113 protein-coding genes, 3 tRNA genes and 5 pseudogenes (2 of these 121 only partly in view) are annotated in these 111,147 nt (G+C 67.9%); 74 read left to right on the forward strand and 47 right to left on the reverse strand.

What is annotated here, in order from left to right:
• Positions 1–297: the beginning of a heavy metal translocating P-type ATPase gene (locus HWX58_RS02270; protein WP_175985445.1), read on the reverse strand. The gene continues 1,911 nt to the left of window position 1, outside the view; the window shows 297 of its 2,208 coding nt (coding positions 1–297); it begins with the start codon at positions 295–297; the stop codon falls past the left edge of the window.
• Positions 298–368: 71 nt separating this feature from the next.
• Positions 369–623 carry a YHS domain-containing protein gene (locus HWX58_RS02275; protein ID WP_175985446.1) on the reverse strand — a complete coding sequence of 85 codons (255 nt, stop codon included), beginning with the start codon at positions 621–623 and terminating at the stop codon, positions 369–371.
• A gap of 198 nt (positions 624–821) precedes the next feature.
• Between HWX58_RS02275 and HWX58_RS02280 the strand changes: the two genes are divergently transcribed.
• From HWX58_RS02280 to HWX58_RS02295, 5 genes are all read left to right on the forward strand, one after another.
• Positions 822–1,268, forward strand: a complete 447-nt coding sequence (locus HWX58_RS02280) for a DUF6153 family protein (RefSeq protein WP_175985447.1) — start codon at positions 822–824, stop codon at positions 1,266–1,268.
• A gap of 96 nt (positions 1,269–1,364) precedes the next feature.
• Positions 1,365–1,970, forward strand: coding sequence for a DUF305 domain-containing protein (locus HWX58_RS02285; RefSeq protein WP_175985448.1), 606 nt, complete (start codon positions 1,365–1,367; stop codon positions 1,968–1,970).
• A gap of 159 nt (positions 1,971–2,129) precedes the next feature.
• On the forward strand, positions 2,130–2,951 hold the full coding sequence (locus HWX58_RS02290; protein WP_250646046.1) for a F510_1955 family glycosylhydrolase: 822 nt from the start codon (positions 2,130–2,132) through the stop codon (positions 2,949–2,951).
• Positions 2,948–3,070: a hypothetical protein gene (locus tag HWX58_RS15255; protein WP_284690594.1), complete on the forward strand. Its 123-nt coding sequence runs from the start codon at positions 2,948–2,950 to the stop codon at positions 3,068–3,070. Before HWX58_RS02290 ends, HWX58_RS15255 begins: the two co-directional genes overlap by 4 nt.
• 692 nt (positions 3,071–3,762) lie before the next feature.
• Entirely contained in the window at positions 3,763–4,893 is a 1,131-nt protein-coding gene (locus HWX58_RS02295; protein WP_175985450.1) for a tyrosine-type recombinase/integrase, read from the forward strand.
• Positions 4,894–5,112: 219 nt separating this feature from the next.
• Here HWX58_RS02295 and HWX58_RS02300 read toward each other — a convergent pair.
• Positions 5,113–5,184: transfer RNA gene (locus tag HWX58_RS02300), tRNA-Arg, on the reverse strand.
• A gap of 87 nt (positions 5,185–5,271) precedes the next feature.
• Between HWX58_RS02300 and HWX58_RS02305 the strand changes: the two genes are divergently transcribed.
• The gene (locus HWX58_RS02305; protein ID WP_175985451.1) at positions 5,272–5,652 is read left to right on the forward strand and encodes a hypothetical protein; all 381 of its coding nucleotides are present in this window, start codon (positions 5,272–5,274) and stop codon (positions 5,650–5,652) included.
• Between the two features lie 15 nt (positions 5,653–5,667).
• On the opposite strand, the gene HWX58_RS02310 is transcribed toward HWX58_RS02305, so the two are convergent.
• The 3 genes from HWX58_RS02310 to HWX58_RS02320 form a co-directional block, all read right to left on the reverse strand.
• Positions 5,668–7,842: an MMPL family transporter gene (locus HWX58_RS02310; protein WP_175985452.1), complete on the reverse strand. Its 2,175-nt coding sequence runs from the start codon at positions 7,840–7,842 to the stop codon at positions 5,668–5,670.
• A 123-nt stretch (positions 7,843–7,965) separates the two neighbouring features.
• Positions 7,966–8,307 carry a histone-like nucleoid-structuring protein Lsr2 gene (locus tag HWX58_RS02315; protein ID WP_175985453.1) on the reverse strand — a complete coding sequence of 114 codons (342 nt, stop codon included), beginning with the start codon at positions 8,305–8,307 and terminating at the stop codon, positions 7,966–7,968.
• 73 nt (positions 8,308–8,380) lie between these two features.
• On the reverse strand, positions 8,381–9,196 hold the full coding sequence (locus HWX58_RS02320) for a LuxR C-terminal-related transcriptional regulator (RefSeq protein ID WP_250646047.1): 816 nt from the start codon (positions 9,194–9,196) through the stop codon (positions 8,381–8,383).
• Positions 9,197–9,356: 160 nt separating this feature from the next.
• Between HWX58_RS02320 and HWX58_RS02325 the strand changes: the two genes are divergently transcribed.
• A complete protein-coding gene (locus HWX58_RS02325; RefSeq protein ID WP_175985454.1) occupies positions 9,357–9,704 on the forward strand; it encodes a DUF485 domain-containing protein in 348 nt (115 codons plus the stop codon).
• Entirely contained in the window at positions 9,701–11,335 is a 1,635-nt protein-coding gene (locus HWX58_RS02330; protein WP_175985455.1) for a monocarboxylic acid transporter, read from the forward strand. The genes HWX58_RS02325 and HWX58_RS02330 overlap by 4 nt, the downstream gene beginning before the upstream one ends.
• Before the next feature lie 80 nt (positions 11,336–11,415).
• Here the strand turns inward: HWX58_RS02330 and HWX58_RS02335 are convergent, their stop codons facing one another.
• Positions 11,416–11,928 carry a methylated-DNA--[protein]-cysteine S-methyltransferase gene (locus HWX58_RS02335; RefSeq protein WP_175985456.1) on the reverse strand — a complete coding sequence of 171 codons (513 nt, stop codon included), beginning with the start codon at positions 11,926–11,928 and terminating at the stop codon, positions 11,416–11,418.
• Between the two features lie 211 nt (positions 11,929–12,139).
• Here HWX58_RS02335 and HWX58_RS02340 point away from each other — a divergent pair, with 211 nt between their 5' ends.
• Both HWX58_RS02340 and HWX58_RS02345 read left to right on the forward strand, forming a co-directional pair.
• Complete coding sequence (locus HWX58_RS02340) at positions 12,140–15,802, forward strand: ATP-binding protein (RefSeq protein WP_175985637.1); 3,663 nt, start codon at positions 12,140–12,142, stop codon at positions 15,800–15,802.
• The gene (locus HWX58_RS02345; protein WP_175985457.1) at positions 15,795–16,004 is read left to right on the forward strand and encodes a hypothetical protein; all 210 of its coding nucleotides are present in this window, start codon (positions 15,795–15,797) and stop codon (positions 16,002–16,004) included. The genes HWX58_RS02340 and HWX58_RS02345 overlap by 8 nt, the downstream gene beginning before the upstream one ends.
• A 58-nt stretch (positions 16,005–16,062) precedes the next feature.
• Here HWX58_RS02345 and mscL read toward each other — a convergent pair whose 3' ends face one another.
• The 3 genes from mscL to HWX58_RS02360 are packed head-to-tail and all read right to left on the reverse strand — an operon-like array spanning position 16,063 to position 17,396.
• A complete protein-coding gene (mscL, locus tag HWX58_RS02350; RefSeq protein WP_175985458.1) occupies positions 16,063–16,485 on the reverse strand; it encodes a large conductance mechanosensitive channel protein MscL in 423 nt (140 codons plus the stop codon).
• A gap of 24 nt (positions 16,486–16,509) precedes the next feature.
• On the reverse strand, positions 16,510–16,782 hold the full coding sequence (locus HWX58_RS02355; RefSeq protein WP_175985459.1) for an FmdB family zinc ribbon protein: 273 nt from the start codon (positions 16,780–16,782) through the stop codon (positions 16,510–16,512).
• Between the two features lie 17 nt (positions 16,783–16,799).
• Complete coding sequence (locus HWX58_RS02360) at positions 16,800–17,396, reverse strand: 5-formyltetrahydrofolate cyclo-ligase (protein WP_175985460.1); 597 nt, start codon at positions 17,394–17,396, stop codon at positions 16,800–16,802.
• A gap of 51 nt (positions 17,397–17,447) precedes the next feature.
• Between HWX58_RS02360 and galU the strand changes: the two genes are divergently transcribed.
• From galU to HWX58_RS02380, 4 genes are all read left to right on the forward strand, one after another.
• Positions 17,448–18,335 (forward strand): UTP--glucose-1-phosphate uridylyltransferase GalU, encoded by an 888-nt coding sequence (galU, locus tag HWX58_RS02365; RefSeq protein WP_175985461.1) that lies wholly within the window; start codon positions 17,448–17,450, stop codon positions 18,333–18,335.
• 22 nt (positions 18,336–18,357) lie between these two features.
• Positions 18,358–18,987, forward strand: coding sequence for a GNAT family N-acetyltransferase (locus HWX58_RS02370; RefSeq protein WP_175985462.1), 630 nt, complete (start codon positions 18,358–18,360; stop codon positions 18,985–18,987).
• Positions 18,988–19,060: 73 nt separating this feature from the next.
• Positions 19,061–19,924: a hypothetical protein gene (locus HWX58_RS02375; RefSeq protein WP_175985463.1), complete on the forward strand. Its 864-nt coding sequence runs from the start codon at positions 19,061–19,063 to the stop codon at positions 19,922–19,924.
• A gap of 54 nt (positions 19,925–19,978) precedes the next feature.
• Positions 19,979–20,051 (forward strand) — tRNA-Ala (locus HWX58_RS02380).
• 60 nt (positions 20,052–20,111) lie between these two features.
• Here HWX58_RS02380 and HWX58_RS02385 read toward each other — a convergent pair.
• The 3 genes and pseudogenes from HWX58_RS02385 to HWX58_RS02395 all read right to left on the reverse strand — a co-directional run bounded on the left by HWX58_RS02385 (position 20,112) and on the right by HWX58_RS02395 (position 22,672).
• Positions 20,112–21,017, reverse strand: a complete 906-nt coding sequence (locus tag HWX58_RS02385; RefSeq protein WP_175985464.1) for a metallophosphoesterase — start codon at positions 21,015–21,017, stop codon at positions 20,112–20,114.
• A 36-nt stretch (positions 21,018–21,053) separates the two neighbouring features.
• Positions 21,054–21,864: pseudogene (locus HWX58_RS02390) on the reverse strand (AEC family transporter).
• A gap of 31 nt (positions 21,865–21,895) precedes the next feature.
• A complete protein-coding gene (locus HWX58_RS02395; protein WP_438268233.1) occupies positions 21,896–22,672 on the reverse strand; it encodes an IclR family transcriptional regulator in 777 nt (258 codons plus the stop codon).
• Between the two features lie 52 nt (positions 22,673–22,724).
• On the opposite strand from HWX58_RS02395, the gene hutH reads away from it, so the two are divergent.
• From hutH to HWX58_RS02415, 4 genes are read left to right on the forward strand one after another with little or no spacing between them, the layout of a single operon-like run.
• Positions 22,725–24,272, forward strand: a complete 1,548-nt coding sequence (gene hutH, locus HWX58_RS02400; protein WP_175985466.1) for a histidine ammonia-lyase — start codon at positions 22,725–22,727, stop codon at positions 24,270–24,272.
• Positions 24,269–25,912: a urocanate hydratase gene (gene hutU / locus HWX58_RS02405; RefSeq protein ID WP_175985467.1), complete on the forward strand. Its 1,644-nt coding sequence runs from the start codon at positions 24,269–24,271 to the stop codon at positions 25,910–25,912. The genes hutH and hutU overlap by 4 nt, the downstream gene beginning before the upstream one ends.
• Positions 25,913–25,922: 10 nt before the next feature.
• Positions 25,923–27,113, forward strand: coding sequence for an imidazolonepropionase (hutI, locus tag HWX58_RS02410; RefSeq protein WP_175985468.1), 1,191 nt, complete (start codon positions 25,923–25,925; stop codon positions 27,111–27,113).
• Positions 27,110–28,018: an arginase family protein gene (locus HWX58_RS02415; RefSeq protein WP_175985469.1), complete on the forward strand. Its 909-nt coding sequence runs from the start codon at positions 27,110–27,112 to the stop codon at positions 28,016–28,018. The genes hutI and HWX58_RS02415 overlap by 4 nt, the downstream gene beginning before the upstream one ends.
• A gap of 1 nt (position 28,019) precedes the next feature.
• Here the strand turns inward: HWX58_RS02415 and HWX58_RS02420 are convergent, their stop codons facing one another.
• Entirely contained in the window at positions 28,020–29,297 is a 1,278-nt protein-coding gene (locus tag HWX58_RS02420) for a DUF445 domain-containing protein (RefSeq protein WP_175985470.1), read from the reverse strand.
• Positions 29,298–29,456: 159 nt separating this feature from the next.
• Here HWX58_RS02420 and HWX58_RS02425 point away from each other — a divergent pair, with 159 nt between their 5' ends.
• Positions 29,457–29,729 (forward strand): metal-sensitive transcriptional regulator, encoded by a 273-nt coding sequence (locus HWX58_RS02425; RefSeq protein WP_175985471.1) that lies wholly within the window; start codon positions 29,457–29,459, stop codon positions 29,727–29,729.
• Between the two features lie 51 nt (positions 29,730–29,780).
• Here the strand turns inward: HWX58_RS02425 and HWX58_RS02430 are convergent, their stop codons facing one another.
• From HWX58_RS02430 to HWX58_RS02445, 4 genes are read right to left on the reverse strand one after another with little or no spacing between them, the layout of a single operon-like run.
• Positions 29,781–30,941 (reverse strand): acyl-CoA dehydrogenase family protein, encoded by a 1,161-nt coding sequence (locus HWX58_RS02430; protein WP_175985472.1) that lies wholly within the window; start codon positions 30,939–30,941, stop codon positions 29,781–29,783.
• Positions 30,938–31,693, reverse strand: a complete 756-nt coding sequence (locus tag HWX58_RS02435; RefSeq protein ID WP_175985473.1) for an alpha/beta fold hydrolase — start codon at positions 31,691–31,693, stop codon at positions 30,938–30,940. The genes HWX58_RS02430 and HWX58_RS02435 overlap by 4 nt, the downstream gene beginning before the upstream one ends.
• A 23-nt stretch (positions 31,694–31,716) precedes the next feature.
• A complete protein-coding gene (locus tag HWX58_RS02440; RefSeq protein WP_175985474.1) occupies positions 31,717–31,977 on the reverse strand; it encodes a hypothetical protein in 261 nt (86 codons plus the stop codon).
• On the reverse strand, positions 31,974–33,188 hold the full coding sequence (locus tag HWX58_RS02445; RefSeq protein ID WP_175985475.1) for an MFS transporter: 1,215 nt from the start codon (positions 33,186–33,188) through the stop codon (positions 31,974–31,976). Before HWX58_RS02445 ends, HWX58_RS02440 begins: the two co-directional genes overlap by 4 nt.
• Positions 33,189–33,555: 367 nt before the next feature.
• Here HWX58_RS02445 and nrdH point away from each other — a divergent pair, with 367 nt between their 5' ends.
• The 7 genes and pseudogenes from nrdH to HWX58_RS02475 all read left to right on the forward strand — a co-directional run bounded on the left by nrdH (position 33,556) and on the right by HWX58_RS02475 (position 38,928).
• On the forward strand, positions 33,556–33,789 hold the full coding sequence (gene nrdH / locus HWX58_RS02450; protein WP_120228032.1) for a glutaredoxin-like protein NrdH: 234 nt from the start codon (positions 33,556–33,558) through the stop codon (positions 33,787–33,789).
• Positions 33,790–33,800: 11 nt separating this feature from the next.
• Positions 33,801–34,250, forward strand: coding sequence for a class Ib ribonucleoside-diphosphate reductase assembly flavoprotein NrdI (gene nrdI, locus HWX58_RS02455; RefSeq protein ID WP_175985476.1), 450 nt, complete (start codon positions 33,801–33,803; stop codon positions 34,248–34,250).
• Between the two features lie 8 nt (positions 34,251–34,258).
• On the forward strand, positions 34,259–36,391 hold the full coding sequence (nrdE, locus tag HWX58_RS02460) for a class 1b ribonucleoside-diphosphate reductase subunit alpha (RefSeq protein ID WP_175985638.1): 2,133 nt from the start codon (positions 34,259–34,261) through the stop codon (positions 36,389–36,391).
• 43 nt (positions 36,392–36,434) lie between these two features.
• Positions 36,435–37,412, forward strand: a complete 978-nt coding sequence (gene nrdF / locus HWX58_RS02465; protein ID WP_175985477.1) for a class 1b ribonucleoside-diphosphate reductase subunit beta — start codon at positions 36,435–36,437, stop codon at positions 37,410–37,412.
• Between the two features lie 362 nt (positions 37,413–37,774).
• Positions 37,775–37,900, forward strand: a pseudogene (locus HWX58_RS15545) (tyrosine-type recombinase/integrase); the annotation flags it as partial.
• 298 nt (positions 37,901–38,198) lie between these two features.
• On the forward strand, positions 38,199–38,786 hold the full coding sequence (locus HWX58_RS14965; RefSeq protein WP_250646049.1) for a site-specific integrase: 588 nt from the start codon (positions 38,199–38,201) through the stop codon (positions 38,784–38,786).
• 4 nt (positions 38,787–38,790) lie between these two features.
• Positions 38,791–38,928 carry a DNA-binding protein gene (locus HWX58_RS02475; RefSeq protein WP_250646050.1) on the forward strand — a complete coding sequence of 46 codons (138 nt, stop codon included), beginning with the start codon at positions 38,791–38,793 and terminating at the stop codon, positions 38,926–38,928.
• A gap of 115 nt (positions 38,929–39,043) precedes the next feature.
• Here HWX58_RS02475 and HWX58_RS02480 read toward each other — a convergent pair whose 3' ends face one another.
• Positions 39,044–39,442, reverse strand: a complete 399-nt coding sequence (locus HWX58_RS02480) for a hypothetical protein (protein ID WP_175984915.1) — start codon at positions 39,440–39,442, stop codon at positions 39,044–39,046.
• A 215-nt stretch (positions 39,443–39,657) separates the two neighbouring features.
• On the opposite strand from HWX58_RS02480, the gene HWX58_RS02485 reads away from it, so the two are divergent.
• From HWX58_RS02485 to HWX58_RS02500, 4 genes are all read left to right on the forward strand, one after another.
• Positions 39,658–40,365 (forward strand): ATP synthase subunit B family protein, encoded by a 708-nt coding sequence (locus tag HWX58_RS02485; RefSeq protein WP_175985478.1) that lies wholly within the window; start codon positions 39,658–39,660, stop codon positions 40,363–40,365.
• Positions 40,343–40,756 (forward strand): phage holin family protein, encoded by a 414-nt coding sequence (locus tag HWX58_RS02490; RefSeq protein ID WP_061015471.1) that lies wholly within the window; start codon positions 40,343–40,345, stop codon positions 40,754–40,756. The genes HWX58_RS02485 and HWX58_RS02490 overlap by 23 nt, the downstream gene beginning before the upstream one ends.
• Positions 40,753–41,316, forward strand: coding sequence for a DUF3618 domain-containing protein (locus HWX58_RS02495; protein ID WP_175985479.1), 564 nt, complete (start codon positions 40,753–40,755; stop codon positions 41,314–41,316). Before HWX58_RS02490 ends, HWX58_RS02495 begins: the two co-directional genes overlap by 4 nt.
• A gap of 62 nt (positions 41,317–41,378) precedes the next feature.
• Complete coding sequence (locus tag HWX58_RS02500; protein ID WP_175985480.1) at positions 41,379–42,473, forward strand: YihY/virulence factor BrkB family protein; 1,095 nt, start codon at positions 41,379–41,381, stop codon at positions 42,471–42,473.
• A gap of 33 nt (positions 42,474–42,506) precedes the next feature.
• Here the strand turns inward: HWX58_RS02500 and HWX58_RS02505 are convergent, their stop codons facing one another.
• The 3 genes and pseudogenes from HWX58_RS02505 to HWX58_RS02515 form a co-directional block, all read right to left on the reverse strand.
• Positions 42,507–43,223: a TetR/AcrR family transcriptional regulator C-terminal domain-containing protein gene (locus HWX58_RS02505; protein ID WP_175985481.1), complete on the reverse strand. Its 717-nt coding sequence runs from the start codon at positions 43,221–43,223 to the stop codon at positions 42,507–42,509.
• A 213-nt stretch (positions 43,224–43,436) separates the two neighbouring features.
• Positions 43,437–43,640: a hypothetical protein gene (locus HWX58_RS02510; protein ID WP_046746435.1), complete on the reverse strand. Its 204-nt coding sequence runs from the start codon at positions 43,638–43,640 to the stop codon at positions 43,437–43,439.
• Between the two features lie 359 nt (positions 43,641–43,999).
• Positions 44,000–44,497, reverse strand: a pseudogene (locus tag HWX58_RS02515) (type IV secretory system conjugative DNA transfer family protein); the annotation flags it as partial.
• Between HWX58_RS02515 and HWX58_RS15335 the strand changes: the two are divergent.
• The 4 genes from HWX58_RS15335 (at position 44,400) to HWX58_RS02535 (ending at position 46,309) form a co-directional block, all read left to right on the forward strand.
• Positions 44,400–44,705 carry a CGNR zinc finger domain-containing protein gene (locus tag HWX58_RS15335; RefSeq protein WP_368356406.1) on the forward strand — a complete coding sequence of 102 codons (306 nt, stop codon included), beginning with the start codon at positions 44,400–44,402 and terminating at the stop codon, positions 44,703–44,705. The pseudogene HWX58_RS02515 and the gene HWX58_RS15335 overlap by 98 nt on opposite strands.
• 108 nt (positions 44,706–44,813) lie before the next feature.
• Positions 44,814–45,110: a DUF7882 family protein gene (locus HWX58_RS02525; protein WP_175985482.1), complete on the forward strand. Its 297-nt coding sequence runs from the start codon at positions 44,814–44,816 to the stop codon at positions 45,108–45,110.
• Positions 45,111–45,167: 57 nt separating this feature from the next.
• Complete coding sequence (locus HWX58_RS02530) at positions 45,168–45,380, forward strand: hypothetical protein (protein ID WP_175985483.1); 213 nt, start codon at positions 45,168–45,170, stop codon at positions 45,378–45,380.
• A complete protein-coding gene (locus tag HWX58_RS02535) occupies positions 45,380–46,309 on the forward strand; it encodes an aldo/keto reductase (protein WP_175985484.1) in 930 nt (309 codons plus the stop codon). Before HWX58_RS02530 ends, HWX58_RS02535 begins: the two co-directional genes overlap by 1 nt.
• Positions 46,310–46,333: 24 nt before the next feature.
• Here the strand turns inward: HWX58_RS02535 and HWX58_RS02540 are convergent, their stop codons facing one another.
• Positions 46,334–46,942, reverse strand: coding sequence for a GNAT family N-acetyltransferase (locus HWX58_RS02540; RefSeq protein ID WP_175985485.1), 609 nt, complete (start codon positions 46,940–46,942; stop codon positions 46,334–46,336).
• Positions 46,943–46,978: 36 nt separating this feature from the next.
• Between HWX58_RS02540 and HWX58_RS02545 the strand changes: the two genes are divergently transcribed.
• Positions 46,979–47,350 (forward strand): PLDc N-terminal domain-containing protein, encoded by a 372-nt coding sequence (locus HWX58_RS02545; protein WP_175985486.1) that lies wholly within the window; start codon positions 46,979–46,981, stop codon positions 47,348–47,350.
• Complete coding sequence (locus HWX58_RS02550; protein ID WP_175985487.1) at positions 47,293–48,342, forward strand: epimerase; 1,050 nt, start codon at positions 47,293–47,295, stop codon at positions 48,340–48,342. Before HWX58_RS02545 ends, HWX58_RS02550 begins: the two co-directional genes overlap by 58 nt.
• On the opposite strand, the gene HWX58_RS02555 is transcribed toward HWX58_RS02550, so the two are convergent.
• From HWX58_RS02555 to HWX58_RS15340, 3 genes are read right to left on the reverse strand one after another with little or no spacing between them, the layout of a single operon-like run.
• Complete coding sequence (locus HWX58_RS02555; protein WP_175985488.1) at positions 48,323–49,261, reverse strand: NYN domain-containing protein; 939 nt, start codon at positions 49,259–49,261, stop codon at positions 48,323–48,325. The two genes, HWX58_RS02550 and HWX58_RS02555, sit on opposite strands and share 20 nt — an antisense overlap.
• Complete coding sequence (locus HWX58_RS02560) at positions 49,254–50,249, reverse strand: Gfo/Idh/MocA family protein (protein ID WP_175985489.1); 996 nt, start codon at positions 50,247–50,249, stop codon at positions 49,254–49,256. Before HWX58_RS02560 ends, HWX58_RS02555 begins: the two co-directional genes overlap by 8 nt.
• Positions 50,246–50,518 (reverse strand): hypothetical protein, encoded by a 273-nt coding sequence (locus tag HWX58_RS15340; protein WP_217702930.1) that lies wholly within the window; start codon positions 50,516–50,518, stop codon positions 50,246–50,248. Before HWX58_RS15340 ends, HWX58_RS02560 begins: the two co-directional genes overlap by 4 nt.
• A gap of 17 nt (positions 50,519–50,535) precedes the next feature.
• Between HWX58_RS15340 and HWX58_RS02570 the strand changes: the two genes are divergently transcribed.
• From HWX58_RS02570 to HWX58_RS02580, 3 genes are all read left to right on the forward strand, one after another.
• Complete coding sequence (locus tag HWX58_RS02570) at positions 50,536–51,489, forward strand: LysR family transcriptional regulator (protein ID WP_175985490.1); 954 nt, start codon at positions 50,536–50,538, stop codon at positions 51,487–51,489.
• 92 nt (positions 51,490–51,581) lie between these two features.
• Positions 51,582–52,580, forward strand: a complete 999-nt coding sequence (locus HWX58_RS02575; protein ID WP_175985491.1) for a putative oxygenase MesX — start codon at positions 51,582–51,584, stop codon at positions 52,578–52,580.
• A complete protein-coding gene (locus tag HWX58_RS02580) occupies positions 52,577–53,611 on the forward strand; it encodes a methionine synthase (RefSeq protein WP_175985492.1) in 1,035 nt (344 codons plus the stop codon). Before HWX58_RS02575 ends, HWX58_RS02580 begins: the two co-directional genes overlap by 4 nt.
• On the opposite strand, the gene HWX58_RS02585 is transcribed toward HWX58_RS02580, so the two are convergent.
• The gene (locus HWX58_RS02585) at positions 53,601–54,545 is read right to left on the reverse strand and encodes a quinone oxidoreductase family protein (RefSeq protein ID WP_175985493.1); all 945 of its coding nucleotides are present in this window, start codon (positions 54,543–54,545) and stop codon (positions 53,601–53,603) included. The genes HWX58_RS02580 and HWX58_RS02585 overlap by 11 nt on opposite strands.
• 181 nt (positions 54,546–54,726) lie before the next feature.
• Positions 54,727–58,647 carry an ATP-dependent RNA helicase HrpA gene (gene hrpA / locus HWX58_RS02590; RefSeq protein ID WP_175985494.1) on the reverse strand — a complete coding sequence of 1,307 codons (3,921 nt, stop codon included), beginning with the start codon at positions 58,645–58,647 and terminating at the stop codon, positions 54,727–54,729.
• Positions 58,648–58,702: 55 nt separating this feature from the next.
• On the opposite strand from hrpA, the pseudogene HWX58_RS02595 reads away from it, so the two are divergent.
• Positions 58,703–59,538: pseudogene (locus tag HWX58_RS02595) on the forward strand (aldo/keto reductase).
• Between the two features lie 76 nt (positions 59,539–59,614).
• Positions 59,615–60,181 carry an FMN reductase gene (gene msuE, locus HWX58_RS02600; RefSeq protein ID WP_175985495.1) on the forward strand — a complete coding sequence of 189 codons (567 nt, stop codon included), beginning with the start codon at positions 59,615–59,617 and terminating at the stop codon, positions 60,179–60,181.
• Between the two features lie 47 nt (positions 60,182–60,228).
• On the opposite strand, the gene HWX58_RS02605 is transcribed toward msuE, so the two are convergent.
• Positions 60,229–60,828: an HAD family hydrolase gene (locus HWX58_RS02605; RefSeq protein WP_175985496.1), complete on the reverse strand. Its 600-nt coding sequence runs from the start codon at positions 60,826–60,828 to the stop codon at positions 60,229–60,231.
• Between the two features lie 7 nt (positions 60,829–60,835).
• Entirely contained in the window at positions 60,836–62,374 is a 1,539-nt protein-coding gene (locus HWX58_RS02610; protein WP_250646052.1) for a dolichyl-phosphate-mannose--protein mannosyltransferase, read from the reverse strand.
• 22 nt (positions 62,375–62,396) lie between these two features.
• Here HWX58_RS02610 and rsmI point away from each other — a divergent pair, with 22 nt between their 5' ends.
• Positions 62,397–63,218, forward strand: coding sequence for a 16S rRNA (cytidine(1402)-2'-O)-methyltransferase (gene rsmI, locus HWX58_RS02615; RefSeq protein ID WP_175985497.1), 822 nt, complete (start codon positions 62,397–62,399; stop codon positions 63,216–63,218).
• A complete protein-coding gene (locus tag HWX58_RS02620; RefSeq protein WP_175985498.1) occupies positions 63,215–63,826 on the forward strand; it encodes a class I SAM-dependent methyltransferase in 612 nt (203 codons plus the stop codon). The genes rsmI and HWX58_RS02620 overlap by 4 nt, the downstream gene beginning before the upstream one ends.
• Here the strand turns inward: HWX58_RS02620 and HWX58_RS02625 are convergent.
• Positions 63,820–64,389 (reverse strand): hypothetical protein, encoded by a 570-nt coding sequence (locus HWX58_RS02625; RefSeq protein ID WP_175985499.1) that lies wholly within the window; start codon positions 64,387–64,389, stop codon positions 63,820–63,822. The two genes, HWX58_RS02620 and HWX58_RS02625, sit on opposite strands and share 7 nt — an antisense overlap.
• A 107-nt stretch (positions 64,390–64,496) precedes the next feature.
• On the opposite strand from HWX58_RS02625, the gene HWX58_RS02630 reads away from it, so the two are divergent.
• The 15 genes from HWX58_RS02630 (at position 64,497) to HWX58_RS02700 (ending at position 81,693) form a co-directional block, all read left to right on the forward strand.
• On the forward strand, positions 64,497–65,705 hold the full coding sequence (locus HWX58_RS02630) for a sensor histidine kinase (protein ID WP_175985500.1): 1,209 nt from the start codon (positions 64,497–64,499) through the stop codon (positions 65,703–65,705).
• Positions 65,698–66,378 carry a response regulator gene (locus HWX58_RS02635; RefSeq protein WP_250646053.1) on the forward strand — a complete coding sequence of 227 codons (681 nt, stop codon included), beginning with the start codon at positions 65,698–65,700 and terminating at the stop codon, positions 66,376–66,378. Before HWX58_RS02630 ends, HWX58_RS02635 begins: the two co-directional genes overlap by 8 nt.
• 10 nt (positions 66,379–66,388) lie before the next feature.
• The gene (gene metG, locus HWX58_RS02640; RefSeq protein WP_175985501.1) at positions 66,389–67,966 is read left to right on the forward strand and encodes a methionine--tRNA ligase; all 1,578 of its coding nucleotides are present in this window, start codon (positions 66,389–66,391) and stop codon (positions 67,964–67,966) included.
• A complete protein-coding gene (locus tag HWX58_RS02645) occupies positions 67,963–68,850 on the forward strand; it encodes a TatD family hydrolase (protein ID WP_175985502.1) in 888 nt (295 codons plus the stop codon). Before metG ends, HWX58_RS02645 begins: the two co-directional genes overlap by 4 nt.
• 12 nt (positions 68,851–68,862) lie before the next feature.
• Positions 68,863–69,711 carry a 16S rRNA (adenine(1518)-N(6)/adenine(1519)-N(6))-dimethyltransferase RsmA gene (gene rsmA / locus HWX58_RS02650; protein ID WP_175985503.1) on the forward strand — a complete coding sequence of 283 codons (849 nt, stop codon included), beginning with the start codon at positions 68,863–68,865 and terminating at the stop codon, positions 69,709–69,711.
• Between the two features lie 23 nt (positions 69,712–69,734).
• Positions 69,735–70,802: an aldo/keto reductase gene (locus tag HWX58_RS02655; RefSeq protein ID WP_175985504.1), complete on the forward strand. Its 1,068-nt coding sequence runs from the start codon at positions 69,735–69,737 to the stop codon at positions 70,800–70,802.
• Positions 70,803–70,809: 7 nt separating this feature from the next.
• Positions 70,810–71,757 (forward strand): 4-(cytidine 5'-diphospho)-2-C-methyl-D-erythritol kinase, encoded by a 948-nt coding sequence (locus HWX58_RS02660; RefSeq protein ID WP_175985505.1) that lies wholly within the window; start codon positions 70,810–70,812, stop codon positions 71,755–71,757.
• A gap of 131 nt (positions 71,758–71,888) precedes the next feature.
• Positions 71,889–72,902: a LacI family DNA-binding transcriptional regulator gene (locus tag HWX58_RS02665; RefSeq protein WP_175985506.1), complete on the forward strand. Its 1,014-nt coding sequence runs from the start codon at positions 71,889–71,891 to the stop codon at positions 72,900–72,902.
• Between the two features lie 155 nt (positions 72,903–73,057).
• Positions 73,058–74,578, forward strand: a complete 1,521-nt coding sequence (mmsA, locus tag HWX58_RS02670; RefSeq protein WP_175985643.1) for a multiple monosaccharide ABC transporter ATP-binding protein — start codon at positions 73,058–73,060, stop codon at positions 74,576–74,578.
• A complete protein-coding gene (gene mmsB, locus HWX58_RS02675; RefSeq protein WP_175985507.1) occupies positions 74,575–75,894 on the forward strand; it encodes a multiple monosaccharide ABC transporter permease in 1,320 nt (439 codons plus the stop codon). Before mmsA ends, mmsB begins: the two co-directional genes overlap by 4 nt.
• 29 nt (positions 75,895–75,923) lie before the next feature.
• Positions 75,924–77,045, forward strand: a complete 1,122-nt coding sequence (locus HWX58_RS02680) for a substrate-binding domain-containing protein (protein ID WP_175985508.1) — start codon at positions 75,924–75,926, stop codon at positions 77,043–77,045.
• A 63-nt stretch (positions 77,046–77,108) separates the two neighbouring features.
• Positions 77,109–78,896 carry an ABC-F family ATP-binding cassette domain-containing protein gene (locus HWX58_RS02685; protein WP_175985509.1) on the forward strand — a complete coding sequence of 596 codons (1,788 nt, stop codon included), beginning with the start codon at positions 77,109–77,111 and terminating at the stop codon, positions 78,894–78,896.
• 104 nt (positions 78,897–79,000) lie between these two features.
• On the forward strand, positions 79,001–79,894 hold the full coding sequence (locus tag HWX58_RS02690; protein ID WP_175985510.1) for a MetQ/NlpA family ABC transporter substrate-binding protein: 894 nt from the start codon (positions 79,001–79,003) through the stop codon (positions 79,892–79,894).
• Between the two features lie 81 nt (positions 79,895–79,975).
• A complete protein-coding gene (locus HWX58_RS02695) occupies positions 79,976–81,034 on the forward strand; it encodes a methionine ABC transporter ATP-binding protein (protein WP_175985511.1) in 1,059 nt (352 codons plus the stop codon).
• Complete coding sequence (locus HWX58_RS02700; RefSeq protein ID WP_175985512.1) at positions 81,034–81,693, forward strand: methionine ABC transporter permease; 660 nt, start codon at positions 81,034–81,036, stop codon at positions 81,691–81,693. The genes HWX58_RS02695 and HWX58_RS02700 overlap by 1 nt, the downstream gene beginning before the upstream one ends.
• A 31-nt stretch (positions 81,694–81,724) precedes the next feature.
• Here HWX58_RS02700 and HWX58_RS02705 read toward each other — a convergent pair whose 3' ends face one another.
• From HWX58_RS02705 to HWX58_RS02720, 4 genes are all read right to left on the reverse strand, one after another.
• On the reverse strand, positions 81,725–82,636 hold the full coding sequence (locus HWX58_RS02705) for a pseudouridine synthase (protein WP_217702931.1): 912 nt from the start codon (positions 82,634–82,636) through the stop codon (positions 81,725–81,727).
• A gap of 19 nt (positions 82,637–82,655) precedes the next feature.
• Positions 82,656–83,150, reverse strand: a complete 495-nt coding sequence (locus HWX58_RS02710; protein ID WP_175985514.1) for a MarR family winged helix-turn-helix transcriptional regulator — start codon at positions 83,148–83,150, stop codon at positions 82,656–82,658.
• Positions 83,151–83,223: 73 nt separating this feature from the next.
• Positions 83,224–84,471, reverse strand: a complete 1,248-nt coding sequence (locus HWX58_RS02715) for an HNH endonuclease signature motif containing protein (protein ID WP_175985515.1) — start codon at positions 84,469–84,471, stop codon at positions 83,224–83,226.
• 76 nt (positions 84,472–84,547) lie between these two features.
• Complete coding sequence (locus HWX58_RS02720; protein WP_175985516.1) at positions 84,548–84,784, reverse strand: hypothetical protein; 237 nt, start codon at positions 84,782–84,784, stop codon at positions 84,548–84,550.
• Positions 84,785–84,937: 153 nt separating this feature from the next.
• On the opposite strand from HWX58_RS02720, the gene HWX58_RS02725 reads away from it, so the two are divergent.
• From HWX58_RS02725 to HWX58_RS02755, 7 genes are all read left to right on the forward strand, one after another.
• A tRNA-Gln gene (locus HWX58_RS02725) sits at positions 84,938–85,009 on the forward strand.
• Between the two features lies 1 nt (position 85,010).
• Positions 85,011–86,459 carry a bifunctional UDP-N-acetylglucosamine diphosphorylase/glucosamine-1-phosphate N-acetyltransferase GlmU gene (gene glmU / locus HWX58_RS02730; protein WP_175985517.1) on the forward strand — a complete coding sequence of 483 codons (1,449 nt, stop codon included), beginning with the start codon at positions 85,011–85,013 and terminating at the stop codon, positions 86,457–86,459.
• Positions 86,460–86,467: 8 nt separating this feature from the next.
• Entirely contained in the window at positions 86,468–87,502 is a 1,035-nt protein-coding gene (locus HWX58_RS02735) for a ribose-phosphate diphosphokinase (protein ID WP_175985518.1), read from the forward strand.
• A gap of 64 nt (positions 87,503–87,566) precedes the next feature.
• Complete coding sequence (locus HWX58_RS02740; RefSeq protein WP_175985519.1) at positions 87,567–88,025, forward strand: FMN-binding protein; 459 nt, start codon at positions 87,567–87,569, stop codon at positions 88,023–88,025.
• A 2-nt stretch (positions 88,026–88,027) separates the two neighbouring features.
• Positions 88,028–88,885, forward strand: a complete 858-nt coding sequence (locus HWX58_RS02745) for an FAD:protein FMN transferase (RefSeq protein ID WP_175985520.1) — start codon at positions 88,028–88,030, stop codon at positions 88,883–88,885.
• A gap of 60 nt (positions 88,886–88,945) precedes the next feature.
• Positions 88,946–90,457, forward strand: a complete 1,512-nt coding sequence (locus tag HWX58_RS02750) for a flavodoxin reductase (protein WP_175985644.1) — start codon at positions 88,946–88,948, stop codon at positions 90,455–90,457.
• Positions 90,458–90,657: 200 nt separating this feature from the next.
• Positions 90,658–91,482: a DUF559 domain-containing protein gene (locus HWX58_RS02755; RefSeq protein ID WP_175985521.1), complete on the forward strand. Its 825-nt coding sequence runs from the start codon at positions 90,658–90,660 to the stop codon at positions 91,480–91,482.
• 106 nt (positions 91,483–91,588) lie between these two features.
• Here HWX58_RS02755 and HWX58_RS02760 read toward each other — a convergent pair whose 3' ends face one another.
• Both HWX58_RS02760 and HWX58_RS02765 read right to left on the reverse strand, forming a co-directional pair.
• Positions 91,589–93,019, reverse strand: a complete 1,431-nt coding sequence (locus tag HWX58_RS02760) for a sensor histidine kinase (protein WP_175985645.1) — start codon at positions 93,017–93,019, stop codon at positions 91,589–91,591.
• Positions 93,020–93,063: 44 nt separating this feature from the next.
• Positions 93,064–93,792, reverse strand: coding sequence for a response regulator transcription factor (locus tag HWX58_RS02765; RefSeq protein ID WP_175985522.1), 729 nt, complete (start codon positions 93,790–93,792; stop codon positions 93,064–93,066).
• Positions 93,793–93,954: 162 nt separating this feature from the next.
• On the opposite strand from HWX58_RS02765, the gene HWX58_RS14975 reads away from it, so the two are divergent.
• Genes HWX58_RS14975 through HWX58_RS02775 form a run of 3 tightly spaced genes read left to right on the forward strand, consistent with a single transcriptional unit; the run spans position 93,955 to position 96,188 of the window.
• Entirely contained in the window at positions 93,955–94,503 is a 549-nt protein-coding gene (locus HWX58_RS14975; protein ID WP_250646054.1) for a hypothetical protein, read from the forward strand.
• Positions 94,481–95,422 carry an ABC transporter permease gene (locus HWX58_RS14980; RefSeq protein WP_250646055.1) on the forward strand — a complete coding sequence of 314 codons (942 nt, stop codon included), beginning with the start codon at positions 94,481–94,483 and terminating at the stop codon, positions 95,420–95,422. The genes HWX58_RS14975 and HWX58_RS14980 overlap by 23 nt, the downstream gene beginning before the upstream one ends.
• A 37-nt stretch (positions 95,423–95,459) precedes the next feature.
• Positions 95,460–96,188 (forward strand): ABC transporter ATP-binding protein, encoded by a 729-nt coding sequence (locus tag HWX58_RS02775; RefSeq protein WP_175985523.1) that lies wholly within the window; start codon positions 95,460–95,462, stop codon positions 96,186–96,188.
• A 56-nt stretch (positions 96,189–96,244) separates the two neighbouring features.
• Here the strand turns inward: HWX58_RS02775 and gnd are convergent.
• Both gnd and HWX58_RS15265 read right to left on the reverse strand, forming a co-directional pair.
• Positions 96,245–97,652, reverse strand: a pseudogene (gnd, locus tag HWX58_RS02780) (NADP-dependent phosphogluconate dehydrogenase).
• Between the two features lie 140 nt (positions 97,653–97,792).
• Positions 97,793–97,918 (reverse strand): hypothetical protein, encoded by a 126-nt coding sequence (locus tag HWX58_RS15265; protein ID WP_264675287.1) that lies wholly within the window; start codon positions 97,916–97,918, stop codon positions 97,793–97,795.
• A gap of 237 nt (positions 97,919–98,155) precedes the next feature.
• Here HWX58_RS15265 and HWX58_RS02785 point away from each other — a divergent pair, with 237 nt between their 5' ends.
• Both HWX58_RS02785 and pth read left to right on the forward strand, forming a co-directional pair.
• The gene (locus HWX58_RS02785; protein ID WP_175985524.1) at positions 98,156–98,767 is read left to right on the forward strand and encodes a 50S ribosomal protein L25/general stress protein Ctc; all 612 of its coding nucleotides are present in this window, start codon (positions 98,156–98,158) and stop codon (positions 98,765–98,767) included.
• Positions 98,768–98,854: 87 nt separating this feature from the next.
• On the forward strand, positions 98,855–99,436 hold the full coding sequence (gene pth / locus HWX58_RS02790; RefSeq protein ID WP_175985525.1) for an aminoacyl-tRNA hydrolase: 582 nt from the start codon (positions 98,855–98,857) through the stop codon (positions 99,434–99,436).
• A 19-nt stretch (positions 99,437–99,455) separates the two neighbouring features.
• Here the strand turns inward: pth and HWX58_RS02795 are convergent, their stop codons facing one another.
• The 8 genes from HWX58_RS02795 to sdhC are packed head-to-tail and all read right to left on the reverse strand — an operon-like array spanning position 99,456 to position 106,638.
• A complete protein-coding gene (locus tag HWX58_RS02795) occupies positions 99,456–100,064 on the reverse strand; it encodes a hypothetical protein (RefSeq protein WP_175985526.1) in 609 nt (202 codons plus the stop codon).
• Between the two features lie 34 nt (positions 100,065–100,098).
• Positions 100,099–101,103, reverse strand: coding sequence for a tryptophan--tRNA ligase (gene trpS, locus HWX58_RS02800; RefSeq protein ID WP_175985527.1), 1,005 nt, complete (start codon positions 101,101–101,103; stop codon positions 100,099–100,101).
• Positions 101,104–101,137: 34 nt separating this feature from the next.
• The gene (locus tag HWX58_RS02805) at positions 101,138–101,977 is read right to left on the reverse strand and encodes an exodeoxyribonuclease III (RefSeq protein WP_175985528.1); all 840 of its coding nucleotides are present in this window, start codon (positions 101,975–101,977) and stop codon (positions 101,138–101,140) included.
• A gap of 9 nt (positions 101,978–101,986) precedes the next feature.
• Positions 101,987–103,123, reverse strand: coding sequence for a YihY/virulence factor BrkB family protein (locus HWX58_RS02810; RefSeq protein WP_175985529.1), 1,137 nt, complete (start codon positions 103,121–103,123; stop codon positions 101,987–101,989).
• Positions 103,124–103,164: 41 nt separating this feature from the next.
• Positions 103,165–103,926 carry a succinate dehydrogenase iron-sulfur subunit gene (locus tag HWX58_RS02815; protein WP_175985530.1) on the reverse strand — a complete coding sequence of 254 codons (762 nt, stop codon included), beginning with the start codon at positions 103,924–103,926 and terminating at the stop codon, positions 103,165–103,167.
• Positions 103,927–103,928: 2 nt separating this feature from the next.
• Complete coding sequence (sdhA, locus tag HWX58_RS02820; protein WP_175985531.1) at positions 103,929–105,734, reverse strand: succinate dehydrogenase flavoprotein subunit; 1,806 nt, start codon at positions 105,732–105,734, stop codon at positions 103,929–103,931.
• Between the two features lie 17 nt (positions 105,735–105,751).
• Complete coding sequence (locus HWX58_RS02825) at positions 105,752–106,204, reverse strand: succinate dehydrogenase hydrophobic membrane anchor subunit (protein WP_175985532.1); 453 nt, start codon at positions 106,202–106,204, stop codon at positions 105,752–105,754.
• Complete coding sequence (gene sdhC, locus HWX58_RS02830; protein WP_175985533.1) at positions 106,204–106,638, reverse strand: succinate dehydrogenase, cytochrome b556 subunit; 435 nt, start codon at positions 106,636–106,638, stop codon at positions 106,204–106,206. Before sdhC ends, HWX58_RS02825 begins: the two co-directional genes overlap by 1 nt.
• A gap of 218 nt (positions 106,639–106,856) precedes the next feature.
• Here sdhC and HWX58_RS02835 point away from each other — a divergent pair, with 218 nt between their 5' ends.
• From HWX58_RS02835 to HWX58_RS02850, 4 genes are all read left to right on the forward strand, one after another.
• Positions 106,857–107,969 carry a mannose-1-phosphate guanylyltransferase gene (locus HWX58_RS02835; protein WP_175985534.1) on the forward strand — a complete coding sequence of 371 codons (1,113 nt, stop codon included), beginning with the start codon at positions 106,857–106,859 and terminating at the stop codon, positions 107,967–107,969.
• 129 nt (positions 107,970–108,098) lie between these two features.
• Positions 108,099–109,193 (forward strand): BMP family lipoprotein, encoded by a 1,095-nt coding sequence (locus HWX58_RS02840; protein ID WP_175985535.1) that lies wholly within the window; start codon positions 108,099–108,101, stop codon positions 109,191–109,193.
• Positions 109,194–109,289: 96 nt separating this feature from the next.
• Positions 109,290–110,816, forward strand: a complete 1,527-nt coding sequence (locus HWX58_RS02845; protein ID WP_175985536.1) for an ABC transporter ATP-binding protein — start codon at positions 109,290–109,292, stop codon at positions 110,814–110,816.
• Positions 110,813–111,147: the 5' end (the start) of an ABC transporter permease gene (locus tag HWX58_RS02850; protein ID WP_175985537.1), read on the forward strand. 940 nt of this gene lie beyond the right edge of the window; 335 of the gene's 1,275 nt are visible here — the first part of the coding sequence; its start codon is at positions 110,813–110,815; its stop codon lies beyond the right edge, outside the window. The genes HWX58_RS02845 and HWX58_RS02850 overlap by 4 nt, the downstream gene beginning before the upstream one ends.

Consider the following 111,147-nt stretch of genomic DNA (forward strand, 5'->3'; position numbering starts at 1 on the left):
TGCGACGGTGGGGACGGCCAGAACGAGCATGATCCAGAACAGCCGCCGGAACTGTCCCACGTGATCGCCGTGTCCCTCATGGCCGCCGTGTCCCGCGTGGGTGTCGTGTCCGGACGGTGAGCCATGGCCTTCGTGCGACGTCGGCTCGCGATGCTCGTGCGGTACTGCGGGATGGCCCGTCGGTGAACCGTGCGCTGCGGCGGTCACCGCGGCAGGATTCGACGGGGTGTGGCTGTGTGCCGTGTGGTCGCTCGGGGCGTGTGCGTGCTCGGTGCCCTCGTGGTGCGGGGTGCTCATGGTCCTATCCTCTCGGGGTTGACGAATCGTGCGGGCTCAGTTCATGCTGCGGATCCGCGCGAGGATGCCGTTCAGGCGGTGACGTACTTGGTGGGGTCGGCGTCGAAGGCGGGTCCGCATCCGGCGCAGCAGAAGTAGTACCGCTCGCCGTTGTAGTCGCGGAACAGGCCTGCGGCTTCCGCGTCGGCTTTGACGACGGTGCTGCCGACCATGACGGGGCATTCGGCGTACTGATCCGCCGACCGGGCGAGGAGATCCTTGCGTCCTTCGGCGGCGACGGCGCCAGGGTTGTGGCTGCAACAGGATCTCGTGGTGGAGTCGGACATGCGCGGTTCCTCTTTCTCTCGATCGGTGTGCGGATCGTGTGTCTCTGTCCGGAACACTATACCCCTGGGGGGTATTCCCGCTACGATGGACAATGCCTTGGGGGTCATTCCTGTTGTCGGTGCGCAGGCCATTCGGTCACCCCGAGGATGCGCATAGTCCGCGGTGTTAGCATCCTGAGCAGGATGGAGGGTTCCCACATGCATGTCGCGTTTCGCAGCGCACGCCCGCAGTTGTCGCTGCGCGCGCTGTTGATGCTCGGCGCGGCCACGCTCATGGTCATCGTCGGGCTGTTGGCGATGCATACCTTCACCGCGGAACCTGCCGGGCACGGTGCGTCCGGACTCTCGCATTCAGCATCCGTGGCAGGCGGCGATCACGTCACTGCGACGGGCGGCGCTGACAGCGCGGGCATCCCGTGCGATGGCCCCTGTCATGCGATGACCGGGCCCGGGCAGGGTGACCACGACATGCTGACGGCCTGTGTGCTCGCGTTGCTCGCCGGCCTTCTTCTGCTGCTTCCTCCGGTGCTGGGCCGCGGTCGCGGCGTGAACCTTCAACGGGTCATGAGCCGGGTGAGGTGGGACGCGTCCGGTGTTCTTCCGCGTGCTCCCTCGCTCACGTTCCTGTCGATAAGTCGCACCTGAGCAGTCGCCGCCCACCCTGACCGTGACCGGTCGGCTTCGTGGCGCCTCCGGGCGCCGTTACTTGCGACCTCATTACGACTTATCGAAGGAACAATCATGAACAAGAAGATCCCCCTCGTCGTCAGCACCGGCGTCCTGACCCTCGCGCTGGCGCTCACCGGGTGCGCTGACAACAGCACCGCGCCATCCGGCCAGACCACCTCTTCACCTCAGTCGTCGTCGGCTTCGACGGCGACTGACGCCGATGAGATGTTCGTGACGATGATGATCCCGCATCACCAGCAGGCCATCGACATGGCCGACATCCTGCTCGCCAAGGACGGGGCCGACTCACGCGTGATCGAACTCGCCGAGCAGATCAAGGCCGCGCAGGGGCCGGAGATCGACACGATGCTCGGATGGCTCGAAGACTTGGGTGTCGACTACGACCCGGACTCGATGGACGGCATGGACCATGGGTCGATGGGCGGTGACGGCATGATGTCCGAAGAGGACATGACCCTGCTGGAGGATGCCGACGCCGCCGAGGCCAGTCGCCTGTTCCTCGAGCAGATGATCATGCATCACGAAGGCGCTGTCGACATGGCGCGGACCGCCCTTGACGACGCGCAGAACTCGGACGTCCTCGACCTCGCGCAGCAGGTTATCGACGATCAGACTGCGGAGATCGCCACGATGCAGGAACTCCTGGCACAGCTCTAGGACGAACCCGGGCGGGCCGACGATCAATCGGCCCGCCCGTTCGCACCACCTGTCGCACCGCGACATTGATTTGCATATTGTCGCGCTCCTGCTGCGCGACGTAGAAGCCAGGCCGTCCCGCGGCCGCCACCGGAAGCCATCATGAAACGCTCGCTCCTCTTGACCACTGCCACTGCGACCGTCCTGGCGGTCATCGTCACCGGATGCACCGCCGCACCGCTCGGAGACCCCGGCGCGGCACCCCGCATCGACCACATCCACGGAATCGCCGCCGACCCGCGTGGCGATGATCTGTTCGTCGCCACACACAACGGCATCTTCACTCTCGCCCCCGACGGGACGATCTCCGGACCGATCGGCGGACACGATTTCGACGCCATGGGGTTCACCGTCTCTGACGATTCGCTGTTCGCGTCGGGACATCCCGGGGAAAACACCCCGGCTGACCTCGGAGTCCCGAACCTCGGCATCATCCGCAGCGACGACTACGGGAACTCCTGGTCCCCGATCGCCCTCAATGGGACCACCGACTTCCACGTCCTCACTGCAGGGCCGGACGACGTGCTCTACGGCATCCCCTCCAGCCAAGTGAACCTGCTCACCAGCACCGACGGGGGAAACACATGGACTGAGCGTGCACCTCTCGGCGCCGCTGACCTCGCCGCCGCCGAATCCGGCGTCTACGCCGCAGCGGAAGAGGGCCTCCTCGTCAGCACCGACGGCGGCAATACCTTCACGCCCGTCGACGCGGCACCCGTTCTCTACGCTCTGGAAGCGCGCACGGACGGCACCCTACTCGGCGCCGGCACCGACGGCGTCCTGTGGTCACAAGACGACAGCGGCGCCTGGCAGCAACTGGAATCATTGCAGGGCGCGGTCCAAGCGCTCACCGTCGTCGACGACCGCATCATCCTCGTCGACGACCGCGGCATCGTCGAAGTATCCACCGACGGCACGAACGTCCTCAGCCCCGCCCAGTGACCATGGATAAGCGCAAGAACCCGCTGCACAATCTCACGTTCTTCATCGCGGTGGCCACGATAGCCGTCGTCCTCCTCGCCGCCGCCAGTTTCCTCGCGATCGGAGCGATATTCCGATGAACCGCGCCAGCTCCCAACCGCCTACTGATCCGGCCCGAACACACCGACGTCTCGTTCGTCTCGGATACGCGCTCCTGGCCACCGGCCCGCTCCTTGCGCTCGCGCATCTGGTGACCGACACGCAATCGACCGACAGCCCCTGGTGGACCTACACGATCGCCAGCTACGACATCACAGTGATCATCGTCATCATCGCCACGGCGCTGATCCTACGAGCGCCCCCTCACCCGAGGTCGGGAACGAATCCACGAGATCGTGCGCCGTGAATGTCGAGGCATGCATGCGGCTGCGGGCTTGGGTTAGCCAGGTCGCTTCGAGTGCCTCGCGGGTGTCCGAAATCGGCTGCCACCAGAGCAACCTCATTGCGGTTCGGGGCGGACAAGGTCTATCTCACGGCTTCCCGCTCCGACAATCAGCCGCCCCAGCGATCGGGCACGGCGCAGTGCTCGTCGTCGAACGGCTGCTAAGCGGAGCGCGTCAGCGCGGCGTCTGCAAGGAGTGAGCGGCGAGAACGGAGCCGTGCCGATCGCTACACTCTCGGCGTCGGAGGGAGGTGCCCCTCGATCCCAACGCCAGTTGACGACGTCGTCCGCCATCTCTCCACATGTCTCACCGGCCGCATTGACGGGATCCGATCAGTGTCCGACACTGGCCCGATACTACCGTCAAGCGCGTCACGAGCGGAGGTCGAGATGGGCAGCATCACGCCGTACGAATCGGCGAAGGGCCGCCGCTACCGCGTGCGTTATCGCAAGCCGGATCGCACCGAGGCGGAGAAGCGTGGCTTCACGACGATGCGCGAAGCGAAGCTGTACCTCTCGATGGTCACTGTGTCGAAGTCGAAGGGCGAGTACATCGACCCGTCCTCGTCACGGGTCCCGGTGCGGATGTTCGCCGACAGCTGGCTGCGATCCAAGCAACCGCCGATGTCGAAGCCCTCGTACTACATGACGCTCGAGCGGGCGTGGAAGAACCACGTTGCGCCCGTCTGGGCCGACAGGGAGATCTCGTCGATCCGGCGCTCGGAGGTCCAGGATTGGGTGTCCGATCTTGCGACGCAGAAGTCGCGAACGGTCGTTCTTAGAGCATTGGGAGTCCTCGCCGGCATCCTCGACGTCGCCATTGACGATCGCCGCCTCGCGAGCAATCCGGCCCGGCACGTGCGCAGCCTTCCTCGTCGCGGGCCGGGCAAGCGTCGGGTCTACCTCACGCATGACCAGGTCGGGACGCTGGCGGCGTGCTCCGCGTATCCGACGCTCGTGCTGACGCTGGCGTACACCGGTCTGCGCTGGGGTGAGGCGACGGGGCTGCGGGTGCGCAGCGTGAACCGGCTGCGCCGGCGCTTCGTCATCGAGGAGAACGCGGTGATGATCGCGTACGAGATCCACGTCGGCACGCCCCAGACGCATGAGAAGCGCTCGGTGCCGTACCCCGAGCGTCTGGCCGCGATGATCGAGCAGGCGTGCGCCGGCAAGGGCCCCGAGGGGCGGCTGTTCGGCGACGGGGTCAACCACATGCGCAACTCGGGTGCGCAGGGCTGGTTCGCGAACGCGGTCCGCCGGGCGCAGGAGATCGACCCGTCGATCCCGCGGGTCACCCCGCACGACCTTCGGCACACCGCCGGCTCGCTGGCGATCAGCTCGGGCGCCAATGTGAAGGCCGTGCAGCGGATGCTCGGGCACGCGTCGGCGGCGATGACGCTGGACACGTACGCCGACCTCTTCGACGACGATCTGGATGCCGTCGCATTGCGGCTCAACGCCGCGATGCCGCTGATCGCGCTGCCGACGGGGCCGCAGAAACGCGACGCCCGACCGACGTGAGTGCCGAGAGCAGATTGCTCAGTTCTGCGACGGCCCACGCGACGGGCGTGATGCCCGTTTTCGGCGTCTGAAGACGCTCGATGAAGCCCCTTGTCGGGCCTCGTCTGAGACCCCTTTTCGGCCTCATAGGAGATTCAAATGCGGCCAAGATGCGGCCAAAATGGCATCTCTGTGGTCTGGCCTCAGAAGAAATCCCTGGTCAGAGCGAAAAAGAGGCGGTGCCCCTGGAGGGACTCGAACCCCCAACCGTTTGCTTAGGACGCAACTGCTCTTCCATTGAGCTACAGAGGCTGGCCCGACAAGTCTAGCCAGTCGTCGACAGCGCTCGACAATCCGGGTGGTGCGTCCGCGGGTGAGTCGTGGCCCTACGATGAACGAATGACCCCGATCGACGCCCTCGCCGTCGTCGGCGAGGTGCTCTCGTGGGTCGGGCTGGGGATCGGCATCCCGCTCCTGGTCATCGCGGGGATGGTCGCGCTCGCCGAGGGACGATGGGAGCGGATCGACATCGCCGTGATCGAACGCGACGGCGTTCCGATCGCGCGCTGGTTCGCCGCCGGTGACTTCCACGAGCGCCCGCTGACGTCGCGCGAGCGGATCGCGGACGACTGGCATCAGGGTTTCGTGAGCTCGAGGGATCCGCGCAATGCTCGCCTGCATCCGCCCTCGGCGCGCCGGATGCTGTTCGCGCTGGGCGCCGTGTTCACCGGAATCGGCGTCATCGGGTTCGTCGTGTCGATGATCCCCGCGTTCCTCTGACCCGAAGCGACGCGGTCAGCGTTCGCCGCGGCTGAGGCCGGACGGCCACCAGATCGCTCGGCCGATGTCGTACGTCAGCGCAGGCACGAGCAGCGAGCGCACGACGAACGTGTCCAGCAGCACGCCGAACGCGACGATGAACGCCAGCTGCACGAGGAACAGGATCGGGATCACCGAGAGCGCAGCGAACGTCGCCGCGAGCACGAGGCCGGCGGAGGTGATGACGCCACCGGTGAGCGTGAGTCCACGCAGCACGCCTTCGCGCGTGCCGTGTTTGATCGCTTCCTCACGCACGCGGGTCATGAGGAAGATGTTGTAGTCGATCCCGAGTGCCACCAGGAACACGAATCCGTACAGAGGGACGGCCGGGTCGGCGCCCGGGAAGTCGAAGATGCCGTTGAAGACCAGGGCGGACACGCCCATCGCCGTGCCGAAGGACAGCACGGTCGTCAGCACCAGCAGCACGGGCGCGAGCACGGAGCGCAGCAGCAGCATGAGGATGACGAGGATCACGCCCAGGATCAGCGGGATGATCAGGTTGCGGTCGTGGATCGACGCATCGTTCGTGTCGACCTGGGTCGCTGTGACTCCGCCGACGAGAGCGTCGGCGCCATCGAAGTCCTGACGCAGATCGCGTACCGTCTGGGCGGCAGCATCCGAGTCGGCCGCATCGGTCAGCGTGCCCTGCAGCAGCACATCCCCGTCAACGACTGTCGGCTCGGGCGCCGGCGTGCCCGGCGGACCGAAGGCCGAGATGCCCTCGGACGTCACATCCGCCGTTCCGCTGGGCGAATCCGACGACGCGACCGTCACGCCGTCGATCCCGGGGCTCGCGAGGAGCACGTCCGCAGCATCCTGCAGCGATTCCTCGGCGACCACCACGTACACGGGACTGCCCGAACCGCCGGGGAAGTGCTCCCCGAGCGCCACCTGGCCGTCTCGGGCCTGCGAAGCGCCCAGCACGAGGTCGGACTGCGGCACCCCCGACGCGTTCAACTGCGTGACCCCGGCAGCCCCGGCGAGGAGCACGAGCGACGTGACGATCCAGATCAGGCGCGGGCGGCGCCCGATCACCCGGGCGAGTCGCGCCCAGGCCCCGGTGCCCGAGGCCCCGTGCTCGGTACCGGCCCGATCAGGCTCGAATGCGGGACGCCGCGGCCAGAACGCGGCCCGACCGAACACGAACAGCAGGGCAGGGAGAAGCGTGAGCGCGGACAGCATCGCGAAGACGATCCCGATGGATGCGACAGGGCCGAGCGTGCTGTTCGATTTCAGATCGCTGAGCAGCAAGCACAGCAGCCCTGCGATGACCGTCCCGCCGGACGCCGCGATCGGTTCGAGGGAACCCCGCCACGCGGCGGCGATCGCCGCGCCCTTGTCCTCGGTGTGTCGCAGCTCTTCCCGGAACCGCGCGACGAGCAGGAGCGAATAGTCCGTGGCGGCGCCGATCACGAGGATGAAAAGGATTCCCTGCGTCTGACCGCTCAGCAGCAGGATCTCCCACTTGGCCAGCCACCACACCACCAGCAGGGCGACGCACAGGGCGAACAGGCTCGTGGACAGCACGACCACCGGCAGCAGCAGCGACCGGTAGACCAGGACGAGGATCAGGAGGACGGCGGCGAGTGCGACGCCCAGGAGCAGCCCGTCGATCCCGGCGAAGCCGGCGACGAGGTCGGCGGAGAAACCGGCGGGACCCGTGACATAGACGCTTACACCTGCTGGCGCGGCGTCCGCAAGCACCCCGGCGAGGGCTTCGACCGTGTCGCCCAGGTCGGCGTCGGCGGAGACGGGGATGAAAGCCTGCACAGCCATGCCGTCATCCGAGCGGATGCCGGGGGAGACCTCGTCGGCGATGCCCTCGAGGTCGGGCGCATCCGCGATCGCGTCGTCGATCGCGGCGAGCTGGTCGTCGTCGAGAGTATCCTCGCTGACGAACACGACCACGGCGGGCACGGCGTCGGAGTCGGTGAACTCTCCGAGGCGCTGCTGCACCTGCGTGGCGTCGGCCGAGGACGGCAGGTAGCTCGTCTGATCGTTCGATGAGACCTCGTCGACCTTGCCGAACAGCGGGCCGCCCATGCCGGCAGCGACCAACCAGCCGACGATCAGGAGGGCGGGAAGGAGCACGCGCACCCAGGAGCGTCGCCGCACACGCGTGCGGGCGGTGGATCGGGTGTCCTGTGACATGGCTCGCCCTCGTTTCGTTAGCCTGGCGAGAGATAAGCCTATCTCTGATCCGGTGGGCGTCGCGGACACGACAAGAGGTCGCCCCCTGCGGTGAGCCAGCGGCGACCTCTGAGGACGTGCCGGTCAGTGGGCGGCGCGGTACGCGTCGATGACGGCGGCCGGAATGCGTCCGCGCTCGGAGACCTTGTGGCCGTTGTCGTTCGCCCACTCGCGGATCGCCGCCGTCTCGGGCGATCCGGTCGACCGCTTCCTCGTCGACCCGGTACGAGTGGAGGATGCCGATGCGCGGCGTGCGCCGGCGATGTACGGTTCGAGCGCCTCGCGGAAAGCGTCGGCATTCTCTGTCGTCAGGTCGATCTCATAAGCGGTGCTGTTGAGCGAGAAATGCACGGTCTCGCCTTCTCCGACTCCGAGAACGGTTCCGTCGATATCGTCTACGAGCTGGTGCACAATGCGTCGGGCCATTCCGCCAGCATACGCACCGGAAATGGCGCAGACAATGTCGGTTGCGGTATTGCGGAATACGGAACGATCGGAATCAGGGGAGAATTCCGGCACGCCGCGCTCTCGCAACCGCGGCGTGGCGCGTCGAGGCATCCAACTTCGACATCGCCGTTCCCAGATACGCCTTCACCGTGCCTTCGCGAAGCCCCAACCGGGCCGCGATCTCCGCATTCGTCGACCCGAGAGCGGCGCACGCGAGCACGTCCTTCTCGCGGGGGGAGAGACGCACGGTCGGGATCGGCGCGGTGATCGGCGCCGCAGCCGTGGCGTCGTCGCTCGCGAGGGCGAGGAGACGGTTCTCCAGACGCGCCAGCCGTTCGCGAAGCTGCGCGTCGTCGACATCGGCGGAGATGCTGCGCAGCTCGGCGAAGCTCTCACGAAGCTCCTCCCGATCCGCGGGCGTGAACGTCGACGCAGCGGCAGGCAGCGCCCGCACACGTCGATCGACCTCGTCGCGGATGCGCAACTCGGCCGCCATCTGGTTCGCGACGGTCATCGCCGGTGCCGTCGTGACGCCCCCGACCAGGGTGTCCCGCCATGCACCCGCGTACAGCACTCCCCGGGCGCGGCCGTCGACCACGATCGGGATCGCCAGCAGTGTGCGCAGGCCTTCGCCGAGGATGTAGCCGTCATAGTCGTGGGTGAACTGCTGGGATGCCCCGTAGTCACTGGTCATCCGCGGGCGCAGCTCGAGCATCGCGCGCCCGCCGAGCCCGAGCTGGGGGCGCACGCGGAGTCCTTCGATGCTGTGAGTGCGAGTGCCCACGATGCTGCTCACGGTCACCCCGCCGTCTTCGAACAGCCCGCCGAAGGCTACGGGGAACCGGGTGCGCTGAGCCAGCTCGCGCACGGCCTGTGCGACGAGATCAGCGTCCGGATCAAGCGCGATCGTGGGCTCCTCGGGGTACCGACTTTCGGGGGTGACAGCCTCGTCGCCCCTGTCGTAGCGTCGACCCTACCACTCGCGGGCCCACTGCCGCGCGACGATCCGCATGAGGCAAGGAGGCCGCATGACCGACCGTATCCCGGAGGAATCGGCGGGGGGAATCGACTACATCGCCGTCGAAGAATCCCCTCGCTTCCAAACGCTGAAGAGAACGCAGCGCTCGTTCATCTTTCCGCTCGCCGCGCTGTTCCTGATCTGGTATTTCGTGTACGTCCTGCTCGGCGCTTACGCGACGGAATTCATGGGCCAGCGGGTATGGGGACATATCACCATCGGGCTGCTGCTCGGATTGGGTCAATTCGTGACGACATTCGCCATCACGATGGCCTACGTCGCCTTCGCGAATCGAAAGCTCGACCCCAAAGCGCAGGAGATCCGTGAAGAACTCGAGAATGCGCAGGCCCGAGCATGAACGTGGTCCATCTCGCAGCCGCACCCGCCGGTGAGAACAATCCTGTTCTGAACATCTCGATCTTCGCCGCGTTCGTCGCGGTGACGCTCTTCATCGTCATCCGCGCCAGCCGCAACAACAAGACCGCTGCGGATTACTACGCGGCGGGGCGGTCGTTCACCGGCCCGCAGAACGGGTTCGCGATCGCCGGCGACTATCTTTCGGCCGCATCGTTCCTCGGCATCTGCGGCGCCATCGCCGTAAACGGCTACGACGGCTTCCTGTACTCGATCGGATTCCTCGTCGCCTGGCTGGTTGCCCTGCTGCTGGTCGCCGAGCTGATGAGGAACACCGGCAAGTTCACGATGGCCGATGTGCTCTCGTTCCGCCTCAAGCAGCGTCCGGTCCGGATGGCGGCAGCCATCACCACGCTGGCCGTGTGCTTCTTCTATCTGCTCGCGCAGATGGCCGGCGCCGGTGGCCTCGTCTCGCTCCTCATGGGCATCGACGGCCGTGTCGGACAGTCCGTGGTCATCGCGGTCGTCGGCGTCCTCATGATCGTCTACGTCCTGATCGGCGGGATGAAGGGCACGACCTGGGTGCAGATCGTGAAGGCCTTCCTGCTCATCGGCGGCGCGATCGTCATGACGATCTGGGTGCTCGCGATCAACGGCTTCAACCTCAACACCCTCCTCGAATCGGCGGTCGAGGCCTCTCCGCAGGGCGACGAGATCCTCGCGCCGGGGCTGCAGTACGGCGCCAACCCGCTCGACTTCGTCTCGCTGGGCCTCGCCCTCGTGCTCGGCACCGCCGGACTCCCGCACGTGCTGATGCGCTTCTACACGGTGCCGACGGCCAAGGAGGCCCGGCGCTCGGTGGTGTGGGCGATCTGGCTCATCGGCGGGTTCTACCTGCTCACCCTGGTGCTCGGCTACGGAGCAGGCGCTCTCGTCGGGCCCGAGGTGATCCAGGCGGCCCCCGGCGGTGTGAACTCCGCGGCACCGCTGCTCGCGCAGTACCTCGGCGGTCCGCTGCTGCTCGGCTTCATCTCGGCTGTTGCGTTCGCGACGATCCTCGCGGTCGTCGCCGGTCTCACGATCACGGCTGCGGCGTCGTTCGCGCACGACATCTACGCGAACGTGATCCAGAAGGGCCGGAAGAAGGCCGACGGCACGCCCGTCGACGCCGACCCGAACGCCGAGGTGAAGGTGGCCCGGCGCACCGTGGTCGTCATTGGCATCCTCGCGATCGTCGGCGGCATCGGGGCGCAGGGGCAGAACATCGCCTTCCTCGTCGCCCTGGCCTTCGCGGTCGCGGCATCCGCCAATCTGCCGACGATCCTGTACTCGCTGTTCTGGCGCCGCTTCAACACCCGCGGAGCCGTGTGGAGCATGTACGGCGGACTCGGCTCGGCGATCATCCTCATCGTGCTCTCACCGGTGTTCTCGGGATCCGAGACCTCGATGATCCCGACGATCGACATCGCCGTCTGGCCGCTGAACAACCCGGGCATCGTCTCGATCCCGCTGGGGTTCATCCTCGGCTGGCTGGGCACGGTCACCAGCCGAGTGCCCGAATCCAGAGAGCTGGCAGCGGAGATGGAGGTGCGCTCGCTCACCGGCTTCGGCGCCGAGAAGGCGGTCGAGCACTGACCCATCGCTCGCACTGAACGTCGCTCAGCGCGACGATGGCGGGAACCCCCGGCGGCCCACACGCCGGGGGTTCCCGTCGTCTATCCGCGCTCCAGATCGATCAGGTAGCGCTTGCGCTCGGGGTGAGCGCCGTACTGACCGGCTGATCCGTCCGAACGCACCACCCGGTGCACCGGCACGATGATCGACAACGGCGTGATCCGGCATGCCGTGCCGACGGCTCGCGCGGCGCCCGGGCTGCCGGCGAGCACGGCGACCTCGCCGTAGCTCATGGTCTGCCCCCACGGGATCGTGAGGATCGTCTGCAGCGCCGTGCGATGGAAACCGTCTGCGAGGCGCCAGTCGAATCGGAGGTGCTCGTCGAAGGCGACCGGAGCGCCGGCGAAGTAGTCGTCGAGCAGATGGGCGAGTTCATCAGCGGCACCCGGGTCGGGGACGGGCACGGCGCGGAGCCTGTTGGAGATGCCCTCGAGCAGCCAGGGCACCGACGGGTCGGCGGATTCGGAGAGGTCGAAGCCGACGACGCCCTCGTCGGAGAAGACGACCAGCGCATCGCCGAACGGAGTGGGGGCGAAGTCGTAGCGGAAAGTCATGGGCCCATTCTGAAGCGTTCCCCACTCCCGCGAAGGCGCTGATCCGTGAGTGGGGGAGAAACACCGGAACACCCTCCGATGTGGAAGAAAAGTGGATCAATCCGGTGAAACCCGCTCAGGATACAGGGTGCGCAGGGCGCCGGAGCCTAGTCTGTCCTATGTGTGGCGACGTGAAGACAAGGCCGCGGATGCCGCAGCAGCGGAAGCGGCGATGACGATCGGCGACCAGCAGGGCGACCCCTCCGCCGTGGTGATCGCACACGTCGCCGACGCCGAACGCACCAGGCTCCGCGCCGAGGCCGCCGACCTCGGCGGACGCTCGCCCCTGATCACCTTCCGGGATACCCCGGAGGGTGGCATCGACATCTCGAAGGCTCACCCCGGGAGCCTGCCGCAGTTCATCACCGGCAAGTCGACGCTGCTGTCCAACCTGTTCCGCGACGAGGTCGGGCTCCGCACGGCCCGGATGGCCGCCGAGCGCATCACGGCGAAGAACACCGAGCTGCGCATGGTTCGCGGGATCGACGCCGTGCACCTCGCCGTCGGCATCGCGAGCTGGCGGATCGGTGGCGCGGACTTCGCCGCACCCGTGCTGCTGCGTCCGCTGGCGATCCGGCGACACCACACCGACTACGAGCTCAAGCTGCAGGGCGCGTTCTTCGTGAACCCCGAACTGGTGCGCGTCGCGCGCGAGCACTTCGGCATCACCATCGACGCCGAGGCCCTGGCATCCCTCGCGTACGACGGCGGCATCTTCAAGCCGCAGCCCGTGATCGATCGCCTGCGCGCGGCGACCCAGTCGATCGACACCTTCACGGTGCTGCCGCGCCTCGTCGTGTCGACCTTCGCCGACATCGGCGCATCCATGTCGCGCGACGGGAACAGCCTCGACCACAGGGTGCTCAACGCGCTCGCCGGTCACGTCGCGGACCGCGAGCAGATAACCGAGTCGCGCCCGCAGCCGCACGTCACGGGCCCGGATGAGCGCGCGCCCGCCTCGGACACCCTGCTCCTGGATGCGGACGCCGAGCAGGAATCCGTGCTCGCACGGATCGCAGCCGGCCATTCGCTGGTCGTGTCGACCCTGCCGGGCACCGGCGGCACGCAGACCGTCATCAACGCGCTGGGCGAGCTCGTCCGCGCCGGCCGGCGCGTGCTCGTCGTCTCCGCTCGGCGGTCCACACTCGAGGGTGTCCGGCACCGGCTCAGCGGGATTGGCCTCGACAGCCTGGCTGTCTCGCCCGGCAGCATCCGCCGTGACCTCGTGCGCGCCATCGGACGCAACGAGAAGGCCACGGCGCCGAAGGTCAGCGAGGTCGACGATGCGCTCGTGCGCCTGCGCTCCGTGCTGCTCGACTACCGCAAGGCGCTCGGCGCGCCGATCGAGGGCCTGGATGCGACGATTCTGGACGCCACGCGTCACCTCACCCGACTCGCGTCGCTGCCGACCCCGCCGTCGACGACCGCGCGGCTGAGCTTCGACACGCTGCGCAGGCTCGCCGGCGATCGCAGCCGCGCGGCATCCGCGCTCATCCAGGCGGCGCGCCTGGGAGAGTTCCGGTTCGGCCCGGGGGATTCGCCCTGGTACGGCGTCAACTTCCGCAGCACGCAGGACGCCCGCTCCGCGCACGAACTCGCCGGACGCCTGCACGCCACGAGCGTTCCCGATCTGCTCGAGCGCGGCTACGCGCTGATCTCGCAGACGCGCATGCGCCCCTTCTCCACGATCGACGAGCTGGGGGAGTACCTCGGTCTGCTCGAGGGCATCCGCGACTCGCTCGATCGGTTCAGCCCGACGGTGTTCGAACGGCCACTGGGCGACCTCATCCAGGCCCACGGTTCGCGCCGGGACGCCCCGGCGATGTCCGGTGCCAACCGGCGGCGTCTTCGCCGACTCGCCAAGGAGTACGTCCGCCCCGGAGTCCACATCCCCGAGATGCACGAGGCGCTGCTGAGGATCCAGCAGCAGCGGACGCAGTGGCAGCGCTTCGTCGATGCCGGCGTCGCGCCCGAGGTTCCGCTGGGCCTCGCAGAGGTCTCCGCCTCATGGCAACGTGTCACCGATGAGCTGTCCGAACTGGATGCCGCGCTCGGACGCCGCGAGCCGCTCGCGACACTGCCGGTCGAACGACTCGTCCGCACTCTCGCCGGGCTCGCAGCCACCTCGGACGTGTTCGACAACATCGTCGAGCGCGCCACGATCCGTGACGAGCTCGCAACGCTCGGCCTCGAGCCGCTGCTCGCCGACCTGTCGGTGCGCCACGTCGCCGACGACCGCGTCGCCGACGAGCTCGAGTTCGCGTGGTGGCAGTCGCTCCTCGAGCGCGCGCTGCAGGACAACAGGGCGCTGCTCGGCGCGAACACCGCCGTCGTCGATCGCCTCGAGCGCGACTTCCGGCTGGTCGACGAGGCGCATGCGGCGATGGCTGGGCCCCTGCTCGCCTGGCAGCTGGCGAACCAGTGGCGCATCGCGATCGTCGACGAGCCGGACGAATCGCAGAACCTCCGCCGGGCGCTCACCCAGGGCAGCCCGACGACGGCCGAGATCATCTCGGCGGCGCCGACGCTCATGAACGTGCTGGCGCCGGCGTGGATCTCGTCGCCCTATCTCGTTCCCGAGATCCCGGACTCGGTGGAGTTCGACACCGTACTGCTCGTGGACGCCGCGGCGATCAACCTCGCCGAGGCTGCCCCGGCGATCCGCCGCGCCCGCCAGATCGTGGCGTTCGGAGACCCCGTCACGCAGCGTCCGACCCCGTTCGAGATGGCCGTGGATGCCGGTGACGAGTGGGAGCCCGAGGTTCCCTTCGACGAGACGTCCGCGTTCGAGCGTCTGGCCGAACTGCTGCCGGTGATGACGCTGACGCGCAGCTACCGCGCCGGCGGCGAGGATCTCGCCGAGCTCATCAACGACGCCTTCTACGGAGGGGAGATCGTCTCGCTGCCGTGGGCCGGTTCCTACCTCGGTCGCGGAAGCCTCACGGTCGACTACGTCGAGGGCGGCGTCGGTGCTCCCGATCCGGTCTCAGGTGCCGTCGAGAGCCCCGATGCCGAGGTCGCGCGCGTGGTGACGCTCGTCGTCGAGCATGCCGTGCACCGCCCGAACGAATCGCTCATGGTCATCACCGCCAGCGCCCGCCATGCGGAGCGCGTGCGCGCAGCGGTCACGACCGCGTTCGCCGGCCGGTCGGACGTCGCCGACTTCGTCGGCCGCGACACCGCCGAGCCCTTCGCCGTCCTCACCCTCGAGGAGTCGGTGGCAGAGAGTCGCGACCGCGTGATCTTCTCGCTCGGCTACGGCCTCACCAAGCACGGACGTGTGCTCAGCGACTTCGGCGACCTTTCCACCGCAGACGGTGAGCGGCTGCTGACGGTGGGGATGACGCGCGCTCGCCGCTCGATGGTGATCGTATCGTCGATCCGGCCGTCCTCGTTCGACGACGGGCGGCTCGAGTACGGCGCGGCCACTCTCATGTCGATTCTCGGCGGTCTCGCCGCGCGCTCCCGCGACTCGCGACTGGAAGACCTCGCCGACCCGCTGACACTGGTGCTGGCCAGGGAGCTGCGACGCCTGGGCGCATCCGTCGACGTCGACTACCGCGGCCTGCTGCCGCTGGTGGCGCAGCACGGCGGCAAGGCCGTCGTGATCGAATCCGACCCCGAGACGCTGGGCGACTCCCTGCGCGAGAGCCTGCGCCTGCGCCCGCACGTCCTGCGACGCCTGGGATGGCACTACGTCCGGGTGCACGCCTTCGACCTCTACAGCGACCCGGTCACCGCGGCATCCCGGATCGCGGCCGTCCTCGGGATCGCTGCCGACGCGGTCAGGGCGGAAACCGACACCCAGCCGATCGACCTCCCCGGCGATGCCTGATCGGGATGCCGCGACGGACGACGCAGAACGGGAGCGTCAGCGGATCATCCGGGTCCCCGGCAGCCGCCGAGCACGGCTGACGCCGGCTCCCGGGACGGATCCGGCTCCCGACGTGCCGCGGAAGTCGGCGCGCCCAGAGCAGCGAGGGGCGAAGGGCGCGAACGACGAGCAGCTCCTGCGCGACGTTCCGCCGCACTACTGACGCGCCGAGAAGAAAGGGCCCCCGCAACGCGGGAGCCCTTTCGACGTCAGGTTCGTGGTCAGAGACGTGGTGCTGTGCCGGCGGCGCCGTTGCGCAGGGCGTCGCGGATCTCGATGAGCAGCTCCTGCTCGGTGGGCAGGGTCTCCTCTTCGACGGCCGGATTCTTGGCGGCCTGGCGCTCCTTGTACGTGTTCATCGGCAGGACGAACACGAAGTACACGACCAGCGCGACCGCGAAGAAGCTGATGATCGCGGTGATCAGGTCGCCGATGGGGAAGGTGACCTCCTGGCCGTAGAGACCGGTGATCGTCGGACCGACGACGCCGTCCTCGCTGGGAGCGTAGAACAACGCGACGAGCGGGTTGATGATGCTCCCGACGACCGCATTGACGATCGCCGTGAACGCACCGCCGATGACCACGGCGACAGCCAGGTCGATGACGTTGCCCTTGGTGATGAATTCTTTGAATCCCTGAATCATGGGAACCCCCGTGATGTTCAGACCTCAGCTCGAGGCTGGTGCCGCCGCGGGTGCCGGTTTGGCGCTCGTCGACGTTTCCGACTTCGATGATGCCGATGAGCTGGGCTTTCCGCCAGAGCCACTCCGAGAATCGGTCCGATAGAAGCCGGATCCGTTGAAGGTCACACCGATCGACCCGTACTGCTTGCGCAGTGCGCCGCCGCATTCGGGGCACACGGTCAGGGCGTCCTCGCTGAAGGACTGGACGGCGTCGAAGGCGTGGCCGCACGACGTGCAGATGTAGGCGTAGGTGGGCATGTTCTGTCTCGGGATGGTCAGGGTCGCGCAGGCGACAGATGGAGGGTGCGAGTGGGCGTCACGACGCCGGTGACCGGCTGATCGTGCAGCTCCCGGGGGAGGGAGTCGAGGATCTCGGAGTCGTAGGTCACCGCGTAGACGGGCGGGCACTTCTCCATGGATCCGATGGTCTTGTCGAAGTAGCCGCGCCCCCACCCGAGGCGGGTTCCTTCCGCGTCCACGGCGGCGGCCGGGATGATCATGATGTCGACGTCGTTGACCGCGATCGGACCGAGCACTTCACCGGTGGGCTCCGGCAGGCCGAACAGGCCTTCGGCCACCTCGTCGGAGTCGTCGGCGACCGCCCAGTCGAGCAGGCCGTCCGCACGGGTGATCGGCAGCAGGACGCGGATGCCGCGCCGCACCGCTCCGGCGATGAACGCCCGGGTGTCGGGCTCGGTCGTGGTCGAGAGGAAGCACGAGATCGACTGCGCGTCGTGTGCGGTCACGAGCGCGTCCAGCTGCTCGGTGATGCCGGATGCCGCGGCCTCGCGCTGCTGGTCGGACAGCAGCTGCCGGCGCTCGCGCAGTTCGGCGCGCAGCGCGCGCTTGGCTTGTTCGACGTCAGGCGACATGCTGCGATTCTACGTGTCGGATCTGACCTGGTCCCCCAGTAAGCTGGCCAGATGGGAAAGCATTCAATCAAGGCGGTCATTCCGGCGGCGGGTCTGGGCACTCGCTTCCTGCCCGCCACCAAGGCGATGCCGAAGGAGATGCTGCCGGTCGTCGACAAGCCGGCCATCCAGTACGTGGTCGAAGAGGCGGCATCCGCCGGGATCGACGACATCCTCGTCATCATCGGCCGCAACAAGAACGCCATCTCCAACCATTTCGACTCGGTTCCCGAGCTCGAGGTCAAGCTCACGGAGAAGGGCGACATGCAGCGCCTCGAGCGCGTCATGAAGTCCAGCGACCTCGCTGACATCCACTACCTCCGCCAGGGCGAGCCCAAGGGTCTCGGCCACGCCGTGCTCCGCGCCAAGACGCATGTGGGCGACAGCTCCTTCGTCGTGCTGCTCGGCGACGACCTCATCGACGACCGCGACCCGCTCATCACGACGATGATGGCCGAGCACGAGCGCACCGGAGCAGCCGTCGTCGCCCTCATGGAGGTCGACCCCGAGAACATCCACATGTACGGCGCCGCCGCGGTCGAGCGGACCGACGATGACGACATCGTGCGCGTCACCGGCCTCGTCGAGAAGCCGGCCAAAGAGGATGCGCCCTCGAACCTCGCCGTCATCGGACGCTACGTGCTCCCGGCTTCGGTGTTCCCCATCCTCGAGCGCACGGAGCCGGGCAAGGGCGGCGAGATCCAGCTGACCGACGCTCTGCAGGAGCTCGCGGCCGACACCGAGGGCCCCGGGGTCTTCGGCGTCGTCTTCCGCGGTCGCCGTTACGACACCGGAGACCGGGTCGATTACATCAAGGCCATCGTGCAGCTCGCCTCCGACCGTGAGGACCTCGGCCCGGACCTGCGGCCGTGGCTCAAGGAGTTCGCCGAGCGCCTCTAGGCCCGTCCGGCTGCGAGGAGCGATGGAAATCCTGCAGGGTCACCGTCACGGTCCGGTCGAGCTGAGACTCATCCGGAGTCGTGACGCGCGCGCGCTCCAGCAGGAGCTGCTGGAGAACCGCGCGTGGTTGCAGCGCTGGGAGGCGACGGTGCCGAACGGCTCCGCCTCGTTCGACATGCGCTTGAGCATCAGACGGCTCCTGCAGCAGTACCGCGACGGCGGGGGCTACCCGTTCGTGATGCTGCATGAGGGCGAGATCGCCGGGCAGTTGAACGTCTGGGGCGTCGCCCGTGGGTCGTTGAACTCGGCCACGATCGGCTACTGGGTGAGCGAGCGGTTCGCGGGGCGCGGGATCACCCCGACCGCGGTCGCGCTCGCCACCGACGCCTGCTTCACCGAGTACGGGCTGCACCGCATGGAGATCTGCATCCGTCCCGAGAACGCGGCGAGCCTGCGCGTCGTGCAGAAGCTCGGCTTCCGCTACGAGGGCTTCCGCCGCCGGTTCATCCACATCGATGGCGACTGGCGCGATCACTACGCGTTCGCGCTGACCCGCGAGGACGTGCCGGAGGGGGTTCTCGCACGCTGGCTCGACGGGCGGGCCCCGCAGGAGGCCGCGAGCATCCCGCCAGCGGACCGCCTGCCGATCTGATTCCGTCGTATCCGAGCGCGACACGCGCCGCGACACGCGGGTGAGCGGCGCGCGGTCGCATACCGTTGAGGCTATGAACGGACCGGTGCTGAGTGGGGGCGTCATCGTCCTCGTCGCCGTGCTGCTCTGGATGCTCTATCTGCTGCCGTCCTGGCGCGGAAAGTACCAGTACAACGCCGCCGAGCGCAATGCGGTCCGCCTCAACCAGGCGCTGCGGGTGCTGGCCGAGACGAGCGAGACGCCTGAAGAGGTCCGCCTCGAGCTCAACGCCCGCACCGCGCTCGCCCAGCAGAAGCTCGCCAAGCGGCTGCAGTCCGAGAAGGAGGCCGCCGAGCTCGTGAAGCTGCGTGCAGAACTGGCCGCGACGCGCGCGGATCCGGTGGTCCGCCAGGCAAGGGCTCGTCGCCGGGTGCGCGTCGTGGCGGCATCCGTCCTCGTCATCGGGTCGGCCGTCACCGGTCTAGGTGTCTGGCAGGTCGTGACCGGTGGTTCGCAGGTGCTGATCTGGGTCGGCGCAGCGGCCGCGGTCGCCGGTGCTCTGGCGCTGCAGAAGATGGCATCCGTCGCCCGCCGCGCACTCGCGCGTCCCGCAGCGGAGGTCGTCGCCGCACCCGCCTCGCGGGTCTCACCGCCGTTGCACGACCAGGGGCGCGCATCGTGGACACCTCGTCCGCTCCCGGCTCCGATGGTGCAGGTGACCGGTTCGCTGGCGCAGACGGCACGGGCCGAGATCGATGCGAAGCAAGAGCTCCTCCGCGCCGAGCGGATGGCCGAGCTCCGTCGGCGTGCGGCGCAGATGGCCCCGGCCCAGCCGGTCACCCTTCCGGCGCCGACAGCAGCCGAAGAGGCCTCGCCGTACGCCCGGATGGGTTTCGTGGACGACGCGGAGATCGAGCAGCACGTCCGCCGGATGCTGCAGCGCCGGGCAGTCGGGTGAACACGGCCTCGGCGCGTCACCCCGTTCGGGCGTGATAATCTAACTGAGGTTCATGGGCCTATGGCGCAGTTGGTAGCGCGCCTCGTTCGCATCGAGGAGGTCAGGGGTTCGAATCCCCTTAGGTCCACCGATCGACCAATGAGAAAGCCCCCGGGTCTTCCGGGGGCTTTCTCATTCTGCATACCGCTCAAGGAGCGAGAGACTGCGCAGGATCCGTCGGGCGACCAGCATCCCGGATGATGTCGGCGACGGCATCCGCATCGAAGTGGAAGACCATCTCATCGGGAGTCAGTCGCTCGACGAACGGCACCACGCGCACGCGGTCGCCGTCGACCGTGACGACCGACCCGCCGAAGCCGTTGATCGCCGCCTCCTCGGCCGGGTCTCCGAACGCGCACGAGACGTTGGTCACGCCCGGTGCCACCGTCACTGGAACACCCGAGACGACCTCGGTGACCGGGAGATGGTAGTGACCCGACAGGATCACGCGCACGTCCGTGTCGCGGACGATCTCGATGAGGTCGCGGCCGTCCGCGTCGTCGAGTGCGAGCGCCTGCAGCAGGTCGGTCTGCGCTGCGACGGGCGGGTGGTGCACGACGACGATCGTGCCGTGATGGGCGGGTTCGGCGAGCGTCTCGCGCAGGAACTGCTTCTGCTCGGGTTCGAGGTCGCCGTACCCGAAACCGGGGATCGAGCTGTCGAGCACGACCACACGCCAGCCCTCGTGCGCCGCCACCGAGGCCACGGGGCGATCAGATGCATCGCCCGAGGGCACCCGCTCATCGGCATCCGGCTGCCCGCCGCCCAGCACGGCGCGGAACCCTTCACGTCCGTCATGGTTTCCCATCGCGAACACCAGGCGGGCTCCGCGCGCCTGCGCCCACGGCTCGAGTTGCGCGCGAACGCGCCGGTACGACTCCTCCGTGCCGTCTTCGCTGACATCGCCGGAGACCACGACGAGGTCGAACAGCAGGTGGCCGACGTGGGCGAGTGCACGGCGCAGGTGCTCCGCCGTGTCGACGACGCCGTAGTGCCGGCCGCCGTCGCCCGAGAAGTGCGTGTCGCTGAGATGAAGGATTCGCAGGCCGCTCATGCCCTCACTCTGCCAGAGGCCGGCGACATGCCGGATTCAGCCGAGCAGCAGAGTCGCCGCGAGCAGTACGGGGATGCATCCGATCGTGGTGATGAAGACCGTGTCCCTCGAGATCGACTCGCCGATGTCGTAGCGCTGCGAGTAATTGAACACGTTCTGTGCGGTGGGCAGCGCCGCGAGCACGACGGCGATGAGAACCTCGTGCGCGGACAGACCGAAGACGAACTGCGCCACGACCCAGGCGAGAACGGGCATCACGAGCAGCTTCAGCCCGCTCGCCAGGAGCACATCGCGACGGTGGCCCGACGAGCCGAGCACCCGCTGGCCGAACAGCGAGATCCCGTAGCTGATCAGCAGAACCGGCACGCACGCGTTCGCGATCAGCGTCGCCGGTTCCATGACGATCGGCGGGAGTTCGATGTCGAGCACCGAGACGAGCGTGCCGAGCGCCGAGCCGACGATGATCGGGTTCGTCGCCGTGCGGACGAACGTGCGCCACACCGAGGTGCGTCCGCTGGTGACGGTGTCGAGGATCGTCAGCGAGATCGGCGTGAAAACGAGCAGCTGCATGAGGATGACCGGCGCCGGGTACGCGGCGCTGCCCAGCAGATACAGCGACAGTGGGATGCCGATGTTGTTGGAGTTCACCTGTCCGGCGGACAGCGCAGAGCACGCGTGCATCCGCCTGGGCGAGCACGGTGAACAGCAGGAACGGGGAGAGGACGAAGAACGTCAGCCGGCCGAGGACATGACGCGCGTGCGGACCGAGCAGATCGATGCGCCCGAGAAGATACCCGACGGCGATCGCGAGTCCCACGACGGCGAATCCGGTGAGAGTCTCGAGCACTTTGCGAGCCTAGTGCCGGGTGCACAGCTCCTCAGCGCAGGCGTCGCTGCAGCTCGGTCGCCGTCTCGCGGACGGCCGAGGCGGCATCCGCCTCGCTCGGGCCCGTGTCGCTCGACCAGGTCACGGCGACGGCGGCCATCGGCCACCCCGCGGTGTCGAGCACGGCGGCCCCGACGGAGCGTGTGCCGTCGGTGATCTCGCCGTCCTCTGACGCGTATCCGGCGGCGCGGATGCTGCGCAGCAGCTCGCGCAGCTCACCGACTCGACCGGGCCCGAGTCCCGTTCGCGTCGAGAACGCGGAGACGTTCGGATACAGCGCCCGCACCTGCTCGCGCGGGAGGGCTGCGAGCATCGCGCGCCCGGTCGCCGTCAGGTGCGCAGGGAGGCGCACGCCGACGTCCGTCACAAGAGCAGGGCGCCGCGGTGCGCGCTCCTCGACGATGTAGACGACGTCCGAGCCGCTCAGCACCCCGAGGTGCGTGCTCTCGCCGAGCCGGTCGGCCAGCGCCGCCACGAGCGGACGGCCCAGGCGCGCGAGCGGCTGCTGCCTGGCGAAGCCTCCGGCGAGCTCGGACGCCGCCGTTCCCAGAGCCCAGCGGCGCTCCTCGCGCAGGTGCAGCACGAATCCGTGGTCGGCGAGGGTGTTGAGCAGGTGGTGCACGGTCGAGCGCGGAAGGGCGAGCTCTCGGGCGATCGCGGATGCCGCGACCGGGGCCGGTCGCGTTGCGAGGTGTCGAAGGATCCGCAGCGTCTGGTCCGCAGCGGGGACCTGCGCCGAGCGGGACGCATTGTCTGGGATCACAGACACAGGATGCCACGACCTCCTGTTCCCCGCCAGCACACGGGTATGGAATCGACTCATGCCCAACCACATCCGCATCGGTGCCGACGTCCTCACCCCCGCACAGGTCGTCGCCGTCGCCCGAGACGGCGCCCCCGTCGAACTCGACAGCAGCGCCCTGGACCGCATCGCCGAGACCCGTGGCGTCATCGACGCGCTCGCCGCGGATCCCCACCCGCACTACGGCGTCTCGACCGGGTTCGGCGCCCTCGCGACGACGTTCATCGCTCCCGAGCGCCGTCGTCAGCTGCAGGCCAGCCTCATCCGCTCGCACGCTGCAGGGACGGGCGCCGAGGTCGAGACCGAGGTCGTCCGCGCCCTGCAGCTGCTGCGTCTGCAGACCCTCGCGTCCGGACGCACGGGTGCGCGCCCCGTTGTCGCAGAGACGTACGCGGCCATGCTCAACGCCGGCATCACGCCGATCGTCCGTGAGTACGGGTCGCTCGGATGCTCCGGCGACCTCGCACCGCTCGCTCACATCGCGCTCGCCGCCATGGGCGAGGGGGATGTCCGCGTGGGCGATGACCCTTCGACAGGCTCAGGGACCGTCCCGGCATCCGACGCGCTCGCCGCCGCCGGTATCGAGCCGCTCGTCCTCGAGGAGAAGGAGGGGCTCGCGCTCATCAACGGCACCGACGGAATGCTCGGGATGCTGCTGCTCGCGCTGCACGACCTCGAGATGCTCGTCACCACGGCCGATCTCGCCGCCGCCATGTCGGTCGAGAGTCAGCTCGGCACGGATGCGGTGTTCGCGGCCGACCTCATGGCACTGCGTCCGCAGGACGGGCAGGCGGTCTCCGCGGCAAACCTGCGGGCCTTCCTCACCGATTCCCCGATGGTCGCCAGTCACCGGGGACCCGAGGACGGCCGCGTGCAGGACGCTTACTCGCTGCGCTGCTCGCCGCAGGTGCACGGCGCTGCACGCGACACCATGTCGCATGCAGCGATGATCGCCTCGCGCGAGCTCGCCAGCGTCATCGACAACCCCGTCGTCACGGTCGACGGCCGGATCGAGTCCAACGGCAACTTCCACGGGGCGCCGGTCGCGGCCGTCCTCGACTTCCTCGCGATCTCGGTCGCCGATGTCGCCTCGGTGTCGGAGCGGCGCACCGACCGGGCACTCGACCCCGCTCGCAGCCACGGGCTGCCGCCGTTCCTCGCGCACGAGGTCGGCGTGGACTCCGGCCTCATGATCGCCCAGTACGCCGCTGCGGGCATCGTCTCCGAGCTCAAGCGGCTCGCCGTTCCGGCATCCGTCGACTCGATCCCGTCGTCCGCTATGCAGGAGGACCACGTGTCCATGGGCTGGGCCGCAGCGCGCAAGCTGCGCCGCGCGATCGACGGGCTCGCCCGGGTGCTCGCGATCGAGATCATCACCGGAGCCCGCGCGCTCGACCTGCGAGCGCCGCTCGAGGCAGGGCCCGCGACGGGCGCCGTCCGCGACCTCGTGCGCACCGTGGCCGCCGGCCCCGGTCCCGACCGGTTCCTCTCGCCCGAGATGGAAGCCGTCACCGAACTCGTCCGTTCGGGCGCCGTCGCCCGCACCGCACAGGAGGCAACCGCATGACCCGCACGATCCACGCCGCACGCGGCGCCGAGCGCACAGCGAAGAGCTGGGGCGCCGAGGCCGCCAAGCGCATGCTCATGAACAACCTCGATCCCGAGGTCGCCGAGCACCCCGAGGACCTCGTCGTCTACGGCGGCACCGGCCGCGCCGCACGCAGCTGGGAGGCCTACGACGCGATCGTCCGCACCCTCGACGAGCTCGAACCCGATGAGACGCTGCTCGTGCAGTCCGGCAAGCCGGTCGGCGTCTTCCGCACGCACAAGTGGGCGCCCCGGGTGCTCATCGCGAACTCCAACGTCGTCGGCGACTGGGCCACGTGGCCGGAGTTCCGCCGCCTCGAGTCGCTCGGCCTGACGATGTACGGGCAGATGACCGCCGGCTCGTGGATCTACATCGGCACGCAGGGCATCCTGCAGGGCACCTACGAGACCTTCGCGGCCGTCGCTCGTTCGCTCGGCCGGGACTCGCTGACCGGAACGCTCACGCTCACCGGCGGCGCCGGTGGCATGGGCGGTGCCCAGCCCCTCGCGGTGACCATGAACGGGGGAGCCGTGCTCATCGTCGACGTCGACGAGACGCGGCTCGCCCGCCGTGTCGAGCACGGCTACCTCGACGAGTACACCGCCGATCTCGATGCAGCGGTCGCCCGCGCCGTCACCGCGAAGGATGCCGGCGAGGCCCTGTCGGTGGGGGTCGTCGGCAACGCCGCCGATGTCTTCCCCGAGCTGCTGCGCCGCGGCATCCCGATCGACATCGTCACGGATCAGACCAGCGCGCACGACCCGCTGGCCTACCTGCCGCAGGGCGTCTCGGTCGCGGACTGGAAGGCGGAGGCCGAGCGCGATCCGCAGGAGTTCACGCGCCGCTCGCGCGCCTCGATGGCCGAGCACGTCGCCGCGATGGTCGGGTTCCAGGATGCCGGTGCGGCTGTCTTCGACTACGGCAACTCGATCCGCCGCGAAGCCGAGCTCGGCGGATTCGAGCAGGCGTTCGCGTTCCCCGGATTCGTGCCGGCATACATCCGTCCGCTGTTCGCCGAGGGCAAAGGCCCGTTCCGGTGGGTCGCGCTCTCAGGGGACCCCGCCGACATCGCCGCCACGGACCGCGCCGTGAAGGAGCTGTTCCCCGAGGATGCCGCCCTGCACCGCTGGCTCGACCAGGCCGGGGAGAAGGTGCACTTCGAGGGACTGCCCGCGCGCATCTGCTGGCTCGGCTACAAGGAGCGCCACCTCGCCGGGCTCAAGTTCAACGAGATGGTCGCCTCCGGAGAGCTGAAGGCGCCGGTCGTGATCGGCCGCGATCACCTGGATGCCGGATCCGTCGCGTCCCCGTACCGCGAGACCGAGGCGATGGCCGACGGCTCCGACGCGATCGCCGACTGGCCGCTGCTGAACGCGCTGCTGAACACGGCATCCGGAGCGTCGTGGGTGTCGCTGCACCACGGCGGCGGGGTCGGGATCGGGCGCAGCATCCACGCCGGCCAGGTCACGGTCGCCGACGGCACCGCGATCGCCGCCGAGAAGCTCGAGCGCGTGCTCACGAACGACCCGGGCACCGGCGTCATGCGCCACGTGGATGCCGGATACGAACGCGCCCGCGAGGTCGCGCGCGAGCGCGGCCTGAACGTGCCGATGCTGTGAAGATGAGACCATGCGCACCCTGATCACGAACATCGGCGAGCTGAGCACCTGCACGATGCAGATCGACGGCGGTGCCGGGATCATCCGTGACGCCGCTGTCCTCGTCGAGGACGAACGGATCGCATGGGTGGGCGCTGCCGCAGACGCGCCGGTTGCCGACGAGATCGTCGACGCCGCGGGACGCGCGATGATCCCGGGCTTCGTTGACAGCCACAGTCACATCGTGTTCGGCGGCGACCGTGCCGCGGAGTTCGAGGCGCGGATGGCCGGGGAGAAGTATGCCGCGGGCGGCATCCGTTCGACCGTCGCCGCCACCAGGGCCGCGTCCGACGAAGAGCTGCGCGCGCGACTGCGCGGATTCATCGCCGAGATGCATGCGCAGGGCACGACGACCGTGGAGATCAAGAGCGGGTACGGCCTGGATGTCGAGACCGAGGAGCGCCTGGTGCGCCTGGCCGCAGAGGCGACCGACGAGGTCACATTCCTCGGGGCGCATGTCGTGCCCGCCGAGTACGCCGACGACCCGGACGGCTACGTCGATCTCGTCACCGGGCCGATGCTGGATGCCTGCGCTCCGCATGCGAAATGGATCGACGTGTTCTGCGAGATGGGCGCGTTCACCGTCGAGCAGTCGCGCCGCGTGCTCGAAGCCGGCATCGCCCGTGGCCTTGCACCGCGCGTGCACGCGAGCCAGCTCGGCCCCGGCGACGGCGTGCGGATGGCGATCGAGCTCGGCGCGGCATCCGTCGATCACGGCACCTATCTCACCGATGGCGACGTGGCCGCGCTCGCGGCATCCGACACCGTGCTCACCCTGTTGCCCGGCGTCGAATTCTCCACACGACAGCCGTACCCCGACGCCCGGCGACTCATCGATGCCGGCGTGACCGTCGCGCTCGCGTGCGACACGAACCCCGGGTCGAGCTTCACCTCGTCCATGCCGTTCTGCATCGCGGTCGCCGTGCGCGACATGGGCATGACGCCCGCCGAGGCGCTGTGGGCGGCCACCGCCGGGGGAGCGGCTGCACTGCGTCGCGACGACATCGGCGTGATCGCTGCCGGCGCCCGCGCCGACCTCGTGCTGCTGGACGCGCCGAGCCACGTGCACCTGTCGTACCGGCCCGGTGTGCCGCTGGTGAGCACGGTCTGGAAGGACGGGGCGCTCGTCGCAGGCTCCGCCGAGCGCGGAGGTGCAGCATGACGCTGCCGGTCGATGACAAGTGGCCGCGGGCGGGCGGATGGCCCGCGTTCGACGCGGCGGAGCGGGCGGATGCCGTACTTCTGGGGGTTCCGACGTGGCGCACATCGCTCTCGCCGACCGGCGCGCACGCGACGCCCGCCGCGATCCGCGCGGCGCTCCCGCGGTACAGCGCCGCCCTGATGGGGCCGCCGGCGCTCGATCTGAACGACGCTCTGCGCATCGCGGATGCCGGTGACATCGCCGAGCCCGACGACGAGGACGGCATCGCCCGGGCGGTCGCGCGCGTGGCCGAGATCGCGGGTGCGAGCGACCTCGTCATCGCCCTCGGGGGCGATAACTCGCTCACCTATCCGGTGGCTCGCGGCGCGGCGGCGACCGGCCTCATCACGATCGACGCCCATTTCGATCTGCGTGATGGGGTGTCCAACGGCTCGCCGGTGCGCAGGCTCGTGGAGGACGCGCCCGCGTCGGAACGCATCGACCCGCGCCGGATCGTCCAGATCGGCATCGGCGACTTCGCGAACTCCGCGTCCTACGCGCAACGTGCCGCAGACTGGGGCATCCGGGTCATCACGATCGACGAGGTGCGTCGCCGCGGCATCCCGGACGTCTGCGCCGAGGCGCTCGAGATCGCGGGCGGCGGCGACGCACCTCGCATCCACCTCGACGTCGACGTCGACGCGGCCGACCGATCCGTGGCTCCCGGCTGCCCGGCGAGCGTGCCAGGGGGATTCGCGGCCTGGGAGATGCGGTCGCTCGTGCGCGGTCTCGTCACCGATCCGAGCATCGTGAGCGCCGATCTCGCCGAAGTGGACGCCACCGCCGACACCGACGACGCGCGCACCGTGCGACTCGCGGCGCTCTGCGTGCTCGAGATGCTGGCGGGCCTCGCCGCGCGCCGATGACTCAGACGCCGGGGATCAGCGCGTGCGCGATCGAGAAGATCGCCAGTCCCGCCAGGGCGCCGACGACGGTGCCGTTCAGTCGGATGTACTGCAGATCGCGGCCGACCATGAGCTCGATCTTCTCGGTGGTCTCGGCCGGGTCCCACCGCTCGACCGTGTCGGTGATGATCGACGCGATGTCGTGCCGGTAGCGGTCGACGAGGAAGACGGCGGCCTCGGATACCCAGGTGTCCACTCGGCGCTGCAGCGCGGCATCGGTCGCCAGCCGCTCGCCGACCTCTTCGATCGCCTGCACCGCCCGCACCCGCAGGCTGCTCTCGGGGTCGCCGAGCGATCGGATCAGTCCGTTCTTCGCGGTGTTCCAGGCCTCGGCGGCCAGGGCCCCGACGCGGGGGCTGTCGAACAGCGACGCCTTGGCGTTCTCGAGCTTGCGGCGTGTGACGGGATCGTTCTGCAGGTTGTCAGCGAGGCGGGCGAGGTAGCCGTCGATCGCGATGCGGGCCGGATGCCGCGGGTCGGCCCGAACGGCGTCGACGAACTTCACGGCCTCGTGATAGACGGTGTCGTCGACGAACCGGTGCGCGAGTTTCGGCACCCAACCCGGCAGACGTCGGGAGACGAGCCCGTGGAACGCATCCTCGTTGGCGATGAGCCACGTGCTGATGCTATCGGCGGCGAGATCGATCGCGCCGCGGTGGGCGTCGGATTCGACGATCTTCTCGAGCCAGTTGCCTGCCGGCGGCCCCCACTCCGGCTGCACGAGGTGCTCGCGAGCGAGGTCGGTGATGAGATCGCGGACGTCGTCGTCGCTCAGTGCGTTCAGAACACCCGTGGCGATCGCAGACCCCTCTGCGGCCACCCGTTCGGCGTGGGCGGGCTGCTTCAGCCACTCGCCGGCACGCAGCGCGATCGCCGTAGAAGCGAGTTTCGTGCGCACGACGTCGGCGGCCAGGAAGTTCGTCTCGACGAATTCGCCGAGCGTGCGCCCGATCTCGTCCTTGCGGTTCGGGATGATCGCGGTGTGCGGGATCGGCAGCCCGAGCGGGCGGCGGAACAGGGCTGTGACGGCGAACCAGTCCGCGAGCGCCCCGACCATGCCGCCCTCGGCCGCGGCGCGGACGTACCCCAGCCACGGATGCCGCTCCTGCAGCCAGAACGCGATGACGAAGACGATCGCCATGAAGATCAGCGCGCCCAGCGCGATGCCCTTCATCAGGCGCAGGGCGCGCAGGCGCTCCTGGTCGGCGGGGGAGAGCAGAGCCATCGGAGTGCGCGGCATGCTGTCATCCTCGCACGCGGGGTGCGCTGAGGACGTCGTCACCGCGGTACACCCGCAGGGCCGTTGAACGAATGTCGGGGCATCCGGCGGCGTGTCACCCTGCATCCGTACGGTCCCCCTGCGTGTGTTCGAGGGTTCGGTGCGGGGTAGCCTCGTCTCGTGATCGAAGACATCAAGAAGCGCGCGCTGCACCGCACCAGCATCCTGGAGGGTCAGCTGCGCGGCGTCGCCCGCATGATCGAGGGCGAGGAGTACTGCATGGACATCATCACGCAGTCCCGCGCCATCCAGAAGTCCCTGGAGTCACTGAACCGCCTGCTGCTGGAGAACCACCTGCGCACGCATGTCACGCACATGTTCGAGCAGGGCGGCCACGAGCGCGATCGGGCCGTGGACGAACTGCTGAAGGCGTTCGACTTCGACCGCAAGTAGTCACTCGACCGCTGAGCCCTTCGACAGGCTCAGGGACCACCTGTCGAAGCGTCAGGGGCCGTCGATCGGCCCGAGCAGCGCGCTCGCCGCGGTGGAGTGCGCCGACTCCGGGTCCGACGGATGGAACATGCCCGCCAGCACGTCGCGGTACAGCTGCGAGAGCTCGTTCGAGGAGAAGTACGATCCGCCGCCCGCCGTGAGGATCGCCTGATCCACGACGTGCTTGGCCATCACGACCGCGCGGTGCTTCGTCCCCGCCAGCAGCGTGAACCACCGCGCTCCGTGGTCGCCGAGTGAATCGACATCGCGTGCGAGGGCTGCGATCTGCGGCGGCAGGGCGTCGTACGCCAGGCTCATGTCGGCGATGCGCCAGCGGATGTCGGGATCCTGGCTGTACGCCAGGCCGGTCTTCTTCGATGTGCGCTTCTGCACGGTCTGAACCGCGAGGTCGATGGCGCGGCGGGCGATGCCGGTGTAGACCGAGGCGAGCAGCAGCTCGAACACGCTGAATATGCCGAAAACGATCGGGTCGGGGGAGGGGCCGGGGTCGATGCGCCGCACGACGTGCTCCGGTGCGGCGACGGCGCCCTTCAATCGGGTCGTGCGGCTCTGCGTCGCGCGCATGCCGAGGGTGTCCCAGTCGTCGCTCGTCTCGACGGCATCCGTGCGGTCGATGAACGCGAAGACGAGCTTGGGTGCGTCTGACGAGGTCGTGTCGAGCCCGTGCAGTCCGAGCATCGTCCACACCGGCGCGAGCGACGTGAAGATCGTCGTCCCCGTGAACGCGTACGAGCCGTCCTCCGCCGGCACCGCCGAGGTGTCGCTGCCGAACAGCACGAGGTCGTTGCCGCCCTCGCTGATCCCGAAGGCGAACACCTCGCCGGCGGCGGCGCCGTCCTGCACGAACTCGAGCCCCGGCACGCCCCGGTCGCTGAACACCTTCGCGACGCCGGTCCAGACGAGGTGCATGTTGATGCACAGGGCCGTGGCGGGGGATGCCGTCGCCAGCCGCTGCTGCAGGATCGCCGCCTGCTCGAGTCCGAGCCCGGCGCCGCCGCGCTCGGTCGGGACGAGGATGCTCAGGTAACCGGCATCCCGGAGCTCGTCGAGATCCTGCTGGGGGAACGTGTTCTCCCTGTCGTGGATCGGCGCGCGCTCGCGGATGCGCTCGAGCAGGTCGTCGGGAAGGTGGACGGCCGGGTCGAAACTCATGACAGTGCCTCCAGCAGGTGGCGGACGGTGTCGTCCGGCTTGTCTCGGTGCGGGGAGTGCCCGGCGCCGGACACCACAGACATCGAGATGTTCGCGTTGGCGGCGAGCACCTCGGCGGCGACCTCGCCCGTGAACAGGCTGTACACCTCGGGGTCGGCGCCGATGATGTGCGTCGGAACCGTCAGGCGGGCGGCATTCGCCCGCACATCCCACGGCTGGTTCTGCGCGCTGGTCTGCTCGACGGCCCAGCGACTGCCGCGGGCGACCGCATCGATCTTCAACTCGTGATCCTGCGGATGCCAGTGCGGATGCTCCGTCTGCACGATCTCGATGCGGTTGTCCGCGAACGCGCGCTCCTGGCTGCGGCGGACGATCGTCGCATCGCGGCCGTCGACGAGGATGGCCGGGTCGATGAGGACGAGGCGCTTCGTCCACTCCGGGTCCGATGCCGCGGCCGCTGTGCTGGATGCTCCGCCCAGGGAGTGCCCGATGACGGCATCCCATGCTCCGCCGCGGGCGGGCCGCGTGGCTGATAGATCCCGCGCGTAGGCGGCGACTGTGTAGTCCAGCGCACGCGGAGCGTCTCCGTGCCCGCGGAGGTCGACGGCGACGGCGTGCCAGCCGGCGTCCGCGAGGGCTGTTCCCAACCGCCACATCAGGGCGCCGGACGAGCCGAGCCCGTGCACGAGGAGGGCGGTCTTCGGAGATGCCGGGTCGCCCCATGACAGCCGGGGCAGGGTCACAACGCTCACAGGATCAGCCTAGGAGTACCGGATCAGTCGATGGGCAGCATGTCCGCGGCGATGCGCAGCACCCGCGCTGCGGCGTCGTGGCCGGCCTGCAGGGGCTCCGCCATGGGTCGGTCCTCGAGCGTGGCGGCGAGGAATCCTTCGGCGACGTTGGACTCGGCGCCGGCGAGGCTGATGGTCGCCTGATGCGCGTCCGCGAGCCGACCGTCCGTCGGCGTCACGAGGGCCGTCGTCTCGCCGATGCAGATGATGTCGGGGGTGGCGGAGGCGTCAGCGGATGCAGTCATGCGGGTGAGATCGTCGTCACAGGTTCGGTGTCGGGGAACGGGCTGGGATCGCGATGGCGCAGATCCGGCAGGAACCGGACGAACGCGGCGGACACGATGACACCGACGATGGCGAACAGCGCCGCGGCGAGGTAGGCGCCCTGCGCTCCGCCGGTGCCGTCGACGAGGAAGCCGGCGATCGCGGAGCCGGCCGCGGCGCCGATCAGCTGCCCGGTGCCCGCCCAGCCGAACGCCTCGGCCGTCTCGCTGAACTTCACGCTCGCCGTCGTGATGGCGAAGAGCACGGCCAGGGCCGGAGCGATGCCGAGACCGGCGATGAAGAGGGCGCCGCCGAGCCAGAAGATGTTCAGCATCACCATGGTCAGGGCGAGGCCGGCCGTCACGAGGATGAGGCGACGGGCCATCGCCCACGGGCCGATGGGGATGTGACCGAACGAGAGGCCGCCGACGAGGCTGCCCACGGAGAAGACGGCCAGCACGAGGCCGGCTTCCAGGCTGCCGTGGTCGAAGGTCGCCACGACGCCGACCTCGACGGCCGAGCATGCGCCGATGAGGAGGAAGCCGATCACGGTCGCCAGCATCACCGGCGGCTTGAGCAGCACCTTGCCGAGGCTTCGCCTGCTGCGCGGGATGCGGACCCTCCCGAGTTCGGGAGCGGCGATGAACCAGCCGCAGCCGAGCACGAGGATGATCGCGACGAGGAGGAGGCCCTCCGTGGTGCCGACCTGGGTCGAGACGAGGGTGATGACGACCGGGGCGAGGATCCAGATGATCTCCTGCAGGGAGGCATCCAGGGAGAACAGAGGGGTCAGCTGCGAGGAGTTGACGAGCTTGGGATAGATCGTGCGCACGGCGGACTGGATCGGCGGGGGGGACAGGCCCGCGAGCATGCCGAGCGCCATGTAGCCCGGCACGTTCAGGGGCAGCAGGGCGAGACCGAGGACGGCGAGGGTGCACACCACGGCCGTCAGGGAGATGACGCGTCGCATGCCCCACACGCCCATCCAGCGGCTGGTCACCGGGCCCGCGACGGCCTGACCGATCGAGGTGGCCGCGAGGACGAGTCCGGCAGCGCCGTACGACCCGGTCTGCTGCTCGACATGCAGGAGCACGGCAAGGGAGGTCATCCCGCTGGGGAAGCGCGCCGTCAGCTGAGAAGCGATCATGCGCCCGACGCCAGGGGTGCGAAGAAGGTCCCGATATCCCGCCACGGGACAACGCTACTGGGCGGTGAACGCCCCGCGCACGCACGTCGGCATCACGACACGCCGCGACACGCCGCGCGGCGCTTTCCACAGGAATTCGATTGTCCGAACCCCGGCGTAGCGTCCGGTCTGTGGATGGATTTCTGTACGGCTCCTGAGAACCGCGGGATCACGCGCTTCTCGAGGCTCGGAATCGACCTCGGGACTGTGGATGAAACGGTGGACAACCTGTGTTGTAACCAGTGGAGAACGGTGGAAAACTACACGGATGTAACTACTATCCCTTGTGGTCACTCCTAACGTCCGTCCCTATATGTAGTATTGAGATCCCGACGGGGGTCTGTCGGAAAACTTGGATCTGAGGGGAAAGAACATGTCGATCACGGTCTACACCAAGCCTTCGTGCGTGCAGTGCAATGCGACTTACCGCGCGCTCGACGCGAAGGGCATCGAGTACGAGATCCACGACCTCTCCGAGGACGCCGCAGCGCTCGAGCAGGTCAAGGCGCTCGGCTACATGCAGGCACCCGTCGTCGTCACCGACGAGGGTCACTGGTCGGGCTTCCGTCCCGACAAGATCGACGAGCTCGCAGCCCGTCTGGCGTAAGGGATCCGATCATGACTGCGGTGGCCACCCGGGCGCCGCTCCTGGTCTACTTCTCCAGCACCTCGGGCAACACCGCCAGGTTCATCGAGAAGCTCGGCCTGCCGGCTCGTCGCATCCCGCTTCATCGCGCGGATGAGCCGCTGATCATCGACGAACCCTTCGTCCTCGTCACCCCCACGTACGGCGGCGGCCAGGGCAGGGGCGAGGAGAAGGGCGCTGTGCCCAAGCAGGTGATCCGGTTCCTCAACGACGAGCACAACCGGGGACTCCTGCGCGGAGTGATCTCCGCAGGCAACACCAACTTCGGCGATGCGTTCTGCCTCGCCGGCGACATCATCAGCCGCAAGTGTCACGTGCCGCACTTGTACCGGCTCGAAGTATTCGGCACACAGGACGACGTTGATCGCGTGAGCGACGGATTGGATCGATGGTGGACATCGCAGTTGACGAGCAGGCAGTGACCGAGCAGATGGCGTTCAAGGTCAACCCCGCGTACGAGGGGCTCGACTATCACGCGCTCAACGCGATGCTCAACCTCTACGACGCGAACGGCCAGATCCAGTTCGACGCCGACAAGCGCGCGGCGCGGGAGTACTTCCTGCAGCACGTCAACCAGAACACCGTGTTCTTCCACTCCCTCAAGGAGCGCCTCGACTACCTCGTCGAGAAGGAGTACTACGAGGGCGAGCTCATCGCGAAGTACTCGCTGGAGTTCATCCAGAAGCTCAACGACCTGGCCTACTCGAAGAAGTTCCGCTTCGAGACCTTCCTCGGCGCCTTCAAGTACTACACGAGCTACACGCTGAAGACCTTCGACGGCAAGCGCTACCTCGAGCGCTTCGAGGACCGCGTCGTCATGACCGCGCTCGGCCTCGCCGACGGCGACGAGCAGATCGCCATCGACCTCGTCGAGGAGATCATCTCCGGCCGCTTCCAGCCGGCCACCCCGACCTTCCTCAACGCGGGCAAGGCGCAGCGCGGCGAGCTCGTCAGCTGCTTCCTGCTGCGCATCGAGGACAACATGGAGTCGATCTCGCGCGGCATCAACTCGTCGCTGCAGCTGAGCAAGCGCGGCGGCGGCGTGGCGCTGCTGCTGTCGAACATCCGCGAGTCCGGTGCGCCGATCAAGCAGATCGAGAACCAGTCCAGCGGCATCATCCCGGTCATGAAGCTTCTCGAAGACAGCTTCAGCTACGCCAACCAGCTCGGCGCCCGTCAGGGCGCGGGTGCGGTGTACCTCAACGCGCACCACCCCGACATCATGCGCTTCCTCGACACCAAGCGCGAGAACGCCGACGAGAAGATCCGCATCAAGACGCTGTCGCTCGGCGTCGTCGTGCCCGACATCACGTTCGAGCTCGCCAAGAACGGCGAAGACATGTACCTCTTCTCGCCGTACGACGTCGAGAAGGTCTACGGCGTGCCGTTCGGCGACATCTCGGTCACCGAGAAGTACCGCGAGATGGTCGACGACCCGCGGATCAAGAAGACCAAGATCAACGCGCGCGAGTTCTTCCAGACCATCGCCGAGATCCAGTTCGAGTCGGGCTACCCGTACATCATGTTCGAGGACACGGTGAACAAGGCCAACCCGATCAAGGGTCGGATCAACATGTCGAACCTCTGCAGCGAGATCCTGCAGGTGAACACGCCGACCACGTACAACGACGATCTGTCGTACGACCAGATCGGCAAGGACATCTCCTGCAATCTCGGCTCGATGAACATCGCGCTCGCGATGGACGGGGCAGACCTCGGCGCGACCGTCGAGACCGCGATCCGCGGCCTCACCGCGGTCAGCAACCAGAGCCACATCTCGTCGGTGCGCTCGATCGAGGACGGCAACGACCGATCGCACGCGATCGGCCTCGGGCAGATGAACCTGCACGGCTACCTCGCCCGCGAGCACGTGCACTACGGCTCCGAAGAGGGGCTCGACTTCACGAACATCTACTTCTACACGGTGCTGTACCACGCGCTGCGCGCCTCGAACAAGCTCTCGATCGAGCGCGGCGTCGCCTTCGACGGCTTCGAGGACTCGACGTACGCGTCGGGCGAGTTCTTCGACAAGTACATCGACCAGGCATGGGTTCCCACGACGGAGAAGGTCAAGGAGCTCTTCGCCGGTCACAGCATCCCCACGCAGGCCGACTGGGCCGAGCTCAAGGACAGCATCCAGAAGCACGGCATCTACAACCAGAACCTGCAGGCCGTCCCGCCGACCGGCTCGATCTCGTACATCAACAACTCGACGTCGTCGATCCACCCGATCGCGTCGAAGATCGAGATCCGCAAGGAGGGCAAGCTCGGTCGCGTCTACTACCCGGCGCCGTTCATGACGAACGAGAACCTGGAGTACTACCAGGACGCCTACGAGATCGGCTACGAGAAGGTCATCGACACGTACGCCGCGGCCACGCAGCACGTCGACCAGGGCCTGTCGCTGACGCTGTTCTTCAAGGACACCGCCACCACGCGCGACATCAACAAGGCGCAGATCTACGCATGGCGCAAGGGCATCAAGACGATCTACTACATCCGCCTGCGTCAGCTCGCCCTCGAGGGCACGGACATGAGCGAGTGCGTCAGCTGCATGCTCTGAGGCATGTGAATACAGTTCTGGTCACGGAGAGAGAAAAGAAGAGATGACCCCCGAATCGCTCAAGCTGGTCGAGCACGTGCAGGCGATCAACTGGAACCGCATCGTCGACGACAAGGACCTCGAGGTCTGGAACCGTCTGGTGAACAACTTCTGGCTGCCCGAGAAGGTGCCGCTGTCGAACGACGTCCAGTCGTGGAACACGCTCACCCCCGAGGAGCAGCTGCTCACGATGCGCGTGTTCACCGGCTTGACGCTGCTCGACACGATCCAGGGCACGGTCGGCGCCGTCTCGCTGATCCCCGACGCGATCACGCCGCATGAAGAGGCGGTGTACACGAACATCGCGTTCATGGAGTCGGTGCACGCCAAGAGCTACTCGTCGATCTTCTCGACCCTCGCGTCGACGAAGGAGATCGACGAGGCGTTCCGGTGGTCCACGGAGAATCCGAACCTTCAGAAGAAGGCGCAGATCATCATGGACTACTACCAGGGCGACGACCCGCTCAAGCGCAAGGTCGCATCCACGCTGCTCGAGTCGTTCCTCTTCTACTCGGGCTTCTACCTGCCGATCTACTGGTCGTCGAAGGCGAAGCTGACGAACACCGCCGACCTCATCCGCCTCATCATCCGCGACGAGGCCGTGCACGGCTACTACATCGGCTACAAGTTCCAGAAGGGACTCGAGAAGGAGACCCAGGAGCGCCGCGACGAGCTGAAGGACTACACCTTCAACCTGCTCTTCGAGCTCTACGAGAACGAGGTTCAGTACACGCAGGATCTCTACGACGGCGTCGGTCTCACCGAGGACGTCAAGAAGTTCCTGCACTACAACGCCAACAAGGCGCTGATGAACCTCGGATATGAGGCGATGTTCCCGTCGACCGTGACGAACGTGAACCCGGCTATCCTCTCGGCCCTGTCGCCGAACGCCGACGAGAACCACGACTTCTTCTCTGGCTCGGGCTCCTCCTACGTGATCGGCAAGGCCGAGGCCACCGAGGACGAGGACTGGGACTTCTAGGAGCTTCTCTCTGAGGTGCCAGCGAAACAGCTGGTCAGAGGCCCGGATCCGCGAAATCTCGCGGGTTCGGGCCTCTTTCGTGCCCTCTTCGAAATGACAGAGGAGGACAGACATGACCAGAAATATCCGTTCGGTGGGGCACGCCGGTGGCACGAGCACACCTCCCTCATGGAGACGAGAGAGTCCGGCACCCGAAATTTCGGGTTGGCGAGCGGCTGGGGGCGTGCCACTTCGTGCCACAGGTGACCTACGGAATTCCTCAGATCTGCGGAAATATGCGGATCCTGGGTCTCATGGGCGTCGAGTGGCACGGAGTGGCGCGACCGTCCACGCTCGTTCGTCCGAGTCCACGGGAGGGCACGATGAGTGCATCGAAGCGAGAGTCATGGGGTAGCCTGCGCAAGCTCCCCTCTGGCCGCTGGCAAGCGCGCTATCCCGGACCCGACGGAGAGACGTACACGGCTCGGACCGAGGGTGACGAAGCGCTGACGTTCCTCACCAAGACGGACGCGCGGACATGGCTTGCCGCCGTGCACGCGAAGATCTCGCTCGGCCAGTGGAACCCGCCAGCGGCCGTAGCGGCACAGAATCGCGCCGAAGCCCCTGCTCAGAAAGCGCGGTCGATGGGGTTCGAGGAGTACTCGGAGCGATGGGTGCAGATGATCAAGACAGAGCGCAATCGCAGCGGCAAGATTCGGGCAATCGCAACCGTCCGCTCGTATCAGAAGCAAGGTCAGCGGTTACCTCATTCCGGAGTTCGGCGACACTCCGGTGAGGGAGATCGACGTGAACCGCACCCGAGTGATGACGCAGCGACTCGACCGGATCCCTGCGCCATTGAATCCAAAGTCGAAATTCAACGGGATCACGCGGCCGGTGCTGATCGTGCTCATGATGATTTCGCGCCAAGCGGCCCGTGACGGGATCATCCCGGCGGCACCGAGCGTCTCCATTCCGCGTCAGGAGTCGGTGCGTCACGATTCTGACCACGACGAAGGTGAGGATGTCGTGGCGCCCAGGCAGGTCGAAGCGCTCTACAGGGCGGTTCCCGGGCAGTGGGCGATCATGGTGCCGCTTGCCGCTTGCCGCTTGCCGCTTGCCGCCTGGTGCCAGCTGCGTCGCGGGGAGTGCCTCGGACTCCAACGACGCGACATCGAGAGGCACGATGACGGCAGCGCAACCTTGCATGTGCGTCGTCAGCTGAACGCCAACACTGGTGACTACACCGACACCAGGAGCGATGCCGGCAAACGGTCGCTCACCATCCCAAAGCTCATGACCGCTCGACTCAAGCAACACCTGGCTGACAACGTCACCGCCGAAGCCAAAGCGCCGGTCGTTCCAGCGAGCGTCAGGGCTGGCGATCGCGGCTGAGAGCTTGGGTGTCTCGGTCAAGACGATCCGGCGTCGAATCTCCGACGGCACCGTCCGGGAATACCGGGTCGGACGACTCATCCGCGCCGACCCGGACGAGCTGCGGCGGAGTCTCGTCTCGAAGATCCCGACGGCGGGGTGACCGCTACAACACTCGAGTGTTCGGCGAGACAACATGATGTGCCCCGGGGCGGATCGCATTCATCCTCGCCATCATCACCACGATAGCCGGTTCCCAGTGGGACATCCTCGCCAACCTACAGAGCTTCCCGCGCATCCCCATCACCCCCGAGACAGCTACTCTCACCGGCATCCTCACCGCCCTCGGCGCGACCGTGGTCGCCCTCATTGGAGCAATCCTCGATGGTCTCCGCCGCGGCGTCGGCGGCCTCCTCCGGGGTGGTGCCGTTGCCGAGTCCGACAGCGGCACCGATCGCGGCGACCAGGGCGGTCAGGAGCACTGTGGTGCCCATCGCGGTCAGCCATCCGAAGAACGCGGATCCGAATTTGAAACCGCCGAATTCTGCCTTCTCACGCTCGTGGACATCGGTGCGGAGCGTGTGATTCGCATCGACGGGGACGGCCGCGTGAGAGGAGTCCTTGTCGTAGACGGGTGCGCCGGGTTCCCGGGGCTGTTGGGAATCGTTGCTGTTCATACGGCGAAAGTAGGCGCGCACCGAACGAGCACAGGACGTGGTTGCCTCTGGGGATCGGGGCGCGTACTGTATGCAGACTTACAAAGTAAGGCTCTTCTATGACCGACCTGAATACACCGTAAGTCTGCTGGAAACAAGGGTCCTGACGCAGTCGGGAGAGATGGTCTAGAACGGGTTCCACCGATCGGTTCGGTCGGTCCGCGAGAGGAGCACAAATGTCGGACAACTATGAGACGACCAGCCCGAGCGGCTCGGACGTCCACGCCGCCGGTTCTTCGGGCAAGGTGGATGCTGCCAAGCAGGAGGCCGCCGACCTGAAAGACACGGCGGCGACTCAGGCGAAGGACGTTCTTGGCACTGCCAAGGATGAGGCTGCGACCGTCGTGGGGGAGGCGAAGACGCAGGCGAAGGATCTGTACGCGCAGACCCAGCGGGAGCTGTCGGAGCAGGCGAGCACTCAGCAACAGCGCCTCGCCGGTGGTCTTCGCTCTGTCAGCGATGAACTCGGCTCCATGGCCACCAACTCGGAAGGTAGTGGCGTCGCGAGCGATCTAGTCCAGCAGGTCTCCGGGCGTTTGTCTGCTGCCGCAACCTGGCTCGGTGACCGGGACCCTGGTGCTGTGCTTGCGGAGGTCAAGCGGTACGCACGTCGCAAGCCTGGCACGTTCATCCTCGCCGCCGCGATCGGCGGCATCGTTGTGGGGCGCCTCACCCGCGCCCTCACCGCGAATGCCTCCGACGACAAGGACGCTGCACCCGTGCCCGCTCCCGCGCCGGCACCTCGCCAGGTGTACCCTGACCCGTCCGTGTCCGTTCCCGTGGTGAACGGCGCGGGCGTTGGCGCACCGCTCTACTCGCAGGCGGAGGCAAGCCGCCCGGACATTGTGGGGGAGGACGGCTATGACCGACCCGACACCGTCTGAAGCGAAGGCCGCATCGACGTCGATCGGAGATCTGCTCGGAGAAGTGTCCCGTGACATTTCGACGCTGATGCGCCAAGAGGTCGCACTCGCTAAAGCAGAGTTGAAGGACTCGGCCACGAAGTCCGCCAAGGGTGCGGGACTGATGGGTGCTGCCGGCTACGGCGCACTGATGGCGGTGTTCTTCCTGTCCGTCGCGCTGTGGTGGGCTCTGGGCACGCTGATGGGCGGCGGCTGGTCCGGCGTTGTCGTCGCGGTCCTGTGGGCCCTCATTGCCCTGATTCTGTTCCTGGTCGGCCGCAGCCAGATCAAGCAAGTGAAGGGCGTCCCACAGACCGTGGACACCCTGAAAGAGATCCCCGAAACGTTGAAGAGAAATGAGGAGAACCGATGAGCGATTCACCCGATGAGATCCGCGCCGACATTGAGCGGACCCGCCAAGACCTCGGCATGGACGTGGACGCCCTGGCCGATAAGGTCTCCCCGTCGAAGATCGTGGACCGGCAGGTCGACAAGGTCCGGGGCGCATTTACCTCCGTCCGTGAGCGCGTGATGGGCGCGGCGGATGACGCTGGCTCGTCGCTATCGGATGCGGGCTCTCATGCGGGAGATCTGAAAGACCGCGCGGTCGCGAAGGCGGAAGGGAACCCGCTCGCCGTCGGTCTGATCGCCTTCGGCGCCGGCCTGCTCGTCGCCTCGCTGATCCCCGCGTCATCGAAGGAGAAAGATCTCGCTGCAACCGTGAAGGAGCAGGCGCAGCCGCTGGTTGACGAGGTCACCGATGCCGCGAAGGAAGTCGGCGAGCATCTGAAGGAGCCTCTGCAGGCGTCGGTCGAATCCGTGAAGGCGTCGGCGCAGGACTCAGTCGCCACCGTCAAGGACGAAGCCCAGGTCGCGGTCGGCGACGTGAAGCACCAGGCTCAGCAGGCGCGCGAGAACATCTCCGACAGCTGAACCCGCAGGAATCGGGCGGGCCCGTCAAACGACGGGCCCGCCCCTTTACGAAGGAGCTCGCGATGAGCAGCAAAGCCCCCGCCACCCCGCGCAACGCCCCGGACCCGGAAGCGTCAGGAAAGCCAGATTCCCCGGACGATCTTCACAAGAGGTCCTGGAAATACGTACTGCGGAAGACGATCCGTGAGTTTTCCTCGGACCAGTGCACGGACATCGCCGCGTCGCTGACGTACTACGCGGTGCTGTCGCTCTTCCCGGGCCTGATTGCGATCTTCTCTCTACTGGGTGTCGTCGGGCAGGGAAAAGCCGCCAGCGACGCGGTGCTGGGAATCATCGAGCAGGTCGCTCCCGGCGACACGGTCGACACGATCCGCGGGCCGATCGAGCAGATCGCCGAGTCTCCGGGTGCCGGTTTCGCTCTCATCACCGGCATCGTGCTGGCCATCTGGTCGGCATCCGGCTACGTGGGCGCGTTCAGCCGTGCGATGAACCGGATCTACGAGATCGAGGAGGGCCGCCCGTTCTGGAAGCTGAAGCCCGTCCAGCTGCTGGTCACCGTGATCACGATCGTGCTGCTCGTGATCGCCGCGATCATTCTTGTCGTCTCCGGCCCGGTCACCAAGGCGATCGGCGACGCACTCGGCATAGGCGACGTGCCCCAGACGGTTTGGTCCATCGCCAAGTGGCCGTTGCTGGTGTTCATCGTGGTGTTGGTCGTCGCGATCCTCTACTACGCCACCCCGAACGCGAAGCAGCCGAAATTCCGGTGGATCAGCATGGGCGCCCTGCTAGCGATCATCGTGCTCGCTCTCGCTACCGCAGCCTTCGGGTTCTACGTCGGAAACTTCTCGAACTACGACCGCACCTATGGATCCCTTGCGGGCGTCATCATCTTCTTGCTCTGGCTGTGGATCGCGAACCTCGCGCTGCTGTTCGGCGCGGAGTTCGATGCTGAGCTCGAGCGAGGTCGCCAGCTGCAGGCGGGCATCGCCGCCGAGGAGGACATCCAGCTACCTCCGCGCGACACCCGCAAGAGAGACAAGGCCGCCGAGGAGGAGCGGCAGGACATCGAGAAGGGCCGAGAGATCCGACAGAATGCCGACCCCGACGACACAGCCAAGGACGCGACCACCCCCGGTCCTGCCAGAGAACACTGACGGACGGCCTCGCTCGGGGCGCTCACGCCGCAGCTACTGGGACAGCTCCCCGGCGAAACGGTCGAGGAGTACTTCCAGCGATACTTCGAATTCTTCGTCGGAATGGTCCTCGCTCAGAAGAGCCCGTAGCCGACGGACCTCCGGAGCGTCATCCAAGCCGATGCTCCCGTCACGCTCGGGTATATCCGCGTTTCCTTCGTCGAGCGGTTCTTCCACCGGGCCGGTCTCAGCTCCCCGAACCGCGGATTCCAGCAAGAGTTGACCGAGCAGGAAGCTGCTAAAGGCACGGTACGCATCGACCGCTTGCGCGTCCGTGAACCCGTGCCCCAGCAGGGTGCTGAGGAACGTGTTCACGACCTCGACGCTGCGTAGCGGGGGTCGTAGCCAGGGCGCCGCGGGATGCCGGGTCGCCACTAACGGAAATGCCTGAGGATGATCGATCGCGATCTGACGTACCTTATGGGCGACATCCTGCAGGAAGCCCTGCCAGTGCTCCGCCAACTCGTCGTCCAGGTTCGATGTCAATTGTCCGAGGAGCAGAGCGATCACACCCTCGAGCAGATCCTCACGCCCGTGCACGTACCGGTAAAGAGACATCGCTTCCACACCCAGTTCCTGAGCAAGGGAGCGCATAGAGAGGCCCTGTGCCCCGGCGCGATCGATCTGGCCTAGGGCGGTCTCGATGATGAGTTCGCGACTTAGGCGCCCGGCCGCTGACCCTCGGGGCTCCCGGCTAGATTCTCTCGACATGACGCGTCATCCCTCCCAACGGTCAGGAACGCACCGCCCCTGCGGGTGCAGATCGGACCGACCGATATATGCCACGGTAACCCTGCTTACAACGTAAGCAGGGTTACCTGCCCTCGGTGCGGTCCTGTACCCACCGAGCGATCCCGATCATGAGACGCGCAGAGCTTGCTTCGCGGATCGAAGAGTGTTTGGCCGGACGCGAGAGCCTGCAGGTCAGTTTTCTCCGTTGGCGGCTTCGTCTTCTTCTGGGTTGAAGTGCGAAGGCGAGTCGGACAGGCCTGCGGCTACCCCGTCGGGGTTCGCGGGGATGGTGTTGTCTTCGCCCAGACCCCCGGGCTTGACCGTTCCCTCGGAATCGTTGGTCGGAGCATCGGTATCGGAGTTCTCGAAGCGTGACGCATTGCTGTCGTTGGTCATGGCCCTCTGCTTTCTCTTTTTCCTGTTTCGGGAGACGGCTAGAGTACCTCCTGCGAACACCCGGTCGCACACAGCGGGAAGTGACTCTGCCCGGGCGTTCGGCGGCGATCAGACCCGCGGGAGCAGGTCATCGCCGTGGTGCCGATCGCGGAGCGATCGACAGCTCTCGCGTCAGGGACGATGTCCACAGAGCATGTGTCGAGCTCGCGCGCCGAATCTGCGAGTTCTCTTTGGAGGTCCCCCGTTCCGCCGTCACAGCCCTCCTCGGGTGCCCGGAAGTGAGGTCCATACCAGCCTCGCCCTCTTCGATGAGGAGTGGATTATCGGGTCTCGGGTCCGGGGTGGAGTGGAGGGGGAGCAGTGCCACCTCCCTCCGCCATGAGCACGGGCAACGACGGCAAAGGTGCCAAGTTGCCGATCTCGTCGAGCATCATGCAGATCGGCGGGTCGAGCCTGGCACCTGGCGAGCGGACAGCCATGCGGCGGGCGACCTCGACCAGATCCTCGATGAACGCCGCCACGAGCGGCGCCGAAGAGGATGCGCCCGAGCCGGTCGCGAGGAGGTACAGCGTGCCGCGCTTGGCGATGAAGCTCTCCGGGTCGAACTCGTCCCCGGCTGTAGGGGTGACGGCCTCCATCACGCGCGGGTCGGCGAGCGACTGGAACGCCAGGCCCACGCCCTGCCAGATGGAGTCCCTCGTCCGTGGATCCGAGGTGACCATCGACTCCAGCGAGTCGGCCCACCCTTCCGCAGCCTGGATGGAGCCTTGCAGGATCCGCACCGCATCCATCGCCGCAGTCGGTGACAGCGCCCACTGGTACAGGGCGCGCGCGTCGCGGCCGTCGATCGCACTGGCGGCGATCGCATCCGACGCGACCGAACTGTTCTCCGGCGTCCGCGCCGCGCAGTTGCGCGCGTGCACCGGCCCCAACTGCCCGCTCTTCTTCCTCCAGGACCGACCCCGCCGGCATTGGTGCTCACCCGGGTGCGGCACACGCGCTCGGGCGGCGGCGGCATACAGCCGCAGGACCGCCGGGAGAAGGCCGACGCCTGCTGCCGGTTAGCGGAGGCCTCCCCGGCGCCGATCCACCCGGTCACGCGCCGACCCGTTTCGCGGGTCGCGGCCAGAACCGGGACTGCTGAAGAGCAGTCGGCCGAGTAGTCTGCACACCATGGGAACCCTCGAATACAACAGCTCCCGCCCGCCGATCAAGGTCGACGACGACACTCTCGCCCACCTGAAGATCGTCATCGGGACGAAGCTCCGTCGCCACGAGAGCTTCATGATGACCTGGCTGCCCGAAGGAGAAGGCGATGGAGGGCGGATGACGATCTGGATGAATCCGAGCATCCCGTTGATCCTCTCCTTCGACGGCTCGACGATGCCGATGATCGATTCGAAGCGCGTCGAAGCGATGATGGAGAACCTCAGTGCCCGCGGGGAGCTCGTGCTCGACCAGCTCTCGTGAACAGGACGGCCGGTCCGCCGACTATCCTGGAGTGAGCATTCACAACAGGAGGCAGCCGTGATTCTCAGCTTCATCATCTTCTTGGTCATGTTCGTCGGCGGGATCTGGGTGATGGGCATCTCGCACGGCGTGCCGATGGACTTCCAGGCGCTCACGTTCTGCGCCGGCCTCGCCCTGGTCTGCCTGTCGATGGCGTGGATGATGCGCGAGGGTAAGAGCGGTGCCACCCGTCGCTCGAACAACTGGGACGGCGGCCCGGCCGCCAACTGATGAAGTCCGTTCCCTTCGGACCCACGACGGTACCTGCGGTCATCGCGGGGATGATGCGCATCTCCGACAAGGATGACGTGCAGATCAGCGAGCTGTATCGCACCGCACGTGACGCCGGGATCGACTTCTTCGACCACGCCGACATCTACGGCGGTGCCATGCACGCCTGCGAGCAGAGGTTCGGCGATGCGCTGAAACTCAGCTCGTCTGAGCGGGCCGAGATCACCCTGCAGTCGAAGTGCGGCATCGTGCCGGATGCGGGCATGTTCGACTTCTCCTACGAGCACATCGTCGCGCAGGTCGACGGGTCCCTGCGGGCGCTCGGCACCGACTACCTCGACGTGCTGCTGCTGCACCGGCCGGACGCGCTCGTCGAACCCGATGAGGTCGCACGTGCATTCGACGAGCTCGAATCGTCGGGCAAGGTGCGCGCCTTCGGCGTCTCCAATCACACGCCGCGTCAGATCGACCTGCTGCGGACGGCCGTGCGGCAGCCGCTCATCGCCAACCAGGTGCAGCTGTCGATCACGCACGCTCCGATCATCACGCAGCCGATCGCGATGAACATGCTCGGCGAAGAGCAGAGCATCGTCCGCGACGGCGGAGGCATCGTCGAGTACTGCCGCATCAACGGCATCACCCTGCAGGCGTGGTCGCCGTTCCAGGCCGGTTTCTTCAGCGTCGTCTTCCTCGGCAACCCCGACTACCCGGACCTCAACGCGGTCATCGATCGGCTGGCCGCCCAGTACGGCGTGACGCCGATCGGCATCGCGACGGCGTGGATCACACGTCATCCGGCGAACATGCAGGTCGTGCTCGGCACCACTAGCCCGCAGCGCGTCGCGGATGCCGCGGCCGGTGCCGACATCGTCCTCACCCGCGCGGAGTGGTACGAGCTGTTCCGGGCCGCAGGGCATCTGCTGCCCTGAGCACGCGTCCCCGCACGCGCAGCGTCACCTCGAGCGGCGCTTCGCGAGCCGCGCTTCGAGGTTCGCCCTGACCGCGGGCCACTCCGGCTCGATGACGGAGTACTCGACGCTGTCGCGCAGGGCGCCGTTCCGGTACCGCGAGATCGCCCGCATGACGCCGTCCTGCTTGGCGCCGAGTCGCTCGATCGCCGCGCGCGACTGGAAGTTCACCCACTGCGTCGTCAAGCCCACCCGGTACACGCCGAGCGTCTCGAACGCGTGCCGCATGAGCAGCAGCTTCGACTCGGCGTTCGTCCCCGTGCCGTGGGCCGACGGACGATTCCACGTGTACCCGATGTGGAGCCGGGGCACGGATGCGTCGAGGTCGTAGTACGACGTCATCCCGATCACACGCCCCGCGGCGTCGAACGCCGTGAACGGCACCATTTCGCCGGCATCGCTCAGGGCGAGGCGTCGCTCGATCTCATCCGCGACGCCGTCCGGGGCGGGCACCGAGGTGTACCAGGCCGTCTGCCACAGGTCGCCCTCGCTCACGGCATCCCTGAGGCCATCGGCGTGCGAGCGGTCCAGCGGGCGCAGCTCGACGAGAGCACCGGTGAGGACGACGGGCGAGGGGGAAGTCAGAAACGGCACCTGCTCATTCAATCAGCCGTCGTCTACGCTGAGGGCATGCCGTTCGTCTCGCTCCTCATCATCGCCGTGCTGATCGTCGCACTGATCGACATCATCACGCGTGACGAGTCGCAGGTGAAGCACCTGCCGAAGCTGGTCTGGATCCTCCTCGTCGTGCTGCTGCCGATGATCGGGAGCATCCTGTGGTTCCTGATCGGTCGCGAGTACGGCGAAGGCGGAGTCTCGCTGCCCCGGATGCCGCGCCGCGACGCGCGCACCCAGGCGCCGCCTGCCCCGCAGTACGCGCCGCCGGCCGCAGACACCCGCACCACCGAGCAGCAGATCGCCGATCTCGACCGCGAGATCGAGGAATGGCGCCTCCGCGAGGAGATCGCCAAGCGGCGGCACGACGAGGGCGACGCATCCTGAGCAAGCCGAAGCGCGCCGTCCTGGGCGGCGGATCGGGCTTCCTCGGCAGGGTGCTCGCGAGTGCCCTCGAAGCGGACGGGTACGAGGTCCGTGTGATCGGCCGGTCGGGTCCTGATGCGACCTGGGACGACCCGGCATCCGTTCTGCGCGTCGTCGACGGCGCCGACCTCGTCATCGGGCTCGCGGGGCGGATCGTCGACTGCCGATACGACGACGTCAATCGCGACGAGATCCTGCGATCGCGCATCGACACGACCCGGATGCTCGGCGAGGCGATCGCCCGCTCGGAGCATCCGCCGGCCGTGTGGCTGAACTCGAGCAGCGCGACCGTGTACCGCTACGCGCTCGACCGGGCGCAGACCGAGGCCGACACCGACTTCGACACGGGGTTCTCTCCCGACGTCGCTCTGGCCTGGGAGGAGGAGCTGTTCCGCCTCGAGCTCCCGAAGACGCGCCGCGTCGCGATGCGCATCACGATCGTCCTGGGCGATGGGCCGGCGACGACCATGCTGTTCCGCCTCGCCCGGCTCGGGCTCGGCGGGCCGCAGATCGACGGCTGGTGGTTCCCCCACAACCGCTACCGCGGCATCGGACCGCACCCGACCGAGCGGCGCAGACCGCTGTGGGTGCGCTCGAAGGGGCGGCAGAAGTTCAGCTGGATCCACATCGACGACCTCGTCGGCGCGATCCGCTTCCTCCGGGACACCCCGACGATCGCGGGGCCCGTCAACCTGTCGGCGCCGACGCAGAGCGACAACCGGTCACTGATGGCGACGCTGCGCCGCATCGTGCGGATGCCGCTGGGCATGCCGGCGTGGCGGTTCATGCTGGAGCCCGCCATGTGGGTGCTGCGCACCGAACCAGAGCTCGTTCTCAAGAGCAGGTGGGTCGCGCCGCAGGTGCTGCTCGACGCCGGCTACCGCTTCGCGCACTCCGAGCTCGAACCGGCGCTGCGCGACATCCACCGCAGGATCAGCGGTCGCGGAGCCTGACCAGCCGTTCGTGACCGGTCTCCTCGAGCTCCGCGATCTGCTCGCGGGACTTCAGGAAGTCCGAGAACGACCGGTACCCGAGCCCCTTCTCACTGAACGACGGATCCATGCGGCGCATGTGCGTCTTCACGGCCGAGCTGTGCAGCCACTCGTCGGCATCGGCCTTGTCGTGACCCAGGCGCAGGGCGCGCTGCAGCAGCGCGGTCGCCTCGTCCTGGTCGCTGAGCTGCGTTGTCTCGGCATCCTGCTCGACCGGCTTCTTCTTGGCCCTGTTCCGGCTTGTGGCTCTGGTCTTGGCCGGCGTCTCGTCCTCGGCTTCAGCAGGGACCGGTGCGGCCTTCTTCTGAGCCGGTCGCGACACTCCCGGCAGCGAGTCGTAGGACTCGAACTCGTCGCAGGCCGCCGCGAGCGACTTCGCCGTGGACCCCGCGACACCCACGCCGATCACGTAGCGCCCGAGCCGCTTGCAGCGCTGCGCGAGCGGGACGTAGTCGCTGTCGCCCGCGACGAGCACGACGTGGGTGAGGTCGGAGAGGCGGAACATGTCCTCCACGGCATCCACCGCCAGTCGGATGTCTGCACCGTTCTTCGCGTAGGCGGCGGCGGGAAAGAGCTGCACCAGGTCGACGGCGCGCGCGACGAGCTGCGAGCGGTACTCGGCGTTCACCGGCGATGACCAGTCCGCGTACGCGCGGGTCAGCACGAGAGTGCCGAAGGATGCCGCGTAGTCGATGATGGCGCCGACCTCGATCATCGCCTCCTTCAGACGCTCGACGACCTCGGGGTCGTTCGGGTTCTCGGCGATGCGCTGGCGATCCTTGCTGTACGCGTTCCGGCCGTGCACCCGGTCGAACCACGAGATGACGATGTTGTCGAAGTCGAGGTAGACCGCGACGCGCGGGTCCTGGGGGTCAGCCATCGGTGCGCTCCTCGCTCGGGTACCGGACGCCGATCTGCGCCCGGATTTCATCCAGCGTTCCCATGATGGCCACGCTCTCGGCGATGGGCAAGACATCGCCCTCCAAGATGCCGTCTCGCACGAGCCGCTCGGCGGCGAGAGCCTGGAACTGCATGCCGCGCCCGTCGACCTCGGACGCGTAGCTCTCGCGCACCTCGCCGTCCGGCGCGATGACGCGGAACGTGGTCGGCGCGTACCAGACGCGGTCGATCTCGATCCGCGCCTCGGTGCCGACGATCGACGCCGAGGTGGCGCCTGCGGCACGCGACGACGACAGAGTCGTGGAGAGAGCGCCGCCGGCATGCGTCATGATCGTGGCGACCTCGGTGTCGGCTCCGGTCTCGCCGAGCCGGCCGGATGCCGTGACGGTCTCGGGCGCGCCCAGGACGTCCCAGACGAACGAGACGGGGTAGATGCCGAGGTCGAGCAGAGCTCCGCCTCCCAGTTCGAGGGCGTTCAGCCGGTGTGCCGGGTCCGAGGGGAGCAGCTGGGTGTGATCCGCCGTCACCGCACGGATCTCGCCCAGGGTGCCGTCGGCGATGATCTCGCGGATGCGGACCATATGCGGCAGGTATCGCGTCCACATCGCCTCCATGACGAGGAGCCCTCGCTCGGCGGCGATCCGCTGCAGGTCCGCGGCCTCCGCCCGGTTGAGGGTGAACGGCTTCTCCACGAGCACGTGCTTGCCGTTCTCGAGTGCCAGGCGTGCGGTGGCGTGATGCATCGGATGCGGTGTCGACACGTACACGATGTCGACGCCCGGGTCGGTCACGAGCGCCTCATACGACGCGTGCGCAGCCTCGATGCCGAATTCCGCGGCGAACGCGTCGGCCGATGCTTGCGAGCGCGAACCCACCGCGACGAGGTCGAGTCCTGCGGTGCGCAGGTCGGAGGCGAAGGCGTGGGCGATGCCGCCCGTGGCGAGGATTCCCCAGCGCAGTCCAGTCATCCTCTCAGCGTAGCGAGTGCTCTCTGCTCGATGAGCGGGAAGACCTGCTCGGCGATGCGTTCGAGCTCCTCGTCCAGAGGCGAGGACTGGATCAGCAGCAGCGTGATTCCGGCTACTACGACCTGGGCGTCACGCGGTTCCTGATCCGCGGCTTCGATCCGCTGAGCGACGTGCGCGACTGGGGCGAGGAGCTCGTGCCGCTGCTGCGCGAAGGCGCACGGCGCCGGGACGAGGCAGGGCAGGAGCAGGTCGCCTGACCTGTCCGTCACTGGGATAGCTTGGGTCTGTGGCGGGCGAGAGGATCGGGGCGACCAGCGGGATCACCCTTCAGCAGCTGAGGTATTTCGTCGAGGTCGCAGCCGAAGGATCCATCAGCGCCGCCGCGGACCTGCTCTACGTGTCGCAGCCGACGATGTCCGGCGCCATAAAAGATCTCGAGCAGCGGGTCGGTTGCACGCTGCTGATCCGTTCGGCACGCGGTGTGAGCCTCACCGTGGACGGCACCGAGTTCCTCGGCTACGCGCGCCAGGTGGTCGAGCAGGCCGGCCTTCTCGAGCAGCGCTATTTCGGGGGCCAGCCGTCGCGGAGGATGCTCGCCGTGTCGACGCAGCACTATTCGTTCGTCGTCGAGGCGTTCGTGCGGATGGTGAGGGGCGCGGATGCGGCGGAGTACGCGTTCGCCCTCCGCGAGACCCGCACCTGGGACATCATCGAAGACGTCCGCACGTTCCGCAGCGAGCTGGGCGTCCTGTACCGGAACGACTTCAACCACAAGGTCATCGACAAACTGCTCCGGGATTCCGGACTCGGTTTCACTCCGCTGTTCCTCGCCACCCCGCACATCTTCATCGCCCGGTCGAACCCGCTCGCCGACCGCGAGCGCGTAACCCTTGACGACCTCGATGGTCTGCCGCGGCTCACCTTCGACCAGGGGGCGAACAACTCGTTCTACTTCGCCGAGGAGATCCTCTCCACACGCTCGTCGACGCAGGACATCCGCGTCAGCGACCGGGCCACGATCTTCAACCTCATGATCGGTCTGGGCGGCTACACGATCTCCACGGGCATCATCTCCGACGATTTCGATCCGTCGATCGTCGCCGTCCCGCTCGACGTCGACGAGCGCATCGAGGTCGGTTGGATCGGGCAGTCCGGCATCCCGCTCACCGAGCAGGCGCTACGTTTCGTCGCAGAGATGCGCGATGTCGTGTCGGGATACGGCGTCGAAACCCTGTCGTAGTGCGGCATTCGGGGGTATAGGGAAAGCCGATCGCAGGGCATCGCGACCCTCGATGGAGCTATCGCTGTTCGGTGTGCATACGCTGACGAACCATGAGCAGCCCATTCGAGTTCCGCATCCGGACGGCCCGGTTCGACGAGTCGTATGCGCCGTCGGCCACCTCGCGGACCACCACCAACTTCGCGAACCTGGCCAGGGGCGAGAACCGTCGGCAGAACCTCCGCAGCACCCTCGCGATGATCGACGATCGGTTCAACGCTCTCGCGCGCGACGACAACCCGACTGCGGATCGCTATTCCGTCGAACTCGAGATCGTCTCCGCCGACCTGTACTTCGACGCGGACGGCGTCGTGGTCGAGTTCCCGCTGATCGAGATCCTCGACGTGACGATCCTCGACACCCGCACCAGAGAGCGCATCGACGGGATCGTGGGGAACAACTTCTCCTCGTACGTCCGCGACTACGACTTCAGCGTGCTGCTGCCCCGGCACACGGCGGATGCCGCGCAGTCCGGTCTTCCGGAAGGCTTCGGCGACCTGCACGGCGGTCTGTTCCAGCGCTTCCTCGACTCCGATGCCTATCGGGAGCGATTCTGTCAGCCGCCCGTCATCTGCATCAGCGTCTCGAGCAGCAAGACCTACCGCCGACTCGGCACCGATCACCCTGTTCTCGGAGTCGAGTACCAGCAGAGCGAGTTCTCCCTCACCGACGAGTACTTCGCGAGGATGGGGATGCAGGTGCGCTTCTTCATGCCGCCGGGTGCGGCCGCGCCGCTGGCGTTCTACTTCCGCGGCGACCTTCTGGCGGACTACTCGGATCTGGCGCTCATCGGCACCATCAGCACGATGGAGACGTTCCAGAAGATCTATCGTCCTGAGATCTACAACGCGACCGCTCAGGCGCAGGAGGTGTACCGGCCGAGGCTGGACAACCCCGAGTACACAGAGACGGCGATCACGTATGACCGTGCCGAGCGCAGCAGGCTCGGGATCACGCAGGGGAAGTACACGGAGGAGCACCTGATCACGCCGTTCCGGAGCGTCCTGGAGCGATGGGCCGGGGAGCCGATCGCCGCGGGGAGTCACGCATGAACGCACAGCTGCCCACCTCGATCGTCGGCAGTCTGCCCAAGCCCGCCTGGCTCGCCGAGCCGGAGAAGCTCTGGGCGCCCTGGCGGCTGCAGGGGGAGGAGCTCGTCGAAGGGCAGCGCGACGCGCTCTCGCTGTCAGCCGCAGAGCAGGCTCTTGCGGGTCTCGACATCATCAGCGACGGGGAGCAGACCCGCCAGCACTTCGTCACGACGTTCGTCGAGAGCCTCGGCGGGGTCGACTTCGAACGGCGCGAGACGGTGCGCATCCGCGACCGCTACGACGCGAGCGTCCCGTCGGTGGTCGGGGCGGTGAGCCGGGAGCGGACGGTCTTCGCCGAGGATGCGAAGACCCTTCGTGCGCAGACCGATCGCCCGATCAAGTGGGCGCTGCCCGGCCCGATGACGATGATCGACACGCTTTACGACCGCCACTACGGCAGTCGCGAGAAGCTCGCCACGGAGTTCGCGAAGATCCTCAATGAGGAGGCCAGGGAGCTCGAGGCGGCGGGGGTCGACATCATCCAATTCGATGAACCCGCCTTCAATGTGTTCTTCGACGATGTGAAGGACTGGGGTGTGTCCGTGCTCGAACAGGCCGCAGAGGGGCTCCGCTGCGAGACCGCCGTGCACATCTGCTACGGCTACGGCATCAAGGCGAACAACGACTGGAAGGCGACGCTCGGAGACCAATGGCGTCAGTACGAGCAGTCCTTCCCGCTGCTGCAGGAGTCGGCGATCGACATCGTCTCGCTGGAATGCCAGAACTCGCGCGTCCCGATCGAGCTGATCGAGTTGCTGCGCGGCAAGAAGGTGATGGTCGGCGCGATCGACGTCGCGGGCACTGATATCGAGACTCCCGAGACCGTGGCCGACACGCTTCGCGGCGTCCTCCGATTCGTCGATCCGGACAAGCTCTACCCGAGCACCAACTGCGGGATGGCGCCCCTGCCGCGTCAGGTGGCGCGTGCCAAGATGGTCGCGCTCGCGGCGGGAGCGGAGATCGTCCGGGGGGAGCTGGCGCTCACGGAATGAGGGTGATCTTGCCGTGCGCCTCGTGCGCCTCGATGAGACGGTGCGCCTCGGCCGCTTCCGCGAGAGGCAGCTCGGCGCCCAGCTCGACCTGGAAGTCTCCGCTCGCGATCAGGTCGATCGCGACGGCGATGCCCTCGGACCGCCAGGCGATCTCCTGCTCGGTGAGGGGCATGGGCGAGCCGCCGCTGAAGGCGCGGATGCCGAGCTCTGCGGCATCCGGACCGCGAACGATGGTCGCGATGCGATCGTGGTCGGCCACGAGCTCCTTGGAGACCGCAATGGCCTCGTCCGTGCCCGCGCAGTCGAGCGCGACCGTGACGGCGTCGTCCACGGCTGCGCGCACGCGGTCTGCGAGGCCTTCGCCGTAAGCGACCGGGATCGCGCCCAGGTCGCGCACCTGCTCGTGGCGCGCGGGGCTCGCCGTGGCGACGACGGTCGCGCCCCAGGCGACGGCGAACTGGATCGCCGCCTGCCCGACCGCGCCGGATCCGGCGTGCACGAGCAGCACGTCGCCCTCGCCGACCTCGAGCGAGCGCAGGCACTGATAGGCGGTGCCGACCGGGATGCCGAGACCGGCGGCCTCAGCGGCGGTCACGGAATCCGGAAGAGCGTAGAGGTGGTCGGCGGAGATGGCGATGTGCGTGGCGTATGTGCCGGATGCATCGCGGACGGCGACGCGGTCGCCCACGGAGAAGCCCGTGACGCCGTCGCCGACGGACTCGATGGTGCCGGCGCCGTCGAACCCGACCCGGTGGGGTTCGGTGATCGGCGGCATCGGGCGCTTGCCGCTGCGGCGCTTGGCGTCGAGCGGGTTGACGCCGGCCGCTTCGATGCGGACGACGACCTCGCCGGGACCGGCGACAGGGCCCGGGATGTCGACGAGCTGGAGGACGTCAGGGGAGCCGAGTTCTGTGTAGACGATCGCACGAGCCATGCCGCCAGGCTGCCCGTCCACAGCGGTCCTCGCCCGGCGACCTTCGCGCGTGCACAACTTCGGACGCCACTGGCGACACGCCGCGTGGATGCGCCGTGCCACGGCGTGTCGGAGCTCAGGTCCGAAGTTGTGCACGGGCGGGCGGGGGCGTGGGGGTGGGGCGGAGAGGTCAGGAGGGTGGTCAGGGGCGCAGTGCTTTCGCGATGCGCTGGGGAGACACCGGCTGCGCGGTGCCGAGACGTTGCGCGAACACGCTGATGCGGTACTCCTCGAGCAGCCAGCGCGCCTCGGTCAGCGCCGCGGGTGCATCGGCGGGCAGCGGGGTCGTGCCGCCGGCATCCGCGAACGCCTGCGCGACGCGCTCGAACTCGGTCATGCGGGCGCGATCCCTGCCCGGCTCGTTCGCGAGCGTCTTCAGCCGGTCGAGCATCCCGTCGAGGTAGCGGGGGAAGTGCGCGAGCCGGTCGATGCCGGCCGCCGAGATGAAGCCGGGATGCAGGAGGGTGTTCAGCTGCGAGCGGATGTCGTTCAGCGGGCCGAGCAGCGCGAGCGAGTTCTGCGCCTTGATGCCGCGCTCCACGTCGCGCGACTTCGTGAGTATGCGGGCGATGAGAGAGACCGTCTGGAACAGGTCGTCGACGAGGGCGGTGCTGACCGCATCCCTCGCCTGCTCGAACGCGGCCTTCGTGCGGATGACACCTGCGGGAAGGGCCGCCTGCACGACTGCGCGGCGGGCGTCCTCGACGAGGGCTGCGACGTTCGGGTACGGGGACGCCGCCAGGGCGAGCTTCTCCTGCGATGTCAGGTGATCCTGCACGTACGAGGCCGGCGACGGCACGTTCAGCAGGATCAGCCGCAGCACGCCGTCGCGGGTGAGGCGCGCGGCGGCATCCGCCGTGGCCTCGACGCGCACGGCGACGGTCTTGCCCTCGTCGACGATCGCCGGATACCCGCGCACCACGCCTCCGGCGACGCGCGTGTCGAGCACCTCGGGGAGGTCGTCGAAGGTCCAGGCCGTGAGACCCTGCCTCTCGATCGACGACGGACGCGTCGCCGTGGCGACATCACGGACGTCGGGCTTCTGGGGCTTCGCGATCGTCCGTGCGACGCTCGCCCTGGCCCGGTCCGACAGGGATCGTTGCAGGTCGCCCAGATCCCGGGCGGAACCGGCGACCCTGCCGCGTTCGTCGACCGCGCGAAAGTTCATGCGCAGGTGCCCCGGTACGCGTTCGTCGTCGAAGTCCGAGGCTGCGACGGGCTGATTGGCCAGCGGCTGGATCAGGCGCGCGAGTGCCTCCTTCAGCGAACGCTCCGGCAGGCCGTCGTGGCCCTCCGGACCCTGTTCTGCCAGCTCGGCGCCGAACTTCTCCGCCCAGTCGGCGGCCGGGACGACATGGCGGCGGATGGTCTTGGGCAGAGCGCGCAGCAGTGCGGTGACGAGCTCGGCCCGCAGCCCCGGCACCTGCCAGTCGAACCCGCGATCCTCGATCTGGGCGAGCAGCGCGAGCGGGACGACGACGCTGACGCCGTCATCCGCAGCGCCCGGTTCGAACCGGTAGGCGAGGCCGAGCACCTGGTCGCCCTGCCGCCAGCGCGTGGGGAACTCGTCCTTGTCCGCGCGGTCGTCGTCCTCGATGAGGTCGCTCTCGCGCATGACGAGCAGCTTCGGAGTCGTCTGCAGCGCCTCGCGCCACCACGCCTCGAAGGAGCGCACGTCGAACACGTCTGCCGGGACGCGCTCGTCGTAGAAGCGGAAGACCGCCTCGTCGCCCACGAGGATGTCGCGGCGGCGCTCGCGCTCCTCGAGCTTCTCGAGACGGCGTCGCAGTTCGAGGTTGCTGCGCCAGAAAGCACTGACGCGCTTGTCGATGCGTCCCGGGTCCCATTCGCCCTCGACCAGGGCGTGCCGCAGGAACAGCTCGCGGGATGCCGCGCGATCGACCCGCGCGAACTGGATGCGGCGACGCGGGATGATCTCGACCCCGAACAGGGTGACCTTCTCGTAGGCGATCGCGGCCCCGGCATCCTTCGACCAGTGCGGTTCGGACACCTGGCGCTTGGCGAGATCGCCCGCGAGCGTCTCCGCCCACGCGGGGTCGATCGCGGCGACCGTGCGGGCGAACGTGCGCGAGGTCTCGACGATCTCGGCGGCCATGACGGCCTTCGGGCTCTGCTTGCGCAGGCCGGAGCCGGGGAAGACCGAGAAGCGGATGCCGCGGGCGCCGCGGTATTCAGGCGTCCGGCGCTTCTCCTTCTTGCTCTTGTCCTTGGTCGTTCCCTTGGCGTTCCGCTCGTCGAGGATGCCGATCTGCGACAGAAGGCCCGAGAGCAGCGCGCGGTGGATGGCGTCGCCGTTGGTGTGGCCCTGGGGTGCGGTTTCGACTCGCTCCGCTCGCTCAACCCGTTTCGTCTCGCTCCGCTCGCTCAACGACCCGCGGCGGGGGCTCTTCACGAGACTTCGCAGCTGGCGGTGCACGTCGAACCATTCCCGAACGCGCACGTAGTTCAGGTGCTCCGAGCGGCACATGCGGCGGAACGCGCTGGATCCGAGCTCCCGCTGCTGCTCCCGAAGGTGATTCCAGAGGTTGAGGATCGCGAGGAAATCGCTCGTGGGGTCGGTGAAGCGGGCGTGCATGCGGTCTGCGGCATCCCGGACCGCCTGCGGTGCATCCTGCGACGGGCGCTCGCGGACGTCCTGGATCGACATGCCCGCGACGATGGCCAGCACATCCTCGGACACATCCCCGCGCTGCGCCTCGAGCAGCATCCGTGCGAACCGCGGATCGATCGGCATGCGCGAGATGTCGCGGCCGATCTTCGTGAGACGGGCGGTCCCTGAGCCCGTCGAAGGGTCGACCGCGCCGAGCTCGGTGAGCAGGTCGAAGGCGGCCTTGACGCCGCGCGAGTCGGGAGGCGTGAGGAACGGGAACGCTGTGATGTCGCCGAATCCCAGCGACAGCATCTGCAGAACGACGGACGCGAGCGAGGTGCGCAGGATCTCGGGTTCGGTGAACTCGGGCCGCTTCTCGAAGTCCTCTTCGGAGTACAGGCGGATCGCGATGCCGTCACTGGTGCGGCCCGCGCGGCCGGAGCGCTGGTTCGCCGACGCCTGCGAGATCGCCTCGATCGGCAGCCGCTGCACCTTGGAGCGGTTGCTGTACCGCGAGATGCGCGCGGTTCCGGTGTCGATGACGTACTTGATGCCGGGGACCGTGAGGCTCGTCTCGGCCACGTTGGTCGCGAGGATGACCCGGCGTCGGACGCCCGCGACACGGCTCGGCTCGAACACGCGGTGCTGCTCGGCGGCCGAGAGTCGCCCATACAGGGGGAGCACCTCGACGGGGGCCTTCGTTGACGTGTAGGCGGAGCGGACGGCATCCGCGGCATCCCGGATCTCGGCCTCGCCGGGCAGGAAGACGAGCACGTCGCCCGGTGCCTCGCGGTCGAGTTCGCGGAGAGCTGCGACGATGGCGGAGACCTCGTCCTCCTCGGCATCCTCATCGGGGCCCCGGTACCGGATCTCGACCGGGTAGGTGCGCCCGGAGACCTCGATCACGGGTGCGGGTTCCTCGTCGTCGCCGGCGAAGTGCTTCGCGAAGCTCTCGGGGTCGATCGTGGCCGAGGTGATGATGACCTTGAGGTCGGGGCGCTCGGGAAGGATCCGGGTGAGGTAGCCGAGCAGGAAGTCGACGTTGAGGGACCGCTCGTGCGCCTCGTCGATGATGATCGTGTCGTAGCGGCGCAGGAGCCGGTCGCGATGGATCTCGTTCAGCAGGATGCCGTCGGTCATCAGCGCGATCTTCGTGTCGGCCGAGACTTGGTCGGTGAAACGGACCTTGAACCCGACCAGGCCGCCGAGCTCCACCTGCAGCTCTTCGGCGACGCGCTCGGCGATCGTTCGTGCGGCAAGGCGCCGCGGCTGCGTGTGCGCGATGCTCTCGCGGCCGAGCTCGAGACAGATCTTCGGCAGCTGCGTCGTCTTGCCCGACCCGGTGGCGCCGGCGACGACGACGACCTGGTTGTCGCGGATGGCGGCGGCGATCTCCTCCCGGGCGGCACTGACGGGCAGCTCCGGGGGATAGGAGATGACGGGAGATGACATAGCCCTCCATCGTATGACGGCCGAGCCTGTCATCACAGGTCGTAGGCTGGACGGCATGACGATTCCCCTCATCACTCTGAACGACGGTCACACGATCCCGCAGCTCGGCTACGGGGTGTTCAAGGTCGACCGGCCGACACGGAGCGCACGGTCTCCGAGGCCCTCGAGGTCGGCTATCGCCACATCGACACCGCCGCGATCTACGGCAACGAGGAAGGGGTGGGTGCCGCGATCGCGAAGAGCGGCATCGCCCGGGACGAGCTGTTCATCACGACGAAGCTGTGGAACGACCGCCACGACGGCGACGAGCCGAACGCCGCGATCGCCGAGAGCCTCGAGAAGCTCGGCCTCGAGCACGTCGACCTCTACCTCGTGCACTGGCCGACCCCGGCCAAGGACAACTACGTCCACGCGTTCGCGAAGCTCATCGAGCTGCGCGAACAGGGTCTGACCCGAAGCATCGGCGTCTCGAACTTCCTCGTGGAGCACCTCGAGCGCGTCGTGAAGGAGACCGGTGTCACCCCGGCTGTGGATCAGATCGAGTTGCACCCGGCGTACCAGCAGCGCGAGGTCACCGCGTGGGCCGCCGATCACGGCGTGCGCATCGAGGCGTGGGGCCCGCTCGGCCAGGGCAAGTACGACCTGTTCGGCACACCCGCCGTCGCCGATGCTGCAGCGGCGCACGAGAAGACCCCGGCGCAGATCGTGCTCGGCTGGCACCTGCAGAAGGGAAACATCGTCTTCCCGAAGTCGGTGCGGATCGAGCGTCTGCGCGAGAACCTCGACGTGTTCGACTTCACCCTGACGGACAGCGAGATCGCGGCGATCGACGCCCTCGACCCGCTGGACGGCTCGGGCCGCGTCGGAACCCACCCGAACGAGTTCAACTGAGACGACCTGTGTCGAACGATGACGCCCTGTGTCGCTCCGCGTGCCACAGGGCGTCGTCGTGAGTAGCGTCGCCTGCATGACCGCTCCCTACCGCATCGTCGCCGTCTCCGGCTCGCTCCACGAGCCCAGCAAGACGACCGCGCTGCTGCGCGCGATCGCGGATGCCGTCGCCGAGCGCGCGGACGCCGAGATCCAGCTGATCGAACTCACCGAGATCGGGCCCTCGCTGGCCGGAGCCCTGCGGCGCGACCAGCTGCCTGCCCACATCGAGGAGCAGCTTGTCGCGATCGAACAGGCCGATCTGCTGATCGTCGGAAGCCCCGTATACCGAGCATCCTTCACCGGGCTGTTCAAGCATCTGTTCGACTTCATCGGCCAGTACGAGCTCGTCGGCAAGCCGGTGCTCCTCGCCGCGACGGGAGGCGGAGAGCGGCACGCGCTGATGATCGAGCACCAGTTGCGGCCGCTGTTCGCGTTCTTCCAGGCGCTCACGCTGCCGCTGGGCGTCTACGCCAGCAACACGGATTTCGACGGCGACCGGGTCGCCTCCGAGGTGCTCGAGGCGCGCATCGCGCTCGCCGCGGATCGCGCCCTGCCGCTGGTGGGCTACGCGGCGACGCGCACGGTGGATGCCCTCGTCTGACGCCGGCATCCCGTCTGACGCCGGCACCCCGTCAGATGCGCACGCCGTCAGATGCGCACGCCGCGCGAGCGCAGGGCGTCCCGCAGGCCGGATGCCCCGCAGAAGTGGTGCGTCGGCATCCCGAGCTGCTCGGCACCCGTGAGCTTGCTCGGGGAGTCGTCGGTGAAGAAGACATCCCCCGCTGAGAGCTCGAGCGCGTCGAGCACATGCTGGAACGCCCGCGGGTCCGGCTTGGCGTAGCCGATCTCGGCCGAGTTGAAGATGCGATCGAAGTGCGGGGTCAGCCCGAGCGCGTCGATCTCGGACTTTACGGTGTCGGTGCCGTTCGTGAGGATCGCCGTGCGGTGCCCGGCGGCGCGCACGGCGTCGACGAGGCGGACCATCTCGTCGTCGACGATGCTCGGGGTCCGGGCCCACTCCGCTGCCGCCTGCTCATTGCCGACGTGCCGGCCGATCTGGTGGACCCACGTGGTGCGGGCGATGGCGCCGGTGACGACCGGGGTCAGCACATCGTCGGCGAAGGCGAAGCGCGCGATGGCTCCCGGATCGAGCCCGTGGCGGGCCTCGACGGCGGCGATGTGGTCGTCGGCGAAGTGCCGCATCACGCCGTCGAGATCGAAGAGCACCGCGCGAATCGTCGTCACCATGTCGCGATCACACCCACGTCGGCAGCCAGTTGTGCACGAGCCAGAACTCATACGGCACGCTCATGCCCGTCCACACCGGGTAGTAGAACGCCGACACCAGCACGACCACGACGAGGAACACCATCACCGTGCGCTCGCCGGCCTGCCGACGATGCAGTGGATCCTCACGGCGGCCGCCCATGTCCCGGAGGGCGAGTGTCAGGGCCAGGACCAGGAACGGCATCATCACCACCGTGTAGAACTGGAAGATCGTCCGCTCCGGGTACAGGAGCCACGGAACATACGTGATGGCGAGGCCGACGAGCGGCACGCCGTAGGTCCACGGCATCGGCCGGCGTTCGATGAGGCCGCGCACGAACCGGTAGAGCAGATAGGCCGCGGCGGCGACTCCGGCGTACCAGATCAGTGGATTCGGCACCGTGGAGATCACCGAGATGCAGTGGTCGGTGCCGCAGCTCTGGTCGTCGCCGGTCCACACCGCCGTCGGACGGATCAGGAAGGGCCACTGCCACGCCGGGCTGGCGTACGGATGCCCCGAGTTGAGGCCCACGTGAAACGCGTAGATCGCCTCGTGGTATTTCCACAGCGCGGTGAACGGGTTCGCGTCGGACTGCCGGTCGTAGCCGCCGGCCGTCAGCAGCCATCCCGTCCATGATGCGAGATACGTGAGCGCGGCGGCGGGTACCAGCAGCAAGAACGTCACGGGGCCCTGGCGGGCCGCGGCATCCATCGGCCAGAAGGCGATCCCGGCGCGGCGGCGCGCGAGCGCATCCGTGACGACGAGGTAGATCCCGAAGCCGGCCAGTGCATACAGTCCCGACCACTTGACGGCGGTCGCGGCGCCGAGGGCGACACCGGCGGCGATGAGCCAGGGACGCCGCCAGATCACGGGGCCCCAGAGCGCGCTCTCGGAGTTCTCCACGAGTGGGATGCTCCGCCGCCGATCGAGCAGCACGAAGAGGAGCCCCAGCAGGATGAAGAAGGTCAGGATGCCGTCGAGCAGCCCGATCCGGCTCATCACGATGCTCAGCCCATCGATGGCGAGCAGGAGCCCGGCGACGCTCGCCGCGACGACGGAACGGGTGAGCTCCTTGGCTACGAGGTAGACCAGCAGCACGGTGGCCGTGCCGACCAGCGCGACCATCAGTCGCCACGCCGCGCTGTTGCCGGCACCGAAGAGGCCCATGCCGAGGGCGATGATCCATTTGCCGAGCGGCGGATGCACGACGAAGCTGCCGGTCTCGGTCAGGGCGGTCGTGTCGCCGGTCAGGAACTGCTCGTTCGCGCCGTCGCCCCAGGTGCCCTCGTAGCCGAGCGTCCACAGTGACCAGGCGTCCTTGACGTAGTAGGTCTCGTCGAAGGCGAGGGTGTGCGGGTGGGCCAGGTTCGCGAGGCGCAGCACGGCCGCGAGCGCCGTGATCACGAGCGGCGCGAGCCACCGGATCATGCGACTCCAGTCCGGATCGACGAGAACGCGATCGCGCAGGCGCCCCCACGCCGTCAGGCGCTCGGCCGGAGGCGGGAGCAGGGGCACGGGTGCGGACACGCGACCAGCCTAAGCTGAACGGGTGATCATCCTCGCGGCGACCCCGATCGGCAACCTCGGCGATGCCTCCCGACGCCTGATCGAAGTGCTCGAGAACGCGACCGTCGTCGCTGCCGAGGACACCAGGACGACGGCCCATCTGCTGAAGGCGCTGCACATCGCGAACCGGCCGCGGCTGATCGCGCTGCACGACCACAACGAGAAGCACAAGGCCGCGGAGATCGTCGCGCTCGCCACCGACGAGGACGTCGTCGTCGTCAGCGATGCGGGGATGCCGGCGGTCAGCGACCCGGGGTACGGACTGGTCGCCGAAGCCGTCGCGCAGGGCGTGACCGTGACGGCGATCCCCGGGCCGAGCGCCGTCATCATGGCCCTCGCGATCTCGGGGATGCCCACCGACCGTTTCACGTTCGAGGGGTTCCTGCCGCGCAAGCCGGGGGATCGGCGGCGCGAGCTGCAGGCGCTCGCCGCCGAGTCCCGCACGATGATCTTCTTCGAGTCGCCGTCGCGTCTGGCCTCGTCTCTCGCCGACATGGGGGCGGTCTTCGGCGACGACCGCCGCATCGCGGTGTGCCGCGAACTCACCAAGATGTACGAAGAGGTGCGGCGCGGCACGGCATCCGAGCTGGTCTCGTGGGCAGAGGGCGGCGTGAAGGGCGAGATCGTCGTCGTCGTCGAGGGGGCGACGCCCGTCGTCGCATCCGCAGAGGATGCCGGCGTCCAGGTGCAGGCGCTCGTCGAGGGCGGCGTGCGGCTGAAGGATGCGTGCGCCGAGGTCGCCGCCGCCACCGGCCTCAGCTCCCGCGACCTCTACCAGCAGGCTCTCGCGTCACGGAAGCGATGACGCCGGCGTCGATCGGCGCGGCCTACAACGCACGCGCCGCGGAGTACGCCGAACTCGCCGGCGACGTCGAGCAGATGAATGCCGCAGACCGATCTCTGATCGCACAGTGGCGGGATGCCACGCCTGGTCGGCTGCTGGACGCGGGCTGCGGCCCGGGACTGTGGACCGATTTCCTCGACGGCGAGAACCGGGATGTCATCGGCCTCGACATCTCGGAAGAGCTTCTCGCCGCCGCGCGCAGCCGCCATCCGCACCTGCGCCTCGAGCAGGGCTCCTTTTATGCGCTTCCAGTCGCAGACGCATCGCTCGGCGGCATCCTAGCCTGGTACTCGCTGATCCACACACCGCCCGTCGAACTCCCCGCTGTGCTCGAGGAGTTCGCACGCGCGGTCGCTCCCGGCGGCTCCCTCCTCATCGGTTTCTTCGACGGGCCGCCGCGCCAGCCGTTCGCGCACGCGGTGACCGAGGCCTACTTCTGGTCAGCGGAAGCGCTCTCCGACCTTCTCGCGTGCGCCGGTTTCACGGTGTCGCACCAGGAGCGCCGCGAACGCGCACCCGATGAAGTCAGCATCCGCCCCCACGGCGCACTGATCGCGACTCGTCACTGACGGGCTCGCTCGCTCGCCATGGGGCCGCGCGCCACCTGCTTCACCGTCTCCCACACCGGCCATCCCACGAACCAGATGCCGGTGACCAGCCACACCCGCCAGATCCAGCTGACCAGTTCCGCAGTGCGTGCCGGATCGCCGACGAACCACGTGATCCCGCCGAGGACCAGCGAGGCGATGACCGCACAGAGCACCATCCGTCCCCAGTCCTTCCACTCGTGCGCCAGCCGCGCCGGGCCGTCCTGCGGCACCTTGATCGGTTCCGGACCTCCAGCGAACCGGTGCGCGAACCAGGCGTCGACCCGGGCGATGACCGTGTGCCCGAACGCGACGGTGAAGCCGAGGTACACGGCGCCCAGGCCGTGGGTGAAGTCGGCGGTCGCTCCCGCGACGCCCAGATCCCACGCGATCAGGATGAGCAGCGCGACGTCCAGGAGCGGCACGCACAGCAGCAGCACCGAGGAAAGCCGCTTCAGGCGCAGCAGATACCGGGCGGCGAGGCCGCCGAACAGGACGACCCAGAAGCCGATTTCGCACGCGAGGATGGCGATGACGATGTTCATGCTTCTCACAGTGGAACGGTTCGGGGCCACGCGGATCCTGCGATCGGCGCCGTCGCCTCCCCCGATCGCAGGAGGCGGCTCAAGAGCGATTCGGGCAGGATGAGGGCATGGCGTGGTCTCGGCTCAGGGCGGTGGTGGAGGGCCTGAACACCCACCCGCGCAGCCGGGATGCTCTGGCCGCCGTCGCGTACCTGCTGTTCGGGATCCTGCTGCTGCACTTCGGCGTCTACGGCATCTGGGGGCCGGCTACCGCGATGCCGTCGAGCGGACTGTGGAGCGCCGAGACCGCGTTCCTCGTGCTGCTGATCCTGATGTCGGCGCTGGCGACAGCGCGCTCCACGCACCCGTTCCTCGTCCTCGGTGTGGGCGTCCCGCTGCTCGCCGCCGATCTGATCATCGGCAGCAGCCTGGGCGTGGTCCTGCTGTTCGCCGACTTCGTCTATTGCGCGTTCCGCTACGGCGGAGATCGCGGAGTCCGCGTCGTCCTGGCGGCCATCATCGCCTCGTGCGCCATCACGACGCTGGCGCTGCTGCTCTGGCCGTCGGTCGACGCGGGGGCGGTGACGCTCGCCATGCAACTCGCTCTCATCGTGCTCATCGCGGCGCTGTGGGGATGGAACGTGCGCAGCGAGCGGCAGCGCACCCGAGCGGCCATGACCGATGACCACCGGCAGGCCACGCAACGGCTGCGGCAGGAGATCGCCCACGACCTGCATGACCTCGTCGCCAACCAGATCGCCGTGGCCGGTCTGAACATAGAAGCCGCCCGGCTGCGCATTGCGCAGATGTCCGAGCCGTCCGACGAGATCGATGAGAGCCTCGCACAGGCCGCCCTCGGCACCGACGAGGCGCACAGTCAGCTGCGGCGGCTCATCGCCGTGCTCACGACCGTCGACGATTTGAGCCCGGATACGGCGACGGTCCCGGGCGATGGTCAACTGGACACGCTTGTTCCCGTCGGCCGCGCTCTCGTGCGACGCGGGGCCGGCGTCCACGAGATCCTCGACCGCGCTCCCCGAGCAGCCGGCATCGTGATGCGGGTGCTGCGGGAGCTGGTCATCAACGCCGTCAAGCACGGTGAGGGCGACGTCATCCTCACGACCAAGGCGGACGACTCTGGTGGAGTGCGGGTACAGGTGACCAACCGGATCCTGGCCCCGGACCGGGTCACCCCGTCCGCCCGCGCAGGAAGCGGCATCGGCATCACCGGGGCCGCGCTGCTGTTGAACGGCATCGACGGGCACCTCGAATCAGCCGCGACGAGCGACGGCCCATGGCACGCGACGATCACCATCCGGAAGGAACATCTTGTCTGACCGCATCCGCGTCATGATCGTCGACGACCACGAGGCGGTCCGCAGCGGCGTGGGCGCCATCCTGCGGGTGGATCCCTCGATCGAGATCGCAGGAGAGGCGGAGAACGGCTTCGACGCCGTCGCCCTGTGCCTGCGCACACAGCCGGACGTCGCTCTGGTCGATCTCCGCATGCCCGATACCGACGGCATCTGGGCGACCGAGCGGATCACCGCGCAGACTGCCACGCGCGTCCTCGTGCTCACGACGTTCGACTCCGACGACCTCATCGCCGCAGCGCTGGCGGCCGGGGCGCACGGATATCTCCTCAAGACCACCCGTGGGCCGGAGCTGATCCAGGCTGTGCACCACGTCGCCGCCGATCGACATGTCATCGACCCGGCAGTCGCCGGCAGCCTCATCGCGCAACTGAATGAGCGCCAGGACACCCGGCCCGCCACGCCCCTGCCCGAGCTCACGGGACGCGAGGCCGACGTGCTCGGCCTCCTCGCCGAGGGACTGACCAACCAGCAGATCGCCGACCGTCTCGGCATCGGCATCACCACGGTCAAAACGCACGTCGGCGCTCTGTACGACAAGACCTGTGCGACCTCCCGCGTGCAGCTCGGGCGTCTGGGGGAGCGGAGCATCGACCTTCCACGACACAGGAATGGCCGACCCGCGCATCCCGCCTAGAATTGACCGCATGCCCGCAGGCGAATCGTTTTACATCACCACGCCCATCTACTACCCGTCCGATGTGCCGCACATCGGCCACGGGTACACGTCGGTGGCGGTCGACACGCTCGCGCGCTGGCACCGCCAGTCGGGTGATGACACCTGGATGCTGACGGGCACCGACGAGCACGGCCAGAAGATGCTCCGTGCCGCCGCAGCGAACGGCGTCACCCCGCAGCAGTGGGTCGACAAGCTCGTGTCCGAGAGCTGGTTCCCGCTGCTGAAGACGCTCGACGTCGCGAATGACGACTTCATCCGCACCACGCAGGAACGGCACGAGAAGAACGTGCAGGTGTTCTTCCAGCGGCTCTACGACGCGGGCTACATCTACGCCGGCGAATACGAGGCGCTGTACTGCGTCGGCTGCGAGGAGTTCAAGCCCGAGTCCGAGATCGTCGATGGCACCGGGCCGTTCGAGGGGCTCAAGGTGTGTGCGATCCACTCCAAGCCGCTCGAGCTCCTGCAGGAGAAGAACTACTTCTTCAAGCTCAGCGAGTTCCAGGACCGCCTGCTCGAGCTGTACCGGAACGAGCCGGACTTCGTGCGCCCGCACTCGGCCCGCAACGAGGTCGTCTCGTTCGTCAGCCAGGGTCTGAAGGACCTCTCCATCTCGCGTTCGACCTTCGACTGGGGCATCCCGCTGCCCTGGGACGAGTCGCACGTCATCTACGTGTGGGTCGACGCGCTCCTCAATTACGCCACCGCCGTCGGTTACGGCTCCGACGAGGAGACCTTCGCCCGCCGCTGGCCCGCGTACCACGTGGTCGGCAAGGACATCCTGCGCTTCCACGCCGTGATCTGGCCCGCGCTGCTGATGGCCGCCGGCGTCGATGTGCCCAAGGGCGTCTTCGCGCACGGCTGGCTGCTCGTCGGCGGCGAGAAGATGTCGAAGTCGAAGCTCACCGGCATCGCGCCGACCGAGATCACCGATGTCTTCGGGTCGGATGCGTACCGGTTCTACTTCCTCTCGGCGATCGCGTTCGGACAGGACGGCTCGTTCTCGTGGGAGGACCTCTCCGCTCGCTACCAGGCGGAGCTCGCCAACGGCTTCGGCAACCTCGCCTCGCGCACGATCGCGATGATCGAGAAGTACTTCGACGGCACGGTCCCCGAGCCCGCCGAGTACGCAGAGCAGGATCTCGCGATCCAGAGGACCGTGGCAGATGCCGCCAAAGCGGCGGATGCCGCGATCGAGCAGTTCCGCATCGACGAGGCGATCCGCTCGATCTGGACGATCGTCGACGAGCTCAACGGATACATCACCGACAACGAGCCATGGGCCCTCGCCCGCGACGAGGCTCAGCGCGGACGCCTCGGCACCGTGCTGTACACGTGCGCCGAGGGCCTGCGGGCGCTCGCCGCGCTGCTCTCGCCGGTCATGCCGCAGTCGACGCAGAAGCTGTGGTCGGCACTCGGCGCCGCCGAGACGCTCGGCGCTCTGCAGGAGCAGCCGCTCCGCGAGGCTGGCGCCTGGGGGGCGCTGCGACCGGGCACGAAGGTGCAGAACCTCGCACCCCTCTTCCCCCGCGTGGAGCAGCCGGCTTGACGGACAACCCGAGCCAATACGTTCGTGAGCGGGCGACCGGGGGCCGCAAGGACCTCCGGTACCCGCCCGCTCCCGAACCTCTCACGGTGCCCGTCTACGACAACCACGCCCACCTCGAGATCGTGGACGGCGACGACCCGCTCACGCTCGCCGAGCAGCTCGACCGGGCAGAGGCCGTCGGCATCCTCGGCGTCGTGCAGGCCTCCGGCGACGTCGAGTCGTCCCGCTGGGCGGTGGCTGCCGCATCCGCCGACCCCCGCGTCCTCGCAGCCGTGGCGATCCACCCGAACGATGCTCCGGTCTACGCAGAAGCGGGGCGGCTCGATGAGGCCATCGCGATCATCGACGAGCTCGCCGCGCACCCGCGGGTGCGGGCGATCGGCGAGACGGGTCTCGACTTCTTCCGCACCGGACCCGAGGGCCGCGACGCCCAGTTCGCGTCGTTCGAGGCGCACATCGCGCTCACGAAGAAGCACGGCATCGCGATGCAGATCCACGACCGCGACGCCCACGACGAGGTCCTCGAGACACTCGCCAGGGTCGGCGCACCGGAGAAGACGGTCTTCCACTGCTTTTCGGGCGACGACGTCATGGCGCGCACCTGCGCGGATGCCGGTTACCACCTCTCGTTCGCCGGGAACGTGACATTCAAGAACGCGCAGAACCTGCGCGATGCGCTGAAGGTCACCCCGCTCGATCGCATCCTCGTCGAGACGGATGCGCCGTTCCTGACCCCGACGCCGCTGCGGGGTCGCCCGAACGCTCCCTACCTCGTGCCGATCACGATGCGATTCATGGCGTCCGAGCTCGACATGCCCGTCGATGAGCTCGCCAACCGGATCGCCGAGAACACGCTGCGCGTCTACGGTTCGTTCACCGACTGAGACAATGGCAGGATGACCGTGACACTGCTCGGCGCGACCGAGATCCGCCGCCTCGCCGCCGAGCTCGACGTCACCCCGACGAAGAAACTCGGGCAGAACTTCGTCGTCGACGCCAACACCGTGCGCAAGATCGTGCATGTCGGCGGCGTACAGGCGGGGGAGCGCGTGGTGGAGGTCGGTCCGGGCCTCGGATCGTTGACGCTCGCGATCCTCGAGACCGGAGCATCCGTCACCGCCGTCGAGATCGACCACCGGCTCGCGGCCCGTCTGCCGCAGACCGCCGCCGAGCACGGCGTCCCGGACGACGCCCTCACCGTGGTCGACGCGGACGCGCTGCGCGTCGCCGAGCTCCCGGGCGACCCCGCCGTTCTTGTGGCGAACCTGCCGTACAACGTCTCGGTGCCGGTTCTGCTGCACTTCATGGAGTCCTTCGACAGCATCCGCCGTGGTGTCGTCATGGTCCAGGCCGAGGTGGGGGAGCGTCTTGCCGCCCCACCCGGCAGCAAGGTGTACGGCGCGCCGAGCGTGAAGGCGGCCTGGTACGGGCCTTGGCGGCTGGCGGGCCACGTGTCGCGGCAGGTCTTCTGGCCCGTGCCGAACGTCGACAGCGTGCTGGTCGCGTTCGAGCGCGATGACGAGCCGCGAGGCGATGAGGCGCTGCGCCGGGCGACGTTCCAGATCGTGGATGCCGCTTTCCAGCAGCGGCGCAAGATGCTCAGGCAGGCTCTCGCGACGGTTCTCGGCGGATCGGCCGCCGAAGCGTCCGCGGTTCTCGAGCGGGCCGGGGTCGCACCGACCGCGCGAGGCGAGCAGTTGACGATCTCGGACTTCGTGCGGATCGCGCTCGCGCGTCAGGGCTGACGCTTCGGGACTAACCTGGTTGCGTGACCGATTCGCCGCGCTACCGCTCCGACGTGCCAGACATCCATCGTCCCTATGCGGCGGACGCCGCGCGCTATGAGCAGTTCGAGTACCGCCAGGTGGGTTCATCGGGACTCTTCCTGCCGCCGATCTCGCTCGGCCTGTGGTGGAATTTCGGCGACAACATCCCCCTCGACAACCAGCGCGCGCTTCTCCGTCACGCGTTCGATCGCGGCATCACCCACTTCGACCTGGCGAACAACTACGGCCCCCCGCACGGTTCGGCCGAGAAGAACTTCGGCCGGATCTACAGCGAGGACCTCCGCCCCTACCGCGACGAGCTGATCATCTCGTCGAAGGCCGGGTGGGACATGTGGCCGGGGCCGTACGGCGACCTCGGCAGCCGCAAGTACATCCTGGCCAGCGCCGAGCGGTCGCTCGCGAGCATGAACCTCGACTACGTCGACATCTTCTATTCGCACCGGGTCGACCCGGTCACCCCGATCGAGGAGACGATGGGCGCGTTGGACACCCTGGTCCGGCAGGGCAAAGCGCTCTACGTCGGCATCTCCTCGTACAGCGCGGAGCGCACGGCCCAGGCTCTCGCGGTCGCCCGCGACCTTGGCACGCCGCTCGTGATCCACCAGCCCTCGTACTCGATCCTCAATCGGTGGATCGAGCCGGAGCTCACCGACACGCTGCGCTCCGAAGGGCTCGGCGCCATCGCCTTCACCCCGCTCGCGCAGGGCCTGCTGACCGACAAGTACCTCGGCGACGGCACCGCGCAGCGCGCGCAGAAGCGCGGATCCCTGCCCGAGGGCAGGCTCTCCGACGAGGCACTCGGGGTGCTGCGCTCGCTGAACGAGATCGCACAGGAGCGCGATCAGACCCTCGCGCAGATGGCTCTGCAGTGGACGCTGCGCGACCCCGTGGTCGCCTCCGCGCTGATCGGCGCATCGCGCCCGGCGCAGCTCGATGAGAACATCGCGGCGGTCGGTGGCCCGGCGTTCAGCGTCGAGCAGCTCGAGCGCATCGATGCCCTCGCCGGCAGCATCGACGTCAACCTGTGGGCCGTGTCCTCGTCGCTGTGAGCGGATCATGAGCATCGCCCAGTCTCCCGCTTCCGTCCACGTACGGGCCCCGGGGAAGATCAACGTCTACCTCGGCGTCGGTGGGCGGCACGAGGACGGCTACCACGCCCTGGCGACGGTGTTCCAGGCCGTGTCGCTGTACGAGGACGTGATCGCCACGGCCGCAGACGACTTCAGCCTGAGCATCGCGGGATCGAGCGGTGCCGGTGACGGCGGGCCGAGCGATGTGCCCGCCGACGATCGGAACCTCGCGATGCGCGCCGCGAAGCTGCTCGCTGCCGCGACGGGGTTCGCCGGCGGCGTGCACCTGGAGCTGCGCAAGAGCGTGCCCGTCGCAGGAGGCATGGGCGGTGGGTCGGCGGATGCCGCCGCCGCTCTCGTCGCGTGCGACGCGCTGTGGGGCACCGGGCTGTCCACGCAGCGGCTGCATGAACTCGCCGCCCGCCTCGGCGCCGACGTGCCGTTCGCGCTGCACGGGGGGACGGCCGTCGGGACGGGTCGCGGCGACCAGCTCAATCCCGCTCTCGCACGAGGGCGGTTCGACTGGGTTCTCGTCACGAGCGAGCACGGTCTGTCCACACCGGAGGTATACGCGCGCCTCGACTCCCACCGCGCCGAGAGCGGCGCCCTCGCGGATGATCCGCCGCTTTCGCTGGATGTTCCCATCCCCGTGCTGCAGGCGCTGCGCTCCGGGGACCCCCATTCGCTGGCGGCGTCGATGTTCAACGATCTCGAGGTCTCGGCGCTCCTCGAGCGCCCGGCCCTGGATGACATCATCAGCGAAGGGCTGCGTGCAGGGGCGCTCAGCGGCATCGTCTCGGGTTCCGGACCCACGATCGCGTTCCTCTGCGAGAACCCGGAGAGCGCGCAGTACGTTCAGGCCCAGTTGCAGGACGCCGGACGCTCGGCGCTGCACGTGCACGGTCCTGTGCCCGGGGCGCGCATCATGTCTTGACGCACACCGGCGCGTCGTGCCGCGAATCGTGGCGAACGGACAACCGGAGTGCGCTGACGTGTGCGCTCGTTGTGCGCTCGGGACATAATGGGTTGAGAATGTGACCGTGCACACGCAAGGGAGGCGATGCCATGGCGGCCTCCGGCGAGCGTGCACGCGTCCCCAGCATCCGCGATGTCGCGCGTCTGGCCGGAGTCTCGCACCAGACCGTCTCCCGCGTTCTGAACGACCACCCCAGCATCCGTCCTGAGACGCGCAAGCGCGTGGAGGACGCGATCGCGGTTCTCGACTACAAGCCGAATCTCGCCGCCCGAGCTCTCGTCACCAGTCGGACCCACACGATCGGCGTGCTGTCGGCGACGATCGGGGAGTTCGGTCCGACGTCGTCGATCGCGAGCATCGAGGATGCCGCCCGATCCGAGGGCTACTCGGTGACGACGGTCAATCTTCCCGAGACGACGCCCGAGGCGATCGGCGATGCGATCCGCCAGCTCGGGCGCGAGCAGGTCAGCGGCATCGTCGCGCTCGCGCCGCAGGTGCGGGTGTTCAACGTGCTGCGCGGCATGGCCGTCGGCGTGCCGCTGGTCAGTCTTCAGACGGCATCCGGGTCGGACGGATACACGCTCTCGGCCGACCAAGTGGCCGGTGCGCGCGCGGTCACGGAGCACCTGATCGAGCTCGGCCACACCGACATCCTGCATCTGGCGGGCCCGCAGGACTGGATCGAGGCGGAATCGCGCATGCGCGGATATCTCGATGCGCTGCGTGAGGCCGACCTTCCGACGTTCCCGCCGATCCGCGGCGACTGGACGGCCGACTTCGGCTACTTCGCGGGGCAGGAGCTCGCCAGACGGCGGGACTTCACGGCGGTCTTCGCCGCGAACGACCTCATGGCGATCGGTCTGATGCATGGCTTCCGCGATGCTGGGATCGACGTGCCGCGCGAGGTGAGCGTGGTCGGTTTCGATGACATTCCGGTCGCGGCACATGTCTGGCCGCCGCTGACGACCGTGCACCAGGACTTCCCGACGCTGGGCCGCCGCGCGGTGGAGATCCTGCTCGCCGAGATCCGTGGCGAGCAGACGTCGAAGTTCGGGTCGGCTGTGCCTCAGCTGCGGCTGCGCTCGTCGAGCGCGTCGCGATAGGGACACGAAATCCGGCCCCCACTTGACACCGGGGGCGGGTGAGCGCAAACTTGTGTCTCATGTGAACGGTCACATCGAAGGTGACCGTCAAGTATCGAGGAAGATCCGTGAGCAGCACAGCGACGTTGCCGACCGTGTCAGGGCCGATCCTGGAGATGCGCAGCATCACCAAGGAGTTCCCCGGCGTGAAGGCGCTCTCCGATGTGTCGATCGCCGTACGCGCTGGAGAGATCCACGCCATCTGCGGTGAGAACGGCGCAGGCAAGTCCACCCTGATGAAGGTCCTCTCGGGCGTGTACCCCTACGGAACGTACGAGGGCGACATCCTGCTCTACGGCCAGGAGCAGCGCTTCAAGGACATCGCATCCAGCGAACAGGCCGGCATCGCGATCATCCACCAGGAGCTCGCACTGATCCCCGAGCTGTCCATCACCGAGAACATCTTCCTCGGCAACGAGATCCGCCACGGCGGCGTCATCGACTGGCGCGCCTCCAAGACTCGCGCCACCGAGCTGCTCGCCCGTGTCGGTCTCTCCGAGGACCCCGACATCGCGATCAAGCATCTCGGCGTCGGCAAGCAGCAGCTCGTCGAGATCGCCAAGGCCCTGAACAAGGACGTCCGCCTCCTCATCCTCGACGAGCCGACCGCGGCGCTGAACGAGAACGACTCCCAGCACCTGCTCGATCTGATCCTGGGACTGAAGGCCAAGGGCATCGCGTCGATCATGATCAGCCACAAGCTCAACGAGATCGAGCAGATCGCCGACGAGATCACGATCATCCGCGACGGTCGCACCGTCGAGACCCTCGACATCACCAAGGGCGAGATCAACGAGGACCGCATCATCCACGGCATGGTCGGCCGCTCCCTCGAGAGCCGCTACCCGGATCGCACCCCCGACATCGGCGAGGTGTTCTTCGAGGTCAAGGACTGGTGGGTGCAGCACCCGACCGTCAGCGAGCGCATGGTCGTGAAGGGCTCCTCCATCAACGTCCGCCGCGGCGAAGTCGTCGGCATCGCCGGCCTCATGGGCGCCGGCCGCACGGAGTTCGCCCGCAGCATCTTCGGCCGCTCGTACGGCACGTTCCTCGGCGGCCAGCTGTTCAAAGACGGCGAGGAGGTCGAGATCCGCGACGTCGCCTCGGCGATCCGTCACGGCCTCGCCTACGTCAGCGAGGACCGCAAGAGCCTGGGCCTGAACCTGCTGGACACCATCAAGCGCTCCATCGTTTCGGCCAAGCTCTCCAAGATCGCCCGCCGTGGCGTCGTCGACAAGCGCGAGGAGTTCACGATCGCCGAGCGCTACCGCAAGGCGCTGCGCATCAAGACACCGACGGTGGACCAGGGCGTCGGCACCCTCTCCGGCGGCAACCAGCAGAAGGTCGTCCTCGCCAAGTGGATGTTCACCGACCCCGACCTGCTCATCCTCGATGAGCCCACGCGCGGCATCGATGTCGGCGCCAAGTACGAGATCTACACGATCATCAACGAGCTCGCCGCATCCGGCAAGGGCGTGATCGTCATCTCCAGCGAGCTGCCCGAGCTGATGGGCATCTCCGACCGCATCTACACCATCTTCGAGGGACGCGTCACCGACTGCATCCCGGCAGACCAGGCAACCCCGGAGGCGCTCATGCGCAGCATGACCTCCACGAATCAGAAGGCGAGCGCATGAGCACCAGCACGACACCGACCGAGAGGCGCGGTTTCCACTTCGCAGACATCCGGAAGATGTTCGGCGGGGGAGGGACGTCGTCGCTGCGTCAGTTCGGCATCCTCGGCAGCCTGATCGTCATCATCGTGCTGTTCGAGATCCTCACCCTCGTGCGCAACGGCCCGAACGGTGCGACGCTGACGCCGGGCAACCTCATCAACGTCATCAACCAGTACTCGTTCATCCTGATTCTCGCGATCGGCATGGTGATGGTCATCATCATGGGTCACATCGACCTGTCGGTCGGCTCGGTGGCGGCCTTCGTCGGCATCATCGTCGCGAAGTCCATGGCCGACTGGGACCTTCCGTGGCCCGTGGCGATCCTCTTCGGCCTGCTCGTGGGCGCTCTGGTGGGCGCCTGGCAGGGGTTCTGGGTCGCCTATGTCGGGGTGCCGGCGTTCATCGTGACCCTGGCCGGCATGCTGTTCTTCCGCGGCGCGCAGCAGTTCATCGGCGACGCGCAGACGATCCCCGTTCCCAAGGGCTTCCAGATCATCGGCACCGGGTACCTGCCTGAGCTCGACATCCCGCTGAACTTCAACGTGCTCACCATGGTGCTCGCGCTCCTCGGGGTCGGCTGGGTCATCTTCTGGGAGATCCGCACCCGTCGCATCCAGCGCAAGATGGGCTCGGCCATGGCACCGCTGTGGGTCAGCTCCACGAAGGTCGTGCTCATCTCGATCGTGATCCTCGCCGCCGGCTGGATGTTCGCCACCGGTCGCCCCGGCACGAGCTTCCCGGTCCCCGGCCTCATTCTGCTCGCGCTGGTCATCCTCTACTCGTTCGTCACCAACAGCACCGTCTTCGGCCGTCACATCTACGCCGTCGGCGGCAACCGTCAGGCCGCGCGCCTCTCGGGCGTCAAGGATCGCTGGATCGACTTCTTCGTGATGATGAACATGTCGATGCTCGCCGCCCTCGCCGGCATGATCTTCGTCGCCCGGTCGCAGGCCTCCGGCCCGAACGACGGCACCGGCTGGGAGCTGGATGCCATCGCCTCGGTCTTCATCGGCGGCGCGGCCGTCGCCGGCGGCATCGGCACGGTGATCGGCTCGATCATCGGTGGTCTGGTGATGGCGTTCCTCAACAACGGCCTGGCCCTGCTCGGCCAGGGTGCCGATGTCGTCTCGATGATCAAGGGCCTCGTGCTGCTGGTCGCCGTCGGCATCGACGTGTGGAACAAGCAGCAGGGTCGCCCCTCACTCATCGGCTTCATCATGCGCAAGCGCAACAAGCCGGATGCTCCCAACCTCACCGACTTCCCTCAGTCCAAGTAACCGCACCAACAATCAGAGAAAGAGATCGCATGAAGAAGATCGCACTCGCAGCGACAGCGCTCGTCGCCGCATCAGCACTCGCCCTCACCGGCTGCTCCGGGCAGCGCGGCGGCGACACCGGAGGGGACACCGGGTCGGAGGAGACCACGGGGTTCGAGGCCGGCTCGACGATCGGCATCGCGCTTCCGGACAAGACCAGTGAGAACTGGGTCCTCGCCGGCAAGCTCTTCGAGGACGGCCTGGCCGAGGCCGGCTTCAAGGCCGACGTGCAGTACGCCCCGGCATCCAACACCGTCGCCGAGCAGCAGAACCAGATCCAGGCCATGGTCACCAACGGCGCCAAGGTCATCGTGATCGGCGCGAAGGACGGCAAGCAGCTGGCCACGCAGGTGCAGGCGGCCAAGGACGCCGGCGCCTACGTCATCGCCTACGACCGCCTGATCGAGAACACCGAGGCCGTCGACTACTACGTCGCGTTCGACAACTTCAAGGTCGGCCAGCTGCAGGGCCAGGCCCTGCTCGACGGCCTCGCCGAGCGCGCCGGCCACGACGCTCCGTACAACATCGAGCTGTTCTCGGGCTCGCCCGACGACGCGAACTCCGCCGTGTTCTTCAACGGCGCCATGGACGTCCTGCAGCCGAAGATCGACGACGGCACGCTCAACGTCGTCTCGGGACAGACCGCGATCGCCCAGACGGCGACCGAGGGCTGGCTGGCAGAGAACGCTCAGAACCGCATGGACACCCTGCTCACCGGCTCGTACAGCGGCGACACCGTGCTCGACGGCGTGCTGTCCCCGAACGACACCCTCGCCCGCGCCATCATCACCTCGGTGCAGCAGGCCGGAAAGCCCGTCCCGGTCGTGACCGGTCAGGACTCCGAGGTCGAGTCGGTCAAGTCGATCATGGAGGGCATCCAGTACTCCACGATCAACAAGGACACCACGCTCCTCGTCGAGCAGACCATCAAGATGATCGGTCAGCTCCAGAAGGGCGACGAAGTCGACGTCAACGACACCGAGCAGTACGACAACGGCGCGAAGGTCGTTCCCGCCTACCTGCTCGAGCCGCTCATCGTCACGAAGGAGAACGCGGCCGAGGCGTACGCCAACGTCCCGAGCCTCCTCGAGATCGTCGAGTCCTACAAGTAAGCAGTTCCGCGAAGGGCCGTCCGAACACGTTCGGGCGGCCCTCTTGCGTACTCTTGTAGGGACATGGCACATCTTCTCGGGGCCGAAGGCCTGCATCTGGAATACCCGACCAAGGTCGTCTTCGACTCCATCACCCTGGGGATCGAAGAGGGCGACCGGATCGGCATCGTCGGCCGCAACGGTGACGGCAAGAGCTCGCTGCTCGCGATGCTCGCCGGGCGCAAGCAGCCCGATGCCGGGCGCGTGACCGTCCGCGCCGGAACGACGGTCGGCGTGCTCGACCAGGCAGACACGCTCGACGACTCGTTCACGATCGCGCAGTCCGTCGTCGGCGACGTCCCCGAGTACGAGTGGGCGGGCGACGCCCGGGTGCGCGACGTGATCCGGGGCCTGCTCGCAGATCTGGCGTGGGATGCTCCGGTCGCGGGCCTCAGCGGCGGTCAGCGCCGCCGGGTGGCCCTGGCAGCGCTCCTCGTGAAGGAGTGGGACATCATCGCGCTCGACGAGCCGACGAACCATCTCGACGTCGAGGCGATCACGTGGCTCGCCGGTCACCTGAAGAAGCGCTGGGCTGCGAACTCCGGCGCTTTCCTCGTCGTCACCCACGACCGCTGGTTCCTCGACGAGGTGTGCACCGAGACCTGGGAGGTGCACGACCGGATCGTCGAGCCGTTCGAGGGCGGATACGCCGCGTACATCCTGCAGCGCGTCGAGCGCGACCGGATGGCTGCCGCCACCGAGGCGAAGCGGCAGAACCTCGCCCGCAAGGAGCTCGCGTGGTTGCGCCGCGGCGCACCCGCGCGCACGAGCAAACCGAAGTTCCGGATCGACGCGGCCAACGAGCTCATCGCCGACGTGCCCGAGATCCGCGACAAGGTCTCGCTCCAATCATTGGCGACGTCCCGGCTCGGCAAGGACGTCGTCGACCTGCTCGATGCCGGCGTGCGCTACGGCGACCGCGACATCCTCAAGGACGTGGAGTGGAGGATCGCGCCAGGGGAGCGCACCGGCATCCTGGGCGTGAACGGTGCGGGCAAGTCCACTCTGCTGGGCCTGGTCGCCGGCACCATCGAGCCCACCAGCGGCCGTGTGAAGCGCGGAAAGACCGTCCAGGTGCGGACGCTGACGCAGCGCATCGACGAACTCGAGCAGCACTGGAACGATCCGGTGCGCACCGTGATCAATGGCCTCCGAACCGAGTACACCTTCGGCAACGGCTCCAAGGCGCAGTCGCTGACGCCTGGGCAGCTGCTCGAGCGCCTCGGGTTCTCGTCCGCTCAGCTGTCGACGCAGGTCAAGGACCTCTCCGGTGGTCAGCAGCGTCGCCTGCAGCTTCTGCTCGTTCTGCTCGACCAGCCGAACGTGTTGATCCTCGACGAGCCGACCAACGACATGGACACCGACATGCTCGCCGCGATCGAGGATCTCCTCGACTCCTGGCCGGGCACGCTCCTCGTCGTAAGCCACGACCGGTACTTCCTCGAACGCGTCACCGACCAGCAGTACGCGGTGATGGGCGGGCATCTCCGGCACCTTCCCGGCGGTGTGGACGAATATCTGCGGCTGCGGGCGGCATCCGAATCGGGTGACGCGGCGAAGACGCAGGCTGTATCTCCGGCATCCACTCTCTCCGGGGCCGAACTGCGCGCCGCGCAGAAGGAGGTGTCCGCCCTCGAGCGGAAGATCCAGAAGCTCACCGAGCAGATCGACAAGGCCAAGCTCGCTCTCGTCGATCACGACCAGTCCGACTACGAGGGCCTGGCCGGGAAGATGAAGGACATCTCGGCGCTGGAGGCCGAGGTCGAGGAGAACGAACTGCGCTGGCTGGAGCTCAGCGAGCAGCTCGACTGATGCTGTGATCGTCCCGTGACACAGTGACGCTGTGTGACAGGCGATTCGGCCCCGGCCGGATCACCTGCTTACTGTGGATGCATCCCACCAGGAAGGTTCTGTCCATGTCTCGTCGTGTCGTCTCCGCTGTCGCCGCTCTCGCCGCGCTCCCTCTTGTGATCGGCCTCGCCGGCTGCGCCACCGGCGCCGGAAACGCCGGAGGTGAGGACGACGTCGTCACGATCGGTGTCGTCGGCAAGTCCGACGAGCAGTGGCCCGCCTTCGTGGATGCCGCAGCCGAAGAGGGCATCACCGTCGAGCTCGTGGACTTCGGCTCCTACGAGCAGCCCAACCCCGCCCTGACCGAGGGTGAGATCGACCTCAACCAGTTCCAGCACATCGTCTACCTCGCGCAGTACAACGAGGCGTCGGGCGAGGACCTCACTCCGATCGGCTCCACGCAGATCTACCCGCTCGGGCTGTACTCGACCAAGTACGACGATGTCGACAGCATCCCGGATGGGGAGACCGTCGCCGTCCCGGATGATGCATCGAACCAGGCTCGCGCGCTTCTCGTGCTGCAGGCTGCAGGGCTGGTCGAGCTCTCCGACGGCGGTACCGCGTTCTCCGATGTCGCGGATGTGGACGAGTCGGCATCCAGGGTGAAGGTCAAGGCGCTCGAAGCGGCGCTCATCCCCACCTCGCTTCCGGACGTCGCAGCGGCCATCATCAACAACGACTTCGTCCAGGATGCAGGCTTGAGCTTCGACGACGCCCTCTTCACGGACGACCCGTCCGACGACAGCGCCCTGCAGTACGTGAACATCTTCGCCGCCCGAGCCGAGGATGCCGACAACGAGACGTACGCCAAGCTCGTCGAGATCTTCCAGACGAACGAGGCGGTCCAGGCCGGACTCGACGAGTCATCCGGCGGCACAGGAGTCTCGCTTCAGACACCGGTGGACGAGCTGGTCGACCTTCTGGCCTCCGTTCAGAAGGACGTTGCGGCCAACGACTGATCAGCACGACGTGAAAGAATCGGGCGGCGCCACGGCGCCGCCCGATTCGCCGTCCTCACCCCGAGAGCAACCGGAGAACCCATGCCGATCGTGACACTCGAGAACGTCTCCAAGACGTATCCGCCGGCCAGTCGTGACGCGCAGCCGACGATCGCCGTCGACGACGTGTCGCTCCAGGTCGAGAAGGGCGACGTCTTCGGCATCATCGGCTACTCGGGCGCCGGCAAGTCCACGCTCGTCCGGCTCATCAACGCGCTGGAGCCCGCCACCGGCGGCACGATCACGGTCGACGGCACCGACATCACCGCGCTCAGCGAGCGGGACCTCCGGGCCGTGCGCGGCGGCATCGGCATGATCTTCCAGCAGTTCAACCTGTTCGCCGCGAAATCGGTTCGGGCGAACATCGCGTATCCGCTGAAGCTCGCCGGCTGGTCGAAGCCCGACATCGACGCGCGCGTCACAGAACTACTGGCCTTCGTCGGCCTCAGCGACAAGGCGAAGGCATTCCCCGAGCAGCTGTCCGGTGGCCAGAAGCAGCGCGTCGGCATCGCCCGCGCTCTCGCCACGAGACCGGCGATCCTGCTCGCGGATGAGGCGACCAGCGCGCTGGATCCGCAGACCACGCACGAGGTGCTCGCACTGCTCAAGCGGGTGAACGAGGAGCAGGGCGTCACGATCGTGATCATCACGCATGAGATGGACGTGATCCAGACCATCGCGACCAAGGTCGCCGTCATGGACTCCGGCCGCGTGATCGAGCAGGGCGATGTGTTCGAGGTATTCTCGGACCCGCAGCATCCGGCATCGCAGCGCTTCGTCGGGACGGTGATCAAGGGCATCCCCTCACCGGCCGAGCGGGCCGTGCTCCAGGAACGGCACCGCGGCCGCATCGTCACGTTCTCATTCCGTGACGGCGACTCGTCGCAGGCGCAGGTATTCCTCGACCTCGCCGCCGCCGGGCTCGAGTTCGAGCTCATCTACGGGGGCATCAACGACATCCGAGGCCGCGCGTTCGGGCACCTGACCCTCGCCGTGCGAGGCGCGGATGCCGCGATCGACGCAGCCCTCGAGAAGATCGGCGCCCACGTCACGGTGACGGAGCTCGCCGGCGACGCCGGACTCGAAGGGGAGGTGCGCTGATGGATCGCCTCATCGAACTCCAGGGCGACTTCTGGGCCGCCGCCGTCGAGACGCTGTACATGACGTCGTTCGCGCTCGTGCTGGGCGGCGTCCTCGGCCTCGTGATCGGTGTCGCGACCTACGCCACGCGCTCGGGCGGAGTGATGCCCAACCGTGTGGTCTACGGGATCGTCAACCTCATCATCAACTTCTTCCGGCCGATCCCGTTCGTGATCTTCCTTGCCGTGCTGCAGCCGTTCACGCGGCTCGTCGTCGGCACGGGGATCGGTGTGACGGCCGGCGCCTTCGCGATCGGCGTCGCGGCGTCGTTCGCGATCGGACGAATCGTCGAGCAGCACCTGGTCTCGGTTCCACCCGGCGTGGTCGAGGCCGCCCGATCGATGGGCGCGGGGCCATGGCGGATCCTCCTCACCGTGGTGATCCCGGAGGCCCTGGGCCCGCTCATCCTCGGCTATACGTTCATCGTCGTGGCCGTGATCGACATGACGGCGATGGCCGGCGCCATCGGCGGTGGCGGCCTGGGCGCCTTCGCCCTGATCTACGGGTTCCGCCAGTTCGAGCCTGTGGTCATGTGGGCTGCGATCGTGCTGATCGTCGTGTTCGTGCACCTGGTGCAGATGCTCGGCACGTGGCTGGCGCGACGGGTCATGCGTCGCTGACGCTCCTCGCGCCGCCCTCTGCGGGATGCCCTCAGCGTGGGGCGTACTGCAGCGTGCGCCGCGTCACGAACTCGCGCGGCCGGCCCGACAGCGGGTCGACGAATCGCAGTTCGCGTGCGAGCAGCTGCAGCGGCCGGTCGTGGTCGTCGGGCTGCTCGTCGGTGAGCACGGGATAGAGGTTGTCGTGCAGGATGCCGATGCCGATGCTCGCCAGGTGCACCCGCAGCTGATGCATCTTGCCGGTGTGCGGGCGCAGCAGGGTGTGGATCACGTGGTCGGACTGGTCGATGAGTTCGATCAGGGTCTCGGAGTTCGGTTCGCGCTCGGGATCGACGACGACGCACACCTGCCCGCGGAACTTCTCGATGTGCAGTCGCACCGTCTGCGGGAAGGACCTTGTCCAGTCCGCCGGCCGGGCGGACACGGCCTCGTAGACCTTCTCGATCGCCCGGTCCTGGAACAGCATCTGGTACGCGCCGCGGGTCTGCGGCCTGGTCGAGAACATCAGCAGGCCCGCGGTGGCGCGGTCCAGGCGATGGATCGGCGTGAGGTCGGGGTTGTCGAAATCGCGGCGCAGCCGCACCAGCGCCGAGTTCTGCACATACTTGCCCGCAGGAGTGGTCGGCAGGAAGTGCGGCTTGTCGACGACGAGGAGGTCGTCGTCGTGGTGGACGATCTCGAGGTCGAACGGGATCTCGACCTCGACCGGCGGCTCGCGGTAATACCAGACGAACTCCTCGACACCGAGCGGAGTCTCGCGGGTGAGGGCCGATCCGTCGAAGGCGACGATCTCTCCGCGGTCGAATCGCCGCAGGAGCCGCTCGGGGTCGAGGTGGAAGAAGCGCTCGACCATGTAGGCACTCACGGTCGGCCAGGGGCCGCTCATCGGCACGTGCAGGCGGGTCGCGCCGACTCCGTCGCGCACCGGCAGCGGCGATCGCATCGCCATCAGGATGCCGCCATCACAGGTCGAAGGTCAGACTGAGCTTGCGCAACAGCGCGGCCATCCGCTCGCGGTCCGCCCGAGAGAGGGACTTCAGCAGATCGGCTTCGACGTCGACGAGACGGGTGATGGCGGCATCCACGCGGATGCGCCCGTCGTCGGTGAGCGTCACGAGCACGCTGCGTCCGTCACCGGGGTCGGCTTCGCGCCGGACGAAGCGCCGCCCGACCAGTCGGTCTATGCGGTTGGTCATGGTGCCACTGGAGACCAGTGTCTGCTGCAGCAGCTGCTTGGGGGAGAGCTGGAAGGGTGCGCCGGCGCGACGGAGCGCGGAGAGCACGTCCCACTCCCATGCCTCGATGTCGCTGCGGCGGAACACCTCGCGCCTGGCCCGGTCGAGATAGCGCGAGAGCCGATCCATGCGGGAGAGCACCTCGAGGGGCGAGAAGTCCAAGTCGGGACGCTGGGCGTTCCATGCGCCGACGATCCGGTCGACCTCGTCTGCCTCGCTCATCTGTCCATTATCCGATGCAGGACGTCGGTCCTTGGGCAGATTCAGGGATCGACAGGCTCAGGGATCGACAGGCTCAGACGAACATCACGCGGGGCGCGGGGTCGTCGATGTACTCGCGGCCGAGCGGGCTGCGCCAGACGAGCGTGCCCTCGTCGTGCTGCGTGACCGTCCATCGATGTCGCGCGTCCACATCGGGATGCTTGAGCGGATGATGACTGTTGCAGAAGCAGGCGAGGTTGCACAGTGCGGTCGCTCCGCCGAATGCTCGGTCGCAGTTGTGGTCGATCTGACATCGCGATGTCTTGGCGCGGCATCCGGGGAACCGGCAGTGCTGGTCCCGTGCTCGCAGGTATTTCTTCATCCGGCCCGACGGGACGTAGGTGTCGACGTTCGTAACCATTCCGCTCGGGTCGAGGAACAGGCGACTGAAACTCGGTGCCCGGCCGGCGAGGTCGCGGGCGATGTCCGGGTGGACCGGGCCGATCCCGTCGATCTCGGCCATCATGTCGTCGCGCCCGACGAGAGTGCTCGCGGCGATCGTCACCTGAACGGTCGGCCGGAAGGCCTCCATTTCGGTGCCGAGCCCGGTCGAGGGGGCCGCAGTGAGCACAAGATCGCAGAACAGGTCGGCGCGACGCTGATCCATCGTCCGGTCATCGTCGATCTCGCGTGCCATGGCGCTGAGGCGGTCGTGAATGCCGTGCGCGAGGATCTCGGGGACGACGGCGATCAGCTGAGCCATGCCGTCCGCGGTCGGTTGAATCCGCACCTCACGCTCGTCACGAGCTTCGCGGTGCGATTCGAGCTGCGTGACCGGTTGCAGCTTCGCTGTCACCGCCCGGGCATGAGCCTTGGTCCGCGGCGCGGTCGTGCGGCAGGCGTAGGGGAGCACGTCGTGCTCATAGGCGGCTCGATCAGCGGCTCCGCCGTCGGCCGCTTCACCTCGATCGTCGCGCGGCCCGGCCTCGACGATCACTTCGGCGTGGCGCCTGCTGATCCGGCCCTCCTTCAACGCGTGAAGCGTCGCGGGGAAGCCGTTCACGAGCGCTGCGGCGTGCGCGAACTGCACGCTCATCGTCCCGGGGGAGACATGCCCCGCGGCGGCGAACTCGGCGACCATCGATCGCTCGGCCATCGAACTGTGCACGATCTTCGGACCGGCCTCATAGGCGAGCAGGTCAGCCCTCTCGGCGAGCACCTCGGCGCGGCGCGCCTCCAGTGCGGCGATCTGTTCGCCGAGATCCATCCATTCATCCAGCAGAGCTGCGCGGCGCTCGTCAGCGACGGGTCGCTCTGTTCGATGCTCCGCGGTGAAGGTCATATCTCATTATCGAACAAAACAACGATGAATGCAAGGCGTGAGCGCAGAACAATAGAAGAAATGTTCGGATACGTTTCTACCCGCTCTTGACCCACACGGCCGTGTACCGCCATAACAGCCCGCGGCGCATCTTGACCCCTGGCAGGATCTCGGAGGCGACCGAGGTGATCTGATCGAAAGTCTCCGACGGCTCTCGAGCGAGCGCCGTCATGCTCTCGGGCACGGTCTGCGCGCGGCGCGGGTGGCGGATCGCCCCGATCACGGGGTTGAGTGCCGCAGCACCCACGGCGAATAGGCCGCGTTGTGCGACCACGGGTGGGATGCGTTGAACCTGCTCAACGCGCTGAGCGCCCGCTTGGTCGCCTGATTCGTGCCAGGAGTCTACGAGCAGGGGTGGAAATCAGGAACCTGCAAGAGCCCGCACTCCGGCCGTGGCAGACTTGTCAGGCAGCCCGTGCGGCTGCGGTCCGCCGTGGTGTAATGGCAGCACGACAGCCTTTGGAGCTGTTAGGTCTAGGTTCGAGTCCTGGCGGCGGAGCATGACGGAGAACAACCTCGCCATCATCGTGCTCGCTGCAGGCCAGGGCACCCGGATGAAGTCAGCGTTGCCCAAGGTGCTGCATCCGATCGCCGGACGACCGCTCGTCGGCCACGTGCTCACGACGGCATCCCGCCTCGGAGCCGACCACATCGAAGTGGTCGTGCGTCACGAGCGCGATCGCGTCGTCGAGGTGCTCTCGAAGCAGTACCCCGAGGCGGTCATCGTCGATCAGGACGAGATCCCCGGCACCGGCCGAGCCGTCCAGGTCGCCGTCGACGCGCTCCCGTCGGATTTCGGCGGCGACGTCCTCGTGCTCTCGGGCGATGTGCCGCTGCTCGAGGCCGACACGCTGTCGGCTCTCGTCGACGCGCATCGTTCGGCGGCGGCATCCGCCACTGTGCTCAGCGCCCTTCTCGACGACCCGACCGGGTACGGCCGCGTCATCCGCGACGACAGCGGCACGGTGGCTCGCATCGTCGAACAGAAGGACGCGACGGCCGATGAAGCGGCGGTCACCGAGATCAACTCCGGCGTGTACGTGTTCCGCGCGGCATCCCTGCGCACGCACCTGACGAAGATCGACCAGAACAACGCACAGGGCGAGCTGTACCTCACCGACGTGATCGGACTACTCCGTGAAGCGCAGGAGACCGTCGCGGCCGAAGTCGCGACGGACACGGCCGCGACCTTCGGCGTCAACGACCGCGTCCAGCTCGCCGAGGCCGGCAGGGTCCTCAACGACCGCATCGTCCGCCACTGGCAGCGCGCCGGCGTCACGGTCGTCGACCCCGCGACGACCTGGATCGACGACGACGCCAAGCTCGCGCCCGACGTCACGCTCTTCCCGAACACGTACATCGCCGGTGCCACCGTCGTCGAGTCCGGCGCCGTCATCGGCCCCGACACCTCACTGCTGGACTGCGAGGTCGGCGAAGGCGCCGTCATCCGCCGCTCCGACGCGACCCTCGCCGTGATCGGTGCAGGCGCCACCGTCGGACCGTTCGCGTACATCCGACCGGGCACGACTCTCGGGGCAGGGGGCAAGATCGGCACCTTCGTCGAGACGAAGAACTCGCAGATCGGCGACGGGAGCAAGGTCCCGCACCTCTCCTACATCGGCGACGCGACGATCGGGGAGCGCGTGAACCTCGGCGCCGGCGCGATCACGGCGAACTACGACGACATCGTCAAGCACCGCACCGAGATCGGCGACGAGGTGCACACCGGCTCGCACAACGTGTTCGTCGCTCCCGTTAGGATTGGAGACGGTGCGAAGACCGGAGCAGGAGCGGTCGTCCGCAAGGACGTTCCCGCTGGAGCCCTGGCCCTGAGCGTCGCCCCTCAGCGCAACATCGAGGGGTGGGTCGAGAAGAATCGTGCCGGTACCGGCGCCGCTGAGGCGGCGTCCCGGGCCGGCAAGGCCGCAAACAGCGAAGCTGCAGAGTAAGGCAGGTCATGGCGCGCAAGAAGAAGACCGTTGAACTGGATCGGGACAACGGCGTCGCGCCGGGACTCGTCGCCAAGACGAAGAAGCGGCTCGTCGTCGCCGGCGGACGCTCGCACCCCGAACTGACCGCGGCGGTCGCCGCGGCCCTCGGCACCGAGATCGCCCCGACCGAGCACCGCACCTTCGCGTCTGGCGAGATCTACTCGCGCTTCGAGGTCTCGATCCGCGGATGCGATCTGTTCCTGGTGCAGACCTTCGGTGAGCCGGTCAACGAGTGGCTCATGGAGACGCTCATCATGATCGACGCGGCCAAGCGCGCCTCCGCCAAGCGCATCACCGTCGTCGCCCCCTACTACCCGTACTCCCGGCAGGACAAGAAGGGCCGCGGCCGCGAGCCCATCAGCGCCCGGCTGGTCGCCGACATGCTGAAGACCGCCGGTGCCGACCGCGTCATGAGCGTCGACCTGCACGCGGCCCAGATCCAGGGCTTCTTCGACGGCCCCGTCGACCACCTGTTCGCCAAGCCCGTGCTGCTCGAGCACTTCAAGGCGAACCTCACGGCAGAAGACCGCGAGACCCTCACGATCGTCTCGCCCGACATGGGTCGTGTCCGCGTGGCTGACACCTGGTCGGACAGCCTGAACGCGCCGCTCGCGATCATCCACAAGCGTCGCGACCCGAAGGTCGCCAACCAGGTCTCCGTCCACGAGATCGTCGGAACGGTCGAAGGGCGCACCTGCCTGCTCGTCGACGACATGATCGACACCGGCGGCACGATCGTCAAGGCTGCGCAGGCGCTGAAGGCCAACGGCGCCCGTCGAGTCATCGTCGCAGCGACCCACGCGATCTTCAGCGATCCGGCCAACGAGCGCCTGCAGGACGCCTCGATCGACGAGGTCGTCGTCACCGACACGATCCCGCTAACCGAGTCCCGCCGATGGGACGCTCTGACGATCCTGCCGATCGCTCCACTGCTGGCGCGCGCCATCCACGAGGTCTTCGAGGACGGCTCCGTGACGAGCATGTTCGGCGGCGACGCCTAGTCTCATCGCGTCTCGACAGCGCAGACACAGCCCGCCCATAGCGGCCGGCCCTACGCTCGATCCCATGATCAGCCAGGCCGTCTCACCCACCGTTCGCAAGGGCGCCGCCGTCGTCGGCATGGCCGGCATGCTCGTGCTCGCCGGATGCTCCGGAGCGGCCGATACCGAGGATGCCTCGACCGATTCCACAGGGAATTCCGGGAGCGACGGCGGGGCGCCATCCGGAGACTACGCCGATGGCACCTACACCGCCGAGGGCTCGTATCAGACCCCCGAGACGGTCGAGCAGATCTCCGTGACGCTCACCCTCGCAGACGGCGTCGTGACCGACGTCGAGGTCACCGGCGACCCCCAGGCCCGCGAGACCGAGCAGTACCAGGGGCAGTTCATCGCGGGCATCGCCGATGAGGTGGTCGGTATCGCGATCGACGAGCTGAACGTCACCCGCGTCGCAGGATCCTCGCTCACCAGCGGCGGGTTCAACGCGGCCCTCGAGGACATCAAGGACCAGGCCGCGAGCTGACGATGGCGACCTGGCGATTCGACGCCATCGGCACGAGGTGGGAGATCGAGACCGCCGAGGCTCTGACCGGCGCGCAGCGCTCTCGCATCGACGCGATCGTCGCCGGGTTCGATGCCACGTGGTCGCGGTTCCGGGCCGACTCGCTCGTCACCCGCTTGTCGGTCGCCGGGGGCCAGGCGGACACCCCGTCGGACGCCGTCGCCATGTTCGATGCGTACCGCGAGCTGTCGGATGCGACAGCCGGCGCGGTCAACCCTCTCGTCGGCCGGAGCCTGAGCGCTCTCGGCTACGACGCTGCGCACTCGCTCTCTGCACGCGATCCCGAGCCCGCGCCCGCCGACTGGCAGAACGTCCTCGACTGGGACGGCGAGCAGCTGTCCCTGGCATCCGGCGCGATCATCGACGTCGGCGCACTCGGCAAGGGCCGTCTCGTCGATCTCGTGGCGGCCGAGCTCGACGACGTCGACGGCGACCTCGTCGTCGACGCATCGGGTGACCTCATCGTGCGCGGCGAAGCGCGCATCGGGCTGGAGCATCCGTTCGACCAGGCCAAGGCCATCGGGATCGCGACGATCCGCGATCAGGCGCTGTGCGCTTCGGCGACGAACCGGCGAGTCTGGGGAGACGGCCTGCACCACGTGCTCGACGCCCGCACCGGCGCGCCGGTGCGGGCCTGGGCGGCGACGTGGGCCATCGCCGAGGACGCCATGCACGCGGATGCCGTCGCCACCGCGCTGTTCTTCGACGGCGGACCGCAGCTCGCCGAGCGCTGGGGCGTCGAGTGGGTGCGGATGAGCACCTCGGGTGCGGCCGAACACTCGCAGAACGCCCCCGTCGAGCTGTTCATGCGGAAGAGTTGAACCGTGACCTCATTCACATCCCTCCGCCAGCGGGTGCTGGCCGTCCTCGGCGCCGTCTCGATGTACCGGCTGACGCTGTCATCGCTCGCGATCCTCGCCGCCATCGCGTTCGTCCTGTCGTTCTTCGGCCTCGTGGGCCCGTCGCCGCTCGAGCTCGCGCTCTCGTTCGTCGTGCTGGCGATCGTGATCTCACTCGTTGATGCCGCAGCGCAGCGCCTGCTGCATCTGCCGTGGCGCCTCGAGTCATCGCTTGTCACCGCGCTCATCCTCCTCTTCGTCATGCGCCCCGGTGCCGATGCGACAGCCCTCGTCGGGCTCGCGCTCGCCGGTGCCATCGCGAGCGTGTCGAAGTACCTCATCGCCTGGCGCGGCCGGCACATCTTCAACCCCGCTGCGTTCGGCGCGGCCGTCGTCTCGATCGCCGGTGCATTCGGCGCCTTCGCATGGCTCGGCACGTCGGCATCGTGGTGGGTGGGGACGCCGGCCATGGCGATCCCGGTCGCGCTGTTCGGCCTCGCCGTCCTCTGGCGCACCGAGAAGGTGCGGGTCGTTCTTGTGTTCCTCCTCCTCGCCGTGGGCGCCGCGGTCGTGCGACAGGCCGTGCAGGCACAGCAGTTCAACATCGCGTTCGACCTGCCGACGGCGCTGTCGTTCGCCGTGCTGCAGTCGCCGTTCCTGTTCCTCGGCGTGTTCATGGTCTCGGAGCCGCTCACGAGTCCGCCGCGACGCTGGCAGCAGTTCTGGGTCGCCGGGGTCGTCGGCGTGCTCGCCGGCTGGCCGATCCCCGTCGGGGACCTCTTCACGCTCGGCCAGGAGCGGGCGCTGCTGATCGGCAACCTGCTCGCGCTCACCTTCGCACTGCGCGGATCGGTGCGGCTCACGCTCGAGAAGCGCGAGTTCATCACCCCGACCGCGCAGGAGCTCACCTTCCGAGCCCAGGGCAGGCTGCGGTTCCAGCCGGGGCAGTACCTCGAACTCGACGTCCCGCACCACCGCCCCGATGCGCGGGGCACCCGTCGCGAGTTCAGCATCGTTTCCGCGCCGGCTGATCTGCCGACGCTCCGGATCGCGTACAAGAACGGCGATCAGAAGCATCCGTCGTCCTACAAGCGCGCGCTCGCCGCGGCCGAACCGGGCACGGTGCTCGCCGTCACCGGAACCTGGGGCGACTTCCTGCTCCCGAAGGGCGAGGCACCCGTCCTCATGGTCGCGGCCGGCATCGGCGTGACGCCGTTCGTCTCGCAGCTGCGCGAGCTGCAGGCCGCGGGGCACAACCGCGACATCGTGCTCGTGTACGTCGCATCCGAGGCATCCGAGCTCGCGTTCCGTTCCGAGCTCGAGGCCACAGGAGTGCCGGTCGTCGTCTTCACGCGCGACCGGCCGGAGGGTCTCCCCGCGCACTGGACGTGGGCGCAGGGCGTTCGGCTGGATGCCGAGGGCCTCGAGCGCGTCGTGCCGGACATCTCGTCACGGCACACGTTCATCTCGGGTCCGCCGCGCCTGATCGCCGACCTGGCGCCGGCGCTGCAGAAGGCGCGCTCGGTCACGACGGACGCGTTCGCCGGGTACTGATCCCTCCTCCCTGCACCGCACGGATGCAGGGAGAATGAACGGCGGGAGGGCGATGTGCCGACGGATGCCCTTGCATCCGGTCGGCGGCCCTGCATGTGTACGGGACGACTCGTTCTGCACAGTCGATCCGGGTTGCGGACCCATCCCCAGAAGCGTCATCTCAAGCCCGTCGATGGCGTTTCGTGGGCAAAGATCGTCGGATGCTCCAGCCATCACTTCTGATCAGTCATGAAGGCGGTATCGCCCGCGGCGTACGCCTGCAGGAATTCGGGCTTTCGCGACGGATGCTGTCGGAGGCGGTGAAGGACGGCACGATCCTGCGCGTGCGCCCTGGTGTATTCGCGACACCGTCGACCGACCACCGCCTGGTCGCCGCTGCCGAGCACGGCGGAGCCCTGACCTGCGGCGGGGCTCTGCGGTTGCACGGAATCTGGACGCTCCAGGACGATCTGGTGCCGCATGTGTGGCTCGGCGGCACCGGGCGCGTCCACCACCCCCGAGAATGCACGTGCGTCGGTCACTTCTTCGGCGGGGTCATGCGACTCGGACTGGCGCCGTTGGAGATCGTTCTCGTGCATGTCTTCCACTGCCACGGGGATGAGGCGTTCTTCGCGGCTCTCGAGTCCGCTCTCCGCACGGGCCGCATCACGGCGGCGGCGAAAGATCGTATCCGGCGCAGGCTCCCCGCCGGGGCGCGTTGGCTCGTCGATCTCGCTCGGAATGACGCTGACAGCGGTCTGGAATCGCTGCTCCGGCTCCGACTGCATGTCCTCGGCATCCGACTCGTTTGTCAGGTCGACATCCCGACCGTCGGCAGGGTGGATTTCGTGATCGGCGATCGGCTCATCCTCGAGGTCGACGGCAAGGAGAACCACGACGGCGAGGTCCATCGGCACAAGGACCTCGTTCGCGATGCCGCAGCATCCGCTCTCGGTTATGAAACGCTCCGGTTCGACTACGCTCAGATCGTCCACGATTGGCAGAGCGTCGAGGCGGCCGTCCTCGCGGCGCTCGTCCGGACGTGATCCCGGGACGGATGCAGGTTCGTTGAACGGATGCAGGGGCAATCACCGGACGATTCTCCTGCATCCGTCCGATGACCCTGCATGCGTGCGGATGTCGGACGAGAGGTCACGCCGTCCGGCGGGGCGTCAGCGGGAAGCGGACCGTGAACGTCGTGCTCCCCGGCTCCGATGTGACGTCGATCGTGCCGTGGTGGCCTTCGACGATCGCCTTCGCGATCGCCAGGCCCAGCCCTGTGCCTCCGGTCTGGCGCGCTCGCGAGCTGTCTCCGCGAGCGAAGCGCGCGAACAGCTGATCGCGGACGGCCGGCTCGATACCCGGCCCGTCGTCATGCACGCGCATCACGGCCTCGTCGCCCTCGCGGGCGACGCTCAACGTGATCTCCGTCCCCGCCGGTGTGTGGGTCCTCGCGTTGGCGAGCAGGTTCGCCACGACCTGGTGCAGGCGGCCCGCGTCGCCGAGCATGACGACCGGCTCGGCGGGCACGTCGATGTTCCAGACGTGCTCGGGGCCGGTGGGGCGGGCGTCCGACAGGCCCTCGAGTGCGAGCTGCGTCAGGTCGACGGTCCCGTGGACGAGCTCCTGCCCCTCATCGAGACGGGCGAGGAGCAGGAGGTCCTCGACCAGGCGCGTCATGCGCAGCGACTGGGCCTGGATGCGCTCGAGCGCGGTCTCTGTGCCCGACGCGTCCGCCCCCTGGTGCAGGGCTCGCAGCGAGAGCTCGGAATACCCGCGGATGGATGCCAGGGGAGTGCGCAGCTCGTGGCTGGCGTCGGCGACGAACTTGCGCATGAGCGCCTCGTTCCGCTGACGCGCTGCGAGGGAGTCGTTGACGTGGTCGAGCAGCTTGTTCAGCGAGGCGCCCACGATGCCGGTCTCCGTGCGCGGATCGGCCTCGGCCGCCGGAACGCGCTCGGTGATCTCGACCTCACCGCGGTCGAGGGGCTGATTCGCGACACGCGTCGCCGTGCGTGCCACGGCGCGCAGCGGCCGGAGGCTGTAGCGGATCGTGACCGCCGTCGTGAGGGCGAGCAGGATGAGTCCGCCGAGAGTGGCGAGCGTGATCACGGTGAGCAGCTGCGCCATGGTGCTCTGGATCTCGGTGCGGGGGAGGCCCGTGACGATCCCCACCCCGTTGCGCGAGGTGACGGTGACGAGGAAGGACCCGACCCCCTCCAGGTTCACGGAAGCGTCCGGAGAGCTCTGCACGGCTTCGTTGATCGCCAGCAGCTGGGAGCGGCTGAGCTCGATGGTCTCGTCGGACGTCACGACCACCCCCGTCGCCCCGTCGGCCGATGCGATGGCGAGGAGCACGCCCTGGCCCTGAAAATGCTGGCCGGAGAGCACGCGCTCCGCCGTGATCGGCTGCCCGTCGACGGCCGCGGCCTGCGTCCGCTGTGCGACCAGAAAGCTCGTCTGCGACGCCGTCGCCTTCACCTGATCGAGCAGGCGCCCCTCCAGGGCGGTCCCGAGCGTCGCGCTCGTGATGACGGCGACGATGATGAGGATGATCGACACGAACCCGATGACGGCGGTCATGAGCCGCGCCTGCAGGGTCAGCGGTCGACGCAGCCTCGGTGCGATCACTGCGGAGCCTTGATCATGTATCCGACGCCACGGACCGTGTGCAGCAGCGGGGTGCGGCCCGCGTCGATCTTCTTGCGGAGGTACGAGATGTACAGCTCGACGACCGAGGACTTGCCGCCGAAGTCGTAGCTCCAAACGCGGTCGAGGATCTGCGCCTTCGACAGCACGCGGCGCTCGTTGCGCATGAGGTAGCGCAGCAGCTCGAACTCGGTCGCGGTCAGCTCGATCTCGGTGCCGTCGCGCTCGACCTCGTGGCTGTCCTCGTTGAGGGTGAGATCGCCCACGCGCAGAATCGACTGACCGTCGTCGGACGTCGCCGAACCGGTCCGGCGGATGATCGCACGCAGGCGCGCGATGACCTCCTCGAGGCTGAACGGCTTGGTGACGTAGTCGTCGCCGCCGGCGGTGAGTCCGGCGATGCGGTCGCCGACGGCATCCTTCGCGGTCAGGAACAGTACGGGCACGAGATTGCCGGACTCGCGCAGACGGCGCAGGACGCTCATGCCGTCGAGGTCGGGCATCATGATGTCGAGCACGAGGGCGTCCGGTTCGAACTCCCGCGCCACCTGCAGGGCCTCGAGGCCCGAGGATGCGGTGCGCACCTCCCAGCCCTCCATCCGCAGCGCCATCGCGAGCAGGTCGGTGAGCATCTGCTCATCGTCCACGGCGAGGATGCGCAGCGGGGATCCGTCAGGGCGGTGCAGTTCGGGCAGATCGGTGCTCATGGCTCCATTGTGCGCATCCGATCGGAGCGAATCCATAGAGCGCGCTATGCGATTCCTGTGAACCGCTGGTCATACGATTCTCATCACCCGTTGATCGCGCGCCCATCGATCGCATTCCTACTGTCGAATCCGTTCCGCGACGCACGCGGCAGAAGGAGAGACATGTACGCAACGTATCTGCGGCGCGAGCTGGCGGGCCGCAAGAGACAGACCATCATCGTGGCGGTCGGGCTCGGGCTCGCGATCGCCCTCGTGATCGTCGTGAACGCGCTGACCGCCGGAGTGCGCGACGCGCAGACGCAGGCGCTGGAGTCGGTGTACGGCGTCGGGACAGACCTGACCGTCACGGGTGCCGCTGCCGAACCCGGCGAGGGCGGCGGACAGCGGTTCGAGTTCGGCTCCGAGGCGGGGGAGGAGGCCGGCGACACCACGACGCTCGACCAGTCGATGCTCACGACCGACTTCCGCCGCGGAACGCTGGATGCCTCGGTGCTCGCGACCGTGCTCGGCACGGACGGCGTCGTCGCGGCATCCGGGACCCTGAGCCTGACGAACTCGACGTTCTCGGGCGAGCTGCCCAGCGGCGGGGTCGGGCGCCGGGGGGGGGGACGCGCGGCGACGGCGAGGCGCCGCCGACCGGCGGGCGGACGGCGAGGGCGGCAGCGCCTTCGGCATCGATTCCTTCACGGTGCTCGGCATCGACCCCGGTGAGGATGCCATCGGCCCGCTGGCCTCGGTGGAGGTCAGCGACGGCCGCGGATTCGACGCCGCCGACAGCGGCGAGCTCGTCGCCCTCGTGGACTCGTCGTACGCCGCCACGTCCGCGATCGCCGTGGGTGACACGATCGACGTCGCAGGCTCCGACGTCGAGGTCGTGGGCATCGTGGCATCCACCTCCGACTCCGCCGACACGGCCGCGAATGTCTACCTGCCGCTGGAGACCGCGCAGGAGCTTGCGGGCGTCGAGGACGTCCTCTCGACCGTCTACGTGCAGGCCGATTCGGCATCGGCCATCGACTCCGTGCAGGCCGCTCTGTCCGACGAGCTCCCCGACGCCACGGTGAGCTCGCAGTCGGATCTCGCCTCCACGGTCTCCGGGTCGCTCTCCAGTGCCAACGAGATGATCACGAACCTCGGCACCTGGCTGTCGATCATCGTGCTCGCCGTCGCCGTCATGATCTCGGTGCTGTTCACGATCTCGGGCGTCACGCGGCGCACGCGGGAGTTCGGAACGCTGAAGGCCATCGGATGGTCCAATGGCCGCGTCGTGCGCCAGGTGGCAGGGGAATCGATGGTCCAGGGGCTGATCGGCGGGGCCGCCGGACTCGTGCTGGGTCTGGTCGGAATCCTGCTGATCAACGTCATCCAGCCGACGATCTCGGCCGCGGCTGAGACGCCTTCGGGCATGGGCGGGCCCGGCGGCGGCATGGGGGGCCCGACCGGCGGCGGAGGCGGCGGGATGTTCGAGACCGCGCAGGCGACCGACATCGTCCTGAGCGCGCCCCTCACCCCCTGGGTGCTCTTCGCCGCCGTCGGACTCGCGGTGCTCGGCGGACTCGTCGCCGGCATGTTCGGCGGGTGGCGCGCCGCCAGGCTGAGCCCCGCCGAGGCCCTGCGCTCGGTCGCGTGACCGGCGCCGATCAGTGAACCACGACAAGGAGCAAGAGATGACCATGACAGACACCGTGCCTGCAGAGCGGACTCCCGACGCACCGGCGACGCTGTATCGCTTGGAGGGTGTCACGCGCACCTACACGCAGAAGCAGCGCGTCGTGAAAGCGTTGACCGGCGTCGACCTCGAGATCGGCTTCGGCGAGTTCGTCACGATCCAGGGACCAACGGGAGGGGGCAAGTCGACGCTCCTGCAGCTGCTGGGAGCGCTCGACAAGCCCACCTCCGGGTCGATCAGCCTCGGCGCCGCCGAGCTCTCGTCCGCGTCGCCGACGGCGCTCGGCCGGATCAGGGCCGAGGAGATCGGATTCGTGTTCCAGGGCTTCAATCTCATCCCGACGCTGACGGCCGCCGAGAACGTGAACATGGCGCTCGAACCGCTGGGGCTGAGCGGTGCAGAGCGGAAGACGCGCGTCGACGAGGCCCTGGCGCACGTGGGCCTCGCGGATCGTGGTGACCACCTGCCGACCGAACTCTCCGGCGGCCAGCAGCAGCGCGTCGCCATCGCGCGAGCGATCGTCAAGCGTCCGCGAGTGCTGCTGGCCGACGAACCGACTGGAAACCTGGACGAGAGCATGCGCGACGAGATCCTCGTGCTCCTCGAGCGGCTGTGCGCCGAGGGATTGACGCTCGTCATCGTCACCCACGACTCTGCCGTCGCCGCGCGGGCCAGCAGGCGATTGCGGCTCGCGAAGGGAGTGGTCACCGACATCACGCGCGGATGAAGCGCGAGAGGCCGGCAACCTGACGGTTGCCGGCCTCTCGTCGCAGACGCACGCGGTCAGTGCGTGTCTTCCGCCTCGATCTCGGTGCGGTCGCCCGACCACTGCGTGTGGAAGGTGCCGTCCTTGTCGATGCGCTTGTAGGTGTGGGCGCCGAAGAAGTCGCGCTGGCCCTGGACGAGGGCCGGGGAGGCGGTCGGCGCGGATGCCGTCGTAGTACGACAGCGACGAGCTGAAGGCGGGGGCGGGGATGCCCGAGGTCGCGGCGGCGATGACGACGCGGCGCCAGGCGGCCTGTCCGCGGGTGAGTGCTTCGGCGAAGTACGGGGCGGTCATGAGGACCGGCAGGTCCGGGGCCTCGTTGTACGCGTCGGCGATGCGGTTGAGGAACTGGGCACGGATGATGCATCCGCCGCGCCAGATCTTCGACACGGCGCCGAGGTCGATGTTCCAGCCGTATTCGGCGGCTCCGGCGCGGATTTCGTCGAACCCCTGGGAGTAGGCGACGATCTTCGACGCGTACAGGGCCAGGCGGACGTCTTCGATGAACGCGTCGACGTCCTCGGTGGGGACGGTGAAGTCGCCCTCCGGGCCGGGGAGGGCGGTGGCGGCGGCGCGCTGCTCGGGGTGCGAGGACAGCGACCGGGCGAAGGTGGCCTCGGCGATCCCGGAGACGGGGACGCCGAGGGTGAGCGCGGTCTGAACCGTCCAGGCTCCGGTGCCCTTGGCGCCGGCCTGGTCGACGATGACGTCGACGAGAGGCTTCCCGGTTTCGGCGTCGACCTGGCGGAGCACCTCGGCGGTGATCTCGATCAGGTAGGACTCGAGCTCGCCGGTGTTCCAGTCGGCGAAGATGTCGGCGATCTCGGCCGGGGTCTTGCCGGTGCCGCGGCGGATCAGGTCGTACGCCTCGGCGATGAGCTGCATGTCGGCGTACTCGATGCCGTTGTGGACCATCTTCACGAAGTGCCCGGCACCGTCGTGCCCGATGTGCGTGACGCACGGCTCACCCTCCGCGACCGCGGCGATGGAGCGCAGGATCGGTCCGAGGGTGACCCAGGACTCGTCCGACCCTCCGGGCATGATCGACGGCCCGGTCAGGGCGCCCTCCTCGCCGCCGGAGATCCCGGCGCCGACGAAGTTGATCCCGGTCTCGCGGACGGCCTTCTCGCGGCGGATCGTGTCGGGGAAGTACGCGTTGCCGCCGTCGACGATGATGTCGCCCGGCTCGAACACGCGCACGAGCTCGTCGATGACCGCGTCCGTACCGGCACCGGCCTTGACCATGATGATCGCGGTTCGCGGCTTCTGCAGCGACGCGGCGAACTCCTCGTAGTCGAATGCGGGCACGAACCCCGCCTCCGGGTGCGCCGCCACCAGCTCATCCGTCTTCGACCGCGACCGGTTGAACACGGCGACCGTGTTCCCCTCACGCGACGCGAGATTCCGCGCCAGATTCGAACCCATGACGGCGAGTCCAACGACTCCGATATTCGCTGATGCTTCGGGCACAGATACTCCTCGATCGTGAAGCCAGGGGGATGGACTTCAGCGTATCGCTGTGCGAGCGACCAGGGCGCACTGTGTGACGCCTGGCGCTGACGTGCTCAGTCCTTGCGGTAGCCCGAGCGGCCCAACGAGAAGAGGGCACCGATGCTGAAGACGGTCGCGCACACGGTCATGGCGCCGATCAGCCATGCGATGGCGTGGGAGAGGAATGCGCCGTCGATCATGCCGGACTCCTGTTTCTTCGTGGTGGGTTCTGAGGGCGTCAGAGGTCTGGGTTTCAGCCTATCGGGTCTTCGGGTACGATAGATGAGTTCCTCGGCGAGGGATGCTTCGCGTGCGCAGCATCCGTAATCGACGCGGCGAATCCAGCCTCGTGGCTCTTTCGCACGTCTGCGTCCGGGAAGCCGATCACAAGACCACCACGCGGCGAGCAGTTCGCCGCGTGCCCCGAAGGAGAACCCATGTCTGAGGACACCAAGGTCCACGCCGAGGTCCGCGAGCAGTTCGGCAAGGGCTTCGCCCGCCGCCTCCGCGCCGCCGGCAAGATCCCCGCCGTCATCTACGGCCACGGCACCGAGCCCGTTCACGTCGCCCTCCCGGGCCACCAGGTCTCGCTCATCATCCGCCGCGCCAACGCGCTGCTCGAGCTCGACATCGAGGGCAAGGACCAGCTCGCCCTGGTCAAGGACGTCCAGAAGGACCCGGTGCACCAGATCATCGAGCACATCGACCTCCTCGTCGTGAAGAAGGGCGAGAAGATCCAGGTCGACGTCCCCGTCGTCGTCACCGGTGAGCCGTTCGCCGGCACCGTCGCCAACCTCGACGCCACCTCGATCGCCGTCGAGGTCGAGGCCACGCACATCCCCGAGCACGTCGAGGTCTCCGTCGAGGGTCTGGAAGAGGGCGCGCAGATCACCGCCGCCGACGTGAAGCTGCCCAAGGGCGCCACGCTCCTCGCCGACCCCGAGACGCTCGTCGTCGCGGTCTACGTTCCGACCGAGGAGCCGGAGGCCGAGGAGGGCGACGAGGCCGCTGAGGCCGAGGCGCCTGCCGACGAGGCCGCAGCAGAGTAAGACATCTGCTTCGACGAAGGGGACGCGAGCTGATCGCGTCCCCTTCGTCGTATTCTGGCGACCGAGAAGACAAGAGATGAGAGACGCATGGCCGACACCTGGCTGATCGTGGGGCTGGGCAATCCCGGTCCGCGGTACGAGGCGACCCGGCACAACGTCGGGCAGATGGTGGTCGACGAGCTCGCCGGCCGGCGCGGCGAGAGCTTCCGCGAGCACAAGGGCGGCGCTCGTGTCGTCGAGACGTGGTTGCGCCCCGGTGCGGACAAGATCGTGCTGGCCAAGCCCAACTCGTTCATGAACGTCTCGGGCACCCCGGTCGCGGCCCTCGCGCGCTTCTACTCGGTGCCTCCCGAGCGCACCGTGATCGTGCATGACGAACTGGACATCCCGTTCGACGCCCTCAAGCTCAAGACCGGTGGCGGGCACGGAGGGCACAACGGCGTTCGCGATGTCGCGCGTGCCATCGGGACGGCGGACTTCCCGCGGGTGCGCGTCGGCATCGGGCGCCCGCCAGGACGGCAGGACCCAGCCGACTGGGTGCTCTCGCCGTTCGGCAAGACGGAGCGCGAGACGCTCCCGATCCTCGTGTCGGATGCCGCGGATGCCGTCGAGCTCCTCGTCGCGGAGGGTCTGCTGGCAGCTCAGCAGAAGCACCACGCACCGCGGTGACGGTTGAACCTTCGGTGCTTCAGGGTCCGTAGGTAGAGACCGCACCAGCACCCGCGCCGGCGCCGAGGGTCGCACCGAGTACGACGAAGAAGATCACCGGCCCGAGCACGGCGAGGATCAGGGCCACCACGCCCCAGACGCGACCCGCCCGCTTCACGATGGCCATGATGCCGAGGACGATCGCGGCGATGCCGCCGAGAGTGCCGACCCAGAAGCCGATCTCTCCGATGAGCACCTGATCGCGCACCGGCGAGAGGAACGAGAGGTCTGAGGTCGTCGGGTCGACGTACTGGGTGACGGTGGGCAGCTGGAACCCGATCTGGTACCCGGCGAAGCCGGCCACGATCGGCGCGACGACGGCCGCGACGATGGACAGCACGAACGCCACGATGCCCAGGACCGCCGAGCGCGGCTGTGCGGGAGCAGGAGCCGGCGCCTGGTAGCTGCCGGCCGGTGCTGCGTAACCGCCCACGGGCGCCGCATACGCGCCGGGCGGCGTCTGGTACGACGGCGGGTTCTGGTACGACGGCGCGGTCTGCGACGGGGGAGTGCCGTACGGAGAGGGCGGACTCGGAATCGGCGGGACCGATCCGTGCGGGGTGGTCGGAGGAAGCTGCGGGTCGGTCACGCACCCATCCTAGGGTGCGCGACCGACCCGATCGTCACACGCGGCGCAGCAGGCCGACCTTCTCGTAGACGTCGGCGAGCGTGGCATCGGCCACGGCATCGGCGCGCTCGGCATTGGCGGCGAGGATGCGGTCGAGCTCAGCCGGGTCGTCGAGCAGCTCGAGGGCGCGCGAGCGCACCGGCTCGAACTCCGAGACCACGACCTCGGCGAGGCCCTTCTTGAAGTCCCCGTACCCGCGGCCTGCGTACTCGTCCTCGATCGCGGCGACCTGGCGGCCGCTGAGGGCCGCGTAGATCGTCAGCAGGTTCGAGACCCCGGGCTTGTTCTCGCGGTCGAAGCGCACGGAGCCCTCATTGTCGGTGACGGCCCGCATGATCTTCTTCGCCGATTTCGCCGGGTCATCGAGCATCCACAGCACGCCCGCGTCCGTCTCGGCCGATTTCGACATCTTCGACGTCGGATTCTGCAGGTCGTAGATGCGCGCGGTGTCCTTCTGGATGACCGGCATCGGCACGACGAACGTCTCGCCGAAGCGGGCGTTGAAGCGCTCCGCGAGATCGCGCGTGAGCTCGACGTGCTGCTTCTGGTCATCGCCCACGGGAACGACATCGCTCTGGTACAGCAGGATGTCGGCCGCCATGAGGACCGGATAGGTGAACAGGCCGACGCTCGTGCCGTCCTGCCCGTAGCGACTGGACTTGTCCTTGAACTGCGTCATGCGTCCGGCCTCGCCGAAACCCGTGATCGTCGAGAGGATCCAGGCGAGCTCGGCGTGCGCGCGCACGTGCGACTGCACGTACAGCGTCGACTTCGACGGCTCGATGCCCGCGGCGATGTACTGCGCGGCAGTACGCCGGGTCTTCTCGCGCAAAGACGCGGGGTCCTGCGCGACCGTCAGCGCGTGCAGGTCGACGACTGAGAAGAACGCGTCGTAGGACGCCTGCAGATCGCGCCACTGCAGGAGAGCACCGATGTAGTTGCCGATCTGAAGCGAGTCGGCGGATGGCTGCATTCCTGAGTAGAGACGAGGTCTGGTCACGGATCAATCCTATGGTGCTGGGGCGACCGCCCTGTCAGTACGCGTAGTCGACGACCACCGGCGCATGATCGCTCCACCGCTCGGCATACGTGGCGGCGCGTGCCACCCGGTAGTCCTGCACGCGCTCGGCGAGCGCCGGGGTCGCCAGGTGATAGTCGATGCGCCAGCCGGAGTCGTTGTCGAACGCCTGCCCGCGCATGGACCACCACGTGTACGGACCGTCGACCTCGCCGTGGAACCGGCGCCCGACGTCGACCCATCCGAGCCCCGTGCCGACCGTGCCGTCGACGCCGGTCACCTCGGCGCCGGCATCCCCGAGAAACCGGTCGAAGTACGCCCGCTCGCGGGGGAGGAATCCCGCCTTCTTGCGGTTCCCGCGCCAGTTCTTGATGTCGAGTTCGCGGTGACCGACGTTCAGGTCACCCGTGACGAGCGCGAGCGCGTCACCCTGCCCGAGGTCGGCGAGGCGCGCGCCGAACGCGTCGAGGAACTTCCACTTCTCATCCTGCTTGGGCGTGTCGGCCTCACCGCTGTGCACATAGGCGCTGACGACGGTCAGCGGGCGGCCGTCGATGAGGAAGTCGCCCTCGATCCAACGGCCCTTCGAGTCGAAGTCCTCGGCCCCGAACGCGGTGCGCGAGGCGAGCGCAGGGGTGCGGCTCGCGATCGCGACGCCGGCTCGACCCTTGGCCGTCGCCTCGTCGTGGACGATCGACCATCCGGGCAGCGCTGCTTCGAGGTGCTCGTCCTGCCCGCGCACCTCTTGCAGGGTCAGGATGTCGACGTCGGCAGCATCGAGCCACCCGCTCATGCCGTTGCGGGCCGCGGCCCTGATCCCGTTGACGTTGACCGAGGCGATACGCAGATGAGGCATGGATTCAGCCTAACGAGGGCCGGTGACATCCTCCGCCTCGGCACCCTCGATGGCGATGGCCAGAGCATCCTGCGCGCGCCGCACCGCCCGCCCGGCCCAGAGCCTGCGGTACCAGGGCGCGTCCTCGTACGCGTCGCGGGCCCGCCGCAGCTGCACGCGTGCGGCGAGCACCAGGGCCTCCTGCTCGGCCAGCCGGGCGGCCTGCTCGTCCTCGAGCTCCAGCGGGTGGTCGTTGTCGGCCGCGGTGACCGCGATCCACGAGGCCGCCACGAGCACCACGCTCGCGAGCAGACGGCACCACAGGAGGAGCCCGATGATCACGGCGAAGGACGCGAGCAGGGGGTTGCTGGGCACGCGGGTGAGCAGGAAGCCCGCGATGAGCTGGAGGACCACCATCGCCCCGCCGCCCAGCAGCGAGGCCGGCCAGATGAAGCGCCATCGCAGGTCGGCGCCGACGAGGAAGCGCACGAGGGCCGCCAGGGCGCCGGCATCCACGATGAAGGCGCTGGCCATCCACAGTACGCGGGCCATCCCCGACAGCACCCAGGAATCGCCCCAGCCGAACAGGTCGAACAGCCACTCCAGCGCCCAGACGCTCAGCACGCTCAGCGCCGCACCGAGCAGCAGCGCGAGGCCGAACAGCACGCCTGCGAGCAGATCGCGCAGCTTGAGCAGCCAGTAGGAACGCGTGTCGAACGGCAGGCCGAAGATGTCTCGGATCGCCCGTCGCGTGAAGGTCACCGCCGCGATCGCGGTCCAGGCGGCGAAGCCGACGGCCACGGCACCCGTGATGCCCAGCAGGCTCGTGCTGCCCTGGGCGATCTCGACGACGTCGTCGCGGCCGATCAGACCGGGGTCGCCGATGAGCCCTGGCAGATAGCTGTTTGCGAGATCGATGAGCGCTTCGATCGCGCGCGGGCTGGCGCCGAGCCAGATCCCCACACCGGCGAAGCTGACGTAGATGACCGCGAACAGCGAGAACAGGACGTAGTAGCTCATCCCCGCCGAGAGCAGGAAGCCGTTGCCGCGGAGGAACCCGCGCCAGACGCGCACGGGGAACGCCGCGAGCGTGCGATCCTTCAGCTCCGCGGCGCGTTCGAGGGGTCCTTCGAAGCGCTCACGCAGCCGGACTCGGTCCTCCGACATGCCCTCACCCTATCCAGGGGAGCACCGATGCGAGGCGGAGGTCAGGGCCGGCCGCGCAGGATGGCCTGCTTGACCTCGGCGATGGCCTTCGTGACCTCGATGCCGCGCGGGCACGCCTCCGTGCAGTTGAAGGTCGTGCGGCAGCGCCAGACGCCCTCCTTGTCGTTGAGGATGTCCAGACGCACGTCGGCGTTGTCGTCGCGCGAGTCGAAGATGAACCGGTGCGCGTTGACGATCGCGGCAGGGCCGAAGTACTGGCCGTCGGTCCAGAACACCGGGCACGACGAGGTGCAGGCGGCGCACAGGATGCACTTGGTGGTGTCGTCGAAGATCGCGCGGTCGGCGATCGACTGGACGCGCTCCTTGCCCTTCTCGGGCACGCTGTTCGCGACGAGGAACGGCTGCACCTCGCGGTAGGAGGCGAAGAACGGCTCCATGTCGACGATGAGGTCCTTCTCGAGCGGCAGACCCTTGATCGCCTCGACGTAGATCGGCTTCGAGATGTCGAGGTCCTTGATCAGCGTCTTGCAGGCCAGTCGGTTGCGGCCGTTGATGCGCATGGCGTCAGAGCCGCAGATGCCGTGCGCGCACGAGCGGCGGAACGACAGCGAACCGTCGACCTCCCACTTGATCTTGTGCAGCGCGTCGAGCACGCGGTCGGTGGAGAACAACTCCACGTCGTAGTCGACCCAGCGGGGCTCGGCGTCCTGCTCGGGGTCGAACCGGCGGACGATGAAGGTGACCAGGAAGGACTGGACGGCCGGGTCTGCGGCGGCGGGCGCCTCTGCAACAGCGTTCGACATTCTCAGTACTTCCTCTCCATCGGCTGGTAGCGGGTCTGGACGACCGGCTTCGAGTCGAGCTTGATGTGATCTGCGGGCGTCGACGAGTGCGGGTCGCCCGTCAGGTACGCCATGGTGTGCTTCATCCAGTTCTCGTCGTCGCGCTTGGGGAAGTCGTCGCGCATGTGACCGCCGCGGCTCTCCTCGCGGTTCTGCGCGGCGTAGACGACGACCTCGGCGATGTCGAGCAGGAACCCGAGCTCGACTGCCTCGAGGAGGTCGGTGTTGAAGCGGTGGCCCTTGTCGTCGATGTAGACGTTCTTGTAGCGCTCGCGCAGCTCGGCGATGACGCCCAGCACGTGCTCGAGGGACTCGTGGGTGCGGAACACCTGGGCGCCGCGGTCCATCTCCTCCTGGAGCTTCTTGCGCAGCACGGCGACGCGCTCGGTGCCGTTGCTGCCGCGCAGGTTCTCGAGCATGTCCTTGACGAACCCGGCGGGGTTCTCGGGGAGCGGCACGAACTCGGCGGTCTTGGCGTACGCCACGGCGTTGTTGCCGGCGCGCTTGCCGAACACGTTGATGTCGAGGAGCGAGTTGGTGCCGAGGCGGTTCGAGCCGTGCACCGAGACGCACGCGCACTCGCCGGCGGCGTAGAGACCGGGGACGACCGTGTTGTTGTCGGCGAGGACCTCGGCGTCGTTGTTCGTCGGGATGCCGCCCATGGCGTAGTGCGCGGTCGGCATGACGGGGACGGGGTCGGTGACCGGGTCGACACCGAGGTATGTCCTGGCGAACTCGGTGATGTCGGGCAGCTTGGTCTCGAGGACCTCGGCACCGAGGTGCGTGCAGTCGAGGTAGACGTAGTCCTTGTGCGGGCCCGCGCCGCGGCCGTCGAGGACCTCCTGCACCATGGAGCGCGCCACGATGTCGCGCGGTGCGAGATCCTTGATGGTGGGGGCGTAGCGCTCCATGAAGCGCTCACCCGAGTCGTTGCGCAGGATCGCGCCCTCGCCTCGCGCACCCTCGGTGAGCAGGATGCCGAGACCGGCGAGACCCGTCGGGTGGAACTGGAAGAACTCCATGTCCTCCAGCGGCAGGTTCTTGCGCCAGATGATGCCGACGCCGTCACCGGTGAGGGTGTGCGCGTTCGAGGTGGTCTTGAAGATCTTGCCGAAGCCGCCCGTCGCGAAGACGACCGACTTGGCCTGGAACACGTGCAGCTCGCCCGTGGCCAGTTCGTACGCGACGACGCCGGCGACTCCGGTCTTGCCGTCGTCGTCCTTCACCGTGATGAGGTCGAGCACGTAGAACTCGTTGAAGAAGTTGATGCCGAGCTTGACGCAGTTCTGGAACAGCGTCTGCAGGATCATGTGACCCGTGCGGTCGGCGGCGTAGCACGCGCGGCGGACCGGGGTCTTGCCGTGCTCGGCGGTGTGACCGCCGAAGCGGCGCTGGTCGATCTTGCCCTCAGGGGTGCGGTTGAACGGCAGACCCATGTTCTCGAGGTCGATGACCGCGTCGATGGCCTCCTTGGCGAGGATCTCGGCGGCGTCCTGGTCGACGAGGTAGTCGCCGCCCTTGACTGTGTCGAAGGTGTGCCACTCCCAGCTGTCCTCCTCGACGTTCGCGAGGGCGGCGGCCATGCCGCCCTGCGCCGCGCCGGTGTGCGAGCGGGTGGGGTACAGCTTCGTGATCACGGCTGTCTTCGCGCCCGGGCCCGCCTCGATGGCGGCGCGCATGCCTGCGCCTCCTGCGCCGACGATCACGACGTCGAACTGGTGGTAGTGAACGCCGTCGCGGACGACGGAATCCTGCGTCTCAGTAGTCACTTCTCGATGCTCTCTTGTCAGTTTCCGACGACGCCCGCAGCCACGCAGGTGTCCCACAGCGTGCTGGACTCGGTGACGCCCAGGCACGGGTCGAACGTGAAGACGACCAGGGTGCCGAGGATGATCAGCAGGCCCGCTGCGAGGACGATCGCGCCGACGAGGGCCTTGCGGACCTTGTCATTGGTGGCGTAGTCGTTGACGATCGTGCGCATGCCGTTGCCGCCGTGGATGAAGGCGAGCCACAGCATCAGCACGTCCCACCACTGCCAGAACGGCGTGGCGAACTTGCCGGCGATGAATGCGAAGTCCAGCGCGTGGATTCCGTCGCCGACCATGAGGTTGACGAACAGGTGGCCGAAGATGAGGACGATCAGCACGACGCCGGATGCTCGCATGAACATCCAGCCCCACTTCTCGAGGTTGACGCCGCGGCGGCGGCGCGCCGGTGCGGCGATGGTCTGTGCGGACATCAGTGACCCCCTCCGAACCCGGCGAACGCGAGCGACAGGTGGCGCCCGGTGAAGCCGGCCATGAGCACGACCCAGACGGCGATGACGCCCCAGAACATCTGGCGCTGGTACCGCGCGCCCTTCGACCAGAAGTCGACGAGGATGATTCGCAGGCCGTTCATGGCGTGGAACACGATGGCGCCTACCAGCACCACTTCACCCAGAGCCATGACGGGGTTCTTGTACGTGCCGATCACGGCGTTGTACGCCTCGGGGGAGACCCGGATCAGTGCCGTATCGAGCACGTGCACGAGAAGGAAGAAGAAGATGGCGACTCCGGTGATGCGGTGAAGCACCCATGACCACATGCCCTCACGACCGCGGTACAGAGTGCCGCGCGGGGTCTTGGACGTGGTTTCCGAAATCGACGGTGTCAAGCGTGTGCCTGCGGACACGGTCGTCCTCCCTGATCGATGCGAGGTCGGGTAGCACGTGCGGGTCTGAACAGACCGCTGGACGTGCCCGGCCGTGCACCATCCTATTCCTGTCAGAACGCTGGGTGCGACGAAGGCGACCCTAAGGGGCGGGGCGATCATGTTCGTTCTGCATCGTCACGATTCGGCTCGGCTATCGTGCCGAGGGGCTCCGGATCGGCGGCGGATAGGCTGAGCGCATGGCGCCGTTCGACGACTTCTACGCAGTGATCCCCGCCGGCGGAATCGGCAGCCGGCTCTGGCCGCTGTCCAGGGCGGACGCACCCAAGTTCCTGCATGATCTCACCGGCTCCGGCAACTCCCTGCTGCGCGACACCTGGGATCGACTCGAGCCCATGACGGGCCCCGATCGGATCGCGGTCGTCACCGGGCGCGCGCACCGCGCCGCCGTCGAGTCCGAATTGCCCGGCATCCCCGATAAGAACGTCTTCCTCGAGTCCGAGCCGCGGGAGTCGGCCGCAGCCATCGGACTCGCGGCGGCGATCCTGCACCGTCGCGACCCGGACGTCATCATCGGCTCCTTCGCCGCAGACCACGTCATCCGCGGCACGCGCACGTTCGAGTTCGCCGTCCAGCAGGCCGTCGCCGTCGCTCGTGCCGGCTACATCTGCACCATCGGCATCCAGCCGTCGGAGCCGTCTGTCGGCTTCGGATACATCCAGAAGGGCGACGAGCTGGTCGTCGACGACGCCCCGGAGGCTGCGACCGTCGAGCGCTTCGTCGAGAAGCCCGATCTGGAGACGGCCAAGCAGTACTACGCCGACCGGTCGTTCCTGTGGAACGCCGGCATGTTCATCTCGAAGGCGAGCGTGCTGCTCGACGAGCTCGCCGCGAACGAGCCCGAGCTGCACGCCGGTCTCCTCGAGCTCGCCGAGGCGTGGGACGACCGCGCCCGCCGCGGTCCCGTCGTCGACCGGGTCTGGCCGCGGCTGAAGAAGATCGCCATCGACTACGCGGTCGCCGAACCCGCCGCCGACAAGGGGCGCCTCGCCGTGATCCCCGGACACTTCGACTGGGATGACGTGGGGGATTTCGCCTCGCTCACCAAGCTCATCTCGGGCGGACGCAAGAACGACCTCGCCGTCCTCGGCCCCAGGGCCCGCGTGCTGTCGGATGCCGCGACCGGGATCCTCGTCAGCCAGACCTCCCGCGTGATCAGCCTGGTGGGTGTGAAGGACATCGTCGTGGTCGACACCGAGGATGCTCTGCTGGTCACCACGGCGGAGCACGCGCAGCGCGTGAAGGGCGTCGTCGAATCGCTCAAGCTCACCGGTCGCGGCGACGTCCTCTGAGCGCACGCCACGGGTCTGTTGCGAGTTTGTAACCATTAACCGTCTTGGGCGGTGCGGACGCCGTGACACTGGGTAACTTAGCCAGACGGACCCTGCGATCGGCGCAGGCCAGTAGTCGTGGAGGCTTACGTGACCATTTCCACCCGAAAGCGCGCTCTCGCCGCGATCGTGGCGACCGGCGTCGCCGTCGCACTCGCAGGCTGTGGAGCCGCTCCCGAGAGCAACGGCGGGAACGCCGGTGGCGAGGAGATCGACTTCCTGCCCTGCATCGTGTCCGACATGGGCGGATTCGACGACAAGTCGTTCAACCAGCTGTCGTTCGAGGGCTCGCAGAAGGCCGCGGACGAGCTCGGCGTCGACCTCAAGGACGTCCAGTCCAACGCCGAGACCGAGTACGGCCCCAACGTGACCAACCTCGTCGACGAGGGCTGCAACGCCATCGTCGCCGTCGGCTTCGCGCTCTCGGCCGCGACCGTCGAGGCGGCGAACGCCAACCCCGACGTCGACTTCATCCTCGTCGACGACGCCGCCGACAACGACTTCGACGGCAAGAAGGACGCCGAGAACGTCAAGCCGCTCCTGTACGACACCGCTCAGGCGGCATTCCTCGCCGGCTACCTGTCGGCCGGCTACTCGAAAACCGGCAAGGTCGGAACCTTCGGCGGCATGGAGTTCCCGACCGTGACGATCTTCATGGACGGCTTCAAGCAGGGCGTCGACCACTACAACGAGGTCAAGGGCACCGACGTCCAGGTCGTCGGGTGGGACGGCAAGACCGGCTCGTTCACCGGTGGCTTCGAGGCCAACCAGGACGCCAAGCAGGTCGCCGTGAACATCCTCGACCAGGGTGTCGACGTCATCCTCCCCGTCGGCGGACCGATCTACCAGTCGGCTCAGCAGGCGATCAAGGAGTCCGGCAAGGACATCGCCCTCATCGGCGCCGACGCCGACCTGTTCGTGACCGACCCGAGCACGGCCGACGTCGTCCTCACCTCGGTCCTGAAGGCCATGGACCTGTCGACCTACCAGGCCGTCCTCGCCAGCGGCAAGGGCGAGTTCGACCCCGCGGCGTACATCGGAACGCTCGAGAACGAGGGCGTCGGCATCGCCGACCTGCACAACTTCGCCGACAAGGTCGACGCAGGTCTGCAGGACGAGGTCGCACAGCTGCAGCAGGACATCATCGACGGCACCGTGCCCGTCACGTCCTACCTCAGCGAGTGACGCTCTGAGACGGGGAGGCCGGCGAGAGCCGGCCTCCTCGTCTCGTTCTGTCCGGCTACTCCCGCAGACCGAGGTCTGCTGAATAGGATCGACCACATGAAGCTTGAACTGCGCGGCATCACGAAGAGATTCGGCGCGCTGACGGCGAACGACCACATCGATCTCGCCGTCGAACCCGGCGAGATCCACTGCCTCCTCGGCGAGAACGGCGCCGGCAAGTCGACGCTCATGAACGTGCTGTACGGCCTGTACCAGGCCGACGAAGGCGACATCCTCCTCGACGACGAGGTGCAGCACTTCTCCGGCCCCGGCGATGCGATGGCCGCCGGTATCGGCATGGTGCACCAGCACTTCATGCTCATCCCCGTCTTCACCGTCGCCGAGAACGTCATGCTCGGCAACGAGCAGACGAAGTTCGGCGGACGGCTCGACCTCGCCGCCGCCCGCAAGCGTGTGCGCGAGATCTCCGATCGCTTCGGGTTCGACGTCGACCCGGACGCGATCGTCGAGGAGCTCCCTGTCGGCGTGCAGCAGCGCGTCGAGATCATCAAGGCGCTCTCCCGCGACGCCCGCGTGCTCGTGTTCGACGAGCCGACTGCGGTGCTCACCCCGCAGGAGACCGACGAGCTGATGAACACCATGCGGCAGTTGAAGTCGCAGGGCACCTCGATCGTGTTCATCACCCACAAGCTGCGCGAGGTCCGCGAGGTCGCGGACCGCATCACCGTCATCCGCCTGGGCAAGGTCGTCGGCGAGGCCTCGCCGACCGCGACCAACGAGGAGCTCGCCTCCCTCATGGTCGGGCGCGCCGTCGAGCTGACGGTGCAGAAGGACGCGCCGAACGTCCGGACCAACTCGCTCGTCGTCGAGGGACTCACGGTCACCGATCGGGTAGGCACCGTGCTCGTCGACGAGGCCTCCTTCGAGGTCCGCGGCGGTGAGATCCTCGCGATCGCCGGTGTGCAGGGCAACGGCCAGACCGAGCTCACCGAGGCGATCATCGGTCTGCAGGACCACGTCCGCGGCAGCATCCGCCTCGACGGGCAGGAACTGATCGGCCGGTCGGTCCGCGACATCCTCGACGCCGGTGTCGGGTTCGTCCCCGAGGACCGCAGCGTCGACGGCCTGGTGAAGGAGTTCACCATCGCCGAGAACCTCATGCTCGACCGCTCGCACGGCGCACCCTTCGTCAGCGCGGGTACGGTCAGGCGCGGCGCCCTCGACGCGTTCGCGCGCGAGAAGATCACCGAGTTCGACATCCGCACGCAGGGCCCGTCGCAGGCCGCGGGGCGTCTCTCCGGCGGAAACCAGCAGAAGGTCGTCCTCGCCCGCGAGCTGAGCCGCGACCTGTCGCTGTTCGTCGCAGCCCAGCCCACCCGCGGCGTCGACGTCGGTTCCATCGAGTTCATCCACAAGCGCCTGATCGACACCCGCGACGCCGGAGTGCCCGTGATCGTGATCTCTACCGAGCTCGACGAGGTGGCCGCCCTTGCCGACAGGATCCTCGTGATGTACCGGGGCCAGGTCGTCGGCATCGTGCCGGGGAACACCTCCCGTGAACGCCTCGGCCTGATGATGGCCGGCATGTCCGAGACCGCCGCGACCGAGGAGGCCAGCGCATGAGCGCCACCCAGCCGCAGAGCCCGCTCGCCGCACCCGAAACGAAGGTCGCTCCGTCCCGCTGGCGGCTTGCCATGCAGGCGATCGTGCAGGGCAACGGGATCATCTCGGTTCTCGCCGTTCTGATCGCGGTCGTGGTCGGCTCGATCATGATCGCCGCGACCAATGAAGAGGTCCAGACGACTGCCGGGTACTTCTTCGCCCGCCCGATGGACATGATCGGTGCCGTCTGGGATGCCGTCGCCGGTGCCTACGCCGCTCTGTTCCGCGGAGCGATCTACAACTTCAACGCCGACAGCTTCGCTATCGGCATCCGCCCGCTCACGGAGACGCT

Source organism: Microbacterium tenebrionis (assembly GCF_903645325.1).
In the GTDB taxonomy this organism is placed as follows: Bacteria; Actinomycetota; Actinomycetes; order Actinomycetales; family Microbacteriaceae; genus Microbacterium; species Microbacterium tenebrionis.

Bases quoted from the DNA above. Each gene is read 5' to 3' on its own strand.
- HWX58_RS02275 (WP_175985446.1), bottom strand. From the start codon at position 623: ATGTCCGACTCCACCACGAGATCCTGTTGCAGCCACAACCCTGGCGCC.
- HWX58_RS02280 (WP_175985447.1), top strand. From the start codon at position 822: ATGCATGTCGCGTTTCGCAGCGCACGCCCGCAGTTGTCGCTGCGCGCG.
- HWX58_RS02285 (WP_175985448.1), top strand. From the start codon at position 1,365: ATGAACAAGAAGATCCCCCTCGTCGTCAGCACCGGCGTCCTGACCCTC.
- HWX58_RS02295 (WP_175985450.1), top strand. From the start codon at position 3,763: ATGGGCAGCATCACGCCGTACGAATCGGCGAAGGGCCGCCGCTACCGC.
- HWX58_RS02305 (WP_175985451.1), top strand. From the start codon at position 5,272: ATGACCCCGATCGACGCCCTCGCCGTCGTCGGCGAGGTGCTCTCGTGG.
- HWX58_RS02310 (WP_175985452.1), bottom strand. From the start codon at position 7,842: ATGTCACAGGACACCCGATCCACCGCCCGCACGCGTGTGCGGCGACGC.
- HWX58_RS02315 (WP_175985453.1), bottom strand. From the start codon at position 8,307: ATGGCCCGACGCATTGTGCACCAGCTCGTAGACGATATCGACGGAACC.
- HWX58_RS02325 (WP_175985454.1), top strand. From the start codon at position 9,357: ATGACCGACCGTATCCCGGAGGAATCGGCGGGGGGAATCGACTACATC.
- HWX58_RS02330 (WP_175985455.1), top strand. From the start codon at position 9,701: ATGAACGTGGTCCATCTCGCAGCCGCACCCGCCGGTGAGAACAATCCT.
- HWX58_RS02335 (WP_175985456.1), bottom strand. From the start codon at position 11,928: ATGACTTTCCGCTACGACTTCGCCCCCACTCCGTTCGGCGATGCGCTG.
- HWX58_RS02340 (WP_175985637.1), top strand. From the start codon at position 12,140: ATGACGATCGGCGACCAGCAGGGCGACCCCTCCGCCGTGGTGATCGCA.
- HWX58_RS02345 (WP_175985457.1), top strand. From the start codon at position 15,795: ATGCCTGATCGGGATGCCGCGACGGACGACGCAGAACGGGAGCGTCAG.
- mscL (WP_175985458.1), bottom strand. From the start codon at position 16,485: ATGATTCAGGGATTCAAAGAATTCATCACCAAGGGCAACGTCATCGAC.
- HWX58_RS02355 (WP_175985459.1), bottom strand. From the start codon at position 16,782: ATGCCCACCTACGCCTACATCTGCACGTCGTGCGGCCACGCCTTCGAC.
- HWX58_RS02360 (WP_175985460.1), bottom strand. From the start codon at position 17,396: ATGTCGCCTGACGTCGAACAAGCCAAGCGCGCGCTGCGCGCCGAACTG.
- galU (WP_175985461.1), top strand. From the start codon at position 17,448: ATGGGAAAGCATTCAATCAAGGCGGTCATTCCGGCGGCGGGTCTGGGC.
- HWX58_RS02370 (WP_175985462.1), top strand. From the start codon at position 18,358: ATGGAAATCCTGCAGGGTCACCGTCACGGTCCGGTCGAGCTGAGACTC.
- HWX58_RS02375 (WP_175985463.1), top strand. From the start codon at position 19,061: ATGAACGGACCGGTGCTGAGTGGGGGCGTCATCGTCCTCGTCGCCGTG.
- HWX58_RS02385 (WP_175985464.1), bottom strand. From the start codon at position 21,017: ATGAGCGGCCTGCGAATCCTTCATCTCAGCGACACGCACTTCTCGGGC.
- hutH (WP_175985466.1), top strand. From the start codon at position 22,725: ATGCCCAACCACATCCGCATCGGTGCCGACGTCCTCACCCCCGCACAG.
- hutU (WP_175985467.1), top strand. From the start codon at position 24,269: ATGACCCGCACGATCCACGCCGCACGCGGCGCCGAGCGCACAGCGAAG.
- hutI (WP_175985468.1), top strand. From the start codon at position 25,923: ATGCGCACCCTGATCACGAACATCGGCGAGCTGAGCACCTGCACGATG.
- HWX58_RS02415 (WP_175985469.1), top strand. From the start codon at position 27,110: ATGACGCTGCCGGTCGATGACAAGTGGCCGCGGGCGGGCGGATGGCCC.
- HWX58_RS02420 (WP_175985470.1), bottom strand. From the start codon at position 29,297: ATGCCGCGCACTCCGATGGCTCTGCTCTCCCCCGCCGACCAGGAGCGC.
- HWX58_RS02430 (WP_175985472.1), bottom strand. From the start codon at position 30,941: ATGAGTTTCGACCCGGCCGTCCACCTTCCCGACGACCTGCTCGAGCGC.
- HWX58_RS02440 (WP_175985474.1), bottom strand. From the start codon at position 31,977: ATGACTGCATCCGCTGACGCCTCCGCCACCCCCGACATCATCTGCATC.
- nrdH (WP_120228032.1), top strand. From the start codon at position 33,556: ATGTCGATCACGGTCTACACCAAGCCTTCGTGCGTGCAGTGCAATGCG.
- nrdI (WP_175985476.1), top strand. From the start codon at position 33,801: ATGACTGCGGTGGCCACCCGGGCGCCGCTCCTGGTCTACTTCTCCAGC.
- nrdE (WP_175985638.1), top strand. From the start codon at position 34,259: ATGGCGTTCAAGGTCAACCCCGCGTACGAGGGGCTCGACTATCACGCG.
- nrdF (WP_175985477.1), top strand. From the start codon at position 36,435: ATGACCCCCGAATCGCTCAAGCTGGTCGAGCACGTGCAGGCGATCAAC.
- HWX58_RS02480 (WP_175984915.1), bottom strand. From the start codon at position 39,442: ATGAACAGCAACGATTCCCAACAGCCCCGGGAACCCGGCGCACCCGTC.
- HWX58_RS02485 (WP_175985478.1), top strand. From the start codon at position 39,658: ATGTCGGACAACTATGAGACGACCAGCCCGAGCGGCTCGGACGTCCAC.
- HWX58_RS02490 (WP_061015471.1), top strand. From the start codon at position 40,343: ATGACCGACCCGACACCGTCTGAAGCGAAGGCCGCATCGACGTCGATC.
- HWX58_RS02495 (WP_175985479.1), top strand. From the start codon at position 40,753: ATGAGCGATTCACCCGATGAGATCCGCGCCGACATTGAGCGGACCCGC.
- HWX58_RS02500 (WP_175985480.1), top strand. From the start codon at position 41,379: ATGAGCAGCAAAGCCCCCGCCACCCCGCGCAACGCCCCGGACCCGGAA.
- HWX58_RS02505 (WP_175985481.1), bottom strand. From the start codon at position 43,223: ATGTCGAGAGAATCTAGCCGGGAGCCCCGAGGGTCAGCGGCCGGGCGC.
- HWX58_RS02510 (WP_046746435.1), bottom strand. From the start codon at position 43,640: ATGACCAACGACAGCAATGCGTCACGCTTCGAGAACTCCGATACCGAT.
- HWX58_RS15335 (WP_368356406.1), top strand. From the start codon at position 44,400: ATGGAGCCTTGCAGGATCCGCACCGCATCCATCGCCGCAGTCGGTGAC.
- HWX58_RS02525 (WP_175985482.1), top strand. From the start codon at position 44,814: ATGGGAACCCTCGAATACAACAGCTCCCGCCCGCCGATCAAGGTCGAC.
- HWX58_RS02535 (WP_175985484.1), top strand. From the start codon at position 45,380: ATGAAGTCCGTTCCCTTCGGACCCACGACGGTACCTGCGGTCATCGCG.
- HWX58_RS02545 (WP_175985486.1), top strand. From the start codon at position 46,979: ATGCCGTTCGTCTCGCTCCTCATCATCGCCGTGCTGATCGTCGCACTG.
- HWX58_RS02550 (WP_175985487.1), top strand. From the start codon at position 47,293: ATGGCGCCTCCGCGAGGAGATCGCCAAGCGGCGGCACGACGAGGGCGA.
- HWX58_RS02555 (WP_175985488.1), bottom strand. From the start codon at position 49,261: ATGGCTGACCCCCAGGACCCGCGCGTCGCGGTCTACCTCGACTTCGAC.
- HWX58_RS02560 (WP_175985489.1), bottom strand. From the start codon at position 50,249: ATGACTGGACTGCGCTGGGGAATCCTCGCCACGGGCGGCATCGCCCAC.
- HWX58_RS02575 (WP_175985491.1), top strand. From the start codon at position 51,582: ATGAGCAGCCCATTCGAGTTCCGCATCCGGACGGCCCGGTTCGACGAG.
- HWX58_RS02580 (WP_175985492.1), top strand. From the start codon at position 52,577: ATGAACGCACAGCTGCCCACCTCGATCGTCGGCAGTCTGCCCAAGCCC.
- HWX58_RS02585 (WP_175985493.1), bottom strand. From the start codon at position 54,545: ATGGCTCGTGCGATCGTCTACACAGAACTCGGCTCCCCTGACGTCCTC.
- hrpA (WP_175985494.1), bottom strand. From the start codon at position 58,647: ATGTCATCTCCCGTCATCTCCTATCCCCCGGAGCTGCCCGTCAGTGCC.
- msuE (WP_175985495.1), top strand. From the start codon at position 59,615: ATGACCGCTCCCTACCGCATCGTCGCCGTCTCCGGCTCGCTCCACGAG.
- HWX58_RS02605 (WP_175985496.1), bottom strand. From the start codon at position 60,828: ATGGTGACGACGATTCGCGCGGTGCTCTTCGATCTCGACGGCGTGATG.
- HWX58_RS02620 (WP_175985498.1), top strand. From the start codon at position 63,215: ATGACGCCGGCGTCGATCGGCGCGGCCTACAACGCACGCGCCGCGGAG.
- HWX58_RS02625 (WP_175985499.1), bottom strand. From the start codon at position 64,389: ATGAACATCGTCATCGCCATCCTCGCGTGCGAAATCGGCTTCTGGGTC.
- HWX58_RS02630 (WP_175985500.1), top strand. From the start codon at position 64,497: ATGGCGTGGTCTCGGCTCAGGGCGGTGGTGGAGGGCCTGAACACCCAC.
- metG (WP_175985501.1), top strand. From the start codon at position 66,389: ATGCCCGCAGGCGAATCGTTTTACATCACCACGCCCATCTACTACCCG.
- rsmA (WP_175985503.1), top strand. From the start codon at position 68,863: ATGACCGTGACACTGCTCGGCGCGACCGAGATCCGCCGCCTCGCCGCC.
- HWX58_RS02660 (WP_175985505.1), top strand. From the start codon at position 70,810: ATGAGCATCGCCCAGTCTCCCGCTTCCGTCCACGTACGGGCCCCGGGG.
- HWX58_RS02665 (WP_175985506.1), top strand. From the start codon at position 71,889: ATGGCGGCCTCCGGCGAGCGTGCACGCGTCCCCAGCATCCGCGATGTC.
- mmsA (WP_175985643.1), top strand. From the start codon at position 73,058: ATGCGCAGCATCACCAAGGAGTTCCCCGGCGTGAAGGCGCTCTCCGAT.
- mmsB (WP_175985507.1), top strand. From the start codon at position 74,575: ATGAGCACCAGCACGACACCGACCGAGAGGCGCGGTTTCCACTTCGCA.
- HWX58_RS02680 (WP_175985508.1), top strand. From the start codon at position 75,924: ATGAAGAAGATCGCACTCGCAGCGACAGCGCTCGTCGCCGCATCAGCA.
- HWX58_RS02685 (WP_175985509.1), top strand. From the start codon at position 77,109: ATGGCACATCTTCTCGGGGCCGAAGGCCTGCATCTGGAATACCCGACC.
- HWX58_RS02690 (WP_175985510.1), top strand. From the start codon at position 79,001: ATGTCTCGTCGTGTCGTCTCCGCTGTCGCCGCTCTCGCCGCGCTCCCT.
- HWX58_RS02695 (WP_175985511.1), top strand. From the start codon at position 79,976: ATGCCGATCGTGACACTCGAGAACGTCTCCAAGACGTATCCGCCGGCC.
- HWX58_RS02700 (WP_175985512.1), top strand. From the start codon at position 81,034: ATGGATCGCCTCATCGAACTCCAGGGCGACTTCTGGGCCGCCGCCGTC.
- HWX58_RS02705 (WP_217702931.1), bottom strand. From the start codon at position 82,636: ATGCGATCGCCGCTGCCGGTGCGCGACGGAGTCGGCGCGACCCGCCTG.
- HWX58_RS02710 (WP_175985514.1), bottom strand. From the start codon at position 83,150: ATGAGCGAGGCAGACGAGGTCGACCGGATCGTCGGCGCATGGAACGCC.
- HWX58_RS02715 (WP_175985515.1), bottom strand. From the start codon at position 84,471: ATGACCTTCACCGCGGAGCATCGAACAGAGCGACCCGTCGCTGACGAG.
- glmU (WP_175985517.1), top strand. From the start codon at position 85,011: ATGACGGAGAACAACCTCGCCATCATCGTGCTCGCTGCAGGCCAGGGC.
- HWX58_RS02735 (WP_175985518.1), top strand. From the start codon at position 86,468: ATGGCGCGCAAGAAGAAGACCGTTGAACTGGATCGGGACAACGGCGTC.
- HWX58_RS02740 (WP_175985519.1), top strand. From the start codon at position 87,567: ATGATCAGCCAGGCCGTCTCACCCACCGTTCGCAAGGGCGCCGCCGTC.
- HWX58_RS02745 (WP_175985520.1), top strand. From the start codon at position 88,028: ATGGCGACCTGGCGATTCGACGCCATCGGCACGAGGTGGGAGATCGAG.
- HWX58_RS02750 (WP_175985644.1), top strand. From the start codon at position 88,946: ATGTACCGGCTGACGCTGTCATCGCTCGCGATCCTCGCCGCCATCGCG.
- HWX58_RS02755 (WP_175985521.1), top strand. From the start codon at position 90,658: ATGCTCCAGCCATCACTTCTGATCAGTCATGAAGGCGGTATCGCCCGC.
- HWX58_RS02760 (WP_175985645.1), bottom strand. From the start codon at position 93,019: ATGACCGCCGTCATCGGGTTCGTGTCGATCATCCTCATCATCGTCGCC.
- HWX58_RS02765 (WP_175985522.1), bottom strand. From the start codon at position 93,792: ATGAGCACCGATCTGCCCGAACTGCACCGCCCTGACGGATCCCCGCTG.
- HWX58_RS14975 (WP_250646054.1), top strand. From the start codon at position 93,955: ATGTACGCAACGTATCTGCGGCGCGAGCTGGCGGGCCGCAAGAGACAG.
- HWX58_RS02775 (WP_175985523.1), top strand. From the start codon at position 95,460: ATGACCATGACAGACACCGTGCCTGCAGAGCGGACTCCCGACGCACCG.
- HWX58_RS15265 (WP_264675287.1), bottom strand. From the start codon at position 97,918: ATGATCGACGGCGCATTCCTCTCCCACGCCATCGCATGGCTGATCGGC.
- HWX58_RS02785 (WP_175985524.1), top strand. From the start codon at position 98,156: ATGTCTGAGGACACCAAGGTCCACGCCGAGGTCCGCGAGCAGTTCGGC.
- pth (WP_175985525.1), top strand. From the start codon at position 98,855: ATGGCCGACACCTGGCTGATCGTGGGGCTGGGCAATCCCGGTCCGCGG.
- HWX58_RS02805 (WP_175985528.1), bottom strand. From the start codon at position 101,977: ATGCCTCATCTGCGTATCGCCTCGGTCAACGTCAACGGGATCAGGGCC.
- HWX58_RS02810 (WP_175985529.1), bottom strand. From the start codon at position 103,123: ATGTCGGAGGACCGAGTCCGGCTGCGTGAGCGCTTCGAAGGACCCCTC.
- HWX58_RS02815 (WP_175985530.1), bottom strand. From the start codon at position 103,926: ATGTCGAACGCTGTTGCAGAGGCGCCCGCCGCCGCAGACCCGGCCGTC.
- HWX58_RS02825 (WP_175985532.1), bottom strand. From the start codon at position 106,204: ATGTCCGCACAGACCATCGCCGCACCGGCGCGCCGCCGCCGCGGCGTC.
- HWX58_RS02835 (WP_175985534.1), top strand. From the start codon at position 106,857: ATGGCGCCGTTCGACGACTTCTACGCAGTGATCCCCGCCGGCGGAATC.
- HWX58_RS02845 (WP_175985536.1), top strand. From the start codon at position 109,290: ATGAAGCTTGAACTGCGCGGCATCACGAAGAGATTCGGCGCGCTGACG.